Source organism: Pseudomonas sp. F220 (genome assembly GCF_057813935.1).
Genome location: NZ_JBVASJ010000005.1, coordinates 113,974 through 229,316, shown reverse-complemented (window position 1 = coordinate 229,316; position 115,343 = coordinate 113,974). Strand labels below are relative to the sequence as shown.

The window sequence follows — 115,343 nt, the reverse complement described above, 5'->3', positions numbered from 1 at the left end:
CCACCAGCAATACCGACGTCGGAATCGACCAGCTCTCGTACAACGCCGCCAGACACAGAAACACTATCAGCAACGACAGCCCGAGCAGGATCGGTGCCTGAGCGCCAGAGAGGCGCTCCTGCAACGACAGGCCGGTCCATTCCTGGCCCAGGCCTGCCGGCAGTTGCGCTACCAACCGCTGAATTTCTTCCATCGCTTCGCCGGTGCTGTGGCCAGGCGCCGGTTCCCCGGAAATGCTGATGGCCGGGTAGCCGTTGTAACGGGTCAACTGTGCCGGGCCCTGAGTCCATTTAGCCTGGACGAAGGCCGACAACGGCACCATTTTATCGGCGTTGTTACGCACATGGATTTTCAGCAAGTCCGCCACCTGGCTACGGTGATCGCCTTCAGCCTGCACCACCACCCGTTGCATCCGGCCCTGATTGGGGAAGTCATTGATATAAGCCGAACCCACTGCGGTGGACAGCACATTGCCAATGTCCGCAAAGGAGATGCCCAAGGCGTTGGCCTGCTTGCGGTCGACTTCCAGTTGCACCTGCGGCGCCTCAGCCAAGGCACTTTCCCGGACGTTGGCCAGTATCGGGCTTTTCTCGGCAGCAGCCAGCAGCTCGGTGCGCGCTTGCATCAGCGCGGCGTGGCCGACGCCGCCACGGTCTTGCAGGCGGAACTCGAAACCGCTGGAGGTGCCGAGGCCGCTCACTGGCGGCGGTAATATCGCGTAAGCCACCGCGTCCTTGATCTGGCTGAGGGCGATGTTGGCCCGGTCAGCGATAGAGGCGGCGGAATCGTCGCTGCCTCGTTCTGACCAGTCTTTGAGGGTTGTAAAGGCCAGCGCTGCGTTCTGCCCGCTGCCGGAGAAGCTGAAACCGAGAATCACCGTGCTGTCGCCAACGCCGGGCTCGGTGGCGTTGTGCGCTTCGATTTGCTCCACCACCTGCACCGTGCGGCTTTTGCTGGCGCCGGGCGGCAACTGGATGTCGGTGATGGTGTAACCCTGGTCTTCCACCGGCAGGAACGAGGAGGGCAGGCGACTGAAACACAACGCGAGGCCAATCAACAGCACGCCGTAGATCAACAAATAACGCCCCGTGCGTTTCAGCGCATAGACCACCCCGCGCTGATAACCGTCGCTCAGTTGCTCGAAGCGTCGGTTGAACCAGCCGAAGAACCCACTCTTGGCGTGATGTTCGCCCTTGGCGATCGGCTTGAGCAGGGTGGCGCACAGCGCCGGGGTCAAGGTCAGGGCGAGAAACGCCGAGAACAGAATGGAGGTGGCCATCGACAGCGAAAACTGCTGATAGATCACCCCCACCGAGCCCTGCATGAACGCCATCGGGATAAACACCGCCACCAGCACCAGCGTGATGCCGATGATTGCCCCGGTGATCTGCTTCATCGCTTTGCGCGTCGCCTCTTTGGGCGACAGGCCCTCGGTGACCATGATCCGTTCGACGTTCTCCACCACCACAATAGCGTCGTCCACCAAAATGCCGATGGCCAGCACCATGCCGAACATGGTCAGCACGTTGATCGAGAAACCCAGCGCCAGCATGGTCGCAAAGGTGCCCATCAGCGCCACGGGCACCACCAGCGTCGGGATCAGCGTGTAGCGGATGTTTTGCAGGAACAGGTACATCACCGCAAACACCAGCAACATCGCTTCGCCCAAGGTGTAAATCACCTTGGTGATCGATACTTTGACGAAGGGAGAAGTGTCGTAGGGGATCTTGTATTCCACACCGACCGGGAAAAACTGCGCCAATTCATCCATCTTCGCCCGCACCAGGGTGGCCGTGCTCAAGGCGTTGGCGTCCGGTGCCAGCTGTACGCTGATCGCAGTCGACGGCTTGCCGTTCAGACGGGTGGAAAACTGGTATTCCTGGCTGCCGATTTCGACCCGGGCGACATCGCCGACACGCACGGTCGAACCGTCGAGATTGGCTCGCAGCACGATGTCAGCGAACTCTTCGGGCGTCGACAGCTGGCCTTTGACCAGCACCGTCGCGGTGATTTCCTGAGTCGAGCGGGTCGGCAAGTCACCGATGCTGCCAGCAGAAACCTGGGCGTTCTGGGCGGTAATGGCGGCGTTGACGTCGGCCGGGGTCAGGTTGAAACCGATCAACTTCTGTGGGTCGATCCAGATTCGCATAGCCCGTTCGGCGCCATAAAGCTGCGCTTTACCGACACCGTCCAGGCGGCGGATTTCGTTCATCACGTTGCGCGCCAGGTAATCGCTGAGCGCCACGCTGTCGAGCTTGCCATCACTGGAGGTCAGGGTGATCAACAGCAGAAACCCGGCCGAGACCTTCTCCACCTGTAAACCTTGCTGGATGACCGCTTGCGGCAGGCGTGGTTCTACCGCTTTGAGACGGTTTTGCACGTCGACCTGAGCCATTTCCGGGTTGGTGCCAGGCTGGAAGGTCGCGGTGATGGTGGCGCTGCCGAGGCTGCTCTGGGACTCGAAATACAGCAAGTGGTCAGCACCGTTGAGCTCCTGCTCGATCAGGCTGACCACGCTTTCGTCGACCGTTTGCGCCGAGGCGCCGGGGTAAGTGGCGTAGATCTCCACTTTCGGCGGTGCGACATTGGGGTACTGCGCCACTGGCAATTGCGGAATGGCCAGGGCGCCGGCCAGCAGGATAAACAGCGCGACCACCCAAGCGAATATCGGGCGGTCGATAAAAAATTGCGGCATGGGAGGTGCGTCCTGGGGGCTGTTGCTGGCTACTGGCCAGAAGCCTGGGCGAGTGGAAGAGGGCTGTCGTCGATCTGCACTTTCTCGCCGGGGCGAGCGTGCTGCAGACCTTCGATGACAATGCGATCGCCCGGTTTCAGGCCTTCGGTGACGATCCAGCGGTCCTTTTGCACCGAGGCCAGTTGCACGGGTTGTTGGCTGACCCGCTGCTCGGCGTCTAGCAGCAGCACCTGAGCGATACCGGCGCTGTCGCGCAGGATGGCCCGCTGCGGCACGCTGATGCCTTGCTGATTGACCGCTTGCTCCAGGCGCACGCGAATGAAGCTGCCTGGCAGCAGATCGAGGTCCGGGTTAGGGAACTCGCTGCGCAGGATGATCTGGCCGGTGCTCGGATCGACGCTGATGTCGGCAAACAGCAACTTACCCGGCAGCGGGTAAAGGCTGCCGTCGTCCTGAATCAAGGTGGCGCGGGCCTGGTCCTGACCCACCTGCTGCAACTGTCCGGCGCGAAAGGCACGGCGCAGGTCGTTCAGCTCACGGGTCGACTGGGTCAAATCGGCGTGGATCGGGTCCAGTTGCTGGATCAGCGCCAGCGGGGTGGTTTCGTTCTGCCCGACCAGCGCGCCTTCAGTGACCAATGCCCGGCCAACACGCCCGGAAATCGGCGCAGTGACCGTGGCGTAACCCAGGTTCAATTTGGCCCGTTGCACTGCAGCCTGATTGGCCGCCACATCGGCAGCGGTTTGCCGGACGCTGGCCCGGGCGTTGTCGTAGTCCTGGCCGCTGATGGCGTTGCCTTCAACCAGCTGGCTGTAGCGCTGTTCTTGCAAGCGCGCCTGGAACGCATTGGCCTCGGCCTTGCGCAGACTAGCCTGGGCGCTGTCGAGGTCGGCCTTGAACGGTGCCGGGTCGATGCGAAACAGCACGTCGCCTTTCTTGACGTCAGTGCCCTCACGGAACGTGCGTTGCAGCACGACGCCGGCCACTCGGGCACGCACTTCGGCAATCCGTGGTGCGGCAATTCGCCCGCTCAGTTCGCTGCTGATTGAAAGAGGTTGTGCCTGGATGGTCTCGATCCGGACTGTGGCCAGCGGTGCTTTTTCTTCTGCGGTGGAGGACTTGTCACAAGCGCTCAGCGTCAATGCCAGTGCAAGCAGGCAGAGCGGCGTAACCAGGTTCTTCGACATGCTGATACCCCAATAATGACCCAAGCATGCTACGGGCAGCCGTTGAGGGTAGCGGTGAAGCTTTGTAGGTGCTCTGTGAAATTGTGTGAAGGTTTTGCTCGCTGGCGCGCCAGGGCGTATATCCTTTGCGGCTTGATTTTTAATGCGACTGATAGATTGCTATCGCGAGCAGGCTCGCTCCCACAGTAGGTCGGTGGTGTTCACAGAATCTGTGTCCACTGAGATCCCTTGTGGGAGCGAGCCTGCTCGCGATGGCGGCTTATCAGATGCCACAGTACTTTCTGGAACACCCATGCCCAACATCCTCTTGGTCGAAGACGACACTGCGCTCTCCGAACTGATCGCCAGCTACCTTGAACGCAACGGCTATCAGGTCAGCGTGATCAGCCGCGGCGATCACGTGCGTGAGCGTGCGCGAGTCGATCCACCGGATCTGGTGATCCTCGATCTGATGCTGCCGGGCCTCGATGGGCTGCAAGTCTGCCGCTTGCTGCGCGCCGATTCGGCGACTCTGCCAATCCTGATGCTGACCGCCCGCGACGACAGTCACGATCAAGTTCTGGGCCTGGAAATGGGCGCCGACGATTACGTCACCAAACCCTGTGAACCGCGTGTTCTGTTGGCGCGAGTGCGGACCTTGCTGCGTCGCAGCAGTCTCAGCGAGCCGCAAACCGCCAGTGACCGGATCCTTATGGGCAATCTGTGCATCGACTTGACGGAGCGCACCGTGACCTGGCGCGAGCAACCGGTGGAGCTGTCCAGCGGCGAGTACAACCTGTTGGTGGTGCTGGCCCGCCACGCCGGTGAAGTCCTGAGTCGTGATCAGATTCTGCAACGCCTGCGCGGCATCGAGTTCAACGGCACCGACCGCTCGGTGGACGTGGCCATCTCCAAGTTGCGGCGCAAGTTCGACGATCACGCCGGCGAAGCCCGCAAAATCAAAACCGTGTGGGGCAAGGGGTACCTGTTCAGTCGTTCCGAATGGGAATGCTGAGCCGATGCTGAAAATCCTGATTCGGCTGTACCTGATCACCATCGTCACTTTCAGCGCGGCGATCTATTTGATCCCGGACCTGGTGATCAAGGTCTTCCACGAGCGCTTTCTGAACTACAACCTCGACCAGTCCCGTGGCGTGCAAAACCTCATCGTCAAACAGTTTCACGCAGTGCCGCCCGAGCAATGGCAGGCGTTGGCGGCCGAGATGGACAAGGAGTTCCGGCCGTTGCAGGTGGCGGTGGTACGCAACGACGACGCGGATTTCAGCGCCTACGAAATCGAGCGTTTGCAGCGTGGCGAGAAAGTGGTCCGTATGGGGGATTGGGGTTCGCGCACATTGGCCGTTGCGCCGCTGGATGAACAGAGGGTGGTCAAGCTGATCGTTCCGCCGGACCCGTTGGACGTCAATTTGCTGTACTGGAGTATCAATGTGCTGATCGGCGCGGCGTTGCTCGCGTGCCTGCTGATGTGGCTGCGTCCGCACTGGCGTGATCTGGAACGCTTGAGAGGAACTGCCGAGCGCTTTGGCAAGGGCCATTTGAGCGAGCGTACGCAAATCCCTCCCAGTTCGAACATCGGCAGCCTGGCCAATGTGTTCGACACCATGGCCGGTGACATTGAAAACCTGCTGAATCAGCAGCGGGACCTGCTCAACGCCGTGTCCCACGAACTGCGCACGCCGCTGACCCGGCTCGATTTCGGCCTGGCGCTGGCGCTGTCCGACGACTTGCCGGCGGCCAGCCGCGAGCGCTTGCAGGGTTTGGTCGCGCACATTCGCGAACTGGATGAGTTGGTGCTGGAGCTGCTGTCCTACAGCCGCCTGCAGAACCCGGCTCAGGTGCCGGAGCAGGTGGAAGTGTCCCTTGACGAGTTCATCGACAGTATTCTGGGCAGCGTTGATGAAGAGCTGGAATCGCCCGACATCGTCATCGACGTCTTGCTGCACGGCACGCTCGAGCGTTTCACCCTCGATCCACGGTTGACCGCTAGGGCGATACAGAACCTGCTGCTCAATGCCATGCGTTATTGCGAGCGGCGGATTCAGGTAGGGGTTCAGGTATGCGCCAAGGGTTGCGAAATCTGGGTCGACGACGACGGCATCGGTATTCCCCACGACGAGCGCGAACGGATCTTCGAACCCTTCTATCGACTGGACCGCAGCCGCGACCGCGCCACTGGCGGCTTCGGCCTGGGCCTGGCCATCAGCCGCCGAGCGCTGGAAGCCCAGGGCGGTACCCTCACGGCCGAGCCATCACCGCTGGGCGGGGCGCGGTTCAGGTTGTGGTTGCCGGCAGCGGGGTGAGTCGCTGATTTCAGGACCGCTTCGAGGTCCAGCGCAGGCATGCCCTCGTGCCGGTCAGTTAAACGTCATTTTTGCGAGGAAAGCTTCAGAGTGTTCGCCATGCTCAAAAAACCACCCCTCACCCCGGCCCTCTCCCCAGAGGGGCGAGGGGGCTGATCTTGAGTGTCAACCGAGCTGCTGCGACCTGTGAAACCGAGTCGACTATGGATTCAACATATTACTTTCAGGTCGCAGCACCCCCTCAGAAACCTACATTCTGCTCCCTCGCCCCTCTGGGGAGAGGGCTGGGGTGAGGGGTGTTTTAGGGGGAGACGAAAATGCACGGCTCACAGCAAACCATCAGTCCAGGATTTCTTACAAAAACGCCGTCGCACTCTCCACATCGCTCGTCGTGATCAACCGCACGCCAGCCGCTTGCATTCGCTGTGTGGCCTCGGCCAGTGAGCCGTCCCTATCAATCGCTCTGCAGGCATCCACCACCACAAAAGTGTTGAACCCGGCCGCCCTAGCATCGAGCGCCGAATACATCACACAAAAATCCAGCGCCAGTCCGACCAGATAGACCGTGTCGATCCCACGCGCTTTCAGATAAGCGGCCAGTCCGGTGGTGGTTGTGTGATCGGCTTCGACAAAGGCCGAATAGCTGTCGATGTCAGGATTGCAGCCTTTGCGGATGATCAGTTGCGCGTGGGGCAGATTCAAATCGGCGTGAAGCTCGGCGCCGTGGCTCGCTTGTATACAGTGATCAGGCCAGAGCGTTTGCGCACCGTAAGGCAGCTGAACGCTGTCGTAAGGCTTGCGCCCCGGATGGCTGGAGGCGAACGAGGCATGTCCGGCCGGGTGCCAGTCCTGAGCGATGACCACTTGTTTGAAGTGGCTAGCAATGCGATTGATCAGCGCAACAATCACATCGCCCCCAGGCACCGCCAGTTGGCCGCCGGGAATAAAATCGTTTTGCATATCGATGACGAGCAACGCACTGCGGTTGCGGGTTGTACCGAGTGGTTTCCATTGAACCGTGGTGGTTGTCATGCAGTGATCCTCCTTGGAAGTAAGATGTCCAGCATAGTAGTAACTGCGCTCAAACACTGATCCGGCTTCTAAACAACTGTGCCATGGCCTCAAGCTCCGACGCCGGGTTATGCCCGATTACCATAAAAGCGTGATCCATGTCGGACCAGTAGACAATGTTCATCCCGTGCCGTTGCTCATGCGCGAGGGGATGAATACCGGTTTTCGAGAAGGTGATGCACAGCGCTAACGGGCCATTGACCGGGTCTAGATACGTGATCTGGGCAATGGGCACGCCATCGTATTCGAGCAGTTGCGCGCGTTTGAGCGTAGGCCGCTGGAGCGCCAGTTGCGCCGGTTCCAGCGTCAGGCCCAGGCGTTGGTCGATGGTGTGTAATTGCGCGCGTTGGGAGGCTTCGTCGTCGGGCAGGTGATCCAGGGTTTGCGGAACGTAGAGGGCCATGTAGTCGGCCACCAACGCACGCCAGTTAGCGCGGTTTTTCTGTTCGGCCGCCTGCCAGCCGAGAAACAGCCGATCGGCCGCGATGCCTGCAACCAGAAAACCCGCCGCCGCCGCGATGAAACGACGTCGGCTCAGCGCAGCGTCGGTAGCAGGCGACGGCAAGGCATTGAGCATCGCTGTCAGCCTGTCCTGCGGCGCCTGATCGAGTAAATCCGCATAAGCGCTCTGGAAGGGCAGATCACTGCGCGACAGCCACTCAAGACGCTGTTCCAGGGTTTCGTCATTGGCCAGCGCAGAATCGATCTGGACCCGGTCCTCGGCACTCAACTGACCATCGAGGTAGGCCACTAGCTGTTCATCCGAGGGTGTTTGTTGCGAGCGCTGGTCAGTCATCGCCGTTCTCCTGTCGAGGTGGTAGGCACTGAATGCAGGGGCGGATGTTCGGCCAGCTTCAAACGAGCGGTAGCCAGACGGCTCATGACGGTGCCGATGGGGACCGCGAGGACCTCGGCGACTTCCCGGTAAGACAAACCCTCGACATAGGCCAGAAACACCGTTTCGCGTTGCGCCTCAGGCAAGGCGTCGACGCGTTTGATCACTTGTGCGGCCAGCACGTGGGTCTGCGCTGCGTGTTCTCCGTCGAACGACAGGACGCTGTCCGCGTCGACGAAGCCCTGGCCCTGGCGCACCCTTTGCGCGCGCACCTCGTTGAGCCAGATCGAATGCAGAATACTCAGCAACCAGCGATCCATGCGCGTGCCCGGCACAAACTGCCCTGCACGCTCCAGGGCCCGCACGCAGGTGGCCTGCACCAGATCTTCAGCCACATGCCGTTGCCGAGACAACACCAGGCCATAACGCCATAAATGCGCCAGATGTTGGCCCAGCTCTGCTCGTATTGCCTGATCGCTGGCGATAGCGGCCTCCGCCATTGCGGTTAGAACGGGTTTCAGGTTTTTGACGAATCGGTGATCGCTTCGGCCAGGTCCTTGTATTCCTCACAGGTGGTGCTGCAAATCGACTTGATGGTCTGCAACTGCTCCTGCGCCAGGTCCAGCCGGCCTTTGATCACATAGGCCTCGCCGAGGTATTCACGCACCTGAGCATAGTGCGGATCGAGTTTGACCGATTGCAAGTAGTAGCCAATGCCTTCGTCGGTGCGGCCCAGTTTGCGCGTGGCGTAGCCGCGGTAGTTCAGGGCTTTGGCGGTGTACGGTTGTTTGAGGGTGTCGAGCAGGGCCAGGGCTTCTTCATAGCGACCGTCCTTGGCCAGCCGATACGCATAATCGGTGCGCTCTTCGTCCGGAGCCAGGCTGCTTTGTTGGCTCACGCAGCCTTTGCTGCGGGTGTCCCAGACCTTGCCTTTCGGGCATTGGGGTTTGGCCGGGGCGTTGTCACCGCCCATGGCCAAAACCATGGAGCTGGATAACGCTGCCGCCAGACAACCGGCGAGCAGCAGCGGGGCAGTGAAAATAGCGCGGCGGGTATTCATCGGTGGTGCTCCGGTCGATGGGATAGATGAATTAAAGGACTCACAGACAGAGAACACCTGACGGCGGATAATTATTCATGCACATCGTGAATATCGGCGCATATCCCTGTAGCAGCTGCCGAAGGCTGCGTCCGGCCGGGCAGCGGTCGTAGAATCAGACTTCGCATTTCTCCAGGCTAACCGCGATTGCCGAACTACGGCCGCTTCGCGGCCGGACGCAGGCTCCGCCAGCTGCTACAGGGGCCTGTGAAGGCCTGAGAGTCCCGCTTTTGGCCGATGCACTGCCTTACTGCCAACCGCGATGCCTTGTTATAGTTCGGCCCTCATTTTCAGTCCCAGTAAGGATCACTGCCATGTCCGAATACCAAGCCTTTCGCGTCGAACTGACGGACAACATCGCCCATGTGCAGATCAACCGTCCGGAAAAGATCAACTCAATGAACGCGGTGTTCTGGACCGAAATCATCGAGATATTCCAATGGATCGATGACACCGATGAAGTCCGGGTGGTGGTGCTCAGTGGGGCGGGTAAACACTTCTCGTCCGGTATCGACCTGATGATGCTGGCTTCGGTGGCCAATGAGCTGGGCAAGGATGTCGGTCGTAACGCGCGTCTGCTGCGGCGCAAGATCCTGCAACTGCAAGCCTCGTTCAATGCCGTCGACAACTGCCGAAAACCGGTACTCGCAGCGATTCAGGGTTATTGTCTGGGCGGCGCCATCGACCTGATTGCGGCCTGCGACATGCGTTACGCCGCCGAAGACGCGCAGTTCTCGATCAAGGAAATCGACATGGGCATGGCCGCCGATGTCGGCACTTTGCAACGTTTGCCAAGGATCATTGGTGACGGCATGCTGCGTGAAATGGCTTACACCGGGCGTACCATTGGTGCTGAAGAAGCGCGTAGCATTGGCCTGGTCAACCGCACCTACCGTGATGCGTCCAACCTGCTCGACGGTGTGATGAGCATCGCTCGGGAAATTGCCGCCAAGTCGCCGATTGCGATTGCCGGGACTAAAGAGATGATCAGCTACATGCGCGATCACAGCATCAACGACGGACTGGAATACGTTGCGACCTGGAACGCCGCTATGCTGCAATCCACTGATCTGCGTCTGGCAATGGCCGCGCAAATGAGCAAGCAGAAACCCGAATTTCTGGATTGATAAAAAATGACTTCACGCTGGACCACCGCAGTACTCGATACCGACGTTCCCGGCGGCTGGGCCGTGGCCCGCAGCAGCGACGGTTTTTTGTTCGATGACAACGGCGCGCTGTTCCCACGCGAATGGCTCAAGCGTCAGGACCTGTCGATTCTGGCGGAACATGGCATCGGCCATCTGGACGGCGAACCGGTTTACCTGCTGGAGCTGAAGAGCTCATCCGAGGTGCCGGGTTGCCGCTGGCAAGGTCTACGGGCGTTCATGCTCGAGGGCGATCACACCGTCTACAAAGTGCTGGGTTATGCCGCGCAAATCGGCACCTGGGCACGCGAGCATCGCTTCTGCGGCAACTGTGGTCAGGCCATGCAGCAAATTCCACGCGAGCGGGCGATGTACTGCGAGCCGTGCGACCTGCGCCATTACCCACGGATTTCGCCGAGCATGATCGTGTTGATCACCCGCGGAGACGAGGTTTTACTGGCGCGCTCGCCACGTTTTGTCCCCGGGGTCTACAGCACCCTGGCCGGATTCGCCGAGCCAGGGGAGTCCGCCGAGGATTGCCTGATTCGTGAAGTGCGTGAAGAGGTGCAGATCGAGGTAAAGAACATCCAGTACATGGGCAGCCAGTGCTGGCCGTTCCCACACTCGATGATGCTGGGGTTCCATGCCGAGTACGCCGGTGGCGAGATCGTGCCGCAGGAAGACGAAATCGAAGATGCGCAATGGTTCAACATTCATGCGCTGCCGCCGTTGCCGGCGTCGCGCTCGATTGCCCGCTACCTCATCGATATTTATGTGGCGCGCCGCTTAGGCCATGCTGAACCAGTGTTGCCAGGCTAGGCGCACAGTCAAACCCAGCACCACGGTGATGAACACCGGGCGAATGAACTTTGCACCGCCGCTGATGGCGGTGCGCGCACCGAAGAACGCCCCAACCATCACCGACAGGCCCATGCTCAGGCCGATGATCCAGTCCACTTGGCCAGAAAACACGAACACCGACAGCGCTGCGATGTTACTGACGAAGTTCATGCTCCGCGCCACGCCACTGGCCTTGACCAGGTCGATGGGGTACAGCAGCAGGCTGCTGACGGTCCAGAACGCACCGGTACCGGGGCCGGCCACACCGTCGTAGAAACCCAGGCCAAAACCTTGGGTCGACTGCCACTTCTTCTTGATGGGCGCGTCACTGTCCAGCGGCGCTTTTGGCGTGCCGCCAAACAGCAGGTACACACCACACGCGAAGACGATCACCGGCAGCATCTTGTTCAGCCACTCGGCCGGCAGGTAATGCGCCACAATTGCGCCAACCAAAGCCCCCACCAACGTCCCGACAATCGCGTGCACCCACTGGCGCGGGTGGAACAGTTTGCGTCGGTAGAAAGTGAAGCTGGCGGTGGCCGAGCCGAAGGTGGAACTGAGCTTGTTGGTGCCCAACACCAGGTGTGGCGGCAAACCGGCGGTGAGCAAGGCCGGGGTAGTGAGCAAGCCGCCGCCGCCAGCGATGGCATCGATGAAACCGGCAATGAAGGCAACAAGGATAAGGATGGCGAGGGTGGCGAGGTCTACGCTGAGTTCGAAAGGCATGGGGGTCGACTTATTCGGCGGGGCGCAGAAGAGGCTGCGCGAAAGCCCGATATCTTACCCATATCCAGCCTTTGCAGCGACCCGTCCGGCCTAATCGCGAGCAAGCTCGCTCCTACATTTGAAATGCGTTCCCCTGTGGGAGCGAGCTTGCTCGCGATGACATATTTCCAGACGCTACATTACGTACGCTCAGGCCCATTCCCTATCTGCCACACAAACGGCGGTTCGGTCCCGTTGATTGCCCAGTCTCCGATAATCCGCGCCTTGTAGATCACCGGGTTGTGAGACGACACGGTCCGCGCGTTACGCCAATGTCGGTCCAGGGACTTGCCTTCGCGAATATCCGAAGCACCGAGGGCGTTGAACAACTCACTGGTGGCGCGCTGGATCAGTTCCGAGACCACCACCTGGGCCTTGGCCGATTCGATTTCTGCCGCAACATTCGCTGTGCGTTCCGCCGCCTCATCACCGGCGAAACGAGCCAGATAAGCCCGTTGCGCCGGTTCAGCCGCACGCAGCGCACTGGCTTCGGCGGCATACACCAGTGCTGCGATTTCCCCGACCACTTGCTGCACTTGTGCGTCCTCGCTGACCCGCGGTGCGTTGCCGTGGCTGTAGATGCGTTTGCGCTCACGGACCTGATGGGCGACGTCGCGCACGGCTGCGCGGCCGATTCCGGCCAGGGTGGCTAACAGCACTAGCTGATAGAAGGCGGTCTGGTATTTGAAGCGGGTGGAGAAGTCGATGATGTTTTCGGCCTCCACCTCAGCATCGATAAACCGTGAAGTGCCGCTGCCGGTGGTGCGTTGACCGAAACCGTCCCAGTCATCGCTCTGCACGATTCCCGGCTGGCGGGTGCGCACGGCGACGATTACGTCGCCGCCGGTGTCGCTGCGCTGGGCGTAGACGTCGATCCAGTCAGAAAAAAGGCTCCCGGTGCTGTAGAACTTCTCACCATTGAGTCGCCACCGGTCACCGTGGGGCGAGACGTTGGTGATGACTTCGCCTAGGGTCACGCTGCCGATCTCGGTCCAGGCACAGCCGACGATATCGCCGCTGACGAAGCGTTTGAACCAGACATCCCGGCCCGGTCCCGGCGCGGCATTCAAACGATCCTCGGCAAAGGCAAAATGCCCGCGCAAGGCTTGTGGCACGTTTGAATCCGCTTCGGCCAGCTCGATCAATAGTTGGAACAATTGCGGCAGGGACGCGCCACCACCGCCGTGCTCCACTGGCACGCGTACCGCGCCGAAACCGGCCTCCTTGAGCCATTGGATCGGTTCGAAAGGCAAACTGCGCGACTGCTCTCGCTCCAGCGCACCAGCGGCAATACGAGTGAAAATCGGCCGGAAACGCTCGGCCAGCGCTTCGTAGTCAGTGCCGATGGACAGCGGGTTGATGACATGATGTTCGGTCATGGGACAGCTCCTTGGATCGGGTCTGCCAAGGGGATTGCACAGTCCATGCCGAGGAGCCGAGTGCCGGATTAACGGGGGCGTGCGGGTCTTGATCGACGTTCAACTGTTTCACAGCCAACAGTATTTCAACAAAACGACCTGTTCCCGACCGGTACGCCATCACCTGTAGCCGCTGCCGAAGGCTGCTAACGGCTATCAAGAGCATCGCGATAGCCGCTGGCACGGTTGCTGCTCTAGACCTGGGACACTCCCAAGTCCCGAGGACAAACCTATGAGTCAGCAAGCCGTTAAATTTGCCTACTGGGTGCCGAACGTCAGCGGCGGGCTGGTGGTCAGCAAGATCGAGCAACGGACCCATTGGGGCATCGATTACAACCGTAAGCTGGCGCAACTGGCCGAAGAGGCCGGTTTCGAATACGCCCTGACACAGATTCGCTTCACCGCCGGCTACGGTGCCGAGTATCAGCATGAATCGGTCGCGTTCAGTCACGCGCTGCTGGCGACGACCACCACGCTCAAAGTGATCGCAGCGATCCTGCCGGGCCCGTGGCAGCCGGCACTCGCGGCCAAGCAACTGGCGACTATCGATCAACTGACCAATGGCCGGGTCGCGGTGAATATCGTCAGTGGCTGGTTCAAGGGCGAGTTTCAGGCGATTGGCGAGCATTGGCTGGAGCATGACGAGCGCTATCGCCGTTCCGAGGAGTTCATCCGCGCATTGAAAGGTATCTGGACCCAGGACAACTTCACCTTCAAGGGCGACTTCTATCGCTTCAACGATTACACCCTCAAACCCAAACCATTGGGCCTGCCGCATCCGGAGATCTTCCAGGGTGGCAGCTCGCGAGCCGCGCGGGACATGGCGGCGCGAGTCTCCGACTGGTACTTCACCAATGGCAATACGCCGGAAGGGATCAAGGCCCAGGTCGATGACATTCGCGCCAAGGCTGCAGCCAACAATCACTCGGTGAAGGTCGGGGTGAATGCGTTTGTCATCGCCCGTGACACCGAAGAAGAAGCCCGCGCGGTGTTGGCGGAAATCATCGACAAGGCCGACCCGGAGGCGGTGAATGCCTTTGGCGATGCGGCGAAACAGGCCGGTAAAGCGTCGCCAGAAGGTGAAGGTAACTGGGCCAAGTCCAGTTTCGAAGACCTGGTGCAATACAACGATGGTTTCAAAACCAACCTGATCGGCACCCCGCAACAGATTGCCGAGCGCATCGTGGCATTGAAGGCAGTGGGGGTGGATTTGGTATTGGCGGGGTTCCTGCACTTTCAGGAAGAAGTGGAATACTTCGGCAAGCGGGTGTTGCCGTTGGTGCGGGAGTTGGAGGCGAAGGCGGGAGTGAAGAGGGCGCAAGCGGTGGCTTGAACGAAAGCAGAACGACGTTATGTAGCAGCTGGCGCAGCCTGCGTCCGGCCGCGGAGCGGTCGTGATTCCAGCTTCCCCGATCTAACGTTCAGAACCGGGGTGCAGGTTTTACGACTGCTTCGCAGCCGGACGCAGGCTGCGCCAGCTGCTACAGGAGCTGCGGCGTTGCTAAAGATCCAAATCCGACAACCCCGGATGCTCATCCGGGCGCCGGCCCAGCGGCCAATGGAACTTGCGGTCGCTTTCCTTGATCGGCATATCGTTGATGCAGGCGTGCCGATTGGACATCAGCCCGTGGTCGTCGAATTCCCAGTTTTCATTGCCATAAGAACGGTACCAGTTGCCGGAGTCGTCGTGCCATTCATAGGCGTAACCAGTGGCAGCGATGCCATTTCTATAGATCAGCTTTTCGGTGACATCCAGAATGATGTCGCGTGTGTCGTTGCTAGTAATATCGTTCATGCGCCCAACAGTAGAACGATCGTTCTCCTTGGTAGAGTGGGTATTTTTGGCGCCTGTGAAATTGCCATCGCGAGCAGGCTCGCTCCCACATTTGAAATGCATTCCCCTGTGGGAGCGAGCCTGCTCGCGATGGGGCCTTTACAGACACTAACAAGACCCAAGGCAATCCATGGTGTAAGCTCATCCGCTCTTCGGAATCGACCTTTTGCGAGCCTTATGCCGTCGCTTTTCAAACGCTCCCTGCTGCCAAAACTGCGCGGTTTTCCGCTGACTGCCGATGCCGTCACCATCCTTTCTGGCGCCGCTGAGTTTCGCTGCTGCCTGCTGGAGAGAATCGCCCAGGCGACGCAGCGCATCTATATCGTTGCGCTGTACCTGCAGCAGGATGAAGCCGGCCAGGAAATCCTCGATGCCTTGCACGCTGCCAAAGCCGCGCGGCCGGAGCTTGATGTGGTGGTAGTGGTCGACTGGTTGCGTGCCCAACGAGGGCTCATCGGCGCCGGCAAGCAGCCGGGCAATGCGGCCTGGTACCAAGAGCAGACCCGCACCCACACCAGCGAAGTGCCGGTGTACGGCGTGCCGGTGCAGACCCGCGAGCTGTTTGGTGTACTGCACCTCAAGGGCTTTGTGATCGATGACTGCGTGATCTACAGCGGCGCGAGCCTGAACAACGTCTACCTGCACAAGTTCGACAAGTACCGTTTTGATCGCTACCACCTGTTGCAGTGTCGCGCGTTGGCCGACTCCATGCAGCACCTCGTTGAGCACGGCCTGATCGCCTCCAGAGCGGTCCACCGCCTCGACTTGCCGAACCTGCCGAGCACCCGCAGCCTGCGCAATGACATCGGTGATCTGCGCAGCCGCCTGAAGCACGCGGCCTACGACACCACGTCCGGTAGCGTCAACAAGGGTGGTTTGTCGGTCAGCCCGCTGCTTGGGGTCGGCAAGAACAACCCGCTGAGCCGGGTGATCTGTGAGCTGATTGCCAGCGCTCAGCAGCAACTGACCATCTGCACGCCGTATTTCAACCTGCCGCTGCCCGTGACCCGGGAGATAAACCGGGCGCTGGCGCGTGGCGTGAAGATTGACATCATCGTCGGTGACAAGACTGCCAACGACTTCTACATTCCGCCGAGTGAGCCGTTCAAGGTCATCGCCGCGCTTCCTTATCTCTACGAAATCAGTCTGCGACGTTTCGCCAAACGCCATCAGCGGATGATCGACAGCGGTCAGTTGAACCTGCATCTGTGGCGCGACGGCGACAACACCTATCACCTCAAGGGCATGTGGATCGATCAGCGTTACACCTTGCTGACGGGTAATAATCTCAACCCGCGAGCGTTCCGCCTGGATCTGGAAAACGCCTTGCTGATCGATGACCCGAAAAATGAGCTGATGGAGCCGCGCGAGGCTGAGCTGGCGGAGATTTTCCGCAACACCACCCGCATCGAACGCTATCAGCAGTTGGAAACCCTGGTGGAGTACCCGGCGGCCGTCGGCAAATTCCTGCGTCGGGTCAGCCGGGTGCGGATCGAGCGGTTGCTCTATCGCATTCTGTAAGGCTTAACGGGCCTGTGGCTGGAGGCTTTGTTTAGCCGCGGGCCAACAGGCCACCAACAGCAGCAATGCGGCTGCCACCAGATACGGCAAGCGCGGATCGACGGCGTAGATCAGGGTGCCGGCCAGCGGGCCGATGACCACCCCAAAGCCTTGGGCAGCGCCAATGGAACCGGCGGTGGCGCCTTGCTCCGAGGCCTCCACGGCATTCGCGGCGAGGGCTGCAAAAGACGGAAAAATCCAGCCCATGCCGGCGGCCGAAACGAAGAAACACGCCCACAACCCCCACGCCGTGTCGGCCAGCATGCTGCCGGCAAAACCGGTCGCGGCGATTACCGCGCCGACGCGGATCATCTTCAGCGGCGGCCAATCCAGTTTGCGCACCACCAATTGCGAGCAAATCAGCGCCAGGCCGACCATGGTCAGGGCGATCCCGGCTGTCTGCGCGGCATCGGCCGGGTTCATGCCGAGTTTGTCGAGGGCGTAGAAACCGACGGTGATCTGCGCAATGGACACGCACAGCATGGCTACAAAGGCCACCACCAGCGGTCGTCGCAGGCGTGGATCGCCGAGGTGCACGGCTTTCGGCGGTTGTTTGAGGTGCAGCTCCTGACCTTTGAGCTTGAACAGCAGCACCAGGAACGCCAACAGCGGCAGCACCGCCATGGCATAGAACGGCAGGCTCAGGCTTTGTCGCGCCAAAAGCGCTGCGATCGCCGGTCCAAGCACCAGCCCGCAGGCGTTCGCCGCACCCAGCGACGCCATCGCGCGGGCACGGTGTTGCGGCTCGATATTGTCGGCAATCAACGCATAGCCGCCAACCGGAATCGCCGCGTAGAACACCCCGATCAAACCGCGCCCGAGCATCAGCCCGATAAAGGCCACGAGTGCCGATGGCAGCAGGTGCAGCGAAGTGTCGATAAACACGCACAGCGCCCAATAGGCCAGGGTGAAGCCACCGGTGCCGATCAGTAAGACACGGCGCCGTCCCAAGCGATCGCTGGCTTGGCCCCATGGACGAGCCAGCAGCATCCAGATCACCCCGGAGACGGTCACCGCTGCACCGGCCTGCCAGGTGGCAAGCCCAAGTACGCGAGCGATGGGGCCGATCAACGAAACGAAGGCCATCATCGCCATGGTGCAGGCCATGTTGGCGATCAGCAGTGGGCGCAGGTTGAAGGTGGCGGTTGTCATCGGCACGTCGCAGGTGGCCGTTGGATTGGGCATGGTGAGGTCTTCCGTGAAAATTGAGCGTCCGTGAACGTTATAGATATGACGGGGGGAGGCACAGGATTATTAGTGCATGAATAGGGGGATATACGCAGGGGGGAGTCTCGGTGACTGTTCGATCCATTCGAGGGCAAGCCTCGCTCCTACAAGAACAGTGCGTTACCTGTAGGAGCGAGGCTTGCCCGCGAGGCGTCGGTTCAGGCGACGCTAAATCAATTGCTCTTAATTCAGACCCAGCTTTCCACGCAACGTCGATAAGTCTTCGGCCAAGGTATTAACCGGCCCAATCAGCGCTTTACGGTCGTTTTCCTTGACCTTGTCGTAAGTCTCGAAACCACCATCATTTGTTTTGTACTTGGCCAGAATCGTGTTCACCGTGGTGAAGTTCTTGTCGACTTTGGCGATAAAGGCTTTGTCCTGCTTCTCGAGCTGCGGACGGAACAGGTCGACGATTTTCTTCGCACCGTCGATGTTGCCCTGGAAGTCATACAGATCGGTGTGGCTGTAACGGTCTTCTTCGCCGGCGATCTTGGTCGCAGCGACTTCTTCGAGCAGTGAGGCGGCGCCACCGACAACTTTCTCTGGCGGGAAGGTCAGGCCGGCCACACGGGTCTGCAGTTCTTTGACGTCGTTGTTCAGGCCGTCGGCCAGTTCACCGAGGCCTTGGGTGCTGTTCTCGGAGAACAGTGAATATTCAAGGCGGTGAAAACCGGTGAAATCCTCGGCCTTGACGCCTTTCTCATGGTCGTTGACACGCGAATCGATGGACGCATCGAGGTCACTGAACAGTGAGGCAATCGGCTCGATCGCCTCGTAGTAAACCCGGGTCGGCGCGTAGAGTTTCCTGGCGGTGGCCAGATCGCCTTTTTTCACGGCGTCGGTGAACTGCTGGGTGTGGCTGGCCATTTCGTCGAGCTGTTCGGTGACGTAGATTTTGTAATCCGAGATCGGTCCTACCAGCTCCAGCGGCGCGGTTGCAGCGAACGCCGAGAGAGGCGTGTGGAGCAAGCCAAGGGTCAGCAACAAAGCGAGAGGCGACTTTTTCATGGGACTTTTCCGGGAAGGTTATTGTGCTTAGGGGTTAAACCGTGGTTTTGGGGTGTGTTGCGTAGAGCAGCGAGCGACCGATGAAGTCCTTGTCGCCGGTCACCCCAGGCAAGGTGAAGAAATAACCGCCGCCCACCGGCTTCAGGTATTCCTCCAGGGGCTCGCCGTTGAGCCGGGTTTGCACGGTGATAAAGCCTTTCTCCAGGTCGGCCTGGTAGCAGATGAACAGCAAGCCCATGTTCAACTGACCGTTCTTGCTCACGCCGTTGGAGTAGTTGAAGGGCCGACGCAGGATCAGGTTGGCCTGAGTCGCTGCGGTGCGCGGGTTGGCCAGGCGAATGTGCGCATCCATCTTGGTCAGCTTGCCGTGGGGGTCTTTGGCGTAATCCGGAACCTGGGTTTCCTTCTCGCCGCCCATTGGCGCACCGGTGCTTTTGATTCGACCGAGGATGCTTTCCTGCTCTTGCAGCGGCGTGCGGTCCCAACGTTCGACGAAGTTGCGGATGATCCGCACTGCCTGATAACTGCCGTTGGCCGCCCAGACCGGTTCATCGCTGCCCGGTTGAACCCAGACAATTTTGTCCATGGCGTTGCTGTTGTTGGAGTCGGGGTTGGCCGAGCCGTCACGGAAACCGAGAAAGTTGCGTGCACTTTGCGCAGGTTCACCGGAGCGCACCGGGGCTTGTGGCGGCACGCTCCCTTCCTGTTTCCAGCGCACCAGCAGCAGGTCGGGGAGGTTTTTCACGATGTCGCGCAAAGCGTGGATATTGGTGTCAGCGGTGTTGGCGCAGAACTGCAGGCTCAAGTCACCGTGGCAGCAATCGGGTTCAAGGGCGTCGTTGGGGAAGCCGACCATGCGGATCAGCCGCTTGGGTTTGGCATCGCTCAGGCCGAAACGCTCGTCGAACAGCGATTCGCCGACCGACACGGTGATGGTCAGGTTGTCCGGGGTGACTACTGGCCCGAGGATTCCGGAGTCTGTCGGTGGCAACTTCGAGTCGACCTGCGGCACCGGGCCGCCGCTCATCAGGAATGCAATGCGTTCGTTGAGGGTGCGGAACAAGCGCTCCAGGTCCTTACGGTCACTGGCCAGCACATCGAAGGACACCAGCATGCCGCAAGAAGGGCGCGGGGTGACGATGCCGGTTTGATGCTTGCCATGAAAGTCGTGCCGATCGTGAGTTTTCTCACTGTTCGGTGCTTCGGTGACTTGCGACGGGCTGGCGGCCATGGCCGGGCAGCTCAAGGTACTGCCGGCCAAAGCGACACCGGCAGCGCCCATGCCGAGCAGGACTCGACGACGCTGGGCGGAAAATTGATCTGAATCGTTCATGTGAATTCGTCTTCTACTACAGGCCGGAAAGGCCAAGGGCGGGATCGATTCCATCGAGTAAATCGGCCAGAACCTTGGCCTTGTCGGCGATCTGCTTGCGCTGCTCGGCGCCGACGCTGTCGTAAGTGCTGTAGCCGTCTTTCACGCGCAGGCCATTGAACTCGGCGTCGAGTGCGCTGGCGGCGCTGTCGATCTGTGGCAGCAGCTCAGCGGCGGACTTGGCCAGCAACGGTCGCAGCAGGTCGACGACCTTGCGGGTGGCTTCCAGGTTGGCGGCGAAACCGTTCAGGTCGCTATGGCTGTAGCGTTCTTCTTCACCGCTGCTGCCGCGCACGTCGGCAATGCTGCGCATGCTCCGGGTGACGAGACTCACCAGTTGCTCCGGTGGCAGCGATTGCGCCATCAACTGTTGCTTGAGGCGGGTTACGTCGCTCAGCAACCGTTGAGCAACGGGGGCCAGGCCATCGACAGAGCGTTGCTGGAACAGTGCGTATTCGATGCGATGCAAGCCGACGAAGCCTGTGTCTTGCTCGCGTTTCTCGAAGTAATCAGCGCGAGCGTTGATCGCGCGATCCAGCTCGGCCAGGCGCTGAGCGGCCGCTGCAATGCGCTGGTACGCCGCGCTGGCCGGCACATACAGCGCTTGAGCCTGACTCAGGTCACCGGCTTCTATCGCTTGTTCAAGGGCCGTAACGGCTTTGATCAACGCGCTGCTTTGGCTGCTCAGGTAAACCCGAAACTCCGACAGCGGGCCGATAAACGCCACCATTGATGGACGCGCCTTGGCATTGGCTTCGGACTCGGCGGTCGGGGTCACGTGCAGGGTGCCGCGCGGGTTACTCAGCAGGCCGCAGGTGATCGCGTAATCGCCTGGCCGCAAATTGGCGTTGATCACCTGGCTCAGGCCCGGGACGATGTTTTCGCGTTCTTCGACCACCAGCACGCCGTCGAGGATTTCCCATTCCACGGCACGATCCGAGCGATTAAGAATGCGGAAACTGGCACGTCCGGCAGGCAGGGTCAGGGCATTCGGCTCGCAGCTGTGGGGATGGAGGGTGACGGTGATCTCGTCGTGGTTGGCCAGGCGCTTGGCGGCGGCCATTTTCGATGCGTAGTAGAACAGCCCGCCGGCGGCGATCATCACGATCACCGAACCGGCCACTGCCCAGCGCAAGGCGCGAGGCGGCGAGGCCTGTGGAGAGGCTTGGTTTGACATGAATGCCCTTACTGGCTGGAAACGGAAGAGGGTTGGCTTGGCGCAGGTCTGGGCGCCGCCGGAATGAAGAACAGCACCAGTGTCACCACCAGATAAATCAGGTAGGCGCCCAAGGTGCTGACGGTCGGTGCATCCTGGTAACCGAACATGCCGGCCAGTACCGAGCCTAACGGGCCATCCATCGGCAAGGTCGCGCTGAAATCGAAGAGCACGGTTTGCAGGTGATTCCACAGGCCCGCTTCATGCAGGGCGCGCACCGAATTGGCCAGGATCCCGGCGGCCACCACCAGAATGAACAGTCCGGTCCAACGGAAGAACGCCCCGAGGTTCAGGCGCATGCTGCCGGTGTAAATCAAAAAGCCCACGACAATCGAGAGGATCAAGCCGAGGAGGGCGCCGATCGGCGCGGCCGGGCCTTCGCTTTGCTGGAACACCGCGAGCAGGAAGAACACCGTTTCCAGGCCTTCCCGGGCGACGGCGAAAAACACCATGGCGATCAGCGCCGTGATCTGATGTCTGGAGCCTGCCAGCGCGTGATCGAGGGAGGCATGAAGGGAATGCTTGATCGAGCGTGCGACCTTGCGCATCCAGAACACCATGGAGCTCAGAATGGCCACGGCCATTAGTCCGACCGCGCCTTCGAAGAGCTCCTGCTGTTTTTGCGGGAATTCGGCGCTGACCAGTTCCAGGCCGCCACCGACCAAAAAAGCCAGTGCGGCGGCGAGGAACACGCCGATCCACATGGCGGGCATCCACTGATCACGACCGGTTTGCTTGAGGTAGCTGGCGATGATGCCAACGATTAATGCCGCTTCAATGCCTTCGCGCAGCATGATCAAAAAAGGAACCAGCATTCAGCACCGCGTTGAGAATGATTGATGGGGGCTAATTTGTAACATAATGATACTCATTACTAAATGGGGATGATTAAGATTTACCTGAACGGAAGCTGAACGAACGGAGGTTCCGTGGTGCGCCGAAAAGATCGCAGGCTGCGCCAGCTCCTACGTTAAGATGACCGCCCCATTCATTTGCGCAGGGCAGTGCAACCGTCAATGTCGGAAAAAGACACCATCTCCATCCAGCTCGTGCGCGAAGCGTTGTTGCAAAGTTGTGCGTCTGGCCCTGCGACGGATGAAGTACTGAACAAGGTCGGCATAGATCCAGCGCTGCTCGATCAACCGCAAGCGCGTGTTCCGGCCACTTCGTATGCACGCCTGTGGCGCTTGTTGGCCCGGCGTATGGATGATGAATTCTTCGGCATGGACCCACGCAAGCTCAAATCCGGCAGCCTGGAGTTCCTCTGTCGCTCGTCGATGGCGCAATTGACCGTGGCAGCGGGGCTGGAGTCGGGGCTGGGTTTTTTGTCGCTGATGTTTGAGCACATGCCCGCACAGCTTGTTCATCAGCAGAGCCTGGCTGAAATCGTCCTGCTGGAGGACGACAAGGATCCGCGCCGCGCCTTCACCTATTTCACCTACTGGATGATCGTTCACGGTGTCGCCTGCTGGCTGGCCGGGCGGCGGATTCCGATTCTCGCCATTGAGCTGCGTTGCCAGGAGCCGGTTTTTTGCGACGACTATAAGGTGATGTTTTCCGAGAACCTGCGCTTTGATCGACCGCGAACGCGGATGATTTTTTCGGCTGATTGTCTCGATCTGCCGATCAAGCGCAGCAGCGATGAGCTCAAACGTTTTCTGGCCCATGCGCCGGCCAATATCCTGGTCAAGTATCGCGACCCAGAGAGTCTGGCCAGCCGGATCAAGAACGACCTGCGGCACCTGCCCGCCGAACACTGGCCGGAAACCGACAGCCTGGCGCAACGTCTGTGCATGTCGGCCTCAACCTTGCGCCGCCGTTTGGCCGAAGAAGGCCAGACCTACCAAGGGCTCAAGGACAGCGTGCGCAAGGAGCTGGCGATCTTCTGGCTGGCCGAGCCGCAGATCAGCTTCACCGAGATCGCCACACGGTTGGGATTTGCCGATACCAGCTCGTTCTACAAAGCGTTTCGCAAGTGGTCAGGGTCCAATCCCGGGCATTACCGGAGTTTGATTTTGAATGAGGCGGGGTAGGTGTGTTGCGTGGACCCTGTAGCAGCTGGCGCAGCCTGCGTTCGGCTGCGCAGCAGTCGTAAGTACTGCAGGCGCGTTTCATCAGATATGTCGAAATAACCCATTTTGCGAGGACTCCGTCCTCGAACGCAGCCTGGCGGCAGCTGCTACGGGGTGGCATCGCTCTCCAAGCCCCATTTCTTGGTCAAACCAGTCACGCAACTTGATAGCTTTGACCATTGCCCCGCACCCCGCGCGGAGCCAGTATTTCCTCGATTTTTATGTGGTTCTATCCTAATAAAAAGACCGAGGGATTCTGGTGATGCGCGATTACTTGTCTGCCACTGCACAATTCGATTATCAACACACTGTCGACGCGGCCCTGAAGGGCACTCTGGCGGGGCTCAATGCGTGCGTCGAATGTTGCGACCGGCATGCCTTGCCCGGCCGTATTGCGTTGTTCTGGGAGGGGCGCGACGGCGCCAGTGCGACTTACACCTTCAGCGAGTTGCAGGACAAGGCCGCACGCTTCGCCAACTTCCTGCTGGCCCAAGGCGTCAAGAAGGGCGACAAGGTCGCAGGCCTATTGCCGCGCAATGTTGAATTACTGATTACAGTCTTCGCTACCTGGCGCATCGGCGCCGTCTATCAGCCGCTGTTTACAGCCTTCGGTCCCAAGGCCATCGAGCATCGGCTGAACAGCTCCGGCGCGGCGCTGGTGGTGACCGACGCCGTTAACCGCTCCAAGCTCACCGAAGTGGCCGACTGCCCGACCATCGTCACCGTTGGCGGACCCAAGGGCCAGGGCATCGTGCGCGGCGATTTCAGTTTCTGGGCTGAACAGGATAATTATTCGGCCAACTGCGAACCGGTGCTGCTCGGTGCTGACGATCCTTTCCTGCTGATGTTCACCTCAGGCACCACCGGTCCGTCGAAAGCCCTGGCCGTGCCGCTTAAGGCGATCGTTGCGTTTCAGAGCTACACCCGCGATGCGGTGGACCTGCGCCCCGAAGACGCGTTCTGGAATGTCGCCGATCCAGGTTGGGCCTACGGCATTTATTTCGGTGTGACTGGACCGTTGTCCATGGGCCACCCGATCACTTTTTACGATGGCCCGTTCACCCTGGAAAGCACCTGCCGGGTGATCAACAAATACGGCATCACCAACCTGACCGGTTCGCCGACGGCCTATCGCTTGTTGATCGCGGGCGGTGATCAGTTCGCTCGCTCGATCAAGGGCAAGCTGCGTATCGTCAGCAGCGCCGGCGAGCCGCTGAACCCGGAAGTGATCCGCTGGTTCGCCGACAACCTTGATGTGGTGATCCACGACCATTACGGCCAGACCGAACTGGGCATGGTGCTGTGCAATCACCACGGTCTGGAGCATCCGGTGCATGTCGGTTCAGCCGGTTTCGCCTCACCAGGACACCGGATTGTGGTGCTCGATGACAACTATCAGGAACTGCCGGCCGGGCAGCCGGGGATTCTGGCGATTGATCGCACCCAGTCGCCGATGTGCTGGTTCGCGGGTTATGAGGGCGCACCGACCAAAGCTTTTGTCGGCGATTACTACCTCAGCGGCGACACCGTGGAGCTGAACCCGAACGGAAGCATCAGCTTCGTCGGCCGCAGTGATGACGTGATCACCACCTCGGGTTATCGGGTCGGCCCGTTCGACGTGGAAAGCGCACTGATCGAACACCCGGCGGTGGTTGAAGCGGCGGTGGTCGGTAAACCCGATCCAGAGCGCACCGAGCTGGTCAAGGCTTTCGTGGTGCTTAGCCCGCAATACCGTGCTGCGCCGGAGCTTGCCGAAGAGCTGCGTCAGCACGTGCGCAAGCGTCTGGCGGCGCACTCGTACCCCCGTGAAATCGAATTTGTCAGCGAACTGCCGAAAACCCCAAGTGGCAAGTTGCAGCGCTTTATTTTGCGCAATCAGGAAATCGCCAAGGCTCAAGAGGCCGCGGCTCACAAGGCTTGAATCCAGGGAAACAATGATGCAGATCGAAAACAAGGTTTTTCTCGTCAGCGGCGGCGCGTCCGGTTTGGGCGCCGCTACGGCTGAAATGCTGGTGGCCGCCGGTGCCAAGGTGATGCTGGTGGATTTGAACGCCGACGCAGTGGCCGCTCAGGCACAAAAACTCGGATCGCAGGCGCAAAGTGTCGTGGCTGATATTAGTCAGGAAGCCGCAGCCGAAGCAGCGGTAAAAGCAACGGTCGCAGCCTTTGGCGGGCTGCACGGGCTGGTCAACTGCGCGGGCGTGGTGCGCGGCGAGAAAATTCTCGGCAAGAACGGCCCCCATGGGCTGGCCAGTTTCAGCCAGGTGATCAACGTCAACCTGATCGGCAGCTTCAATCTGCTGCGTCTGGCAGCCGCGGCCATTGCCGAAGGCGAAGCTGATGCCGATGGCGAGCGCGGTGTGATCATCAACACCGCCTCGGCCGCAGCCTTCGATGGCCAGATCGGTCAGGCGGCCTATGCCGCTTCTAAAGGAGCAATTACCAGCCTGACTTTGCCTGCCGCCCGTGAACTGGCGCGCTACGGTATTCGGGTGATGACCATCGCTCCAGGCATTTTCGAAACGCCGATGATGGCCGGTATGACCCAGGAAGTCCGCGACTCCCTGGCCGCTGGCGTACCGTTTCCGCCACGTCTGGGTAAACCTTCAGAGTATGCGGCGCTGGTTAGGCATATTATTGAAAACAGCATGCTCAACGGTGAGGTGATCCGTCTCGACGGCGCCTTGCGTATGGCCGCCAAGTAAGGAGGATTTGTCATGACTATTTCCAACGATCCGATTGTTATTGTCAGCGCCGTGCGCACCCCAATGGGCGGGTTTCAGGGCGAATTGAAAAGCCTGACCGCACCGCAACTGGGCGCCGCTGCAATCCGCGCCGCCGTCGAGCGCGCCGGTGTTGCGCCTGATGCGGTGGAAGAAGTGCTGTTCGGTTGTGTGCTCCCGGCCGGTCTCGGTCAGGCCCCTGCGCGACAGGCGGCACTGGGTGCCGGGCTCGACAAGTCGACCCGCTGCACCACCCTGAACAAAATGTGCGGTTCGGGCATGGAAGCGGCCATTCTGGCCCACGACATGCTCGTTGCCGGTAGCGCCGACGTGGTGGTAGCCGGCGGCATGGAAAGCATGTCCAACGCACCGTATCTGCTGGACCGCGCCCGCAACGGCTACCGCATGGGCCATGGCCGGGTGATCGACCATATGTTCCTCGACGGTCTGGAAGATGCCTACGACAAGGGCCGCTTGATGGGCACCTTTGCCGAAGATTGCGCCGAAGCCAATGGCTTCAGCCGCGAAGCTCAGGACGCATTCGCCATCGCTTCGACGACCCGTGCCCAACAGGCGATTAAAGACGGTAGTTTCGCCGCCGAGATCGTGCCGTTACAGGTGATGGTTGGTAAAGAGCAGAAGCTGATCAGCGACGACGAACAACCACCCAAGGCCAAACTGGACAAGATTGCCGGGCTGAAACCGGCGTTTCGCGATGGCGGCACGGTGACTGCGGCCAACTCCAGTTCTATTTCAGACGGTGCTGCGGCATTGGTGTTGATGCGCCGCTCCGAGGCTGTAAAACGCGGTCTCAAACCACTGGCAGTGATTCACGGCCATGCGGCGTTTGCCGACACGCCTGGCCTGTTCCCGGTGGCTCCAGTCGGGGCAATCAAGAAGTTGATGAAGAAGACCGGCTGGTCGCTGGATGAGGTCGAACTGTTCGAAGTCAACGAAGCCTTTGCGGTGGTCAGTCTGGTGACCATGAGCAAGCTGGAAATCCCTCACGAGAAAGTCAACATACACGGCGGCGCCTGCGCCCTGGGCCATCCGATCGGTGCATCCGGTGCGCGGATTCTGGTGACACTGCTCTCGGCCCTGCGCCAGAAAGGCTTGCATCGCGGTGTGGCGGCGATCTGCATCGGCGGCGGCGAAGCCACGGCCATGGCCGTTGAAGTTTTGTACTAAGGAATCCTTATGCTCCCGACTGACGAACAACTACAGATCAGCGAAGCAGCCCGGCAGTTTGCCCAGGAACGGCTGAAACCGTTCGCCGCCGAGTGGGACCGCGAACATCGCTTCCCCAAAGAAGCCATCGGCGAGATGGCCGAGCTGGGTTTCTTCGGCATGCTGGTGCCGGAGCAGTGGGGCGGTTGCGACACCGGTTACCTGGCCTACGCCATGGCTCTGGAAGAAATCGCTGCCGGTGACGGCGCTTGCTCGACCATCATGAGCGTGCACAACTCGGTGGGTTGCGTGCCGATCCTCAAGTTCGGCAACGATCAACAGAAAGAGCAATTTCTTAAGCCACTGGCCAGCGGTGCGATGCTCGGGGCCTTTGCCCTGACCGAACCGCAAGCCGGCTCCGACGCCAGTAGCCTGAAAACCCGCGCCCGGCTCAATGGCGATCACTACGTACTCAACGGCTGCAAACAATTCATCACCTCCGGGCAAAACGCCGGGGTGGTGATTGTGTTTGCGGTGACTGATCCGAGTGCCGGCAAGCGCGGTATCAGCGCATTTATCGTCCCCACCGATTCTCCCGGCTACAAGGTTGCGCGGATTGAAGACAAGCTCGGCCAGCATGCGTCGGACACTTGTCAGATTCTTTTCGAAGACGTGAAAGTACCGGTCGCCAATCGTTTGGGCGAGGAGGGTGAGGGCTACAGGATCGCCCTGGCTAACCTCGAAGGCGGCCGTGTGGGTATTGCCTCGCAATCGGTGGGCATGGCCCGCGCCGCTTTTGAAGCAGCACGGGATTACGCCCGCGAGCGCGAGAGCTTCGGCAAGGCACTGATTGAGCATCAGGCCGTGGCCTTCCGTCTGGCGGACATGGCCACGCAGATTGCTGTCGCCCGGCAAATGGTGCATTACGCAGCGGCCCTGCGTGACAGCGGCAAACCGGCGCTGGTCGAGGCGTCGATGGCCAAGCTGTTTGCGTCGGAAATGGCTGAAAAGGTCTGCTCCTCGGCGTTGCAAACTCTCGGTGGCTATGGCTATCTGAGCGACTTTCCGCTGGAGCGCATTTACCGCGACGTGCGCGTCTGCCAGATCTACGAAGGCACCAGTGATATTCAACGCATGGTTATTTCGCGCAACCTTTGATTCTCGCTATTGATACTTTCTATTGCTAAGGCAGGAGCCCATCCATGAGCTATGAAACGATTTTGTTGGAAATCCACGGCCGGGTCGGTCTGATCACCCTCAACCGCCCGCAAGCCCTGAATGCGCTGAATGCGCAGATCGTCAGCGAGCTGAACCAGGCGCTGGATGGCCTGGAAGCCAACCCCGAGATTGGCTGCATCGTGCTTACCGGCTCCAAGAAGGCTTTCGCCGCCGGTGCCGACATCAAGGAAATGGCCGAGCTGACCTATCCGCAGATTTACCTCGACGACCTGTTCAGCGACAGCGACCGAGTGGCCAACCGTCGCAAGCCGATCATCGCCGCAGTAGCCGGCTTTGCTCTGGGGGGTGGTTGTGAGCTGGCGTTGATGTGCGACTTCATCCTGGCCGGCGACAATGCCAGGTTCGGTCAACCGGAAATCAACCTCGGCGTACTGCCGGGCATGGGCGGCACCCAGCGCCTGACCCGCGCTGTGGGCAAGGCCAAGGCCATGGAAATGTGCCTGAGCGGGCGCTTGATCGATGCGGTGGAAGCCGAGCGCGCCGGGATTGTTGCGCGCATCGTGCCGGTGGATGAGTTGCTGGAGGAAGCTCTGAAAGTTGCTGCGGTGATTGCCGGTAAATCCTTGCCGATCGCGATGATGGTCAAGGAAAGCGTCAACCGCGCCTTTGAAGTCAGCCTGTCCGAAGGCGTGCGTTTCGAGCGCCGGGTGTTCCATGCGGCGTTTGCCATTGAAGATCGCAAAGAAGGGATGGCTGCGTTTATCGGCAAGCGTGAGGCGCAGTTCAAAGGGAAGTGATGTAGCGTCCTCGCTGGCCTCATCGCGAGCAGGCTCGCTCCCACATTAGATATGTGCCAGGACCACAAAAGTGTGTCCAGCACAAAACCAATGTGGGAGCGAGCCTGCTCGCGATGCTTTTCAGCTTTTAGATCTGATAGTTCTTCAATTCCCGCGCAATCACCATCCGCTGAATCTCGCTCGACCCTTCATAGATCTGCGTAATCCGCGCATCGCGGTAGTAGCGCTCCACTGGGTAATCCTCCAGATAGCCGTAGCCGCCGTGGATCTGCATCGCCGAGGAACAGACCTTTTCGGCCATCTCCGAGGCAAACAGCTTGGCCTGTGACGCTTCCGACAGGCAGGGCTTGCCGGCACTGCGCAGACGCGCGGCATGCAGGATCAGCAAGCGTGCCGCGTTCAAACGGGTGTGCATGTCCGCCAGCAGGTTGGCGATGCTCTGGTGCTCGATGATCGGTTTGTCGAACTGCACCCGATCGCGCGAGTAAGCCAGCGCTGCTTCGAATGCCGCACGGGCAATGCCCAAGGCTTGAGCGGCGATACCTATACGGCCGCCTTCAAGATTGGACAGGGCAATCGCCAGACCTTTGCCGCGTTCGCCCAGCAGGTTGGCTTCAGGAATCGTGCATTGGTTGAGCGTGACGGCGCAGGTGTCGGAGGCGCGAATACCCATCTTGTGTTCGGTGCGGTCGACGATAAAGCCCGGGGTGTCGGTGGGCACCAAAAACGCCGACAGACCTTTCTTGCCCAGCTGTGGATCAGTGACCGCGAAGACAATGGCCAGCTTGGCCCGTTTGCCGTTGCTGACGAATTGCTTGGCGCCGTTGATCACCCACTGGCCGTCGCGCAGCTCGGCGCGGGTGCGCAGGTTATGGGCTTCGGAGCCGGCCTGGGGTTCAGTCAGGGCGAAGCAGCCGATGGCTTGTCCGCTGGCCAGATCTGGCAACCAGGTCTGTTTTTGCTCCTCAGTGCCGTAGTTGAGGACCGGCCCGCAGCCCACTGAGTTGTGGATGCTCATCAAGGCGCCGGTTGCGCCGTCGCCGGCGGAGATTTCTTCCACTGCCAGGGCGTAGGCGACATAGTCGACATAGGTGCCGCCCCATTCCTCGGGGACCACCATGCCGAGCAAGCCCAGCTCGCCCATTTTCGCCACCAGCGCATCATCGATCCAGCCAGCTTTTTCCCACGCCTGAGCGTGGGGGGCGATTTCATTGCGGGCAAAGTCCCGAGCCATGTCGCGGATCATGACTTGCTCTTCACTCAATTCAAGGTCGTGCATGGCTCAGCTCCCACTCGTGTCGAAACCGCTGAAGAAACTCGCGACGTGCTCGCCATCAAGGGCTTGCAGGGTCGGCGGGTTCCAGCGCGGGTTCTTGTCTTTATCGATCAACAAGGCGCGCACGCCTTCGATCAGGTCGCCACGCTCGAACCATTGACGGTCCAGGTGCAGCTCCAGCGCGAAGCAGTCTTCCAGGCTCAACTGGCGACCGCGACGCAGCATCTCCAAGGTTACTCCCATGGCCAGCGGCGAGCGGCTTTCCAGCAAAGTGGCAGTGGTCTGAGCCCATTCGTGGCTATCGGCGACCGTCACGTCTCGCAGTTGCTCAACGATGCTCGGCACGTCAGGCAGGGCGAAGAAGTGGTCGATGGCCGGGCGCAGGGCGTGCAACGGTGCATCAGGCAGTTGTTGCACGGCCAGTGTTGCCAGTAGACCTTGCAGGTCCTTGAGGGGTGTTTCGTGCCACTGGAGGCTGTCGAGGCGCTGATCCAGCAGGCTCAGCTTGTCGCTTTCCAGGTACCAATCGGCCAATCCACAGTAGAGCGCATCGGCGGCACGGATCTGCACGCCACTGACGCCGAGGTAGATTCCCAGCTCGCCGGGAATCCGTGGCAGGAAGTAGCTGCCACCGACATCCGGGAAATAACCGATGGCCACTTCCGGCATCGCCAGGCGGCTGCGCTCGGTGACGACTCGCAGATCTGCGCCTTGCACCAGCCCCATGCCACCGCCGAGGACGAAGCCGTCCATCAGCGCCAGTACCGGTTTGCGGTACTGATGAATGGCCAGGTCGAGGGCGTACTCCTCGACGAAGAAATCCTGGTGCAGGGTTTGGCCATTTTTGAAACTGTCATACAGCGTGCGGATATCGCCACCGGCACAAAAGGCTTTTTCACCGGCACCGCGCAGAACCACTGCATGCACCTGAGGGTCTTTGGCCCAGGCATCGAGCTGCTGGTGCAGGCTGCGGACCATATCCAGCGTGATGGCATTGAGGCCGGCGGGGCGGTTGAGGGTCAGGTGGCCAATATGGTTGCGGACTTCGGCCAGCACTTCATTTTGGGTGGCATCGACGTCCGGTGTCGCTTGGGATGAAACCTGAGCAGTCATCACTAACTCCCTGCTTTTATTGTTCTTTATAGAAGTGTTCGCGCGCGAACGATGCCGGATCGTAACAGTGCAAATTTGCCATGTACAACCGGGATAACTGCAGGTCGGCTGTGCATTTTTGCAAGATGGTCGAGGTCCTGTAGGAGCGAGCTTGCTCGCGATGGACTCAAGGGCGGCGTGTTTATTCAGACAGCACGCGTCATCGTTAACGTCCATCGCGAGCAAGCTTGCTCCTACAACGACTGATTCGGCTGTGAAATAACGCTTATCAACACAACCGAGCTGTCTGCGCGGGCCGTTACGACACCTGTCCCAGACGTTCTGTTGGCATTCTGGCTTTCCATTGAAGCCGTCTGCGCCAAGGGTTTCAGGGGGGGGTGGCGATGCACCCGTTTAAGACAATAAGAACGCTGTTGCGGTGGATGCCGCGTTGACTCTCTGCTCCTGCCCATAAATGTGGCTCGGCCTAAGCCTGGCCGCGATAAATCCAAATAAATCGGGACTTAAGAAGATGAACAAAAAATGGCTGGCTGTGCCTGTACTCGCGTTGCTGTTCTGCTCGACAGGCGCTAGCGCCAAAGAGTGGACAGAGCTGCGATTTGGCGTCAATCCAAGCTACCCACCGTTCGAGTCGACCACTGCCGATGGTGGCGTGCAAGGCTTTGGTGTGGATCTGGGCAATGCGATTTGCGCTGAACTGAAGCTCAAGTGCGTGTGGGTCAGTAACGACTTCGACGGGCTGATTCCGGCCCTCAAGGCTGGCAAGTTCGATGCGATCGAGTCGTCGATGACGGTGACCGACGCGCGTAAAAAACAGATCGATTTCACCGATCGTCTGTACGCCGGCCCGACCGCGATTGTTACCCGCAAGGATTCGGGCCTGGAACCCACCGCCGAGTCCCTCAAAGGCAAGACCATTGGCTACATGCAGGGCACCATTCAGGAAACCTACGCCAAGGCGAAGTTGGCACCCGGTGGCGTGAAACTGCGGGCCTATCAGAGCCAGGATCAGGTCTACGCCGATCTGGTGTTCGGTCGTCTCGATGCGTCGATCCAGGACAAGCTGCAAGCGCAGATGAGTTTCCTGACCTCGCCCCAAGGCGCTGAATTCCAGAACAGTCAGGGCATCAGCGATCCGTTGGTGCCGTCGGAAATCGCCATCGGTATCCGCAAGGACAACGACGAACTCAAAGGCATGCTCAATGCCGCCATCAAGGCCCTGCATGAGAAGGGCATCTACGCGCAGATCCAGCAGAAGCACTTCGGCGATCTCGACCTCTACAACAACTGATCCTCGCACCCAAAACGCTGCATCGCTCTGTGCGATGCAGCGTCAGGCTGTGGCACATCAAGACAGGTGACTTGTGTGAATACGTTCCTTCATTTTTTGGGCCTCAATGAGTCGGCCCTGCAAGGCTATGGCCCTTTGTTGCTGCACGGCACCTGGGTGACGCTCAAACTGTCCTTCCTTTCGTTAGTGGTGAGTATGTTGCTGGGCTTGCTCGGCGCGGCGGCCAAGCTCTCACCGCTGCGCATCTTCAACCTGCCGGCAACCTTCTACACGACGCTGATCCGCGGCGTTCCTGATCTGGTGTTGATGCTGCTGATTTTCTACAGCCTGCAAGGCTGGTTGAGCGGCCTGACCGAGGCCATGGACTGGCCCTATATGGAGATCGACCCGTTCGTGGCAGGCATCGTCACCCTGGGGTTTATCTACGGCGCCTATTTCACCGAGACCTTTCGCGGCGCGATTCTCAGCGTTCCGCGCGGCCAGCAGGAAGCCGGCGCATCGTTTGGCTTGAACCGCTGGCAACGTTTTCGCTTTGTGGTGTTCCCGCAAATGATGCGTTTCGCCTTGCCGAGCCTTGGCAATAACTGGCTGGTGCTGCTGAAGGCTACGGCGCTGGTGTCGATCATTGGTTTGTCGGACCTGGTCAAGGTCGCTCAGGAGGCCGGCAAGAGCACCTTCAATATGCTGGATTTTTTGCTGTTGGCCGGGGCGCTGTATCTGCTAATCACCAGTGCGTCGAACTATGTGCTGCGGGTACTTGAACGACGTTACAACCAAGGCGTGCGGGGGATGACGCGATGATCGAGTTGATTCAGGAATACTGGAAACCCTTTCTCTTCAGCGACGGCTACAACTTCACCGGGTTGGCGATGACCTTGTGGTTGCTCTGCGTGAGCATCGTGCTCGGGTTTTTCCTTTCGCTGCCGCTGGCGATTATGCGGACCTCGCGCTGGGCCGTGCTGCGCTGGCCGGTTCAGCTGTTCACCTATGTGTTTCGCGGCACACCGTTGTATATCCAGTTGCTGATTTGCTACAGCGGGATCTACGGCATTGCGGTGGTCCGTTCGCAGCCACTGCTGGAAGCGTTCTTTCGCGATGCGATGAATTGCACCTTGCTGGCGTTCACCCTCAATACTTGCGCCTACACCGTAGAGATATTCGCCGGGGCAATTCGCAGCATTCCCTACGGTGAAATCGAAGCGGCCCACGCCTATGGCTTGAGTGGCTGGCGTTTGTACCTGCGGCTGATCCTGCCGTCGGCGTTGCGTCGGGCGCTGCCGTATTACAGCAACGAAGTGATCCTGATGCTGCATGCGACTTCCGTGGCCTTCACCGCGACCATCCCGGACATCCTCAAGGTCGCCCGAGACGCCAATGCTGCGACCTTCATGACTTTTCAGGCGTTCAGCATTGCCGGGTTGCTTTATCTCGCGTTGTCTTTCGGACTGGTGGGGTCATTCCGCCTGGCAGAGAAACGCTGGCTGAGCTTTCTCGGTCCGGCTCACTGAGTCGTTGCACGCGGTTTTTCATTTCCATTCTTTCTGTCCAGAGCTTTGCCGATAACGGTGTGGCTCCAGGAGTGTTTCATGTACAAACTGACGGTTGAAAATCTGTATAAGCGCTTTGGTGACAATGAGGTGCTCAAGGGCGTCTCGTTAAACGCGCGGGCCGGCGATGTGGTGAGCATGATCGGCGCCAGCGGTTCCGGGAAAAGCACCATGTTGAGGTGTATCAACTTCCTTGAACGGGCGGATGAAGGGGCCATCGAGCTGGACGGTGAGCGGATCGCTACTCGGCCGGCAGCAGGTGGCATGCGAGTCACCAGCCCTGCGCAGTTGCAGCGGTTGCGCACGCGTCTGGCCATGGTGTTTCAGCATTTCAATTTGTGGAGCCACCTGACGGTTCTGGAAAACATCATGCTGGCGCCATGCCGTGTGCTGGGCGTCAGCCGCAAGGACGCCGAAGCGAGCGCTCGTGCGTATCTGGACAAAGTCGGCTTGCCGCAACGAGTCGCCGAGCAGTACCCGGCGTTTCTTTCCGGCGGGCAGCAACAACGGGTGGCGATTGCCCGGGCCTTGGCGGTGGAGCCGCAGATTCTGTTGTTCGATGAGCCGACCTCGGCGCTCGATCCGGAGTTGGTGGGCGAAGTACTCAAGGTGATTCAGGCGCTGGCAGAAGAGGGGCGTACGATGCTGATGGTGACCCATGAAATGGGCTTCGCCCGAAAAGTGTCCAGCCAGGTGTTGTTTCTGCATCAAGGCCGGGTCGAGGAGCAGGGAACTGCAGAGATTCTTGACCAGCCACAGAGTGAGCGTTTGCAGCAATTTTTATCGGGCCGTTTGAAGTGAGGCAAGACGTACATGGCGGATATCCGCGATCTGTCGATCGTGCTTGATCGTATCGATCAGGCAATCATTGAGGTGCTGCGCCACGAAGGGCGCATCACCTATCAGAAGCTTTCCGAGCGGGTTCATCTGACACCCAGGCCTTGCCTGGAACGGGTACGCAAGCTCGAACAGCTAGGGGTCATCCGCGGCTACGGGGCGATCCTCGACGAAAATAAACTGACGCCGGGGCTGTCGTTGATGGTGCTGGTGGCACTCTCGAACCAGAGCGGGCGAGCGGCGCAAAAGGCCTTCGAGGCCAAGGTCCGTGCCTGCCCGCAGGTGCTGGAGTGCCGCTTGATCAGCGGCGCGTTCGACTACAGCCTGCGCATGCGTTGTCGGGATATGGAGCATTACCGGGTATTGACCGAAGTCTGGTTCGACGACCCGGACCTGCACATCGACAAACTGGTCAGCCATCCGGAGCTGGCGATGGTCAAGACGTCGATGGAGTAGGAGGGCTCTGGCGGATTGCGCCGCTTTCGTAGCAGCTGCCGAAGGCTGCGTTCGGCTGCGAAGCAGTCGTTAATTGCTATACCGCGATCCTGGGCAAATATCGAGTTGCCCGGATTGCGACCGCTACGCGATCGAACGCAGCCTGGCGGCAGCTGCTACGGGGGATATGTGTCTCTTGAGACTGCCAATCTACTCCCGCCGAATCGGCTGCTTACCCCCTCGCTTTCAGCCATTTCCATCACACCCACCCCCATTATCAGCCGGGTTTTCCCTTCGCCGAATCAGACAATGAGCACCTCTCAACCCTCATTGATTCTGTGCCCATGCAAACCACCAATACCGTTTTGATGATTCGCCCGACACGTTTCTCCTTCAATCAGGACACGGCCGCCAACAACCGTTTCCAGCGCCCGGCGGCGATTGCCGAAGACGTGCAGCTCAAGGCCCTCCAGGAGTTCGATGGCTATGTAGCCGCTCTGCGTGAGCAGGGTGTCACCGTCATGGTGCACAACGACAGCGAAGCGCCGCATACCCCGGATTCGATCTTCCCCAACAACTGGTGGAGCAGCCATCCCGACGGCACCTTGGTGCTGTACCCGATGCAGGGTCACAACCGTCGACTGGAACGGGACAAAGGTGTGCTGGACTGGTTGCGCGATGAGTACCGGGTTGAGCGGTTGCTGGATCTCTCCAGCCTCGAGCAGCAGGATGTGTTCCTTGAGGGCACCGGCAGCATGGTCCTGGATCGTCAGCAGCGGATTTGTTACGCCGGTTATTCCACGCGTACCCATGCCCAGGCCTTGAATCAGGTAGTCGGTCACTTGGGTTATGAACTCTGCGCGTTTAACGCGGTGGACCGCCAGGGCGTCGCTATCTACCACACCAACGTGATGATGAGCGTGGGCAGCAGCCTGGCCGTGGCGTGTCTGGAGTCAGTTCGCGACGCTGGTGAGCGTTCGGCGTTGCAGTCACGGCTGCAAGACAGCGGCAAGCAGGTTATGGCCCTTAGCTGGGAACAACTGGAGTCGTTCGCCGGCAACATGCTCGAAGTCCATAACGCGGCGGGTGATCCCTTGCTGGTGATGTCGCGTACGGCCTGGCAATCCCTGGATGCAGGGCAGCGTCGGTTGATCGAGCGTCACGCCAAACCGCTGCCGGTGAATATCGACACCATCGAACGCATTGGCGGTGGCAGCGCCCGCTGCATGCTTGCTGAAGTCTATTTACCTAAACGTCTTCCCAAACGTGAAACCACAGCGGAGCAACTACGATGATCGTCCGTCCTGCAACCATGGCCGATTTACCGGCCTTGCTGGCCCTGGCCCATAGCGCCGGTACCGGTTTGACTACCTTGCCGGCCGATGCCGTGCGTTTGCGCCAGCGCCTCGAATGGGCGGAAAAAACCTTCGCTGGCGAGGCCGAACGAGCGGACGCCGACTACCTGTTTGTGCTGGAGGCGGACAATGGCCAAGCCATCGGCATTTGCGCCTTGGCGGGTGCCGTCGGTATGCGTGAGCCTTGGTATAACTACCGTCTCGGCCTATTTGTGGCTGCATCGAAGGATCTGGGGATCAATCAGCAACTGCCAACGTTGTTCCTGGGCAACGACATGACCGGGCATTCGGAGCTGTGTTCGTTGTTCCTGCATGCCGGACACCGTAGCGGGCTCAATGGACGGTTGTTGTCCAAGGCGCGGTTTCTGTTTCTGGCCGAGTTCCGTGAGCAGTTTGGTGAAAAGGTGATTGCCGAAATGCGCGGCTACTCGGATGAAGAGGGTGTTTCGCCATTCTGGGAAGGTTTGGGGCGGCATTTTTTCAAGATGGATTTTGCTGATGCCGACTACCTGACCGGTCTGGGCAACAAGACCTTTATTGCTGAGTTGATGCCCAAGTTCCCGCTGCCGACCTGCCTGTTGCCGGAAACGACGCGCTCGGCGATCGGTCGGGTTCATCCCAATACCGAACCGGCGCTGGGCATGCTCAAGGCCGAAGGTTTCGGCCACAAGGACTACATCGATATCTTTGACGGCGGGCCGCTGATCGAGTGCGCCACCGCCGAGATTCGCGCAGTGCGTGACAGCCAGGTGCTGCAGCTGAGTATTGGCACACCTGGCGAGCAGGCTGCGCCATATCTGATTCACAATCGCCAGTTTGCCAACTGCCGAATCACCGCTGCGCCGGCTCGGGTTGCAGCCGGTACATTGATTGTCGACGCGCACACCGCGAAAAGCCTCGGTTTGAGTGCCGGTGCTTCGGTCAGGGCGGTCAGCCTGGCAGTGCCGGCGCAGCAATTGGCGGCGGCCTAGGGGACGCAGCAACGGGGGGGCTGAGCCTAATGCTGATCAGTTAAGCGCAATCCCTGTGGGAGCGGGCTTGCTCGCGAAGAGGGAGTGTCAGTCGACATTAATGTTTCCTGACACACCGCCTTCGCGAGCAAGCCCGCTCCCACAAGGTATTGCGGCGTTCAAATCCTTAACTGACTGGCATTAGGCCCTGAGCCCCGTTGAACTCAGGTCAGACTCTGCTGGCCAGGACGTCGCCGATGCTGCGGCGTCTGGCGTGAAGTTCGCTGGCGTGGATCAGTTGCTCAAGATCCTCTGGAGTGACGTCGAAGAACTCTTGCATATCTTCCAGCGCACGCCTCAGGTCTTCGGCGGTGATGCCCGACGGGTCTGTGGGTGGGTGATCGGCCGGAATCACCACGACCGGCTCGTTATGACTTTTGGGGTAGCGAATCCGGGTCAGGTTGTTATAGGCCAGCGCACTGAGCAGCATGCAAAGCGCGCCAAGCATGACCGGGCCCAGCTCCAGCCAGTCCATGGCGATGGTCGCAGGATCGGCCAGCACCAGCAGCAAGGCCAGGGCTCCGGCCGGTGGATGCAGGCAACGTAACCAGCACATCAGAATCAGCGCCATACCGGCAGCCAGGCACGCACTGCCCAGCGTTCGACCGAGCACGTGGGCCACCAGCAGGGACACCACGGCGGCGGTGAAGTAGCTGCCGAGGATCGACCATGGCTGAGCCAGTGCGCCGGACGACACGGCGAACAGCAACACCGCTGAAGCCCCCAACGGACCGATCAGGTGTAGCGCCACGTCCATCCCGAACACATACCCGCAGAACCAGACACTGAACATCGTTGCGAGGGACATGCCGATGGCGGCGCGACTCCACTCTGTGGGGCGGGTATTGATGGCAGCAGGGAACCAGCGAGCAAGCATGATGAGGACGATCCAATTGCAGATGACGGGCAAAAAGAAGGGCTCTCTGGAGCACCAGAGAGCCCTTTGAACGTTCCAACATTTGGGGGAGGAACCGGCACAGTGTGCCGATCAATCGAATCGCTTACAAATTCATAATAATGCTGCTTAAGTGCATTGTTTTTGAAGTGTCCTGAGGCTGCGTCCGCATTAGAAACACAGCATACAGCCGCCAGAAATACTTCTGACGGCTGTATCGGAGGGAGTAACGCGTTACCTATCGCTTAGGCGGTGGGCAAACCGGTCAGGGCTGTGCTTGTGGCAAGCGCAGCAGCACGTAGTCATTCTTGTCGAAACGCCCGGTCAGCAGAGGCTGTAACTCAGCGAATCGGGTGCCTTGCAGCTCGAGGTAGTCGGTTTTATCCATCACCAACCACGCGGGCCCTTGCACCTGCTCAAGGTCTTGCGGCACTTGAGTGAACGTTGGCTGCAGATCCTGCTCGAGATTGACCATGAATTTGATGGCCTTGGCGTCTTTCCCCATGCCGTGCAGGACCACGGTCGCTGGATCGCGCTGGATCAAATCACGGGCGGCGACGGTGAAGGCGCGGGTGTCATACAACTCACGCTCGCCTGGCTCGATGACCAGGATGTAACTGGACCACACGGCCAACACTGCGCAATACGCCAGTCCCACTGCTCGCCAGCGGGATTTGAACATCAGCGCCAGCGCCACCAATTGCAGCAGTACCAGGAGTATAAGCACCGAACTGATCGAGGGCAGTTGCTCGGGAAACCGTCGTTGAGCGACGAACAAACCGACGATCAGCAACGCGGGCAGCAACAGCCAAACCCCCTGCATCAGACCTCGAAGCCAGAGGAACACCCGGCCTTGTGCAACCTGGAATGGATAGGCTGCAACAATTGCGGCCATGGGCACCATCGGCAATAGGTAGCGGGCCTTTTTAGCCTGGGGTATGGACAGACCGACCATCACGATCAGCCCGGCGGCAGCGCAAAAAACCAGCAGGCGTAATGCCGGCCCTTGATGATGACGACCTGCCCCTATTACGGATGCCAAAACCAACAGCGCCAACGGGTAGGCCAGCGCATAGTTGCCGAGCGAGCTGCTGAAGTAATAAAACAGGCCGCTGGAGCCTTCTCTGCCGTCCATGCGTCCCATGAACTGCATGCGAATCACGTCCTGCATAAAGGCCGGGCCGCCGCTGACATTTGCCAACCACAGCAGCACACCAATGCAAATCAGCAGTAAAACGGCGGCCAACAAGCCAACGCTGAAGAACCGTCGCCATTGGCCGCTTAACAGGTAATAGCTGCAAAGCATGCCGGTTGGAATCACCAGGCCGATGGGGCCGCGAATGGCGAACCCGAGCAATAGCAAGGCGAATATCCAGGTCAGTCGCCGGGGCGCAGCAAAATGATCGGCGGCATACCCCAGATAAAATACTGCGAAAGCCACTGCCGCCAGCATCTGGTCTAGCGACACTGCGCGGGTTTCAGTAATGAAGGTGTTGCTGAGCAACAATAACGCGATGCTGAGCAAGGCCCAACGTTTTGAATAAGGAGCGACCAATCGGTAGATCAGCGTCACGATGACCGCTGAAGCGACGGCACTGGGTAACCAGGCCGTCAGGCTGTTCACCTGGCCGAATGGCAGCGAAAGCAGATAGACAAGCAGCGTTGAGGCGCTGGAGTAATCGGCATAGGGTTCGCCATAGATGGTCGGGAAGAATCCCGGACCATGGCGCAGCATTTCCTGAGCAAACAACACGAACCGTGAGTCGAAACCGATGGCCGCCTGCTGGTAAACACCAGCAATGAATAACAGTAACGCCAGTACGCCCAACCCCAGCGATTGCCGGGGAATGGATCTCGATTGGGGTTGGGGCATTTAGATCTCCTTAGGAAACAACAGAATCAGCTTTCCATTGCTGATCAGGGATTGGCAGGTTGCGCGATTCGCCACGGCCCATCGGGAAGTACTTGAAGCCTTTGCGTGCCAGACGTTCGGCGTCATACAGGTTGCGCCCGTCGAAGATCACCGGGGCTTTGAGACGCTCTTCGATCAACTTGAAATCCGGCGCCTTGAACTGTTGCCATTCGGTGCAGACGATCAAGGCATCTGCGCCCACCAGGGCGGACTCTGGCGTACCCATCAGCGACAGGTTCTGTTGATTCGGGTACAGCCGTTGGGTCTCTTGCATGGCTTCAGGGTCGAAGGCCCGTACCTGTGCGCCGGCAGCCCATAAGGCTTCCATCAGCACCCGGCTTGGCGCATCGCGCATGTCGTCGGTGTTGGGTTTGAATGCCAGGCCCCAGAGGGCGAAGGTCTTGCCCTTCAGGTCGCCTTTGTAGAACGCGTTGATGCGCTCGAAAAGCTTGTGTTTCTGCCGCTCGTTGATGGCCTCGACCGCCTGCAGCAGGTCGCTGGAGCAGTTCGCTGCCTGGGCACTGTGGATCAGGGCGCGCATATCCTTGGGGAAACACGAACCGCCATAGCCGCAGCCAGGGTAGATGAAGTGGTAGCCAATGCGCTGGTCCGCACCGATGCCCATGCGTACGGCTTCGATATCCGCACCCAGGTGTTCGGCCAGTTCTGCGATCTGGTTGATAAAGCTGATTTTGGTCGCGAGCATGCAGTTGGCCGCGTACTTGGTCAGTTCGGCACTGCGCAGATCCATGAATATGATGCGGTCATGGTTGCGGTTGAAGGGGGCGTAAAGTTCGCGCATCACTTCACGGACTTCTTCACGTTCGCAACCGATGACGATGCGGTCAGGGCGGCGGCAGTCGCTGACGGCCGAACCTTCCTTGAGGAATTCCGGGTTCGAAACGATATCGAACTCCAGGGTACGCCCGTCCTTCTTCAGGACTTCTTCGATGTGCGCCCGCAGGGTATCGCCTGTGCCGACCGGAACAGTGGATTTTTCCACAAGAATCAGCGGTTCGACCCGATGGCGTGCGACCGCGTCACCCACGGACAAGACATATTTCAGGTCGGCCGAGCCGTCCTCGTCCGATGGTGTGCCGACAGCGATGAACAACACTTGCCCGTGTTCGATCGCCAGCTTTTCGTCGCTGGTGAAATGCAGGCGCCCGCTCTCCAGGTTCTCCTTGACCATGGTCTCCAGCCCTGGTTCAAAGATAGTGACGTGGCCTTTCTGCAGCAATTTGATTTTGTTCTGATCGACGTCCATGCAGACGACATCATGACCGACTTCAGCCAGGACAGTCGCCTGCACCAGACCTACATAACCGCTACCAATTACACTGATTTTCATACGGAGTCCCTAGGACGGGGTATACGTGAAGAGTTAATGGTGATGACACCGAGCATGACCAAGGCCACCCCCAGTGTTTTTGAAAGACTGAAAGCTTCATTGAACAGGGGCAGGCTCGCCGCCAGCAGGTACACCAACGCATAGCTGATGCTCAGCAGCGAGTAGGCCCGTCCCAGCGGCAGGTCGCGCAGGGCGGCGAGCCAGCAGAGCATGGACAAGGCATAAGCGACGATCGAGGCTAGCACCACGCCGACCGCAAGCCAATCGACACTGCCGTCACCCAGAGCTTGCAACCACTGCTCGGGGTGAGGCAAGTGGCTCATGCTCCAGCGCATGCCCAACTGGGCGGCGCTGACCAGCAGCACACTGCCCATGGCAAACGTGGTTCCGCGACGAAGGCTCATGCGTGCCTCCCCAGCAGGACGACACCGGCGATCACCAGCGCGACCCCGATCCAGTGACGGCGATCAATGGTCTCGTGGAAGACGAAGCGGGCGACCAGGGTGATCAGCACGAAATTGAGGCTCAGCATCGGGTAGGCGATACCGACTTCCAGGCGTTGCAAGACCAGCAACCACACCAGCAAGCCAAAACCCAGGCAGGCCAGCGCCAGCCACAGCCAGGGCGAGAACAGTTTCTCGCTCCAGCCGGTGTCTTTGCCGCGCCAGCTTTCCACCGCGTATTTCTGGGCAATCTGGCCCATGCAGGTCAACAGGCAGGCTACCAACAGCAGAGTCAGGGTCATGGGGCACTCTGGGGAATGATCAGAATGACCATGTTGCCTTGCTCGTAATGCTTGGCATCCTTGGGCAAGAGTTCGAGTTCGCGGACTTCGTCGTCGCCCTTGACGCGCATTACCACGCCAACCGGACCGACCTTGCGAGCTTCGCTCATCCACTGTTGCACGTTCTCGGTGTCGACCCGACGCGCAGCGGCATCCGGGAAGTCCAGGCCGTATTTCAGCTCGCCAATGGTGTTGTAGAGCGCAATTTCAGGGCGCTGCAGGCGCCAGGACAGTGCGGACGCGGCGCCCAGGTCATTGCTCAGCAGGCTTTTGGTCTGGCCGAGCTCTTGAATGTGCTCGAGGACAAACTGGTCGGGCATCTTGTTGTAGACCGTAGAGTGCGGCAGGGCGGCCGGCAGTATAGCGATCAGCAACCAGCTGCCGATGGCCGGCGCGGCCCACAGGCTTAACGGCCGGAACACCAGAATCAGGTTGGACATGATCCAACCGATGAGCACGATGAACACCAGCACCAGGTTGCGCGTTTCATCGACATACACGGGCTGTTTCAGTTGCAGGTAGACCATGACCAGCAGGGTTGTCAGGCCAATGACCAGGTTGAGCAGGCCGTTGATCTTGAACAGCCGGCTTTGACCCTGGTTCAGGCGGTCCACTAGCGCGTTAGCCATCAACAATGCCAGAGGCAACAGGCACGGCAGGATGTAGGTGGGCAACTTGCCTTTGCTCAGGCTGAAAAACGCCAGCGGCAGGACCAGCCACAACAGTAGGAAGCCAGTGCTGGCCTCTCGCTTGGTTTGCCAGGCTTGCTTGAGCGTCGATGGTAGAAATGCTGCCCATGGCAGACTGAAAGCCACCAGCATCGGCAGGTAGAACCACCATGGAGCGGCGTGCTGCGCATCGTCACCGGCAAAGCGGCGAATGTGCTCGTGCCAGAAGAAGAAACGCCAGAAATCGGGCTCTTGCGCATGCACCGCCAGAACCCACGGCAGACTGACGGCAATCGCCACCAAGATGGCCACCGGGCCGTTGACCAGCAGTTCACGCCAGCGTTTTTGCCAGATCATGTAGGGCAGGGCGATCAGTACCGGCAGCAACCAGGCGAGGAAGCCCTTGGTCATGAAGCCCATGCCGCAGGCCAGCCCCAGAAGAGCCCAGGCACCCAGCTTGCCGCGAGGGGTTTGGTTATCCAGGGCAAACCACAAAGCCACCAGGCTCAGATTGACCCAGAAGGTGAATTGCGGATCGAGGTTGGCGTATCCCGCCTGACCGGCGACGACCGCAAAACTCATGTACAGCAGGGCGCTGGCGAAGCTTTTACGCGGATCGTTCCACAGCCTGCGAGCAATCAGGTAGGTCAACAGAATGCTCAGGCCGGTGGACAGCGCCGAGGCAATCCGCACACCGAACAGGTTGTCACCGAACACCGCCTGACCGATGGCGATCATCCAGTAGCCGGCAATCGGCTTCTCGAAATAACGCAGGCCCATGAAATGCGGCGATACCCAGTTGCCACTCAGGAGCATTTCCTGACTGATCTGGGCATAGCGGGTTTCATCGGGAATCCACAGCCCGTGGGTACCCAGTGGCAGCAGATAGGCCAGACCGAAAGCAATCAACAGTAAAGGCAAAGCCCAGCGTTTGGTCATGCGCCTTGTACTCCCAGCCAGCCCTCACGGCCTTCAAGGGCACCACGTATCACGCGGCCTTGGGGCAGGGTTGATGGCTGGGCGGGTAGCAGATTACCCAAGGGCTGGAACTGGATGTCGCGCTGACGCGCGTCGACCAGCAGTTGACGGAAATCATTGGCCATCAGAATCCCTTCTACCTCTGCATGAATCGTATATACGTTCAGCTTCGAGGGGCTGAATCGGTCAAGAATGTATGAGTTGAACTCATTGGCTGCAACGACGGGACCCACCACTTCATCGAAGGTTGGCAAGTCGACCGGAATTTGTGGCGTGCCGAGGCTGCCGTCTGCCAGCCGAGGCTGGAACAGGCTTTGACCGCGACAGTCGCTGTTGTAACGAAAGCCAAAACGCTGCTTGGCTTCAATGACCCGCTCGTCGGCACGCCAACCGGCGGCGGCCGAACAGTCCACGGTCTGCCCGAGAATATCGCTGAGGGTGTCTACGCCCCGGCGAATCTGCTCGATCAGCTCCGCGTCGCTCCAACGCCCTGCGTTGGCTTGCCAGCCGTGGTGATCCCAGGCGTGCAAACCAACTTCATGGCCAGCCGCAAGGGTCTGGCGCATCAGGTGCCCCAGATCACGGCCGATGGGTTTGCCTGGCCAGGCAGTGCCGGCCAGCAAAATGTCCCAGCCGTACAAGCCCGCGGCATTGGAGCGCAGCATTTTCCAGAGAAACTGCGGACGGATGAGGCGCCATAAATGGCGCCCCATGTTGTCCGGACCAACGCTGAAAAAAAACGTCGCCTTGACCTGTGCTTCATCGAGCATCTCCAACAGCCGGGGTACCCCCTCACGGGTACCTCGGTAGGTGTCGACATCGATCCGAAGACCTGCCTGCATCAGCGCTTGTCCGCGATTTCGAGCATGGCTTCACGCAGGAAGAAATCCAGGGTGTTGCCGATGGTTTCGCTCATCTCCACGGTCGGCTCCCAGTCCAGCAGGCGCTTGGCGTTTTCGATGCTTGGCTTGCGGTGTGCCACGTCCTGGTAACCGGTGCCGTAGAACGCCTTGCTCTCTACGTCGCGGAAACCGGCGAACGGAGGGAAGTTGGCGCGCAGCGGGTGAGCTTCGAACTGACGCAGCAGTTCTTCGCCCAGCTGACGGATGCTGGCTTCGTTTTCCGGGTTACCGATGTTGATGACCTGACCGTTGCAGGCATCGTTGTCGTTGTCGATGATGCGTGCCAGGGCTTCGATGCCGTCGGCGATGTCGGTGAAGCAGCGCTTCTGCTCGCCACCGTCGAACAGACGGATCGGAGTACCTTCCACCAGGTTCAGGATCAGCTGGGTGATTGCACGGGAGCTACCGATACGTGCCGAGTCCAGACGGTCCAGGCGCGGGCCCATCCAGTTGAACGGACGGAACAGAGTGAAGTTCAGGCCTTTGGCGCCGTAAGCCCAGATCACGCGGTCCAGCAGTTGCTTGGAAACCGAGTAGATCCAGCGCTGTTTGTTGATCGGACCGACCACCAGGTTGGAGGTGTCTTCGTCGAAGTACTGGTCCTGGCACATGCCATAGACTTCGGAGGTCGACGGGAAGATCACGCGCTTGTTGTACTTGACGCAGTAGCGAACCAGTTTCAGGTTCTCTTCGAAGTCCAGTTCGAATACGCGCAGCGGGTTGCGGGTGTATTCGATCGGCGTGGCGATGGCCACCAGCGGCAGGACCACGTCGCACTTCTTGATGTGGTACTCGATCCACTCGGAGTGAATGCTGATGTCGCCTTCCACGTAGTGGAAGTTCGGGTGGCTGCGCAGGCGCTCGATGGCGTCGGAGCCGATGTCCAGGCCGTAGACTTCGTAGCGGTCGTCACGCAGCAGGCGCTCGGACAAGTGGTTACCGATAAAGCCGTTCACACCGAGGATCAGTACGCGAGTACGGCGTGGCTTGCGGCCGGATTCAGCACCGCGCAGCACGGAGCCGTCCACCAGGCCCAGCTCGTTAGCCAGGGAAGGACCGGCCAGGTACAGGCCATTGTCATTGCGCTGACCAAAAGTGATTACCAGCGAGTCTTCACCGCAGGCGATGCGCAGCGGGTTGACGCTGATCACACGACCTGGTGCCAGACCTTCGTTGCCCTTGGCAACTTCAGCGCTCCAGACAATCAGCTTGTGCTCGCCCACGTCGCAGAAAGCGCCCGGGTAAGGTTGGGTCACGGCGCGAACCAGGTTGAACAGCTCTTCGGCAGGTTTCTTCCAGACAAGCTTGCCGTCCGCTGGGGTACGACGACCGAAAGAAGTGGCCTTGGATTCGTCCTGAGCGGTTTCGGTGACTTTGCCCTGAACAAGCAGCGGCAGGGTGTCGCGCAGCAGGTTGGAAGCGGCTTCACGCAGCTTGCCGTGCAGGCTCAGGGCGGTATCGGCGCGGTCGATCGCGACACGTTGCTGGGCAATGATTGCACCAGCGTCAGCACGTTTGACCATGCGGTGCAAGGTTACGCCGGTTTCGGTTTCGCCGTTGACCAACACCCAGTTGGCGGGTGCGCGGCCACGGTAGGTTGGCAGCAGCGAGCCGTGCAGGTTGAACGCGCCTTTGCGGGCGGTAGCCAACAGTTGCTCGCCCAGCAGGTTGCGGTAATAGAACGAGAACAGGTAGTCCGGGCTGAGTTTTGCGATGCGCTCGATCCACAGCGGGTGGTTGGCATCTTCCGGTGCGTGCACGGGAATGCCTTTACGGGCGCACAATTGGGCTACTGAGCCGTAGAAGGTGTTTTCCTTCGGATCGTCGGCGTGAGTAAACACGGCAGCAATCTCGAAACCTGCGTTGAGCAGTGCTTCGATACCTGCACAGCCAATGTCGTGGTAGGCGAAAACAACAGCTTTTGGATTCATGGAGAAACCTGATCAGTAGTGGTGGAAGGCAGACCGTCGACAGTAACAACGGGAGCAGGAGTAGCGGGTTTGTTACGTAGGATTTTTTCGATAAAGAAACGCGGCCGGGCGCGGACATCGCTGTACATGCGGCCCAGGTATTCACCTAGAAGGCCCATGCCGATGAACTGGCCGCCGGTGAACACAAAGAGCACGGCAAACAGTACGAAAGTGCCGTCACCCGCCCAGCTGGCACCGAATATCAGGCGCAGGAAGATCAGCAGGAAGGCAAACAGCACTCCCAGTGCCGCCAGGCTGAAACCAATGATGCTCAGCAAACGCAGCGGGGTGGTGGTCATGCAGGTCAGCAGATCGAACATCAGGCTGATCAGGCGCATCGGGCTGTATTTCGACTCGCCATGCTCGCGCTCGGCGTGCTGCACCAGGATTTCGGTGGTGTGGCGGGCGAAGCTGTTGGCCAGAATCGGGATGAAAGTGCTGCGTTCACGGCAGGCCAGCATGGCGTCGACGATGGTGCGGCGGTAGGCGCGCAGCATGCAGCCGTAGTCGCTCATGGCGACGCCGGTGGAGCGTTGCACAGCCAGGTTGATCAGTTTCGACGGCCAGCGGCGCAGGGCCGAGTCCTGACGATTGTTGCGCACGGTGGCAACCACGTCGTAGCCCAGCTCGGCTTGTTCCACCAAACGGGGGATTTCTTCCGGCGGGTTCTGCAGGTCGGCGTCGAGGGTAATGACCACATCGCCTTTACAGTGCTCGAAACCGGCCATGATTGCCGCGTGCTGGCCGTAGTTGCGGTTGAGAATCACCGCAACCACTGAACTGCCTTCACGCTGGGCGGCTTCTTCGAGAATCTGTGCCGAGTTGTCGCGGCTACCATCATCGACCAGGACGATTTCATACTCGTGCTTGAGTTGCTGACAGGCCGCTTCGGTACGGCGCAGCAATTCAGGCAAACTTTCTTCTTCGTTGTAGACCGGGATAACGATCGACACGCAGTTAATTGGATATGGCTTCAAAGGCTTCAGTCCAGAATATTTTCAATGGCGCCAACGACGCGTTCGACATCGTCGGTAGTCATGTCAGGGAACAGCGGGATCGAGCACAGTCGTGCCGAGTTCCATTCGGTGTTGGGCAGATGGATGCCCGGAAATCGCTGGCGGTAGTAAGTGTGCAGGTGGGTGGCCACAAAGTGAATACCCGTGCCAATATTCTGTTCCTGCAAGGCTTTCATGAAAGCCTCACGGTCCATCCCGCAGCGTTCAGCATCGATGCGCAGTATAAACAGATGCCAGGCATGCTGCTGCGGATAAGTAGGCACACTCAGCGGCTGTACCGGCAGACCTTCCAGACGCTGCAGGTAGGTCTGCGCCAAAACTGTGCGTTTGGCGTTGATTTCGTCGAGACGCTGCAACTGCACCAGTGCAATGGCGGCGTTGATGTCGGCCAGGTTGTACTTGAAACCCGGCTCGATGACCATGGCCTGAGGTTTACGGCCGTGGGTCAGGCGATCGTAAGCATCTACGCCGAGACCGTGAAACTTGAGCATGCGCACTCTATCGGCCAGCGCTTGATTGTCGCTGACAAACATTGCGCCTTCGGCGCAGGTCATGTTTTTGATCGCGTGGAACGAGAAGATCGCGGTGCCCTGAGCGCCAATGGCGCGATCGCGATAACGGGTGCCGGCAGCATGGGCGGCGTCTTCGATAACGGCGATGCCATGTTTGTCCGCCAGCGCATAGAGCGGATCGAGATCGAATGCGGCGCCAGCGTAGTGCACCGGGATGATGGCTTTAGTGCGTGGGGTAATGGCGGCTTCGATTGCCTGGACGTCGGTCATCAATGTGTCGCGGTCGATGTCGACGAAAACCGGAGTTGCCCCCAGCAGGCAGATCATATTGGCGGTGGAGACCCAGGTTTGCGAAGGCGTGATCACTTCGTCGCCTGGACCGATCCCCAATGCCAGCAGGGTGACGTGCATGGCACCAGTGGCCGAAGAAAGCGCCACGGCATGCCGACAGCCCACTCGCTCTGCGAATTGTTCTTCGAGTTGCTGGTTTTTCGGGCCAGTGGTGATCCAGCCGGAGCGAAGTACCTGCTCTACAGCGGCAATCTCTTCGTCGCCAATGCTGGGACGTGAGAAGGGGAGAAACGGCTGGTTCATGACGACCTCGAGTAACGCGGGTAGGGGACAGGGGCAACCAAAGCGGGTTGAAGCCAAAAAATCATTTTAGAGAAATTGTTCAAATCGGCCAGTCGACAGTGTCCATTACAGAGGTTGATGCTGGCAATCCGTGCACACCGAGATTAAAGACTAATTTGGTGAAAAGTAAATAAGGATCAAGACTTTATCTTCACTGGCGGGAATGATTTTCAGTTGGCGCCAGGGTGCAGTGCGTGCATCTCAGCGTGATGGCACAGCATTTTCCGGGAGCGAGATTAAGCGCAAAAATGTGAAACTAATATGAAAAATAGGGCAACAGACTGTTTATCTCCGGGCTAGACAGCTAATGTTCAGCGTTTTTTGGCTCCGCGATTTGTCCTGGAGAAAGAATCTGTCGGTCTTTGCTCTTTTGTAGACGTCAGGAAGGGCATCACTCAATCGGTGACAATCGCTGGGGCTGTCGCACTGTATTAAGTTGGCTCAACTAAAGAGCTATTTAGTTGAGCTATTTTCATTTAAGGCCTGTTCAGTTTGATTGATTTACCCACTACCGACTCTCCGCATACCTCCAGCAGCCCACTAAAAGTACCTGAGGGGAGGGGGGCCGATAATCCACTGACCCTCTATCTGGCTCGCTTGGCGCCTTCAAGTCAGCTGACTATTCGCTATGTGCTGCAAGACGCCGCGGATCGGCTGGGTTTCGACGATGTAAATATCGAGGAGATCCCGTGGCATGAGCTGCAGCCCGGCGACGTCATCGCTCTGGTTGCGGCATTGCGCAACGATGGTTATGCACCCAATACATCCTCGTTATACGTCAATGCCGTGCGCGGTGTAATGAATGAGGCGTGGCGTCTAAGCCTGATCACTCAGGACCATCTGTTGAAAATGCGCTCGGTCAAAGGCATTGCAGGCACACGGTTGTCCCAAGGGCGAAATCTCAAGCGCACGTTGATCCAGGAGCTGATGGCCGTCTGTGCGGCCGATCCAAGACCACAGGGGCTGCGGGACGCTGCGGTCATTGCAATCTTGTATGGCTCAGGCATGCGCAAATCCGAATCGGTCAATCTGGAACTCAACCAGATTGACTTCCTGGAGCGCAGCCTGCGAGTCACTGCAAAAGGAAACAAGGAGCTGATCAAGTACGCACCCACCTGGGCATTCGCCAAGCTGGATGCATGGTTGGCGTTTCGGCGCTCACAGTTGGTCGAGGGTCAGGATGACGATCCGTTTTTGTTCAACAGAATCCGTCGTGGCAGTCACATCACCCGCGAACGGATCACCAAGCACGCGATTTATTACATTGCTCGACAACGCGGCGCTCAGGTCGGCGTGAAGATCATGCCTCATGATTTTCGTCGGTCGTTCATCACACGAGTGATCGAGGAGCATGACTTGTCGATCGCGCAAAAACTTGCGCATCACACGAACATCCAGACGACCGCGAATTACGATGTTCGAGATGAAAACGAACGACGTCGGGCGATTGATCGTTATGACCTTTAAAGGGAGTGCTGAGCGACTGCTCCAAAGCTAATGCCCAAAATGATTCGGCTGTGTCGATGTAGCGCATGGCCGATTTCATGTCCTTGCGTCCTATGTAAGTCATCAGCGCTTTGTATCCCGGCCGTGTCAGCAACTGAGGTGAGTACGTTCGAGTTGCAGTAAATACGACTTGGGCGAACTCCCGATTTTTTGTTTGAAGCAGCGGTAAAAAGTGGACAGCGAGTTGAAGCCCGAGGCGCTGGCAATGTCTTCAACTCGTGATGCGAGTCGTTGTGCATTCAAGCGGTCAAGGGCTTCATCAAGGCGCAGCTGATTCAGGAAAGCGTAAAAGCTTTGCCCCTTTACCTGATTGAGGAAGAAGGATATCTGGTTGCGTGTGTAGCCCGTCGATGCCGCAACATGAGACAGATCCAGTCGGGGATCGAGATAAGGCTTCGTCTGCTCGAAGTACTGCTGCAAGTCATTGGAAAGCGCGCCCACCTGGCGGGCCGACAGCCCTAAACGGCTGACGGCATCACCGCTGTAGGTCGGGCGGGGTACCGTTGGTGCGTTGCTGACCAAAACCGCATGTTCGTTGACTTTGAAAATCAACCCGTTCTTTACCGACAGGGCTTCGATTGTCCGGAATGAAACAAGGCCATCGCTTCCATTGAGCGTCACGCGGTACTGCAAGAACGCGGTATCGCCATCGATCCGTAAGCGATCGGTGTAGGTTTGGAGTTCCTCTGAGCCCACCGGCATGCTTGCCGCAAGATATTCGCGCAATAGCGAGTGTTCGATGGTCCGGTTCTGGAAAAAATCGTTGTACTCGATATCCGGGTGATAGAGCGCCATCACGCCGTCCAGATCGCGCTTCTTCCATGCCTCGTGATATTGCACGGCGACTTCATGAGTCTGTGGACTCGAAGGATCAGCCAGGAAGGTGGGGGTGGTGTGTAAATCAGGTACTTCCACGACGGGCTCCATGGCGCGAATCAGGGCAAAGTTTAAGGGGGGTGGCCTGATACGCAGAGTACTCCAGAAGCAATACTTTTCCGCCCGTGCCCGCTGCAATGTTTGCCGTCTCGTTCTGCCTGTGAAAGATCCGGCTAATGCTTTAGCGTCAGCCCATGAATTTTTTACGGAGCATGAGTGCATGACACTTCAGGTCACGAACCGGTCCTTGGCCGACGCTCGGCCCTATCCTGTTTGGCAGGAGACACGAACGCCTGCCACCGCCGCAGCTAGACTCACGGGCGAAGTGTCCTGTGATGTTGCGGTAGTGGGGGGCGGATTTGCCGGTCTATGGACTGCGCTACTGGCGCGTCAGCGCTGGGCCGACGCAACGATTGTTGTCCTTGAGGCGGGGCAGTGCGGTGGTGAAGCCAGTGGACGCAATGGTGGATTCTGCGCGCCGAGTATCTCCCATGGTGTTTCCAATGCGCTGAAACGCTGGCCCAAAGAAGCAGAGCAACTGGTGCGACTGGGTAGAGAGAACCTGGTGGCATTTGAGGACGATCTTCAGCGCTATGGCATGGACGTAGCGTTTGAGCGCTCCGGCAAATTGAATGTGGCGAGCAAGCCCTGGCAGGTGGAAGGGCTGCGGGCGATGCAGCGCAACTATGAGCGCTTTGGTATCGCGTGCGAGTTTCTGGATGCGGAGGCACTCAAGTCGCACCTGGATTCAGCTGCCTATGTCGCAGGGGTATTCGAGCCCAATTATGCGTTGCTGAACCCGGTCAAGATGGTCTCGGAACTGCGACGTGTATGCCTGGAGCAAGGCGTGCAGCTGTTCGAGCATTCTCCAGTGACCGCGTTGCATAAAGAGGGCAATGGTCAGGTTCTACAGGCCGGGCTGGGCCGCGTAAAAGCAGCGAAAGTCGCACTGGCCACTAACATTGCGCCACCGCTACTGGGGGAATTGAAGTCCAAGGTTATTCCCATTTATGACTACGCCCTGGCGACTCAGCCACTCGACGATGCTCAGCTACGCAGCATCGGCTGGGTGGGGCGTTACGGCATTGCTGACGGTGGAAATCAGTTTCATTATCTGCGCAAAACCGAGGACAACCGCATCCTGTGGGGCGGTTACGATGCCATCTATCACTTCCGAAGCCGGCGCGACGAGGCGTTGACGCAACGCCCCGAAAGCTTCGCGACACTGGCCCGGCAATTTCAATCGGCCTTTCCTGCATTGGCGGACGTCACGTTCAGTCATGCATGGGGCGGCATCATCGATACCTCCGCGCGCACCACGATGTTCTGCGGAACATCGTCTAACGGCCGCATTGCCTACGCCCAAGGGTTCACGGGGCAGGGTGTTTCAGCCAGCCGTTTCGCGGCATTGACCATGCTCGACCTGCTCGCGGGGGAATCCACCGAGCGCACCAAACTGGCGATGACATCGACCGCACCGTTTCCGTTTCCACCCGAACCCTTTCGTTATGTGGGTGTATCGCTGGCACAGCGCTCACTGGCCCGCGAAGACCTCACCGGACATCGTGACTGGCTGCTCAAAGGGTTTGACGCGCTGGGTATCGGTTTTGATTCTTGAACTGGAGTGAGATTGATCATGAATAGCCCTGATCACATTATCGACTTTGCCAACCTTGACGTGGATGTAGTCCAGCTGGAAACCAGCGATCCCGAGCTGGTCGACACACCTTATCGCAGTCGCAGTTGGCGGCACTTTGTTGATCCGATGAAAAAAGCCACCGGAGGAATATGGGAAGCGCCGGAGCATCTTGAACGATGTGAGTGTGACTACGACGAGCTCTGCCATTTGCTTGAGGGGCATGTTCGGCTGACAGACAGCAATGGCGTCAGCCAGGAGTTCAAGCAAGGCGCCACATTTGTGGTCGCCGCTGGGTTCAAAGGCACCTGGGAGAACCTGACACCCGTGCGCAAGGTATTCATGATCCTCAGGGGGTAAGGTCTCAGTCCACGCGCGCAATCATTTCCAGTTCCCGCATCAGCCAATCCGAAAATGCCTTGGCCAGGTCATTCGCGCCGCGCGGCGGCATGATGATGAAGTAGGGATGCGGAGCTGGAAACTCGATATCGAAAAGACGAATCAACGTCCCCTGTGCCAGTTGTTCACCTGCAAGAATGTGATCACTGATGGTAATCCCGGTACCGGCAATTGCCGCATCAATGGTCAGCGCGGCGTTCGGCAGGTAGATGTTTTGCCTGCCTTGAAGGCTGGGGATTCCTGCCGCCAGGAAGTAGCGACTCCAGTCGTAACCATCATCTTCATGCAACAAAACCTGTCGCTCCAAATCACGCGGTTTACGCAATGGTTCGCTGCCGTTCAGGAGGCGCGGGCTGCATACCGGAAAGTACATGATGTCGCCTAGCGCAGCGATACGCTGACCTTCTACTTCGCTGTCGCCGAACGAGATCACCATATCGGCGCCCTGGTTGGCTTGATCGATCGGCAACAGGTAGAGCGAGACGTCCGGGTAGTCCCTGAGGAAGCGATCCAGAATCCTGGAAATACGCGCCAGCAGTGCGGGAGCGCAGGCGACACGCAAGCTGCCTGAGGGCGTCGAGGTGGGCAGTGCGGTTTGAATATCGCGCAGTTGCTCGAACGCGCCGTTGACCAACTGACTGAGTTTTCTTCCCGCTGACGTCAAGTGCACGCCCTTGCCGTGGCGCTCCACCAATGCGACTTCCAGCTCTTCTTCCAGCTTCTTGATCTGATGGCTGATTGCACTGTGGGTGACGTGCAATTCCATCGCGGCACCGCCGGTACTGCCTTGTCTGACCAGTGCATCAAACGCACGCAAAGCGATCAGGGAGGGGAGTCGGCGAGTCGCTTTGAGAGCCATTTTCGAGTTCTTTTTGGTTAGTTAAATTCACATGAAAGCTAGAAAACAAATCATTTGATGTCAATCTGGTTTGTCATGAATATGGATGCACGAATTAGCAACTTATCCAGTTCTGAGCGAGGGATATCACATGTCGGTTCAGCATGAGCATTTTGTCGATCTGTTACGGCTGGGTAAGTCTTACGGAGAAACCCGTGCTCTGAGCGATCTGACCCTTCATATAAAACGGGGTGAATTTCTGACGTTGCTCGGACCGTCCGGCTCGGGGAAAAGTACCACCTTGATGATGCTGGCAGGCTTTGAGCAGCCGACTGAAGGCCGCATTGAACGCAACGGCAAGGACATCACCCATTTGCCGGCCGATCAGCGTGACTTTGGTGTGGTGTTTCAAGGGTATGCGTTGTTCCCCCATATGACCGTCGAGCAGAACATTGCGTACCCGCTGAAAGTTCGCAAAGTGCCTGCCGCGCAGATCACTGAAAAAGTCGGGCGGATGCTGGAAAGGGTCGGCTTGGAAGGCAAAGGTAAACGAGGTATCAAACAACTTTCCGGCGGGCAGCAGCAGCGGGTAGCACTCGCCAGGGCACTGGTGTTCGAGCCGTCATTGCTGCTGCTGGATGAGCCGCTGTCAGCACTTGATCGCCGTCTGCGTCAGGAGATGCAGGTCGAGTTGGCCCGCATGCACAAGGAGTTCGGCACGACCTTCGTTTTTGTCACGCATGACCAGGAAGAAGCGCTGGCGCTCTCTGATCGGGTCGCTGTTTTCAATCATGGTCGCCTGGAGCAGCTGGGCACGCCTCAAGAAGTCTACGAACGTCCGGCGAGCCGCTTTGTTGCCAACTTTCTCGGTGATATGAACCTGCTCGGCGTGCAAGGCATCCGTCGACAAGACGACACGCTGATGTGCGATTACCACGGCCACCTGCTGGCTGTTACTCAGAACGCCGACCATGTAGCGGTAGGCAGCGCTGCCCCAAACTGGTTGGCGATCCGTCCCGAGCATGTCGATCTTCAGCCTTTCGCGCAGGCGGGTGGTGGTAATGGCGTGGTGGCTCGAATGGAAAAGCTGACCTATCTAGGCACGCACGTGAGTCTCGATATGCGCCTGGATGATGCACAACCCATGGCACTGCGTATTTCCGTCAGCCACCCCATGTTGAACAGCCTGGAACGCGGCCAATCCTATTGGTGCTCCTGGTCCCGGCAGCATGGCCACCTGATTTCAAACTAAGAAAAACACCTAATAAAAACTGGTTCGATCACCTGCCCACAACCTTTTGCATGGGGTACCGAGGATGAAAGACAAACAGCGCTTTATCGAGGACACAGTAGAAATTGCCCGGGAGCGATTCGAGGCGGGCACGCTCAGTCGTCGCAGTTTCAACCAGGCCCTTATGGTCGCGGCAGCGATGGCGGGGCTGGGTCCACTGCGAAGTGCATTCGCCGAGGGCGGATCTTTGGTGGTGTCAAACTGGGGTGGCGATGCGGTTCCTGCTTTCGAAAAGAGCTACCAGGATTTCGCTGCGGCCATCGGCCTCACGTTAAAGATCGATGGCAGTGGTCCCACTGAAGGCGCGGTCAAGACTCAGGTCAACAGCGGCGCCGTACGCTGGGATGTGTGCGACGGCGAAATGTATTCCTCATACCGGTTGGGTAAGGAGGGCGTGCTAGCCCCGATCGATTATTCAATTGTCGATAAGTCCCTCATTGGCTACGGCGACATTCATGAGTTTGGCCTGGCGAATTACACCTACAGCTACGTGATCGGCTACGACGCGAAGCGCTTCGGCAAGAACCCGCCGAAAAGCTGGGCGGATTTCTGGGACGTGAAAAAGTACCCTGGGAAACGCACGCTCTACAAATGGATGAGCGCCAACCTGGAGTGTGCACTGCTGGCTGATGGCGTCGCCCCTGACAGGCTGTATCCATTGGACGTTGATCGCGCACTGCGCAAGATCGAAGAGTTGATGCCGCATGTGGTCACTCACTGGTCAACCGGTGCCGAGTCGCAACAACTCCTGCGTGACGGTGAAGCCACGATGGGCCAGATGTGGCACACACGCGCAGAGTTGGTCAAACACGACACAGGCGGTGCGATTGACTGGACATTCGACAACGCAATCGTCGCGCCTTCAGTCTGGATGGTGCCGAAGAACAACCCGGCCGGCGCCGCCAACGCCATGAAGTTTATCGCCTATGCGTTGCGCCCCGAGGTCCAGGCGAAGCTGATGGAGGTTTACAACATGGGGCCAGTGGACTCCAAGGTGAACGCGCTGTTGTCACCTGAGCTTCAGCGGATCAACCCTACCGCGCCAGATAACTTGAGCAAGCAAGTCTCCATGAACAACCTGTGGTACGCCGATCACTATGGTGAGACTCTCGAACGTTACCTGGCGTTGATTGGTGGCTGATATGCGAATCAGTACCCAAGGCACGTTGCGGATTTATGCGCTGTTGATTCTGCCGTTACCGGTCATCATCCTCGTCGGTTACTTGTTGCCGACGTTGGGTGTATTGGGCTGGAGCCTTAGCCTGCCGCAACCCGGGCTCCAGAATTACGCAACCATCATCGACAGTGCGACGATTCATACGGTCATCTGGCGAACGCTGCGGATCTGTCTGCTGACGACGCTAATCAGTGTCGCCATCGCTTATCTGATCGCCTATCGCTGGCGATTCGCTTCGGGGCGTGGCCGGCAGTTCATTGAATTGTTCGTGCTGTTGCCATTCTGGCTGTCGATGTTGATTCGTGCGTTCGCCTGGCTGGTGTTGCTGCGTAACGATGGACTGATCAACCAGAGCCTGTTGACGCTGGGGATCGTGAATGAGCCGCTGGCGCTGGTTCGAAATGAAGTCGGCGCGCTGATCGGCATGGTTCATTTCATGGTGCCGTACGCCGTGCTGCCGTTGCTGTCATCCATGCGCCAGATCGATGACGGTTTGCTCAGGGCTGCTAGCAGTCTGGGGGCGGGCCGTTGGGCCACGCTTAAAGATGTGTTCCTGCCATTGACGTTGCCGGGTGTCGTGGCGGCATCGGCCACGGTGTTCGTGTTTAGCCTGGGCTGTTTCGTGACCCCGGCACTGTTGGGCGGCGGCAAGGCGGCCATGCTGGCGGAGAGTATCTATATCCAGATGTTCCAGTTGTCCAACTGGGGGCTGGGTGCAGCACTGAGCATTGTCCTGATGTTGATGGTCGCGGTTTGCACGCTGGTGTTCGGCAAACTGATTGGCTTTGGACGTTTTACCGGGAGAGCCACATGAGCACAGTGCCTACAGTGAGTCAGCTGGCTGCAGAAACACAGGCCACGGCTCGTTTCAAGCCGCGTATCGATATCGCGAAGCTGCTGTCCTTTGTCGGTCTGTTGCTGGCGGCAGTGTTTTTGCTGCTGCCGATCCTGGTGATCGTGCCGCTGTCTTTCGGTGACCAGCGCTACCTGGCATTTCCGGAGGGTGCGTGGTCATTGCGGCACTATCTCGAACTGCTCAACGGCGCATGGCTGAGTTCGATACTGCAAAGTCTTGGGCTGGCTGTTGCTGTCGGGGTGGCCAGTACCGGGCTCGCGTTCATGTTCGCCACGGGGATCTGGCTGGAGCCGCGTTACCGCATCGTGCTGACCGCAGTGGTGTTGCTGCCGATGATCGTGCCGCAGGTGGTTTCCGCCATGTCTATCTACTACCTGGGGGCGAAGGTCCAGCAACTCGACACCCTTGTGGGGGTAGGGTTTGGTCACCTGATGATGGCGCTACCGTACTCGTTGATCGCAATGCTGGTGGCTTACAGCCGACTTGATACCAGCCTCTACAAGGCCTCCCGCTCACTGGGTGCAGGGTTGTGGATGACCATCCGCCAAGTGCTGATGCCGAACGTGCGCGTTGGTATGGCGGGCAGCTTTTTCATGGCATTCATCATGTCCTGGGAAGAGGTTGTGATCACGCTATTCACCAGCGGACTCAACGTCATTACGTTACCCAAACGGATATGGGATGGCCTGCGCTACAACCTTGATCCGGCCATCGCTGCTGTATCCACACTGATGATCTTCATCACCCTGATCGTTTTGTTGGTGCGCCTGTACAGGCACGACAAAAACGCTGACTCACCGGGTCGTTAGCCGACCCGCAATCTCCCTGCATTTCACTTTTTACCCGTGCACCTTTTCCCTAAGGAGGGATACCCCATGATGACTGCATTTCCCCTGCGCACTTATCGTCAACGAATCGAGGCTGTAAAGCGTCGTATGAGCGAACGTGGTCTGGACGCTCTGGTGGTTAATTACCCGGACAATATCAACTACCTGACGGGTTTCGATAGCCTGGGCTTCCTCTGGTATCAGGCGCTGATCATCTCGCCCAAGCTGGCCAATCCGATCTTCCTGACCCGAACCAGCGAAGAGCCTTGCACCTATGAGTTGTCTTGCCTCGAAGAGGGAATTTTCTACGACATCGCCAAGCAGGACCCGCTGCGTATCGTTGCCGATTCACTCGAAGGTCTGGGATTAAGCCAGGGCCGTATCGGCCTGGAAATGCAGGCCTCGACCTTCAGCGCCTTGCAATACACCACGCTGCTGCGACACATGCCAAACGCGCATTTCGAGGACGCCTCGGTGGTCGTCGCCGAAGAGCGCCTGATCAAAACGGCGGAAGAAATCGAATACCAACGCAGTGCCGCGCGCATGGCGGATTACGGCATGCACGCAGCGTTTGAAGCGTTGCGTCCGGGCATGTCCGAAGTGGAAATTTCCGGCGTGGTTTCCAAAGCCCTGGGCGAGGCCGGAAGCGAGTATTCGGCGATCAGTCCAATGTGCGCGACCGGGCGTCGAAGCACCATGACCCATGCAATGCCGCATCGCATCACGATCAGCCCTGGTGACGTGGTGATTCTCGAACATGCGGGTGTGTGTAACCGCTACCACGCGATCCTCATGCGCACGGCGGTCATCGGTAAACCGACGGCGCGTGTGCGTGAAGTCTCGACCCTGCTGACGGAAGCGTTCAACGCCGCCATCGATGTCGCGAAGCCGGGAACGCCCGTCGGTGAGGCAAACCGTGTGTGCAACAGAATCCTTGATCGCATCGATCTGTCTCGTACCCGCGTGCACCGAATCGGCTACAGCCTTGGGCTGGCCTACCCTCCGACCTGGCTTGAAGCAATGATGGTGGACGAGGCCGACGATCACGTCTTCCAGCCGAACATGTCATTTTCAATCGAACCGAACCTTTCCCTTTATTCCGAAGGCTTTGGTCTCAAGCTGGGCGACACGGTGCTGTGTGAGGCGGATGGTTCGCGCAGCCTGTCGGAGATTCCACCTGAGCTGACGATCATCGACTGAGGAGCGCCTTATGTCTGCATTGATGGACGTTTTTTGGCATGACGATGTGCTGTGTCACGACACCGGCTACGGGGTGTTCGAGGCGCCGCCCAGCGACCTTTTGGAGACGCAAACCCAACACCCTGAAAGCAGCCCTCGACTGATCAATATGCGTGCAATTTTGCGTAACGGTCCGGTGGCCGAGCATTTGATTTGGCAAACCGGGCGGCATGCGACACGGGATGAGCTTTTGCGCTTCCACACCGATGATTACCTGCAAACAATCCAGGCGGCAGATCGTCAGGGGCGACGTTTCAGCAGCACAACCTTGGTCACTGCCGGTGGCCTGTCCGGGCTTCTTGCCGCCGCCGGGACCAGTGTCGCAGCGCTTGAGCAAACGCTTCGGGAGCGGCGTCCCGCCATGGCCTTGGTACGCCCGCCGGGGCACCATGCGGCACCTGACATGGCTGACGGTTACTGCTTTTTCAACAATGTCGCCGTGGCGGCGCGGGCAGCTCGAGCTGCTGGAATGGAGCGCGTCGCCATCGTCGATTGGGATGTGCATCACGGCAACGGAACGCAGGAGGGCTTCTATGAGGATCCAACGGTGCTCACTGTATCGATGCACATGGACCACGGTGCCTGGGGCCCCAGTCACCCTCAGACCGGTGGCGTTGATGAGCGGGGCAGAGGCGCAGGTATTGGCACCAACCTGAATATCCCGTTACCAATGGGGTCTGGGGACCTGACTTACGAGTTGGCGTTTGAGCGGTTTGTGGAGCCAGCGCTGGCAGCATTTGCGCCACAGCTATTGATCATCGCCAATGGCCTCGACGCCTCTCAGTTCGATCCGAATGGTCGGCAGCTGTTGACCATGAAAGGCTTCAACCGCTTGGCACAACGCGCGCGGCGGGTAGCCGATGAGCTCTGTGAAGGGAGGTTACTGATCGTTCAGGAGGGTGGCTATAACCCGGCATACAGCGCTTTCTGTTTGCATGCGGCTGCACAAGGTTTTATTGGACACGTATCGACCCTGGCGGATCCGTTGGCATACATGCCGCCGTTCGAAGCACGAAGCCAGGATGATGTTTCTGCACTGGGCAGAGCGCTGCGGGAGGTTGGCTGGGAACTTTAACCAACGAACAGCAAACGAGCGGAATAAGGGCTAATGCCAGTCAGTTAAGGATTTGAACGCCTCAATACCCTGTGGGAGCGGGCTTGCTCGCGAAGGCGGTGTGTCAGTAAACTTTAATGTCGACTGACACTCCCTCTTCGCGAGCAAGCCCGCTCCCACAGGGATTGCACTTGACTGACCGGTATCAGAATTAAAAGGCTCGCTTGTTTGCTTAACCTCGAAACCGCTAAGCATTGGGCAGCGCCAGAATCGCCCGCGCAGCAATGTCCGTGCCGCGAGTAGCCTGCATGCGCTCGCTGAACGCTTTGAGGCGCTGTTTCATCGGCTGATCGGCCAGCAACTGTTCTAGGGCTGCGGGTAGCGTGGCCAGTGGGTTGGCGAAGCGCGGCAAGTAGCGGCCGACGCCGACTTCCTCGGCGCGTGCGGCGTTGTCGTGACCGTCCCAGCAGTAAGGAATGATCAGCGACGGCAAGCCGAAGTACAGCGCTTCGCAGAAACTGTTATTGCCACCGTGATGGATGAACAACTGACATTCCTTGAGCACTGCCGGCTGCGGAAACCAGCTGTCCAGATACACGTTGTCCGGGACGGTGGTGTACATGTCGCGGTAGGCGCCGACGTTGATGAGGAAACGATAAGGCAAGGTTTCGATGGTGCCGATCAGGCGCTTCATCATGTCGGTGTCGGCGGCTCCGAGGCTGCCGAAACTGATGTAAATCAGTGGCGCTTCGTTGTGTCGCGGGAAGTCAGGAACGATGTAAGGCGCCTCGCGTCGTACGCAACCGTCGAGGTACACATAGCGCTGCGGGTCCAGCGGCGGCTGCCGTTCGTAACGAACCGGGGTGGGTGACAGCAGCAGGTTGAGCCACGGTGAGTCGACGAGGAATTGGCCGGGCGGGCAGGGCGCCGTGCCGTTGCTCGCGAGAAACTGCGAAAAGCGCTCATGGGCCGGTGCGACGGCCTTCTGGTAGTGCTCGGTAAAACGCTCGCGGCCTTCCACGTCGCCAGCCAGGCAGCCCGACAAGTACGGTGGTACGGCGGCATCCGGCAGTTCGGTTTCAGCGCAGGAAACCATCCGCACCCAAGGGCATCCGGCGTTGACGATGGCAGGGAACATGACGACGTTGTCGAGGACGATGACGTCCGGTTTCAGACGACCGAGTAACTGCTGCAGCGGCTTTTCTGCTTCGATCGCGGTGTCGATGATGGCTTCCCAGGCCGGCGCAACATAGCTGTCGATCTGTGCCAGTGGAGTCTGGTCGAAGTAGGGAATGTTGCGCTCGATAAAGCGTTCCCAGTAATGCTGGTGTTCCGCTGCCGACAATGGACTGGCTTGCGGAATCGGGTACTCGTCGAAGCCGTATTCGGCGAAAAGCCCCTGAAAATGTTCGTGGCAGATGAAGACCGGTTTTGCTCCCAGCTCACGCAGCGATTGGGCGATACCAATGCAGTTCAAGGCCGCGCCGAAACTGGCTTCCGGAAACAAGGCGATAAGTTTTTGTGTGTGCATGGTGAGGGAAGTCCATGGCGGGTAAAGCCCGCCGCTCCTGAAGATGACTTGATGCTGTCTTATTTTATAAAAAAAATCATCATGTTTTTTTGAGGAGGCTCAGCGGCGCCCGAACAGTTGGCCCTGAGGGATGCCGCGGTTGGCGGTTTGCGGGCGCTGAGCGGCGCTCAGGCGCAGGTGCAGTCGCAGCAGGTCGGCGGCGATCTCCAGCTGTCCGCGCTCGATGTGCGCGATGATTTGCAGGTGTTCGCGCAGTGCTTCTTGCAGGCGGTGCACGCTGACTGTCGGCAACAGGTTCGGCAGGCGCCGAAGGCTCTGATGCTGGAGCAGGGCATCGCCGATAAAGCGGTTGCCGCAGCTCTGGCCCAGCAGTTCGTGAAAGCTGATGTCCAGCTCGCGAAATTGTTGGATATCGAAATTTTCTACGGGGCTTGAGAGCAGCGTTTGCATGGCGCTACGCAGCAGCGCCAGGCGTTGCGGGTCGGCGTTGAAGTGGGGGCTGAGCAGGGCTTCCGGCTCCAGGATGAGGCGGAATTTGAGGCTTTCTTCAAGGGCGGCGAGGCTGTTCAGTGACGGGCGAAACAGCCAGGACTGGCCGGGGCCGCGCTCGATGGCCTGGCTTTCACTCAGTTGCAGCAGGGCTTTCTGTGCCGCTGGCCGGCCGATGTCGTAACGGCGCATCAGTTCGCTGATGCTGATGCTGTCCCCGAGGCGTCCGGCCATGCGGTCGCGCAATACCGAGGTTGCCAGTTCTTCTTCCTCGGCTTGTGGCAATGCGGCGTTGAACGCCTGGCCTGTCGGCGGTGCGAGCAGTCGATAACCCTTGCCGGCTTCGTGGCTCAGCAGGTTTTCTTCCAGTAGCACTTTCAGTGCGCCACGAATCAGTGTGCGTGACACCTGGAAGGTGCGCGCCAGCGCCTGCTCGGCGACCGGATCGCCGGCCACCAGCCCGGTTTCCTGGGTGTGCTCGAGAATCCGGCGGGCGAGTTCCAGGTGATTGGTGCGAGGTTTTTTCTCGGGTGTTGTGCTCAAGCGTCTTATCTCTTTTGGTCGCATCGACTCAGGTGCTCATCTTATGTCATGCATCGCAGAACCGTCAGGCGCAAAAAAATCGTTGACATCTAATCGTGCTGGTCCTAATTTCTAAAAAAAAACACAAGCAATCGTTTCACTTTTTGCCGTACTGCCTTCGAACACAAAAATAAACAATCGTCGGGTGAGTATTATGAGAAAGCTGAAAGGCCTTATGTGTCTGGGATTGAGCGTTTCCCTGGCGATCGCTTCACAGGCCGCAAGTGCAAAAGACATGGTGATTTCCATCTGGGACGGCTACATGGCGCCGGATGCGCTGGACAAGTTCAAGGCGGCCAGCGGCGTTGACGTCGACAAGGCTTTGCACGCGACCAACGAAGAAATCATGGGCAAGCTGATGGCGTCTGGCGGTCAAGGCTATGACGTAGTCTTTGTGTCCTCTCCCTTCGCCGAAGTCCTGCACAAGCAGGGTCTGCTGGCAGACATCGATCCCGTCAAAGTCCCCAATCTTAAAAACCTCTATCCCGAAGCCAACAAGCTGGAATATGACCCGGGCAACCATTTCTCGGTGCCGTACACGTGGGGCACGACCGGGATTTGCTATCGCTCCGACAAGGTAGCGCCGGCGCCGCAAAGCTGGAACGAACTCCTCAATCCCAGCGATGCGCTCAAAGGCAAGGTGACGATGCTCGCCACCGACCGCTGGATGCTCGGTGCCGGTTTTCTCGCCAAGGGTTGGTCGGTCAACGACAACGATCCAAGCCAAATCGCCGCTGTACGCGACCAACTGATCGCCACCAAGAAACGCATCCTCGCCTTCGATGACACCACCTTTTACTCCAAGCTCGCTTCCGGCGAATCGCTGATGGCGCACGCCTGGGATGGCTGGTGCAACTACGGCACCCAAGCCAATGCGGCCATCAAGTTTGTCGTGCCCAAGGAAGGCTCCGACCTTTGGGTGGACACCATGGTGGTGCTGAAAAGTTCGAAGCATCAGGAAGAGGCGTTCAAGTTCGTCAACTTCATGCTCGCCAAGGAAAACCACGTCTGGGTGGCTGAAAACATCCTCTACAAAATCCCCAACCAGGCCGCAATGGCTGGCTTGTCCGCCGACCTGCTCAAGCAATACCCGAACTTGACGATCGCCCCGAGCGAGCTGTTGAAGATGGAACAGTTGCGCGATTTGGGTGGCACCACGCAAAAGGCCTACACCCGGGCTGTCACCGAAATCATGGCGGCACAGAACTAAGCCTCACAAAACGTAAGCCGCACCGAACCGAGGCATGCCCCGCATGTCTCGCCACGCTCGCAAGCCGCCTCTGTTCTGGGGCGGGAGGATATGGGTAATGAGTGCTTTGCATGCTGACAGGCGTCTGTCGGCCTGGCTTCTTGCGCCCGGCTTTGGCTGGCTGCTGACTTTTTTGGTGGTGCCGTGCCTGCTGGTGTTGGTGTACAGCTTCGTCGAACGCGGTGCTTATGGCGGTATCGACTGGCTGTTTACCTGGGAAAACTACCAGCGCGCGTTCGATCCGCTGTACCTCGGCATCTTGCTCAAATCGGCAAAAATCGCCGGTCTGGCGACCGTGTTTGCGGTGCTGATCGGCTACCCGGCAGCGTATGCGATTGCCCGTGCGCCGCGGCGGCGCCAAGCGGTGTTTCTGTTTTTGGTGATGCTGCCGTTCTGGAGCAACTACCTGATCCGCACCTACGCCTGGATCGTCTTGCTCAACCGCGAAGGCTTGATCAACCGGATGCTGCAAATGTTCGGCTACAGCGGCGAACCCATCAGTTTGCTGTACACCGAGTCGTCGGTGGTGCTGGGCTTGGTCTACAACTACATCCCGTTTGTGATCCTGGCGATTTTTTCCTCGCTGTCGCGGATTAACAACGAGCTCTGGGACGCGTCGAAAGACCTCGGTGCCTCGGGCTGGATGACCTTTCGACGGATCATTCTGCCGCTGAGCGTTCCCGGTGTTGCGGCCGGCGCGGTGTTTGTCTTCGTCCTGAGTATCGGCAATTTCATTACTGCCGACCTGTTGGGCGGCAAGCAGGTGCAGATGGTCGGCAACCTGATCTACTCGCAATTTCTGACGGCGCGGGACTGGCCGTTCGGCGCAGCGCTGAGCTTCTTTCTGATCGCGATCATGCTGATCCTGTTGTTCGTTCAGGCACTGGTTGCCCGTCGTGCAGAAGGGGGCCGCGCATGAGTCAGTCACGTTCGGTTGGCGGCACCGTGCTCAGCTCGCACCTGGGATTGGTCTATGCCTTCCTTTATGTGCCCATTCTGGTGTTGATCCTGCTCTCGTTCAACAAGTCCGGATTGCCTACGGCCTGGGGCGGCGTATCACTAAAGTGGTACGTGGCGCTGGCGCATAACTCGGCGATTTTGTCGGCGGCCCTCAACACCTTGATCGTGGCGTTGTCGGCGACATTCATTGCCTGTGTGCTTGGGACTTTCCTGGCATTGGGCATCGAGCTGCGCCGCAAGGACAACGACAAGGGGCAGGTGGTCGACACCTTGTTGATGGCACCGATGATCATTCCCGACATCGTACTGGCGATTGCGCTGCTGAGCTTTTTCAACCTGCTCAAGGTCGGGCTGGGGCTGCACTCGATCATCATCAGCCACGCCGTGTTCAACATCGCTTTTGTCTGCGCGGTGGTGCGCACACGGCTCAAGCACTTCGACTATTCGATTCTCGAAGCCTCGATCGATCTTGGCGCGAGCTGGTTCACTACGTTTCGCCGGGTGCTGTTGCCAGCGATTTTCCCCGGGGTGCTGGCAGGTGGATTGCTCTCGTTCACGTTGTCGGTGGACGAATTCATCATCGCCTTTTTCAACTCCGGTTCCGGCCAGGCCTCCACCACGTTGCCGATGCAGATCTACGCCATGATCCGTTTTGGCGTCACCCCGGAAATCAACGCTCTGGCGACGCTGGTGATGCTGGTCAGCATCACCGCGTTGCTGGCTTCGCAGCGTCTCAACAAGGCTCCTCGCACCCATGAATAATTCTTCTGCGGTACTGATCCTGGACAAGGTCAGCAAGTCTTATGGCAACGGTTTGGCGGTCGACGAGGTCTCGCTGAACATCCGCGAGAACGAGTTCTTTGCACTGCTGGGTCCGTCCGGCTGTGGCAAGACCACGCTGCTGCGCATGCTCGCCGGATTCGAAACGCCCAGCGCCGGCTGCATTTATCTGGACGGCAAGGACATCTCGCCGCTGCCGGCCAACAAGCGTCCGCTGAACCTGATGTTCCAGTCCTACGCGCTGTTTCCCAACATGACCGTGCGCAAGAACATCGCGTACGGGCTGGAAATGGAGCGTCTGCCCGAGTCGGAAATCCGCCGCCGGGTCGATGAAGTGCTGAGCACCGCGCAGCTCGGTGAGCTGGCGGAGCGCAAGCCGGATCAGCTTTCCGGTGGCCAACGCCAGCGAGTCGCACTGGCACGTGCACTGGTCAAGCGCCCCCGGGTGTTGCTGCTTGATGAGCCGTTGGGTGCACTCGACAAAAAGCTCCGGGAAAAAATGCAGTTGGAGCTCAAGCGCCTGCAACTCGAGAGCGGCATCACTTTCATCATCGTTACCCACGATCAGGAAGAGGCGTTGGTGATGTCGGATCGCATGGCGGTGCTCGACGGCGGCAAGGTCTGCCAGTGCGGCAGCCCGACCGAACTCTACGAAAACCCCAACAGCCGTTTTGTCGCCAACTTTATCGGCGTCAGCAATCTATTCGAGGGCGTGCGTTCGGGTGAGCGCTCGGTGCGCGTCAACGGCCAGGAGCTGGTAGTTGATACCGACGCGCCGCTGGTCCCAGGTCAAAAGGTCGCCGTTGTTGTACGACCGGAACGCTTGCAAGTGCTGACGGAGCGGGGCGGCGATTGCGCCAACCAGGTGACCGGGCAAATCGTCGAAATCGCCTATCACGGCCTCGACACCAACGTGCATGTGCAGACGCCACTCAGCGACAAGGCGTTGATCGTCCGGGTGCCGTCCTCGCAGTTCGAATTCGCTCATTTTGCTATCGGTATGACCATCCGGCTGGGCTGGCAGCCTCGCCACGCCCGCGTATTGACCCGCTGAACAATAAAAAGACCAGGCAGGAGTACCTCTCGATGAAACAGAAAGTGATCGCCTTCTTTCCGGAAGCCGCTTATGGCCCGGCACTGAACTCAGTCGGTATTGCCCAGGCCTGCGAAGCCCTCGGCCACAAAGCCGTGTTCCTCACCGATCCCGGCATGAGCGGCGTGTATGCCGGGTATGGATTCGAAGAGCACATGGTCAACATGTCGGCGCCGATGCCGGCCGAAGAAATGGCCCGCTATTGGGTCGATTTCATCAACGGACACATCCCTAACTTTCGCAAGTCGCCGCTGGATCAGATCGATAACTACGTGAAGGAATGCTGGGCCGCCATCGTCGAAACCGCCAAATGGGCGCAGAAGGATTTGCCTGCGGTGCTGGACAAGGTCAAGCCCGACCTGATCTGCGTCGACAACGTGATCCTGTTCCCGGCGATCAAGCAATACGGCAAGCCGTGGGTGCGAATCATTTCCTGCTCGGAGAACGAGATCGAAGACCCGGATATCCCGCCGCACCTGTCGGGCATGAGCATCGACGACAAGGTCGGGCATGCGCAGTTTCGGCAGCGTTTTGAAGAAGCCGTCGGGCCGATCCACGAGGACTTCAACCAGTTCCTGCAAGCCCATGGCGAGCAACCATACCCGCTCGGTACGTTCTTTGAAGCCTCGCCTTACATGAACCTGTTGCTGTACCCGGACGCGGTCAAGTTCGAGCGCCGCCATCCGTTGCCGGCCGAGCGTTTCCACTACCTGCAAGGTTGCGTGCGCCACGACACGTCGTACGAAATTCCAGAGTTTGGGGCCAACAACGACAAGCCGCTGCTCTATGCCAGCTTCGGCAGCCTAGGTTCCGGAGATGTCGAATTGCTCAAGCGCTTGATCACGGCGGTGGGCAAGTTGCCTTACCGAGCGCTGGTCAATGTCGGAGAGCACCTCGATGAATACCCGGACCTGCCGGACAACGTGCTGATCTCCAACTGGTTCCCGCAGCCTTCGGTGATTGCTCAGGTCGACGCAGTGATCCACCACGGCGGCAACAACAGCTTCACCGAGTGCCTGTTCTTCGGCAAACCGGCGATTGTCATGTCGTACGTCTGGGACGGTCACGATAACGCCATGCGCGCCGAAGAAAGCGGTCACGGTTTCAAGCTCGATCGTTACGACTGGAGCGAAACACAGCTGGCGGAAAAACTCGCTGCATGCCTCAACGACGAGGCGATGCACCAACGTTTGCAGCAGACCCGCGCATACATGCAATCACGCAAAGGGCCAGCGGATGCGGCCGATATTCTCGACAAGGTGCTCAACAATGCCTGATCAATCCACCACGGCGGGTATTACGCCGTACCTCGAAGCCGTCAGCAGTCGCACCGATCTGGTGGACTGGGGCGTGCAGAGCGACGCCGTCGAAGGCGTCTCGCATTCCAGCGGGCGACTGCTGTTCAAAGGCCCGAACAACAGCCCGGAAACCGGACTGTGGGTCTGTACTCCCGGTCGCTGGCGGCTGTCGATTCCCCGCGACGAGCTGTGCCACTTCATTGCAGGTGCCGCTACTTACCGCAATGACGACGGTGAAGTGATCGACGTTCGTCCCAACACCCTGGTGCTGTTCCCGGCCGGCTGGACCGGCGAATGCCACGTCCGGGAAACCCTGCGCAACGTTTACATGCTGGCCTAAGCCTGAAATGCCCTGTAGGAGCGAGCTTGCTCGCGATGGACGTCAACGATATCGCGCACTGTCTGGATGACCGCGTCGCCCTGACGTTTCTCGCGAGCAAGCTCGCTCCTACAGAACCTCAATTTATTTGGAGAACAACACATGACTACCCCGTTTCTGTACGACCCGCTGAGCATCACTGACGTCAAGGATTGGGGTGTGATCCCGACCATGCTTGAAGGTGAGTCCCATGTCTCTGGCGTGGTGCTGCACAAAGGCCCCGAAGGCCAGTCCGAATGCGGTGTGTGGATCTGCACGCCGGGCAAATGGTTTTGCCACGTCACCAGCGATGAGTTCTGCCACTTCCTCGAAGGCCGCTGCACCTACGTCCATGAGTCCGGTGAAGTGATCGAGATCAAACCCGACACGGCGGCTTTCTTCCGCAAGGATTGGAAAGGTGTGTGCACCGTCCACGAGACGGTGAAAAAGGTCTACATGATCCGGTGAATGCCATGACTGAGACACATGCATCAACGCCGACCCGTGAGGACCAGCGCGCAGCCTTTCTGGTGCGTGCCGGCTTCGCCGAGGCGCAACTGATCGCGTTGCCGGCGGATGCCTCGACCCGACGTTATTTTCGCCTGAGCGGTGAAGGTCTGCTTTTAATGGATTCGCCAACCCACAGTGAGCCGATTGGCCCGTTTGTCCAGGTTGCCCGTCACTTGCAGGGGCTGGGCCTGTCTGCGCCGGCCTTGCTGCAGGTCGATGAGGACGCGGGTCTGGCGCTGATCGAAGATTTCGGTCACGACACCTACACCCGGCTGCTGGCGGCCGGGCATCCGCAAGCCGCGCTGTATCGCTTGGCGGTCGACGCGCTGGTGGCGTTGCATCGAGCACCGTCCGGCGCAGAGCTGCCGCCTTACGACGCCCGACAACTGAGTAACGAGTGCGCGCTGTTTATCGATTGGTACGTCCCGCTGCTGATTGGCAAAGATGCGGCGCTGGCCCTGCGCGAGTCGTACCTGGCGCTATTCGCCGAGGCCTGCAGCGATGTCGCACAGCGCCGGGAAGCACTGGTATTACGCGACTTTCACGTCGACAACCTGATGCTGCTTGAAGGCCGCGAAGGCGTTGCGGCCTGCGGTCTGCTGGACTTTCAGGACGCGTTGGTCGGTGCGGCGGCGTATGACTTGATGTCGTTGCTCGAAGATGCTCGCCGCGACGTGCCCGAAGCACTGCGTGTGGCCCTGCTCACGCATTACCTGATGCAGCGTCCGGAGCTCAATGCGCCGCGTTTTCTCGAGGATTACCGGCGGCTGGCCGCCCAGCGTCACGCCAAGGTGCTGGGCATTTTTGTGCGCCTGGCCGGACGTGACGGCAAGCACGGTTACCTGGCTCATCTACCGCGTACCCTGGGTTTGTTTGTTCGAGCGCTGGACGCCGAGGCCTTTGCGCCATTGCGCGAGTGGCTCAACCGGCATGTGCCGGGCTGGTGCGATGAATTGCCGTCCGCGACCTTGGCGGCGTTGCGCGAAACCCCTTATCGATTGGTTCAAGGATCGTCCCATGACCACGTTCAACACTGACACCGCATTGCGTTTCATCAACTCCGAGTACCTGCCACTGGCCAATGACCGCGTACGCGAGGTGCTTGACCCGGCCACCCTGCAACGTGTCGGACAGGTTGGCCTGTGCGACGCAACGGACGTGCAAGCCGCCGTCGATGCTGCCACGGCAGCGCAAAAACAGTGGCGGCTGATCGATGCGAAAAGCCGCGCTGCGCGCTTGCATCAGTTGGCCAGTGCCATCGAGCAAGACGTCGCCTGCAACCGTGAAGTCGCGCGGTTGATGACCCTGGAAATGGGCAAGCCGTTTCCCGAAGCCATGGGTGAATTGGCTAACTGCGCGCCGATCTTTCGCTACTACGCGGAAATGGCCCGAGACGATGCGGGCAAGGTCGCTGGCACCACCCAGATCGGTTCCTTCCAGCATGTGCGTTATGAGCCGTATGGCGTCAGCGTGCACATCATGCCGTTCAATTTTCCGATCCTGTTGATGTGCTGGACGGTCGCCGCATCGCTGGCGGCGGGTAACGCCTGCATCGTCAAACCGGCGGAAGCCACGACCCTTTGCACGCTCAAGTTCATGGAGCATTTCACTTCGCTGTTGCCGGGCCTGGTGTCTTGCGTGCCGGGCGATGCGGTGACTGCACAGTTGTTGGTGAAGTCGACCGGGACTCACGCGGTTGCTTTTACCGGCAGCGTCGCGGCGGGCAAAGCAGTGGCAATAGCGTGTGCAGAACAGATGAAACCCTGCGTGATCGAGGCCGGTGGCAGCGATCCGCTGATTATCTCCAAATACGCGCCGCTGGACGTTGCGGCTGCGGGTGCGGTGACCGCCGCGTTCCACCTGAGTGGGCAAATCTGTACGTCTGCGGAACGTTTCTACGTGGTCGATGAGATCCACGACGAGTTTGTCGAGAAGTTCGCTGAGCGCACCCGCGCCTTGCGCATCGGCCATGGCCTGGAGCGCTCGGAAATCGGCCCGATGGTCAGCGAGGCCGCACGCACTAAAGTCATGCGTCTGGTCGACGACGCCTTGGCCAAGGGCGCGACGCTGGTTTGCGGTGGACGGGTTCCACCGCAGCACACTGTGGGCTGGTTCTATGAACCGACCATCCTCACCGGGGTCACCGGCGACATGGCGATTCTCCAGGAAGAGTGTTTCGGCCCCGTAGCGGCGATCTGTCGGGTCAACGATTTCGACGAAGCGGTGCGTCTGGCCAATAATTCGCCGTTCGGTCTCGGCGCGTCGCTGTTCACAACCGACCTTGCCGAAGCCATGGAGGCCGCCGAGCGTCTGGAGGCCGGGATGGTCTGGGTTAACAACCCGCTGATCGACAACGATGCACTGCCGTTTGGTGGCTGGAAGATGTCCGGCCTCGGTCGCGAACTCGGGCGTCAGGGTCTTGAAGCGTTCCGTCGCTCGAAAATGGTCATCATCGATCATCAACCGAAGATTCAGGACTGGTGGTATCCGTATGCCGACGACGTGTTCTATCGCGATCCGGTTTAACGCAGCGCAACACAGGAGGATCGCAATGAGCGACAACGTTTCCTGGCCAACCCTGGCGGTGATTCTCGCCGCCGGGCAGGGCACTCGCATGCGTTCGCAGCTGCCGAAAGTCATGCACCCGGTGGGCAATCGTCCTCTGCTCGGCCACGTGCTGGCCGCCGTCGAGGCGGCGGGCATCGAGCAAGTGGCGGTGGTGCTTGGGGCTGGTAGTCGGCCGGTAGCTGATTATTTGCAGCAGGCGGCACCGACTGCGCGGGTTTTTACCCAGCATGAGCAACTGGGTACGGCGCATGCCTTGCTCGCGGCAAGAGCCGCGTTGCAGGCCCATGAACAGGGCTGTGTGCTGGTGCTGTTTGGCGATTCGCCGTTGATCAGCCCGCAGACCCTGTTGCAGTTACGTCAGACATTGATCGACGGTGCAGTGGTTGCGGTCGCGGGGTTTCACACCGCGCGACCAGGTCCTTATGGGCGATTGCTGGTGGAAGAGGGCCGTTTGCTGGCGATCCGCGAAGCCAAGGACGCCAGCCCGCAAGAGCTGGAGGTCGATTTCTGCAATGGTGGGGTCATGGGCTTGCGTGCCGACACCTGCCTTTGGCTGCTGGAACGCATCGGCAACCACAACGCGCAGGGCGAGTACTACCTCACCGAAGCGGTGGCCGTGGCCAACAGCGCCGGTCTGCAAGTAACCGCTGTGGAGGTGGATGAGGACGACGTACTCGGGGTCAATGATCGCGAGCAATTGCATGCCGCCGAACAGCATTTCCAGCAGCGTCGGCGCCATGCGGTGATGCAGTCGGGCGTCAGCCTGGTGGCGGCGGACACCGTGTTTTTCAGCGCTGATACGCGTCTGGCCACGGATGTACGCATCGAGCCTTGCGTGGTGTTTGGGCCGGGGGTGAGCGTGGGCAGCGGGGTGCGGATCGACGCGTTCAGTCGCCTGGAAAATATTCGGCTGGAGCAGCCTGTGAATGAAGGAGTTTCCCATGCGTGATTATCAACGGCTGTACATCGGCGGCGAATGGGTCGCGCCGGTACAGCGTGGGGTTTTCGAGACGTTTGATCCGAGCGATGAATCGGTTCTGGCACAGGTCGCCGCCGCCGCGGCGGAAGATATTGACCTGGCCGTCGCGGCCGCGCGCAAGGCGTTCGACGAAGGTGACTGGCCGCGCTGGACAGGCGTGCAACGGGCGCAAGTGTTGCGGCGAATCGCTGACGGCATTCGCGTACGTCAGGACGAACTGGCCGCCATCGAGGTGCGCGACAACGGCAAGCCGCTACCGGAAGCGCTGTGGGACATCGCCGATACGGCCGGTTGTTTCGACTTCTATGCAGGGCTCGCCGAAGGCTCGGATCAACACAGCGAGCAGTCGATCAGCTTGCCGGATGAGCGCTTCAGCTCCTCGGTCATCAAGGAGCCAGTCGGCGTGGTCGCGGCGATCATTCCGTGGAATTTTCCGATGTTGATGGCCTCGTGGAAAGTCGCTCCGGCGCTGGCGGCAGGCTGTACCGTGGTGCTCAAGCCTTCGGAATTGACGCCGCTGACAGCCCTTGAACTGGCGGGCATTGCCGATCAGGCAGGCTTGCCAGCCGGGGTGCTGAACGTTGTCAGCGGTTTGGGGCGTGAGGCCGGCGCATCGTTGGCTGAACACCCCGATGTGGACAAGATCGCCTTCACCGGCAGCGTGCCGACCGGGCGCAAGATCATGCAAGCGGCAGCCGCCGAGATCAAAAACATCAGCCTGGAGCTGGGCGGTAAATCGCCCTTCGTGATCTTCGCCGACAGTGACCTCGACGCGGCGGTGGAATGGATTTTGTTCGGAATTTTCTGGAACCAGGGTCAGGTCTGTTCGGCCACTTCGCGAGTGCTGGTGGAACGTTCGTTGTACCCGGCGCTGCTAAAGCGTTTGATCACCGCCACCGAGCAGATTCAGATTGGCCAAGGCTTTGAGGAGGGTGTGAAACTCGGGCCACTGGTCAGCCAGGGTCAATTGGACAAGGTCATCGCGGCCATTGCGTCCGGTCAGCAAGAGGGCGCGCGACTGGTTTCGGGCGGAACTCGTCCGGCCCATCTGCAGAAGGGCTATTACCTGACTCCGGCGATATTCGCTGACGTACCCGAACACAGTTCGGTGTGGCGAGATGAAATCTTCGGCCCTGTGGTGTGCCTGCGCGCATTCGACACGGAAGCCGAAGCAATACGCCTGGCCAATGACTCGCCGTTCGGTCTGGCGGCAGCGGTCATGTCCCGCGACATCCCGCGTTGTGAACGGGTCGCTCGACGCTTTCGCGCCGGGATCGTCTGGGTCAACTGCTCACAACCGACCTTCGTTGAAGCCCCTTGGGGCGGTTACAAGCAGAGTGGCATCGGGCGTGAGCTGGGCGAGTGGGGCTACAACAACTACCTGGAGACCAAGCAAATCACCCGATACAATGGCGGGGCCTGGGGCTGGTATTTGAACTGAGGCGCTCATGGTCCCTAACCCCTGTCTGATCGGCGCGAACGCAGAGCTCACGGCCGTCTATTTCAGGTACCATCCCCACGGCTGGTCGCTGACGTATTCGGTCACCTGCTTGACCTCCAGGTAATTGTGCAGGCCCCACTGGCCCAATTCACGGCCAATCCCGCTGTGCTTCATGCCGCCCCACGGTGCTTCGACGAAGGTCGGTTGTGAGCAGTTGACCCAGATAATTCCGGCGCGCAGCTGGTTGGCGACGCGAGTGGTGCGCTGCAAGTCAGCGCTCATCACGGCGGCGGCAAGGCCGAAACGGCTGGCGTTGGCCATTTGCACGGCTTGCTCTTCGGTCTTGAAACGCTTGATGCACAGCACCGGGCCGAATACTTCTTCGCGCCAGAGGATGCTGCTGTGTCCTGGCTCGTCGAAGATCGCCGGTTCGATGAAGTAACCCTGTGCCAAATGCGCCGGCCGCCGACCTCCGGTGAGTAAACGGGCGCCACAGGCGAGGCCTTGGTCGATGAAGCTGAGCACCTTGTCGTACTGGCTTTGACTGACCAGCGGCCCCAGCAGAACACCGGGCTCCATGCCCGGGCCGATGGTGATTTTGCGGGTTTCCTCGACCAGCCGTTCGATCAACCGCGAGGCAATGTTTTCCTGCACCAGCAAGCGCGAGGTGGCGCTGCACACCTGGCCCTGGTTCCAGAAAATCCCGAACAGAATCCATTCCACCGCGGCCTCGACATCGGCATCGTCGAACACAATAAACGCTGACTTTCCGCCCAGTTCCAGGCTGATGTTCTTGATGTCGCGTGCCGCCGCCGACATGATTTTCGCCCCGGTGGGCACGCTGCCGGTGAAGGCCAGTTTGTCCACGCCCGGATGTTCTGTGAGCGGGCTGCCGGCGTCGGCACCGAGGCCGGTTACTACGTTCAATACCCCGGCCGGCAGACCGATGCGGTCGGCGGCTGCGGCCAGTTCCAGCGCTGTCAGTGGCGTTAACTCGGACGGTTTCAATACCACTGTGGCCCCGGCGGCCAACGCGGGTGCGACCTTCCAGGCGGCCATCAGCAGCGGGTAGTTCCAGGGGATGATCTGCCCGGCCACGCCAATCGGTTCGTGGCGGATGCGGCAGCGAAAGCGCTCGTCCGGCAACGCCAGTGGTTGGTCCTGACGCTGATCAAGTTCACGGGCCAATCCGGCGTAGTAACGAAAGCAGCCTATCGCATCGCCAACGTCCCACTGTGCTTCGGGCAACGGCTTGCCGTTGTCGCGCACTTCGAGTTCGGCCAGCGCCTGTTGACCACTCTCCAGTTCATCGGCCAACGCTTCCAGCCACTGCGCGCGCTCGGCACCAGTGGTTTGGCTCCAGCCGTTGTCGAACGCCCGTCGGGCAGCGCGTACTGCATGATCGACGTCTTCTTCGGTACCGGCCGCCACTCGGTGGAAGGCTTGTTCGGTGGCCGGGTCGATAACGTCCAGATAGCCGCCCAGGTCCGGGCTGACCCACTCGCCGTTGATATAAAGCTGATCACGCATGGTGAGACTCCTGGACGCCGGTGCGGCGGTTTTGCAGATGGCGAGAAGTGAACAGCAGTGCCAGCGATGCGCAGATGATCACCGTCGAAACCGCGTTGATTTCCGGCGTCACGCCACGGCGGATGGATGAAAAGATGTAGATCGGCAAGGTCGTTTCGGAACCGGCAACGAAGAACGCGATGATGAAATCGTCGAAGCTGAAGGTGAATGCCAACAGAAACCCGGCCATGATCGCCGGACTGATCTGCGGCAGGGTGACCCGCCAGAAGGTCTGCATCGGCGGCGCGTAGAGGTCGGCCGACGCTTCCAGCAGGGCCTTGTCCAGCGAGTCGACACGGCTGCGCACAATCACCATGACCAACGCCATGGTGAACAGCGAGTGTGCGGCGATTACCGTCAAGAAGCCCATGTTCAAGCGCGGAACGCTCGGCATCCAGCTCGCCAGCAGCGGGTTAATCAGGTCGAACAGGCTGATGAACGCAATCAGCGTCGAGATGCCGATGACGATGCCAGGCACGATGATCGCGCAATAGGTCAGCGCATCGAACAGCAGGCGCACCTTGGGGCTGGAGCGCTGCAAGCCGAACACTGCGAGCGTGCCGAACAGCGTTGCGATCACCGCCGAAGTGAAGGCGATGAACGCGCTATGGCCGAGCGCTTCCATGATGAACGGGTTGCCAAAGGCGCGACCAAACCACTGTACCGAGCAGCATTCGAACGCCAGGCCACTGCGCCCGGCGTTGAAGCTGAACAGCACGATCAACGCGATTGGCGCGTAGAGAAACAGGTACAGCGAAGTCGAATAGCTGCGCAGCCACATGTCACAAGCCTCCGTCGGCAGGGCGGCCGCCGTAGCGCGCCACCAGCTTCAAATACACGCCGATGATCAGCAGCATCATTGCTACCAGGGTCATAGCCAGCGCACTGCCGAAAGGCCAGTTGCGCGATTGCAGGAACAGGTCGACCAGCGCGTTGCCAACGAAGAACACTTTGCCGCCACCGAGAATGGCGGGGATCAGGAACTCGCCCATCAGCAGGATGAACACCAGCATTACCCCGGTGATGATCCCGGGTGCGGAGAGCGGCAGGGTGATCCGACGGAAACATTCGAAGGCGCTGGCCCCGAGGTCCGCAGAGGCCTCAAGCAGGCGTTTGTCGAGTTTTTCCAGACTCACGTAGATCGGGAAAACCATCAGCGGCAGGTAGCCGTAAACGATGCCGATCAGCACCGCCCAAGGCGTGTTGATCAGCCGCACGTCTTCAAGACCAAGGCTTGCCAGCAACGCCGGAATGCCCTTGCCGCTGAGAATGAAGATCCAGGCGTAGGTACGAATCAGGAAACTGGTCCAGAACGGCACAATCACCAGTGTCAGCAACAGCGAGCGGTTCTTGCTGACCTTGACCGCCAGAAAATACGCCAGCGGGTAAGCCGCCACCAGGCACACCAACGTGCCCAGCGGCGCCAACATCAGGGTGTTGCTGAACGCCGCCCCCCGAGAGCCGAGATTCAGGTAGTTGGCCAGCGTGAAGCCACCGGCGTAACCGCCCACGGCACTGCGCTCGCCGAAGCTGAAGACCAGAATGATCACCAGCGGCATCAATAACAGCAGCAGGAACCACAGGGTCGAAGGCAAGAGCATCAGCAGGGTGATCCGTTGGCCGAGGTTGCGCCGGTGGCGAACCTCGACTGACAGGGCATTGCCCGGCTGCACCGTTTGCGGGTGGGCGGCGGCGTTCATGGGTGACTCCTCGTTGGCCATGGTAAAGCGGTCAGGCGGATTTGAAACGGGCCATCAGTTCGGCACGCGCGGGGCTGGTGAGCGTCGCTGCAGCGCCGAACTCCAGCGGGCTGAGGGCTTCGGCGGCCGGGTACATGATCGGGTCGTCGAGCATCGCTGTGGGCAGCAGGGCGTCGACGCGTTTGTCGCCGCTCGGGTAGCCATGGCTCAGCACTTCGAGCTTGTTGTGCTGTGGGTCGAGCAGGTAGTTGATGAAGGCGTAGGCGGCGTCCTTGTGCTCCGAGCTTTTCGGGATGGCGAAGAAGTCGCTCCAGAGTTCGCCGCCTTCCTTGCCCAGTTCGAACTGCATCTGCGCGTTGTCGCGGTGCAACTGCGAGGCGTCGCCGGTCCAGGACATGGCCAACCAGGCATCGCCGCTGCGCATCGACGGCTGGATGTCGGAGTTGATAGCGAACAGGTGCGGCTTGACTTGAATCAACAGTTTTTCGGCGTCGGCCAGTTCTTTCGGATCGAGGGAGTTGAAGCTGTAGCCGAAGCTTTTCAGGGCGTTGCCGATGGCAGTTAGTTGGTAGTCGTGGACCATCGTCCGGCCGCTGGCAGGTCCTTGAGCGGCGGCCCAAAATTCTTTCCAGCTGGTCGGGCCGTTTTTCAGTTTGCCGGTGTCGTAGACCATGCCGGTGGTGCCCCAGTTTTTCGGCACCGCGTAAACCTTGCCGTCCACCGTGCCCTGGGCCATGAATTTTTGCTGGAAGGCCGACGCATCGAAGTTGGGAATGCGCGACAGGTCCAACGGCTCGATCAGGCCCAGGCCGACGTAAGTGCTGATGGTGTAGTTGGTCGGCACCAGCACGTCCCAGCCACTGCCGCCGGCCTGCAACTTGGCGAGCATCTCTTCGTTGGAGCCGAACACGCTCATGGAGACGCGTGCGCCGGTCGTCTTGGCGAAGGTGTCGAGGTTCTCCTGGCTGTGGTAATTCGGCCAGGTCGCCAGCGACAGGCGGTCGCCCAGTTTCGTCTGCTCGGCGGCCTCGGCCGTTGAGGTCAGCAGCCCTGGCATATGGGTTGCGACCACCGCTGCGGCGATCCCCAAGCCTGTGCGGCCGAGGAAGTCGCGGCGGCTGATCGAGCCGTTCTGCCAGCTGCGCAGGGTTTTGATAAACGTCTTCTGGTCCATAGCACGCTCCACATCCGGTTGATGAAACGAATCGATGATTTACAACGCCATGGCCAGGCCATTGGCGTGATCCCAGCCGACGCTCACTGCGGCGCCGTGTTCGAATGCATTGGCGCCGTGATCCTGCTGGCGCGGTACACGTACGCAGACCACGCCAAAGGCCTGGGTACGCACGCGGTATTCGGTGGAGTTGCCCAGGTAGATGCGGTCTTCCACGCAGCCTTGCAGCTTCACTTCGCGGACCATGTCGGCGTTTGCGCCGGCGATGCTGATCAGCTCCGGGCGCACGGCGATGCAACCGGCGGCGTCTGCGCTCAGGGCCTTGCCGGTGGGTGTCAGCGGGCTGGTCAGCTCAAGTCCTTGGTCGGTGCGGAGTACCACCGAATTGCCGTGCAGATGGCGAACGGTGCCGTTGAACAGATTGGACTCGCCGATAAAGTCGGCCACGTAACGGCTGGCCGGGGCTTCATACAGTTGTTCCGGCGTGGCGGTCTGGATGATCGAACCGTTGTGCATCACGCTGATGCTGTCACTCATCGACAAGGCTTCTTCCTGGTCGTGGGTGACCAGCACGAAGGTGATGCCGACCTCCCGTTGCAGGCGCAACAGTTCGGATTGCATTTCCTTGCGCAGCTTGCGGTCCAGAGCGGCCAGCGGCTCATCGAGCAGCAACACGGTGGGCTTGTTGACCAGCGCCCTGGCCAGGGCTACACGTTGCTGTTGACCGCCGGAGAGTTCACTCGGTTTACGCTGGCCGAAGCCGCTGAGGCGAACCATTTCCAGCGCTTCGTCAGCCATGCGCAGTTGGTTTTTTTTGTCCGGTCGCGGGGTGCGATAACGCAGGCCGTAGGCGATGTTCTGCGCCACCGTCAAGTGCGGGAAGAGGGCGTAATGCTGGAACACCATGTTCACCGGCCGTTCAAATGCCGGTACTCCGGCAACGCTTTTACCGGCCAGGCGGACTTCACCGCTGGTGGGTTGTTCAAAGCCGGCGATCATGCGCAGAGTGGTGGTTTTGCCGCAGCCTGAACCGCCGAGGAAGGAATGGAATGAGCCGCGACGAACCGCGAAGTTCAGGCCATTGACGGCCGACACCTCGCCATAGCGTTTGACCACATTGCAGAATTCGATATCGCTTGGCTGGTGATCGTTCACGGTCCGGCTCCCTTGCAGTGATGAATCAGTGCGTCGAGGGCCAAACTAGCAATGAGGGTTTTGCGTTGTATATATCCCTTGGGGGATAGAGTCGTTTTCAGGTGTCAGGCTTCGATGACCAGTTCCTGGCCGGTCAGGTCGCGAATAAACAGCCCGAGCAATTCGGACTGGCTGCCGATGCCGAGCTTGGCGTAGATGTTCTTGCGGTGAATCTTCACCGTGCCGGGACTGATGCTCAGTTGTTCGGCCACCGAGGCGCTGGAGTGGCCGCGTAGCAGCAACTGGACAATCTCCTGCTCGCGCCCCGTGAGGATATGCGCACCGAACTGATCGAAGGCTTCGCGGATCTTGAAATCCAGATCCTGCGCCGGCCGCGGTTGCTGGGCCTGACGCAGGCGCCAGGCTTCATTGATGACCTGTTCGACCACGGCCTGGGCGCACTCGATCAACTGCATCTCGTCACGGCTGAACGCGCAACTGGCGGTGGAGCGCATCAGTGACAGTACCGCCATGGCTCCGCCACCCAGGTCGACAAAAAACGCCACTTCTTCCGCCAGACCCGTTTGCTGGTAATAGGTCAGGTAGTACTCGCCTAAGTAAAAATGGTCGGGCGCAAACTGCCGCAAACGCCACAACCCAGGAGCCTGTCCGCGAGTGCAGGCCAGGTAGAACGGATCAAGCAAGTAGGGCCCGCACTGATAGTCATCGACATACACCGCACGCTTGTCTGCAGAGAACGTGTCGAACAACGCCAACGGCCGATGGTTGCCTTCATAGACAAAAAGCACGAAATGATCGACCGGGCATACTTGCCGCAACCAGTGGCTCAGGCCCGCTAACCGCGCATGCCCGGGAGGCAGGTCAAGCAGGTGGGCGACACCGATGGTCCAGAGTTTAAGTTCCTTGGGGCGCATGACGACTTCAAGCAAGATTGGACTGCGTTTAGATGCACAAAGTACGCCATGGCGATGCCGGCCTTATGGGACGGGGTGGAGGAAGTGAAGTCGTTGTCAATACGCGCCGCAACAGGGCTGGGTGTTACCGAGTGCTACAGGGTTGGTATCAGAAGTGACCAGGTACGCAAGTAGCAGGGCAGCTCTCGAGTTGCCATCCCCTATGCCCGAATAGGCGGAAGGTCGCGGCTGCCCAGGCACCGCTAATACCTACCATAGCCAATCTCAATAAAAAGGTTGAATAGTCACACTAAATGTTAGATAAATAACAAAATAAGAACGCCAGCGTTAGCCTGGCAAGCCGTAACAAGGTGGGATATCAATGAGCAAGATCGCAGTCATCGGCAGCAACATGGTGGATCTGATCACCTACATCGACCGCATGCCGACGCAGGGCGAGACGCTAGAAGCTCCGGGGTTTGCGCTGGGTTGTGGCGGTAAGGGGGCCAATCAGGCGGTAGCCGCAGCCAAGCTCGGGGCGGATGTGCTGATGCTCACCAAGGTCGGCGATGACATGTTCGCCGACAACACCCTGGCCAATTTCCAGCGGTTCGGCATTGACACCCGTTATGTCCAGCGCGTGCCTGGCGTGTCCAGCGGGGTGGCGCCGATCTTCGTGCGGGCCGACTCCCACAACAGCATCCTCATCGTCAAAGGCGCCAACGGCTATCTCGCCCCGGCGGATATCGACGCCGCCGCGCAAGCTTTGCGCGAGTGTTCGCTGATCGTTCTGCAACTCGAAATCAATGTCGAAACCGTCTACTGCGCCATCGAGTTCGGCCGCGAACACAACATTCCCGTGCTGCTCAACCCGGCGCCGGCCTTGGCGGGTCTGAGCCGAGAACACCTGGCGCAACTGGATTTCCTGGTGCCCAACGAATCCGAACTGGCGCTGATCAGTGGCCAGACTGTGGACTCGCCGGAATCGGCACTTGAAGCTGCCAAGACCTTGGTCGCCAGCGGCATTCGTCATGTGATCGTGACCCTCGGCCAGCAGGGTGCGCTGTACGTCGGCGAAGAGGGCGAGTTTCAAATTCCCGGCCTGTGTGTCGCCGCCCGCGATACCTCCGGGGCCGGGGACGCTTTCATCGGCTGCTTCATTCATCACTGGAGTCACGATCGCGATATCCGCGCCGCCATGACCCAGGCGGTGGCCTATTCCGCCTGCTCGGTCACGGGTCTGGGCACCCAGACGTCCTACCCGGACGCCCACGCATTCGCTGAATTCCAGCGCAGCCTCGACGCCCGGCGCTGAGGTGATTCAACGGCTCCACCATCCCGAAGCTCACCCCGGAGAACAATAATGACTAAGCCTGCGCTCCAACAGACGCCTGATGGTTTTTACCTGAACCGCACGCCCTGGTTCGCCTTCATCCTGCTGTGCAGCATCTTCGCGCTGTGGGCGGCGGCCGCGAGTATGAACGACGTGCTCATCGCGCATTTCAAGAAGGCCTTTCTGCTCAGCGATTTCCAGACCGCGTTCGTGCAGTCGGCGTTTTATCTGGGGTATTTCTTTGTGGCAATTCCGGCCGCGTTGGTGGTACGGCGCTTCAGCTACAAGACCACCATTCTGATTGGCCTGATGCTGTACATGTTCGGTTGCCTGCTGTTCTTCCCGTCGGCGTCTACCGCCAAGTACGGCATGTTCCTGCTGGCGCTGTTCGTGATCGCGGCGGGGCTGTCGTTCCTCGAAACTGCCTGTAATACCTACTCGACCCTCATGGGCCCGCGGGAAACGGGCACCCGTCGGCTGAACATCTCCCAGACCTTCCATCCGTTCGGCGCGATGGCCGGGGTGTATGTCGGCAGTTTTGTGATGTTCAAGGACACCGATGCCACCCGTGAGCAGCTCACGCAAATGAGTGCTTCGGACGCGGCGATCCAGCAATTGCAAATGATCCAGTCCACCTTGCTGCCCTACAAGTGGATGATCGCGGTGTTGGTGCTGATGTTCATCCTGATCGCCATCACCCGTTTTCCGGCATGCAAGGGCAATCAGCCGAGCAGCAAGAAAACCGCCAGCCTCGGTGAAAGCCTGTCCCGGCTGTGGCGCAATCCGCGTTTCACCTTCGGCGTGCTGGCGCAGTTTCTGTATGTCGGCGCACAAGTCGGTGTGTGGAGTTTCACCATTCGCCTGGCCATGCAGTTGGGCGGGATGAACGAGCGCAGCGCCTCATGGTTCCTGCTGACTACATTCGCCGCGTACTTCGTCGGCAAGCTGATCGCCAACGTGCTGATGCGCAAACTGCACCCGGCCAAGGTGCTGGCGGTGTATGGCGTGCTGTGCATCCTGTTGCTGGCCTACACCATTCTGGTGCCGAACATTACGGCGGTGTATGCGGCGGTGGGGGTGAGTGTGTTCCTCGGTCCGTGCTGGCCGACCATTTATGGCCTGACTATCGACGGTCTGGGTGAAGACACCGGTGTCGGTGGTTCGCTGCTGGTGATGAGCATTGTCGGTGGCGGGGTGATTCCGATCTTCCAGGGTCTGTTGTCGGACTACAGCGGCGGCAACATGCAACTGGCCTACAGCGTGCCATTGGTGTGTTTCATCGTGATTGTGGCTTATGCACTGCGCTGTCTGCGTCATTCCGCCAGCGAACAGGCACCGGTGGGTGTGGCGGTGACTTCATGAGCACGCGCATCAATCTCTATCCACCGCTGTTTGGCGAGGCGCGCAAAACGTTACTGGAGTCCGAGGCTTTCAAGGTCCGCGCCTGGGTCTATCCCAGTGGCGTGCTGGCCCTGGAATTGGCGAATAGTCGGGGAAGTCTGGTGGTGCTGCCTTATCAAGGGCAGATGATTTGGTCGGCCGTTTTTGACGGTTGCGACCTGACCATGAGCAATCTGTTCAGCCAGCCCAAACCCAGCCCGACAGTGATCGGTACCTACGGCTGTTTCATGTTTCACAGCGGCCTGCTGCGCAACGGTTGTCCTACGCCTGAGGATGATCATCCATTGCACGGCGAGATGCCCTGCGCGGCGATGGATCGCGCTTGGCTGGAGGTCGGTGAAGACAACGCCGGACACTTCCTGAGACTGGGCGGCGAGTACGAATACGTGCAGGGTTTTGGTGATCGTTATCTGGCGAGCCCGAGCGTCACCTTGCGTGCCGATTCGGGGTTGTTCGATATCGCCATGAACGTGACCAACCTGGCGGGTAAACCCATGGACCTGATGTACATGGCCCACATGAATTACGCCTACATCGATGGCGGTCGGTTTATCGAGCCTTTGGGTTTCGAGCGTGTGCGTTTGCGCAGCAGTGTGCCCGCCCATGTGAAACCGACGCCGGCCTGGAGCCGCTACGTGGATCATTTGGCGCTGGAGCCGGAACAGTTTCAGTGCCTGGACCGGCCAGATCTCTACGATCCGGAAATCGTGTTTTTCTTCGACGGCGTGCAGGCGGACTCAAGCGGCCATGCGCATTTTCTGCTGAGTCATCTCGACGGTGCGACGTTTTACACCCGCTACCGCCCGGAGCAATTCGAGCATGCTGTCCGCTGGATTCTGCACAACGCCGATCAGCAAGTGGCGGCGTTCGTGCTGCCCGCCACCTGTGAGCCGGAAGGCTATCGGGCCGAGTCCGCCAAGGGCCATGTGCGCTCGCTGGCTGCGGGGGAAACGGCGGCCTTCAGCGTCACCACCGGTTACCTGAATGCCGCTGAACGGCAACCTCGGGAACAAGCACTGATCAGATGATCAATTGCGCGCCGCTGGCGGCAATAGCATCGCGGTAGGCCTTGGGGATTTTCTTGTCGCTGACCACGTACTGAAAATCCTCGAGGGCCGCGAAATGCGCGGTGCGCACCGTATCGAACTTGCTGTGGTCGGCCAGCAGCAGCCGCTGTTGTGCCTGGCGTAGGACCTTCTGCTTGACCTCCACTTCATTGAAGTTGAAGCAGGTCACACCGAAGTCCTGGCTGACGCCGGCGGCGGAGACAAAGGCCCAAGTCAGGCGCACGCCATCGAGGATGCCGGTTTCGGCCTGGTTCTCGAACACCTGGTTCTTGCGGTGGAAGGTCCCGCCGCACACCACGATGTTGCAGTTGGGCTTTTGCGACAGTTTGAGCAGCATGTTCAGGGAGTTGCACACAGCGGTGAACTCCAGATCGTCGGGAATGAAGTCCACCACGAAAGGCGTGGTGGTGCCGCAGTCGAAGAACACGGTGTCGCCGGGCTGAATAAAACGTGCGGCAAGTTTGCCGATGCGACGTTTCTCTTCGACATGCCGGGTGTCCTGTTCGGCCACGCGGTAGTCGCTGGGTTCGTTGCCATCGTGGATTTTGGTGATGTAGCCGCCGAGCAGGCGTAGCTGGTCGGTGTACGTGCTCAGGTCGCGGCGCAGGGTCATCTCCGACACGTCCAGCAACGCCGCCATCTCCCGCAGATGAATGGCGCTCTGGTCTTGCAGGGCTTGTTGAATAAGCTTGAGGCGCTCAGCTTTTTTACTGTCCACAGGCATTCCGGGGTTGATTGTTGGTGTTATTTAAGTAACATTAATTGTTGTAATTATAACGATTTTGCGCAAATGATCCTCGATTGTGGCGCAGGGGCATATGAATATACAAACAGGAGCATTTACGATGGCACATCTCGAACCCAAGGCACTGGCGCAGTACATCGATCATACTTTGCTGGCGCCCGATGCTTCCCGCGAGCAAATCGCGACCCTGTGCCGCGAGGCCCATGAGCATGGCTTCTATTCGGTGTGCGTGAATTCGGGACAGGTGCCCCATGCGGCGCAGTGCCTTGAAGGGCACAGCGTCAAGGTCTGCGCCGTGGTCGGCTTTCCGTTGGGTGCCGGACTGAGTGACACCAAGGCCTTCGAAGCCGAGCGGGCGATTGTTGCCGGCGCGGGGGAAATCGACATGGTGTTGAACATCGGCTGGCTGAAGGACGGTTTGTTCGACCAGGTTCAGGACGATATTGCTCTGGTTAAACAGGCCTGCGGCAGCGTGCCACTTAAAGTCATTCTGGAAACCTGCCTGCTCACCGACGCGGAAAAAGTAAAGGCCTGCGAGATTTGCCGCGAGCTGAACGTCGCATTCGTCAAGACGTCCACCGGCTTCAGCCGCAGCGGCGCAACCGTGGAAGACGTCGCGTTGATGCGCCATACCGTGGGCGCGGATCTTGGGGTCAAGGCATCGGGTGGCGTGCGCGATTACCCGACCGCACTGGCGATGATCGAGGCTGGTGCAACGCGACTGGGCACCAGCTCAGGCATCGCCATTATCAGCGGCGCCCAAGCGCCGGACGAAGGGTACTGAGGGGCTGATCAGTCCATCCGCAACACAATTTGCCGATGTGATCGCCACCGAGGAAGCCAAGCATTACCAGTCGACCCTCTAGTGCGGCGATGTTCGGATTCAGGCCTTTTGTGAGATTGCAAAATGGAACTGAAGGAATCACCGACGAAACTAAGGGGGCAGACAGGTTCGATCCGCACGATCACCACTGGTTGAGGCAGTCTTGCTCTGTAGACTCTATTTATCTATAGTTGTGTCTGTGGATGCATTATGAGGTATTGGACATGACAGTAGCCCTCCAAGCAAAAGGATTTTCCAAGAGACAGTGTGTTACTGGTCTGCGAGCAGCTGTAGGCATACTCGAAAAATGGGGTGCGTCCAGCGATCAGGCCTGCCGTATCCTGCGCATTTCTCGCAGCACGTACACACGCGCCAAGCAACGCGATCCCGACTGGTCCGTGGGACTGGATTCAGACCAGATGCAGCGCATCAGTTTTGTTCTCAATATCCACGCCGCACTGCGCCTCGTTTTTGATAACCCGGAAAACGTCTATGGTTTCCCGGCGATGGCGAACGAAAACGAGTTTTTCAACGGGCGCACCCCGCTCGATATTATGTCTCAGGGGGATATGATTTCTCTGTACGAGACGTTTCGGCGGATCGACGTGCTACGAGGCGCGCAATGGTGATGGTGAGCCAGCTGGCAGATCTGGCCGGCGAGCAGTTGCAGGCCTACCGACTGGTAAATTCAAAGTTTCCGCCTATTGCGTTGTTTGATGACGTTGCGGACGCGGACGAGTTTGAGGATCTGTATCAGATACAAGCTCTTACTAATCCAAGGCTGCAAAATGAGGTAGGGCACCTTGAGTTGATACCGCTAGGGGAGATTCCCTTCGGTATTCCTGGATGCTCTTACGCGACAGCACCTTTTACCCATGTCAACCCTGCTGGCTCGCGATTCAGCGATGGTAGGTATGGTGTGCTGTACGTGGCTGGTACGATGGAAACAGCACTGGCAGAGGTGCAGCATCACCAGAATCTGTACTGGTCGAAAGTCCATAATCTGAATTACGAGCGATTTGTTTTCCGGGGGCTGTCCTGCACATTCGCGGACATAGGGATGAAGGATGCCACATCCATCCCAATGGTTGATCCTGTCTACGATCCCGACGATTACACGCATTCCCAGCGCTTGGGGAGGGCCATCAAGGGGGCAGGGAACCTCGGTCTTCGTTACAACTCCGTGCGTACGCATGGCAGCTATTGCTGGGCGTTGATGACCCCAAGACCCGTCTCATCAATTATTCAAACAGCTCATTACGAGATGATCTGGAACGGTCAGATCACCAGCGTCAATAAAATCAGTGAAGCCTGACTGGGATATCTGCCACCGACCGTTTATGAACGGGCGATGGCTTCGAAATCACCTATCGAGGTGTCCGGTATTAGTTGACCACCGCAATACGTGATGGCGGTTTGGCGACTGCGGCACTGATGATCGCAGCCAAAAAAGACGGGTTGCCAGGTGTCGCCTTGCAACCCGTTGGCCTCACACCTTGATCAGTTGGGCGCCTGGTAGACGGATTTGCCTTCTACAATCGTTTCGAGCACCTTGATGTCCTTGATGGCCATCGGATCGACTTTCACGATGTTGTCCGACAGGACCACCATCTCTTCAAGTACGCCATTGGGTTCTCCATTGGCATCCTTGCGGATGACCCCGCCAGGCGGGTTGGGGGTGCTGGCCGTAATGCCGGCCAGTGCCAGTGCTGCACTGTTGGCGACCGTGAGATGACCGGATACATGGGTGATGTAAATCGGCTGGGTGGTGGACACCTTGTCGAGATCGGCGCGTGTGGGATGGCGTTTTTCGGCAAGCAGGGTGTCGTCGTACCCCGCACCGCTGATCCACTCCTGTGGGCCGACCTTGGCCTGCTGGACCTTCAGTGCCGCGATGAGGTCGTCTATGTTGCGAACAGTACCGATGGGCGGACTGTTCAGGTCGGCCACGAATGTCCCGGTGATTTTGGCACTGGCGAAATGGCTGTGGGCATCATAGATGCCGGGGATCATGGTCTTCCCCTTCAGGTCCACCACCTTGGTATTGGCCCCGATGTATCCAGCGAGGGTCTTGGATTTTCCCACCGCGAGGATTTTGCCGTCTCGAACCGCGACGGCTTGAGACGCAGTATTGTGCTTGTCGACCGTCAATACGTTTCCGTTTATATAAACCACCTGAGCTTCTGCCTTGGGGTGGTCTTCGCCGGCGTATGCGTTGACCGCCAGTGTGGCAAGCAGCGCAACGGTATATTTTGGGTGCATTTAAAATCTCCTATGCCTCTGTTGCAGGGGGCTGCAACAGAGGCATTCAGTTCATGAGCAGGGGATGGGTTTTTCCCCCTCGGCGTCAGTCAATGTGGACTTTGGCTCTGCGCAAGCGCTGCGCGAACTGTCGGTTCAGGGGCCAGGGGGGCGGCTGAACTCGGGCTCCTGTCGGTCTCATTCGTGTGGAACTGGCCGCTGTTATCGCGAGCGAGCTCATCGGCATCCGCCTGTTCTGCTGTAGAGAGATCCGATGCCGTGTGGCCGATACGCTTAAGCAGCAGGAGCATGCACACTAGAGAAACCAGGGCATAGGACGCTGAGGCTATCGCCACGCCGATGATGCTGCCGGTCGAGTTGAGAATGCCTTGTGCCAATACCGGTGTCGCACCGCCTACTAGCAATGAAGTGAGCTGGTAGGAGATCGATAAGCCGCTGTAGCGCACCTTGGTCGGGAAGGCGCGTGCCAGGATGCCGCCGACGGCGCCGTAAAACATAGAGTGCGGAATGGTGGCCAGGCACATGCCGAGCACCGCGATCCAGTAGATCTTGGTTTCCACGGCGAAGAACATCGCCGGCATGAGGATCAGCTCCGGAATTATCATCAGGGCGACGGCCTTGCGCATGTCGATCTTGGAGACCAGCAGTGCGCCGAAGGGCTGGACAATGAACTGAACGATCAGGGAAGCAATGATGATGCTGAGGAAGGTACTTTGTGAGTAACCCAACTCCTTGGTGGCCCAGGACAGGGCAAAGGTACTTTTGAAGTAAGTGACATGGATGATCGGCAATACACCGGCACCGAGAAGCACAATCTGCCAATGGTTACGCAGCACTTCCATAATCGGCAGCTTGACGGTCTTCTTCTGCTTGATAAGGCGCTTCATGTCATCCGACTCTTCAAGCTTGAGGCGAATCACCATGCCGACGATCACCAGCGCAGCCGACAGCAGGAACGGAATGCGCCAGCCCCAGAGCATGAAGTCCGATACCGGAAGGGCACTCAGCCCGAAGAACACGAGGGTCGCCAGCAGGTTACCGGCGGGGGAGCCCTGTTGGGCGAAGGCGGCATACATAATGCCCTTGCCCTTGGGCGCGTTTTCGCTGGCGATGAGAACAGCGCCGCCCCATTCGCCACCCACGGCGATCCCCTGGATGATGCGCAGGAACACCAGGGCAATCGGAGCCCAGATGCCGATCTGATAGTAAGTAGGCAGCAGGCCGATGCAGGTGGTAGCCACCCCCATCATGACCAGCGTGATAATGAGGGTGGTCTTGCGGCCAATTTTGTCGCCCAAGTGCCCGAAGATGATTCCGCCTACTGGTCGCGCGAGGAACCCGGCCCACAGCGTGAGGAAGGACAGCAAGGTGGCTGTGCCAGGATTGAGGTCGGAAGGAAAGAACACCTTACCGAAGACCAGGGCGGCGGCAGTGCCGTAGGCATAGAAGTCATACCACTCGATTGTCGTTCCGATGAACGAGGCCACTCCCGCCTTGCGGGCTCTCTTATGGGCGGCAACTTCCTGGGCGGCATTCATATTCAATTCCTGCTTGTTATTATTGGTATATGAGCTCTCGAAAACTGTTGTAGAGGCTCGTTAAACGCATCAGCGCGCTAAGTTCTAGCAAGGTCCGATCGCTTGGAGCCTATACAGGCAGAATTAAAAAAAATAATGATTAAAATTTATTGTTTGATACGTGATTTCGTATGGTCGAACCGGCTTAAACCCCTGGATTGCTCGGCGGCTGCAAGGCTTTGAACAATTCCAGGAAGCTTTGCGCGGCGGCGGACGGCAAGACGGCAAGACGAATGGCATGGATCTCGGAAAGCGCGCCGCTGCCGTTGATTTCGCAATAATGCACGCCTTCTTTCCAGGTCATGGCCAGGGTCTGGGGCACCAGGGCTACACCCATGTCGTGAGCCACCATGGCCACCACCGTTTGCCAGAGCCGAGTCTCATGGCGGATCCGCGGACTGAAACCAGCCGCCACGCAGCGCGCGATGATCCGGTCGTGATAGTGCGGCGAGACATTGCGCGGAAACAGGATGAAGTCGTCGTCCGCGAGGGCCGCCAGGTCGATTCGCGATTGATCCGCCAGCCGATGAGAGGAGGGCAGGCAGCAGAGGAATGGCTCGCTGAGCACAGGCTCGCAGCAGATGCTGTCGGGAAATTTGCTCCAGTGAACGAAACCGATATCGATCTGGCCACGCTGCAATGCCTGGGCCTGCTCGGCACTATTCATCTCCATCAGCACGATCTCGGTATCGGGGTGATCCGCCTCGAAGGTTTTGACTGCCTGCGGCAGGCCGCGATGCAGGATGGAGTTGACGAAGCCGACACTCAGACGCCCGGCGAAACCCTGGGCTGAACGCAAGGTCAGGCGCCTTGCTTGCTCGGCCCGCAGCAGCAGGTAACGCGCCTCATCGAGCAGCACCTGGCCGGCGTTGGTCAAGCTTACCGATTTGTTGTTGCGGTTGAGCAACTGGATGTCCAGTTGGCTTTCGAGCTTCTTGATGTCGAAGCTCAGGGCAGGTTGGGAGATGAATAATCGCGCGGCCGCTCGTCCAAAGTGCAGCTCTTCGGCGACGGCGACAAAGTAACGAAGTTGCTTGAGATCCATGATGATCTGCCTCGCTCTACGATAATTTTTTCTTATCGTAGTTGATTTACTTTGTATTAGATAGTTATCGATGGCGACCCTACTCTTGGCTCACAAGAATCAGGAGAGCCACCATGAATGCCCTGTCAGAACTCGACCACGACCCACTGAATATCCCCGATAGCCGGGGTCTGAACCTGTTCGATTGCGATGCCGGTCTGGCCGCTTTGCTCAAGGTTTATCTGCCGTCCGACGTCTATGCCCAATGGCTGCCGACCTGGCAGAAACTCGGCGCCAGAGCCGGTGGCGAGCTGGATGTGCTGGCACTGTCGGCTGACAAGAACCCGCCGAAACTGTTGCCACGTACCCGTCGTGGTGAAGACATTCAGAGCGTTCAGAAACACCCGGATTTCGTCGAGCTGGAGAGGGTGGCCTATTCCGAACTCGGTCTGGCTGCGATGAGCCACCGTGACGACGGCACGCTGCCGCTGAGCAAGTACGCTTTGACCTATCTGTTCGTGCAGGCCGAATTCGGCCTGTGCTGCCCGGTGAGCATGACCGACTCCCTGACCCGCACCTTGCGCAAGTTCGGCTCCCCTGAGCTGGTGGCGCGGTACTTGCCGTCCCTGGTCTCGCAGGATTTTGACACGCTGTTCCAGGGCGCCATGTTCATGACTGAGCAAGCCGCTGGCTCCGATGTCTCACGCACCCAAACCCGGGCCCGGCTGACGGACGGCGAGTGGCAGCTGTTTGGCGAAAAGTGGTTCTGCTCCAATCCCGACGCGGACCTGGCGATGGTCCTGGCGCGTCCGGAAGATGCGCCGGAAGGCATGTCGGGCGTGAGCCTGTTCCTGTTGCCCAAGCTGCGCCCGGATGGTTCTCGTAACGCCTACCGGATTCAGCGCTTGAAAGACAAACTCGGCACTCGCTCGATGGCCAGTGGCGAAATCACCCTTGAAGGTGCCACCGCTTACCTGATTGGCGAAGTCGGTCGCGGGTTCCAGCAAATGGCCGACATGGTCAATATGTCGCGCTTGTCCAATGGCGTGCGAGCGGCCGGGTTGATGCGCCGGGGCGTTAACGAAGCGCTGTACATCGCTCGTCATCGTCGGGCCTTTGGCAAGCACTTGATCGACATGCCGTTGATGCAGCGCCAGTTGCTGAAAATGATGCTGCCCGCCGAGCAGGCGCGCTCGATGTTCATGCAAATTGCCACGCTGCTGCCCAAGGCCGATGCGGGCGACGAGGCGGCGCGCAAATGCGTGCGCATCCTGACCCCGCTCATCAAGTTCCGTGCCTGCCGCGACGCGCGACGGGTAACCGGCGACGCCATGGAAGTGCGTGGCGGGATCGGCTACATCGAAGAATGGAGCGATGCCCGACTGGTGCGCGATGCCCACCTGGGTTCGATCTGGGAAGGCACCAGCAACATCGTAGCGTTGGATATCGGCCGCGCCGTGACCCGGGAGTCGGCCCTCGAACCGTTGCAGCAGCACCTGGCCCGCGTTCTGGCCGAGGCCGCCTTGCCGGCTGAGAGCCAGCGCTTGTTCGAGACCCTGCTGCAACGGACGGTGGCGCGGCTTGCCGAGGTGGCCCATGAGCGCCGCGATGAACAGGTGCGCCAGGCCGGTAGTGCGCTCTACCACATCGCCACGGCGATTTTCATGGCCTGGGAAGCCAGCCGCCAGCCGGATGATGCCCGGCGCCTGGCCTTGGCTCATCTGCTGCTCCAGCACAAGCTTTTGCCCCGCGACCCGCTGAGCCCGGAGCCTGCGATCGACGCCGAACTGCTGTCGCGCCTGGCCAACGAACGCCCGCTGTCGCAAGCCGAAGCCATGCAGCTGTTGCCGGTCTGAACGGCCCTCACCCTATTGAGCAGAGTGTACTTATGAATCATTCAAAAGGGGCCCTTGAGGGCCTGAAAGTGATCGACCTCAGCCGAGTGCTGGGCGGGCCTTACTGTTCCCAGGCACTGGCGGACCATGGCGCCGAGGTGATCAAGCTGGAACCCTTGAGCGGCGATGAGACGCGCGGTTGGGGGCCACCCTTCGAAGGCGCGGACGCTTCCTATTTTCGCGGCGTCAACCGCAACAAGCAGGGTATCGCCGTGGACCTGTCCCGGCCCGAAGGCATTGAACTGCTGATGTGCCTGTTGGAGGGTGCCGACGTACTGATCGAGAACTTCAAGCCCGGTACCCTGAAGCGCTGGGGCATCGATTACGCCGAGGTCCTGAGCCAGCGTTTTCCAGGGCTGATCCACTGCGCAGTCTCAGGCTTCGGTGGCGATGGCCCGTTGGGTGGCCTGCCGGGTTACGACGCCGTGATCCAGGCGATGGCCGGGCTGATGAGCGTCAATGGCGAAGCCGACGGCGGCCCGCTGCGCATTGGTCTGCCTATCGTCGATATGGTGACTGGCCTGAATGCCATGGCAGGGATTCTCCTGGCACTCAATGAACGCCATCGCAGTGGCCTGGGGCAGTCCCTGGATATCACTCTGTACGACTGCGGTGTGTCGTTGCTGCATCCTCATATTCCTAACTATCTGGCTTCCGGCAAGACCCCGCAGCGCTCCGGCAATGCCCATCCCAATATTGCGCCCTATGACAGTTATTGCACAGGCACCGAGCCGATTTTCCTGGCGGTGGGCAACGATCGCCAGTTCGCCAAATTGTGCGAGCAACTGGGCGCCGGCGAAATTTCAGAGGATCCGCGCTTTGTTAACAACGGCGTGCGCTTGGTCAACCGCGATGCGCTGAAGCAGGCGCTGGAGACGCACATGGCCAGTCATGACGGGGCTGTTCTGGCGCAGCAGCTGATCCAGGTCGGGGTGCCTTGCGGGGCAATCGCGACGATCGACACCGTGGTCGCCCATCCGCATACCCAGCACCGCGGCCTATTGGTGGATATCGGCGACTACCGGGGTATCGGTTCCCCGGTGAAGCTTTCGCGCACCCCGGCCACCTACCGCAGTGCGCCCCCAGCCTTGGGGGAAAACACCCGTGCAGTACTCGAAGGCCTGGGTCTGGAGGCGCAGGTGATCGACCAGCTCTATGCGGCCGGCATCGTTCGCGGTTAACGCCGCACCCGGATAACGCCAGCTGCGCATTGGGCTGGCATTAGATCTACCCCTTACACCCTTAGCAGGAGAGCCCATGAGCCACGAGCCCGTTTGTCCTGAACCCTTGGTTCTGCTGGAGCAGCCCGCGCCGGGCGTGGCGCTGCTGCGGCTCAATCGTCCCAAGGCGCGCAATGCTCTGAACATGGCGTTGCGCGAGGAGCTGGCCGGACATTTTCGGCGTCTCGATGAGTGCCCTGTTACCCGAGTCATCATTCTCACGGGTAGCGATACGGTATTTGCAGCGGGCGCGGACCTTGGCGAGATGGTCGACGCCACGGCACTGGAACTGTATGCACGGCATGCCGAGCGTCATTGGCAAGCCATTTCTGCTTGTCGCAAACCGGTCATCGCAGCGGTCAACGGCTTCGCCCTGGGCGGTGGATGCGAGCTGGCGATGCATTGCGACCTGATCATTGCCGGCACGTCAGCGCGTTTCGCTCAACCGGAAGTCAAGGTCGGGGTCATGCCGGGGGCGGGTGGGACTCAGCGCTTGCTGCGTGCCGTCGGCAAGTTCCAGGCGCTGCGCATGTTGTTCACGGGCTGCCAGGTAACGGCCGAAGAAGCGCTGCGCATGGGTCTGGTCAGCGAGGTGGTGGCGGACGCCGAGACTCTGTCGTCGGCCCTGGCGATGGCCATCACCATCGCCGATATGCCGCCGATCGCCGTGGCGCAGATCAAGGAGGTGGTGCTCGCAGGCATGGATTTGCCGCTGGAGCAGGCGCTGACCCTGGAGCGCAAGGCCTTCCAGTTGCTGTTTGGTTCCAGCGATCAAAAAGAGGGCATGCAAGCCTTTCTGCAAAAACGTAAACCGGAGTACCTCGGTCAATGAACCCGCAACCACTGCAACGCATCGGTCTGGTCGGCACTGGCGCCATGGGGCAGGGCATCGCCCAGGTCATGGCCCTGGCCGGGTTGAACGTCTCACTGTTTGATGCTCGCTCAGGTGCTGCGAGCACGGCTCGAGAACAACTGGCGGCGACCTTCGCCCGGTTGCAAGAGAAGGCACGGATCACCCCGCAAGCGGCCACTGAGGCGCTGGCGCATTTGCAGGTGGTCGATAGCCTGGAAGCCTTGGGTGACTGTCAATTGGTGATCGAGGCGATCGTCGAGGATCTCGAGGCCAAACAGCGTCTGTTCCGGCAACTGGATGAGTCACTCGATGAAACGACCGTGCTGGCGAGCAATACCTCGTCACTGTCGATCACCGCGATCGCTTCAGTATGCAGTCACCCTGGGCGTGTGGCCGGACTGCATTTCTTCAACCCGGTACCGCTGATGCGCCTTGTCGAAGTGATCGGCGGTATCGCCACCCGGTCTGAAGTCATCGAGCAACTGCAGTCGCTGGTCCGGCGTATCGGTCATTACCCGGCCAGCTCCAAGGACTCCCCGGGGTTTATTGTCAACCACGCAGGCCGGGCCTTCGGCACCGAGGCATTGCGCATTCTCAGTGAGGGCGTAGCACCGGCAGCGCTGATTGACGCAGCACTGCGCGACGGTGCTGGCTTTCGTATGGGGCCGTTCGAGTTGTTGGACCTGATTGGCCTGGATGTCAGCCTGCCGGTGATGGAGTCGGTGTATCGACAGTTTTATGAAGAGCCCCGTTACCGGCCCCATCCGCTGCTGCGATTGATGCAAGCGGGTGGGCACCTTGGGCGTAAAAGTGGCCAGGGTTTTTATTGTTACGAGGGCAGGGGCGGTGCGCCGCGGCTGGTTCAGCCCGTGCCGCAGTGTCCACAGCTGCCTCCCGTCTGGGTGGCTGGCGATGATGAAATCGGCAGGACGCGCCTGTTGGCTTTGCTTGAACAGTTGGGTGCCGAGGTCGAGAGCGGCCCGCGACCCTCCGCCGAGGCCTTGTGCCTGCTGGCAACCCTGGGTGACGACGCCACCGAATCGGCCCTGCGACACGGCGTAGACCCCGCGCGCACGGTGGCGATCGATACCTTGCTGGAGCCCGGCAGCCTGCGTTGCCTGATGCTCAACCCGGCGACCCGGGCGGACATGCAGAGCGCAGCCCATGCGCTGTTCAGCGCGGATGGCGGCACGGTTGTGATGATCCGTGACAGTTGCGGTTTCATCGTTCAGCGCACCCTGGCGTCGATCGTCAACCTGGCCTGCGATATCGCTCAGCAAGGCATCGCCTCGGTCGCCGATATCGATATGGCGGTGCGGCTGGGCCTTGGTTATCCGCAGGGGCCGCTGGAGTGGGGCGACCAGTTGGGCGCTGCTCGCCTGCTGCACATTCTGGAACGTATGCATGCACTCACCGGCGACCCACGTTACCGCCCTAGCGGCTGGCTACGCAGACGGGTGCGGCTGGGGATTTCCCTGTGCCAGCCAGAAAACCTAATGCCGGCCTGAGTCGATTCAACCCTTATTTATCGAGAGCTTTACCATGCTTGATGCCTATATCTACGATGGCCTGCGTTCCCCCTTCGGCCGCCACGCCGGCTCCTTGGCCAGCGTGCGCCCGGATGACCTGCTGGCCAGCGTGGTACGTGCCTTGGTGGCGCGTAACCCGTTTGCCGCGCAGGACTATGAAGACCTGATCACCGGCTGCACCAGCCAGGCCGGCGAGGACGCGCGCAACCTGGCCCGTCACGTTGCCCTGCTGGCAGGCCTGCCAACGTCCGTTGGCGGTTTGACCGTCAACCGCCTGTGCGGCTCCGGCCTGGCCGCTGTGCTGGATGCTGCCCGCGCCGTGCGGGTCGGAGAAGGCGAGCTGTTTATTGCCGGCGGTGCCGAGAGCATGAGCCGCGCGCCGTTCGTGGTCGCCAAGGCGGAAACCGCCTACTCCCGCGACTTCCGTGTCTTCGACAGCAGCATCGGCGCACGCTTCCCCAACCCAAAAGTTGAGTCTGAATTCGGCGCCGATTCGATGCCGGAGACGGCCGATAACGTCGCCCGTGAGCTGGGTATCAGCCGCGAAGACGCCGACACCTATGCCGCCCGCAGTCAGGCGCTGTTCGAAGCGGCGGTGCAGGACGGTTTCTATGCCGGTGAAATCTTGCCGATCGAGGTGCCGCAGGGACGTAAGCAGCCGCCGAAGATAGTCGAGTGCGACGAGCATCCGCGTCCGGAAAGCAACTTCGAAGCGCTGTCGCGCCTGCGCCCACTGTTTGAAGACGGCGTTGTCACGGCTGGCAACGCCTCGGGGATCAACGATGGCGCTGCCGCGTTGCTGATCGGCTCAGGCGCTATCGGTGAGAAGTACGGCCTCAAGCCTCGCGCGCGGATCCTGGCTGGCGCCGTGGCCGGTGTCGAGCCGCGCCTGATGGGCCTTGGCCCGGTGCCGGCCTGCACCAATGCCTTGCAACGCGCAGGCCTGAGTCTGGCCGACATGGACCTAATCGAAATCAATGAGGCGTTTGCCTCGCAAGTGTTGGGCTGTGCCAAACAGCTCGGTCTGGCTTTCGATGATCCGCGCCTGAACCCCAACGGTGGCGCCATTGCCGTCGGTCACCCGCTCGGTGCCTCCGGTGCCCGCCTGGCCTACAGCGCAGTGCGTCAGCTGGAACGCAGCAACGGTCGCTACGCCCTGATCAGCCTGTGCATTGGCCTGGGCCAGGGCATTGCCTGCGTTATCGAACGCCTCGACTAACAAAACACCACCCTCACGAATTCGGAGAAATACCCATGGCCAACAAGGCAAGCTTCAACTGGATCGACCCGTTGCTGCTGGATCAGCAACTCACGGTAGAAGAGCGCATGGTGCGCGACAGCGCCCAGCAATTCGCCGCCGACAAGCTGGCGCCACGGGTGCTGGAGGCCTTCCGTCACGAGCAGACCGATCCGGCGATCTTCCGCGAGATGGGTGAAACCGGCCTGCTCGGCGCCACCATTCCCGAAGCTTACGGCGGCAGCGGTCTCAACTATGTGTGCTATGGCCTGATCGCTCGCGAAGTCGAGCGTGTCGACTCTGGTTATCGCTCGATGATGAGCGTGCAGTCCTCCTTGGTAATGGTGCCGATCAACGAATTCGGCAACGAAGCCACCAAGCAGAAATACCTGCCAAAGTTGGCCAGTGGCGAATACATCGGCTGCTTCGGCCTGACCGAGCCGAACCATGGTTCCGACCCGGGCTCGATGATCGCCAGGGCGAAGAAAGTCGACGGTGGCTACCGCCTGACCGGCAGCAAAATGTGGATCACCAACAGCCCGATCGCCGACGTGTTCGTGGTGTGGGCCAAGGACGATGAAGGCCAGATTCGTGGCTTCGTCCTGGAGAAGGGCTGGCAGGGCCTGAGTGCCCCGGTTATCCACGGTAAGGTCGGTCTGCGTGCGTCGATTACCGGTGAAATCGTCATGGATAACGTGTTCTGCCCAGAAGAGAACGCCTTCCCGGACGTACGTGGCCTGCGCGGCCCGTTCACTTGCCTGAACTCGGCGCGCTACGGCATCGCCTGGGGCGCGCTGGGTGCTGCGGAAGACTGCTGGCACACCGCTCGTCAGTACGTGCTGGACCGCAACCAGTTCGGTCGTCCGCTGGCTGCCAGCCAGTTGATCCAGAAGAAGCTGGCGGATATGCAAACCGAGATCACTCTGGCCCTGCAAGGCTGCCTGCGCCTGGGGCGGATGAAAGACGAAGGCACGGCGGCGGTAGAAATCACCTCGATCATGAAGCGCAACAGCTGCGGCAAGTCGCTGGATATCGCTCGTCTGGCTCGCGACATGCTGGGCGGCAACGGCATCAGCGATGAATTTGGCGTGGCTCGTCATCTGGTCAACCTGGAGGTGGTCAACACCTACGAAGGGACCCACGACGTGCATGCGCTGATCCTCGGTCGTGCGCAGACCGGTATCCAGGCGTTTTTCTAATCATCGCCCAAGACGGTTTTTCAGCCAGCGTTTGAAAGTGTGAGCGGGCATCCACCCGCCGCATTGCAACAACACCCTTGAACCTACAATAAAAAAAGGCGTGAAAGCGCCCACGGGAAACCTTTGCCATGAACCAACCTTCAACCCTGACATGCCTGGTCCTGGGCGCCTTGACCTGCTCTGTCGGCCAGGCCGCGCGCGCAGACTTCATCAACGACGGTAAGGCCACGCTGGGATTGCGCAATTACTACTTCAACAACGACTATCGCGACCGGGCCGGTCCTGCCGGACAGAGCAAAACCGAGGAATGGGCCCAAGGGTTCATGCTCAATTACACCTCGGGTTTCACCGCCGGGACGCTGGGTTTCGGCGTGGATGCCTTGGCTCTGCAGGGCGTGACACTGAACAGTGGTGCTGGCAATCATCGCGGCAGCTCGATGATTCCGGACGATGGCACTGGCGCGGTCGATCAGTGGAGCCGTCTGGGCCTGACCGCCAAGGCCCGCCTGGGCAAAACCGAAGCACGCTTGGGCACGCTGATGCCCAAACTGCCAATCCTGGTGTCAAACGACAGTCGTCTGCTGCCGCAGACGTTCGAAGGCGCGCAGCTCACCAGCAACGACATCGACAATCTGACCCTCACCGCCGGCCGCCTGGAACATGCCACTGGACGCGGTTCCAGTGACCGTACCGGTCTCGCGGTCACTGGCGGGACTCGCGAGAGCAATGAGTTTGTGTTCGCCGGAGCCGATTACAAAGTCACCAAGGACCTGCTCGTCCAGTACTATGCGGCCAACCTCGAGAACTACTACACCCAGCAGTTCTTCGGTTTGCAACATACGCTCGCCCTGAGCGAAGGCCAGTCGATCAAGACCGACCTGCGCTATTTCGACACCGACTCCAGTGGCGCTAACGGCAGCGCCAGCGGACGTGCCGACGGTTACCGAGTCGGTGGCTATACCCGCCATGGTTCCGGCGAGATCGACAACCGCACCTGGAGCGCGATGTTCACCTATACCCTCGGTGGTCATGCGTTGACGGGTGGTTACCAAAGCATTTCCGACGACAGCAACTTTGTTCAACTCAATCAGGGCACCTTGCCGGGCAAGGGTGCCGTTGGCAGCAGTCTCTATCTGTTTACCGACCGCATGCTCACCAGTTTCAACCGTGCCGGCGAACGCACCTGGTTCGGTCAGTACGCCTATGACTTCGCCGCGTTGGGCGTGCCGGGCCTGCGTGCGTCGATGATCTACCTCAAGGGCGATGGCATCAAAACCATCCCGGGGGATGAAAAGGAGGAATGGGAGCGCGACCTGGCGCTGGACTACGTTATCCAGAGTGGCCTGTTGAAAAACGTAGGCTTGGGTTGGCGGCATGCAGCACTGCGCTCGCAGATCGATCCCCACCAAGACCAGAACCGTGTGATCGTCAGCTACACCCTGGCACTGTTCTGACTTTCTGGCCTGCCACCCCGTGAAGGGGGGCAGGCCGTAGGTTCTATACGAAGCGCCAGGCTTTGATAGGGCTGTAACCTTGATGAGTAACTGGGGGCTTCGTGTTCTCTTTCTGACGAGTATTCCAGGTGGACGCACACACAGCGGCAAAAAAACGGCCGGGCGTGGACTCGCGTCGGCGAAGGCCACATGGCGGCTGGGCAGCACAGGCCTAATGGCCGAGATAGGATCGCGCGCTGCGCGCCGGCGCTTGCGAGATCTGCATAAATCCTTTGGTGTAGGAGAGCATGTGCGGCGTGACATTTCCGGCCAGATGTCGCGCTGCCTTATTTGGACCGGGGTTACAGCCCATGGCGAAGATGCTCATCAGATCGTTCTAGCGTTTCCGGACGATCATCTTTGATGATGACTCGGACACGAGCGTGTGCGCCGCAATTCTTCAACATTCAAACATTCAAACATTCAAATGTTAGGGCAGGGCAATGAAATAAGCGGGCAGGGGGGCTGTATGGCAATCGAAGTTAGATCGCAGATTTAATATAACTCAACTAAACAGTCATTTAGTTTAGTTATTCTTTCCTATTATAATGGAGAGCGTAGCTGAAGGGGATTGTTCATACTACCGTTAAATGCTCTGGATCTGTTCGAGTTAAGCTCTGGTTGAAAATTTCAATTTGGAGTAAGCCTAATGCAGCAGCATCTAACGCCATGGATGGTCGAGAGCGCTTACCGTTATTTGAAGGCTGCAAAACATCTTAGACATGGCCATGACATGCTGGACATTGCGCAGATTAATGTTGCAATTGGCATGGAAATCCTACTGAAAAGCTTCGTATCGAAGCCCAATGGCAAGCTTGACCAAGCCAATGAAACCTACAAACTGGACGACGAAGAGATCGAGGCTGCACATGAGTATTTGAAATCGGCTTGATCGTCGTGAGCGTTGGATCGAGCAATATCGCGACGTTTTCACCACGGCGCGTTATCGATACGAGAAAAGTGCCGCGAAAGGTTCCGATGACATTTTGATCGGGATCCTGGACGAGCTGATTGATGACGTGGTGGACTGGCATCGCGAACTGGGCTGCCAAGACATATTCATCGTGTGTTATGGAATGCTGCCGCTGGAGCTGTTGCCGGATCCCGATCAGGAGCCGTGGCTCATCTGGTGAGCTAGGGATAGCTCAAGCCTGAACGTTAGCGTTCAAATTTGAGCGTTAACGATCAGGATCAGATGAACGAGGGTTCGTTCATGCCTGGGTGGATATCTGCCAACAGATGAAGGATATCGCTCAGGCGTGTGCGATAAGTCGCGTCAGGCTTCAAATCTGACCTCCACTGACCCTGACGCCCCAATACGAAGGTTCGCATAATGTATATTATGTTAAATCACGTATTGCTCTATAGCTGCGCATAGGTCCTGTCCGTTTCCCTACCGTCCGCTTTCCTCTTGCTCCAATCGCAAAATAAGCAGATACAGCACTCACGTTCTATGACCGAAAGCAGCCTGGCTCAGACTCAAAATGCCGAATCAAAAATATTAATGAGCTCCTCATTTTCTGCAATGACCGAATTCATATTAATCCGTTCGACAGCCATCACCATCAATATAAATGACAACACTGCGTAAAATGGATAGGCTTCACCCAAATAGAATGGAGATTTAGCCCCAAAGGTAGTCAACCCCAACAGTGAAATCATGCTAACAATGATGACGAGAAAATCGCTTCTCTGCTTATACTTAACATTTGCGCCCTTTAGCGCCGCTTTATATTTTTTTATATCAGTTTTTGATATGCCTTTGGAATCAACATCTTTTTTAATAACACCAGAATACTTACTGACCATCAGCTGCTCAGCTGCAACAACATACGAAAGATAGGTTTTGCTTCTTGTTAATCGACCCCACAACCCATAGATTGTCATCAGCTTCGTTTCAAGATGCGATTTTCGCTCAACCAGATAATTTTTCCGAAACGTGGCAAAGTAGTTAACTGCTCCAGTACCAGTTACCTTCTCACCCATAATATTACCCTTTATTAATATCAATCTACGCGCGATAAGCAGCCCAGTTCTGTCAACACTCACCATAAAGGTCAGGTGCTTCATTGCTGCCTCATTACCAACCGTTATCAATGGATACTGCTTAAAGCCCCCCTCTCCTCACTCTTTACTGTCCACATCCGGCACAACCATCACGTTATCACCAGGCTACGACTGAGCAGCCGGAGACAGGTTATCGATAGAGTCTTTGTTGAGGCCTCTTTCATAAGATTGGAGTAAGAGCTGCTCGAGTCCGACGCCCTCCTGCGGCAGACAGTTGCCCTCACTCCACAAATCGTGGACTTTCTGGGCGAGCTCAGGTATCCACGAAGTAACCGCCTGGTTGTCACCTGCGTAAAGGATGGGCAGTGGCCTGTGGCGACCAACAGTCAGCAGCTTGCGGTACAGCCAGATCGCCGGATACAGCTGGGTCTTATGCTTCGAGTTGTATCGCAGCGGTATTGAGATTCCTTCCGGGTCCAGATCCCCGAAGTATTCCGCTCCGTCAGCATCAACCTCTCTGATGACCTCATCCAGCGCCGTTCCAGTCGACGTGATGGCGCTACCAGCGCCATACACGACGGCCGCATAGCGATGAGCGGTGTCGTTCCATTCGCCAAGGCTGAAGAACGTGTGATGGTTCTCTACGACCAACACGGGCCGGCCAGGTTTGCCAGGCTGCTGTCGATAAGGCAAGGGAAGGTCCACTTTTCTTGCCCCAATCGCTGACAGAGCAAGTCTGCCGCCAAAAAGTGAATTGGATCGCACCCTGCCATCGAGGTATTTCTCATCCCCGAACATCTCAAGCGATCGCTCACGCAACGGCACCATCATAAAGCGCCCCTTGCGGCGGATGAGCCATTCGTTGATGACCTTGGCAGTCACCTTTTCGCTTTCCGTCAGTTGCATCCAGAACCCCAGTTCCGGCATCCAGGAAACGGTTGTCCAGTCTGGTTTCAACACTGAGATCGTTTCAACGATGACGCTGATAAACATGGGCATGGCCGGATTGCCAATTCGCTCGAAACTGCGGGGAGAAGGAAGTCTCAGGATGCCTTGCTCATCGCCAGCTCTAAGGGCCTCCATGAGTAACTTATCCCGATTGGGATGCTGTTGGAGCTCTGGATGGTGTTCTATCCAGAGGCCTCTTAACTTCAGCAGCTCTATGCGCTTTTTACGGCTACCGCGCAACGCTTCAAAAAAAGCAATGTTCATCAATTTGTACCTGCTCTTTGCACCGCAGTGTTGAATGTTGCAGTCGCCATCTGAATGTGAGAACGCCCATTTTTCACGCCCTCCTTGCGCAGACGGATCACCCGCTGAAAACCGGCAAGAATGTTCACATCCTTCATGGCTGTGAAGAAAATCAACTGCACACCAATGGCCTCGGCCAGCATGATCTGGACATCAATCAACGCGCGGGTCTGTACCTTGGCAAACGGGTTATCAAGAATAAGGGGGCAACCGCCTCCACGCTTAGTGACAGCCTGATGGGTTCGTCGCAACTGGCTCATCATCAGGTACATGAACATGGCGATGACCACCCCTTGGCCGCCGGACTTTTTCAGCCGACCGGCATCCTGGTACTGGTGATCGGCATTCTGCTCCATTTGCAATAATTGCAAGCCGAACGCGCGTTGTGGGGAAAGGTTGATCATGCCGGCCGCGACCAGGTCCGCACCATGTTCAGGAATGACCTTAGTCTCGATCAACGTGTTCAAGTAATGCCGAATAGAAGCCTTCCCGGCTTCCGTCGAAACACCTGTAATCGGGTGACGCATCTTCATGATGACTTTGCCACCGACATAGGGGGCGCCTTTTGGCACCATGACCTCGCAAGCTTTCTTCAGGACACTCATGCCCTCTTCTACCAACTGATGCACTTCGCCCACGCAATTCTCAAAGTCGGGCAGCATGCCGTCCAACTCAGACTGAGAGGCGTCCGTACGCTCAACGATCAGCATCATCAGTCGCTCAAAATCGCTGCAGGTGGTTTCAAATGAGTTGCTCGACAGCTCGTGCGCAAGGCCCGGATCAACGTCCTGCACGGCCTTTGACTTCACCACATCTGTAAATCCATCGAAGTGCGACTGAGCCAATTTTCGAGCTTCTTCCAGACCGACACTTTGCTGCTTATAGCGGTCGAGCACCTCCATCACTTGCGCTTCGCCGTCACCTTCAAGCTCAATAAACTCAGGAGCGGCAGCCTCATGAGGAACCGCAGAAATGAGCATTTTCTTATGCTTGTTCAGCACCTCGACGTTCTTCTTGCCTTGAGCACGCCTCTGCGATGCTTTCTCGGCTTCGCTCTGATCGGAAACCAGATTTTTCTCAAGCTGATCCGTATTTTCCTGGACCACCACGATGTGTTCTGCAAGCTCATCATCACTGAGTGATAAGACATCATCAGAAGGTTGAGGGGGATCAACCTTGGCGAAGAAGGCCTTTTTGTCGCTGCTAGCCACCGCATGTGCGTTCGATGATGATAAAAATGCCTGTTCGTACAAACCGACCTGCGTTATCTGGGCCGTGCATTCATGCGCCAGATCGAGACTGAGTAGGTTGACCACGGCTTCTTCGCGCAGATCGGAGAATTCAGACCTGTATTCTTCGCGAAACGTGGCTTCCGTTTTACGCAATTGCTCAAGGGTTACCCGACGAACTCCCAATCGCTGAGATTCCTCAGTATCAAATACGACTTTGTCGGAGTCGTAGGTCTTGATCAGTGTTTGCAGATCGAAACCAGACTCAAGAGCTGTTCGATAATCGAGACTGGGATCGAAAATCTCGGTGAGGTCTTTGCGATTCAGCAACTGCTGGGCGCGACCCACAAGATCGAACTGCAATTGCTTCGAGTGGGTGATGATATCCGCTTTCGAATCGATCAGTTGCTCAAGGCCTTCACTTTCTGTTTCCGCCTTTTCCCGAGACGCTTGCACCGTTGCCAATTGCTGCTTCCATTGCGCAAGCGGCTGTTCATACTGGTGCGAATAACGCTCCAGACGCTGGATCTTGCTGGTCTGATTGGCGATTTCACTTGGAATCGGATCTATCTCCTTTTCAAGTCCCTTCGCACGCTCTAGCACTTCACTGGCTTCTTCCAGGCACCCTGCCTGCAGACTCGCGAACGCCTGTTCTTCCTCATAGTGAGTGTGAATTTTTCGCTCAAGCTCAGCGATTCGCACAGCACCGAAGCGCCCCTGATAATCTTTGAGTTTGTTGGCTGCATCACGAGCGTCGTTACGGCGCTGAATGTGTGCGTCGCGCATGCCTGAGATTTCAGCGATTCGCTGTTCAAAATCGAGCAGCGCGGCGGCCGCGGCCTCCAGGTTATAGGCAGAGTCGTCTTCTGCCGGTATCACGACCCGGTCGAATGCAGCGACGGTCGCATCCAGGGTGGCAAGCGCGACAGTCACCGGGGTACTCAGGGGTAAGTCAGCACCCGCAACAATCTTGCATGACGTCTCCCACTCTTCGGAGGCCACGCAGACGCCGAGAAACCGGGCTGGGTCGGAGGCGACCAGTCGACGAGCCTCTTCAGCATCGGGGACAACTTTGGCAATGTAGGAATTGGTTGCTCGCGCAGAATGAATGCCGGCGGCCCGAAGTAGCCTGACAACTTGATCGACGTCATCACTCTGGCCCGCAAGTTCGGATTCTTCGATGGACTGCCTGGCGCGCTCCAGGTTGGCCAGGCGAATGTCCCGCTCCAGCACTTCACGGTCCATGGATTGGATAAATTCGTTAACGGTGCCCAGCAGTGTCAGAGAGTCAGGGTCACACAGCTCAGCTTCGACCACCGAACACAGCAACCGATTTTGCTGAAGATCTTCTTGAAGGGTTCTGGCATCACCGACTTCTCTGCTCAGATTTTCCTGAATGTGCGCTTCCGCTTGGGCACGCGATCCGTGCTGCGTCGCCTGATCACGAAGACGGTCAACGTGTTGTAGATAGTCCGCTCGTTCAGTGCGCAACGTGTCGAGGCGACTTTGCGCTTGGGCAATGGCCGCCGTGATTCTTTCGATCGCAGCAGCGGCGTCATGATCGAACGCGTCAAGTACCCCGTCGTCCAGCAAACTGGTGCGTTGAATCTCAGCATTATCGATGTCGGCCCCGACTTTTGCCTCCTCTTGCTGAAGCGTCCTGATGGATAAGCTCAACGTTTTAATTTGGGCCTTGGCTTGAGCCACTGCCTCAGCAGCCTCCAGCTCAACATTTTTCTCCGCCAAGCGTTTGTCGTCGTTCTGCTTCAGCAGAATATCGATAGCGCCACGAAGCAGCGCTCCCTGTCTTTCGAGCGCTTCCTTGATCGGGCGCAAGCCCTCAACTTCTTCTGCCAGCGACTGCTCTTCAATGAGAACTTGCTCATGAGCGCTGGTGATCTTCTTGTACGAAATGGCACCCTTGAGATGCCTCAGACGCAATTGAGCCGCGTCCCTGCCAGCTTTAGCCGCTTCAAACGCCGCTGCTGTGCGATTCACACTGCGCGTGTGCTGCAAAGCATGCATGGAAAACGTGGACGCTCGCTGATGTGCCAATAGCTCCTGGTTTTCCATAATGCGTGAGTTGTGGGTATCGATCAGGTCACCAAAATTAGTGACCTGCTTTTCTTCACTTAAACGAGCCAGCTCCATGGCGGCGGCCAGTCCCGACGCACGACGTAACAACCCGGTGCGCGTTTCAAGTGCAAGCTCAAACGCTTTAGAAGATTCACCCAGGGGCTTCATGGACGACAGGATTCTGGCCAACTGAACAAGCCGCGCTTCAAGGCGAGGTTTATTCTGGTATTTGTCAGCCACATTCACCACGGTGTTGCGTACCGTTTGAGCGCGCTCAGGGTCCATCGTCAGCGCCATGAGCTTACGAACCAGATCCTCTTCATCCTTGAAGGTCAGGAAGCCGCTTTCCAGGCCACCTTCTTGCCCATTGAATTGTCGTTGCATGACCAGAAGATCGAGATCCAGCAACCGTGTGGTGGCAAGGTGCGTGATCCAATCGTGCTGATTGCGAGTGTGATAAAAGTCTTCAGGACACTTCCTGTACATTTGGGTTAGCCATTGATTGAGCTCTCCCATCGTGCTCACCCCAGGCATGCCAAGCGTGTTAATGCCGGGTGCTGGGATATCTTCAAAGGTTATGCCGTGCTGGGATTCGAAAGCAAAAAACACCCGATCAACGTCGTTACCACGTTCAATGACATCTCGCGTCGCGACGGCTTGAGCAATGACCAGCTTGTAGTCCTTGCCCCCAGGCAGCCGTGATGGCATCGACCATTCGATGATGATGAAAGATGGCTTTCCGTCTTTAGCGAAATAGTCATTGAACTGGTGGTTGGGGTTCTGCATGTGCTGAATGAACAGATCCCGGCGCGGCTCGAAAATGCTGAACACATACGACAGCAACGAGGTTTTGCCACCGGTGTTCTCTAGGTTAACGATTGCGTTGACTGCTTCGTGCGTATCCGGCGCAGTGAAGTCGAGCAAGGTCTGGTCGTACCAGGCAGTGGCAGTGCCGTAGCGGCAAACATGCATTCGGGTGATTTTTTGCATACAAAATCCTCAGGCCGTTGCGCCGGAACGCACATAGTCAAATAGCCGCGGAAGCGTCCGCTCACGCAACTGAATACGCAGTCGATGGGTGGCGGTATATTCAACCGCTTCGCCCTCATCCTGAGCCCCCACGTTATTCACCAGCCCGTACTCAATCAGGTAGTTCAGTGCCATGCGCACCAACCCTTCAATCGAGTTTGGTGACGCGCGATCGGCTTGGGGGATCGAAGCCGGCAGGCTGTGAAGGTAACTCCAACCTGGTCGCAGCTCCTCTCGGGAATAATCATCGGAATCTTCAAGTGCATTCATGCGCCCGGACAAGCCAGTCAAGGTGTCCCTGAACATGGCCAGCGTCGCCGGCATTGGAAACCGGCTGTCATCTTCAATCAGAGCGGTCGTTGGATAAAACACCGCGCAGATGGCCAGGAAGCTCAGCGCCAGCGCCACGCGCTGGTCTTCAGACAGGTTTTTGCGAAGATCGCTAAGTCGAATCGAGAAGCGACTTTCCTTACGCGTCGGGGCAATGATCAATCCACGCTCGCTGACATCGAGCACCATCAGTTCCATCCCTTCAGCAATTTCCGCAAGGACCTGCTGCAGTTCTGGGCTAGCACGGTACCGAGCCAATAGCTCGCGATACTCCACGTCATTGGCCGGGGTCGCACTTAGATTGAGTGCCCGATAAATCAGACGTGCAGCGGCGCTGTTCTGGTTATCCAATTGAACCTCCTAGACCTTTGTCTTGACGTCGAACCTGAGGTTGTCGCCTCGGACCACCCAGGTTTCGTATTCACCATCGAGCACGGCATGGTGGTTTTCAAATTCTGATTCGCTGTCGGGGAAGCTGCGGTAAAGGCAGAACGCAATGCACTGCTGCTCAATCGCATTGAAGCCTTCGTGCGCTCCTGCATCTATCAGTTCATCAATCCGCCAAGAGCGGTTTTCTTGAAATTTTGCGGATAACCATTGAGAAATTTTGACGACCAATTGATCTGGAAAGGGATCCGGCCAGACCTGGAACGGCTCGATCTCGTCGTCATCCTCGTCGTCATCTGCGTCCTTGGTTAGCTGACGTCGCTCCATCAGGATGCTGAGAAGGTTCGATAAATCAGGCGTTTTGGGAAACACTGCCGGGAACAAACTGACAATGAGATCGTCGGCCGCCAGGGCCAACTGCGCTCCTGGGCGGATCATTGCTTGCGGGAGAAGATGTGTCTCAAGATCAGGAATGCCGGAAGATTTGCGGGCACGAAACGCGGCTGTCTGAGCGTCGATGAAACGCCCTTCGGCGCTGCTAACCTCCAGCTGCAGCCGAGCTCTTACGTTGCCAGCCTTCGACAACAAGTCATGCAGGCTTGAAAGCTCTTGCTTGCTCTTGATGTTTTCTACTTCACCAATCTTGTTGCGAATCGCCATGAGCAGCCGCCCCTCTTCCTCCTGGCGAGCTTTAACGTGCTGGCGGGAGTCGTCTAATCGAGGCTTGATATCCGTACTCCATCTCACCGTTCCCGGTGCGCGAATCGCCTGAGTAATATGTCCCTGAATGTGTTGCCGATGCTCAATGGAAAGCACCATGGCGCGCCTGGCGAACTCCGCGGCCTGCTCAAATCGCCCTCTCTCGATCAGGATCTGAAGCATTTTTTCCATGAGAATCTGTTGATCTTCAACGTCCACATCCAGCATGCCGATCAGAAGCAGGTAACCCTCCGGTGAGGGGCGATACCGATAGACGTCATCAAGATCTGGTTCAAGACTCACTAGGCGAAAGCGGTACAGGCGGGTTTGCAGGGACGGTGCATGAAAATAGGTGAATTCGAATTCTTTGTAGTTCTCCGCTTTATTGCTCAAGCAGCCAATCACGACATCGGCTGCCTTTGCACACGCTGAGCTGGTTTTTGCTGGACGGATCCGACTGATGAGTGAACTCAAATAGGTACGCACCTCCGCCATGCTGTAGCCTGCGCCGACCGCGGATCCCTCCATCATGAAATTGAGGGTGGCCATGCACAGATAGTGAGTGTCGAGCCCATCAAACAGTGGCTCTCCTTCCTCACCTTGATGGAAGTTACGCGCCCCATGGAGCTGGTTCAACGGCTCCAGCAACCGCTGATTTCGCAACTGAGGAGATAGATCGATCAACTCGCTCTTGGACTCGCCGAAAAAGTCGGATTGATCGGGCAGCTCTTCGTCTGACATGGGGCTTTCGTCTACTCAGTAGTGAGGTAACCGCTACTCGGCAAGGCTATCAAAATGATGACCTTGCAGGAAGTCTATTGATGATGGTGTAGTATGGCAATCCCCTTCACTACAAAAAATTTGACCATGCTTGAGAATCTCAGCCAGCCACAACGAGACCGACTCGCCTTTATAGATCTCAGATTGCGCATGTTGGGTGAACTCAAACGTCAGCATCTGATCGAGCGCTTCGAGATTCAGGAAGCGGCCGCCAGTCGTGACATTGCGCTGTATAAGACGCTCAGTGCTCACAACCTGGTGTATGACGCGAGCTCGCGTCTTTACAAAGCCAGTGAGTCCTTCGAGAGCCTGTTTGAACACACCACGGAACAAGCGCTGATCTGGGTCACCAAGGGGCTCGGTGACGGGGAGCCCAGAGACACCACGCCTGGGGTCGCGGTCAATTACCCAGACCAACTGATGTGGCCGAATCTCGATATCCTGGGTCACGTCACCCAGGCAATTCACCAAAAATGTCCTCTGCAGATCGATTACGAGTCGCTGAACGGCTCCAGTCAGCGCGTCATCGTGCCTTTTTCTTTGGTCGATAATGGGCTTCGTTGGCACGTCCGTGGGTTTGACAGGAAGTCGGGGGAGTTCCGGGATTTCGTCATCACCCGAATCCGCAAGGCGATCCCCTTCCCCGCTGATGCCGTTGCTGTTCACGAGACGAGCGATCAGGACATTCAATGGACAAGGATCGTTGAACTGACACTTATTCCCCACCCCAATCAACCAAGACCGGAAGTCACGCTCATGGATTACGCAATGGTTGATGGGATGCTGTCGCTGAAACTTCGGGCGGCTACGGCGGGCTATACCCTGCGTAAGTGGAGCGTGGACTGTTCACCAGATCACAGCCTAAGGGGGCCGGAGTATAGGTTATGGCTTTCCGATCCCTTGGCATTGTATGGCGTCAAGAACGCCATCCTTGCCCCAGGTTATGTGACACCAGACGCACATTAATTTGGAACTGACCGTACACGCCATAGGCTATGACTTTTCTCGTTTGGGTAATCAAACTACGATTTTGAAAACAGCGGGCGCATTCCTTATGGACGATCTGTGGTGAACTTCAGGCACATTGCAACCAGTAGGACTTTCGCTTAAGCAACGGCTTACCGCTCTAATGAACGTCTGACATCGCCCATAAGTTAAATCATGTGTCAGGCATGTACTCAACGTACTCGGTTTTGGCACAGGTGCATTCCAGGTTCAGGTTTGCCCCTGTAAATTCCAGTTTTATCGGGCCATGCTGCGATGAGTCGCCGAACACCTTCCAGCTTCCCACCACGAGCGAAATGAACCTTTTCTTGTGTCACGAAGATCCGGTGAGCCACGGAACCTGCGGTCAATGGTTTTTCAGGTATCAATGGGGGATCTCGTGGATCCCCTTTTAACCGGTTGATTACATACTGCTGACCAGATGGCCTCCATCCACGGCCAGAACACTACCCGTCATAAATGCACCAGCATCGCTGGCGAGCAGTAAAAATGGCCCCTCCAGCTCGCGGAGCTCGCCAAGTCGACGCATTGGAATCAGCTCACGGATATAGCTGCTATCCCGCTCACTATCGAAAAAAGCTTCATTCATCTCCGTCTTGAAGTAGCCCGGCGCTATGGCGTTTACCCTGATCTTGTAGCGCGCGAGTTCCAACGCCAGCGACTTGGTCAACTGCACGACGCCAGCCTTCGCGACACAGTAATGGCTGTAGCCGGTGGCGACGCGCAGGCCAAGTATCGATGCGACGTTGACGATGCTACCGCCCCGCCCGGCCTTGGCCATCCGCTGTCCGGCGACCTGGGCAACGCGCCAGACATCATCAAGGTTGGTTGCCAGCATGGCGCGCCAATCTTCTTCGTTGATTTCCAGCGGGCGCTGACCGTTGCCGATGCCTGCATTGTTAAGCACTACATCAACCACACCGAAGTGCGCTTCGGCGGCATCGAAAGCTGCCTCGACGCTGGCCCGATCGGTGACATCAAGGGCGACCGAAAACGCTTGGCCACCCTCCCACTCAATATCCTGGGCGACAGGCACAAAGCATTCATTACGTTAGGCACTGTGACGATGTCATTTTCAGGGACTTGTCCCAGGAGCGTTCCATGATGTGCGGGAACGCGTCCGAAATGTGCTCGATGCCAATCAACTCCGACCTGGCGGATGCCCCCTTGGCTGACTCATCAGCTTTTCGAAGCCCTCCATTCATGCGGAATCTGTCAACAGTGTTTGTCCAGTGGGACGCTATATGGCTAAGGCATCCGGATGCTGTGAACGAGCTGGAGGAATTCGCCAAGGGGTCGTTTCAGGAAGTTATGGGTGAGAGGTTTACCACTCCTGCGCAAGATCAAAAGGTGACCCGTGTGATCGCCTGCACGGGAAAAATCTACTACGACCTGTTGGCACACCGCCGTGCTGTCAATGCCGAACATGTCGCTTTGGTTCGCCTGGAACAGCTCTTTCCTTTTCCTTACGAGGCGCTGGCTGATGAACTCGGTCGTTACAACAATTTGAAATCGATGGTGTGGTGCCAGGAGGAATCCCGCAATCAGGGTGCGTGGAGTTTCGTCGATGGTTATCTGCGTGACATTACCCCGGAATCGGCCTCGCTTCGTTACGCGGGACCACCACCGGGTGCATCCACGGCGCCCGGCAATATGACGATGCACCTTGAGCAACAACGCCTGGTCATTCAAAGCGCGTTTTCTTAGGGAATGACTTTTGCTCCCTCTCGTTGCCATTCTGCTATCGAGAGGGAGTCGCCAGGCTTGTCGAAAGAGGTGATCAACGCGTAAGTTGGATGGGCTGCCATTTAAAACCGGTAGGAGTTGATCAATGCGCATCGCCTTGCTGTCCGACATCCACTTGTCCGTCAACGCATTACCTTTTCCCGATGTGGATGCAGATGTCGTAGTGCTCGCCGGAGACATCTCCCGACCGGCAGCGGCCATTGAGTGGGCCAAATCCTGCCCTGCTCCGGTCGTATACGTGGCAGGCAATCACGAGTTTTATGGCAGTGACCTGGTCTCTACTTACGAGCACTTGAACAGGTTGTCGCAAGGCACACAGATCCACGTATTGGAACGTTCGGAGTATGTCCACAACGGCGTGCGGTTTTTGGGTTGCACCCTGTGGTCTGACTATCGTCTTTTCGATTCCGCAGAGGATCGGGCACAGGGCATTGATCTGGCGACGAAGGTCATTCGGGACTTCACCCACATAAACATCTCCCCCGATTTTCAAGACCTGTTCACTCCAGCGATTTCCCAGCTGGTTTTTTACAGACAGTCGCTTGGCTGGAAGACTGCTTCACCAAAAACAGAACCATGCCCACGGTGGTGGTTTCCCATTTCGCACCGACACGGTTGAGCATCAGCCCGCTTTTCAGGCGTTCTCCGATTAACTCGAGTTTTGTTTCAGACCTCGAAGACCGGATCAAAGACTGGCAGCCGGCACTTTGGCTACATGGTCACACCCACGAGAGCTTTGACTATCGGGTGGGCAACACCCGCGTCATTTGCAATGCCCGGGGCTATGCAAAAGACGGCGTTAATGAAAACCCTGATTTTGATGACTCATACGTGATTGATCTCGATATCTGAGGCAACACCATCAGATCAACAGATCCAGCGTATCAAACAGTTCAACATCCTTCGGCTGTGACGAACGCCAATAGATCGTTACGCTTCACTTTCATAACGAAGTTCAGGGGATTTTTTGATGCCCCCACCTGGGCCAAGGGTCAGTGCATGAGCAATACCTCGTGTGATGAAATACGCTTCGACTCCGACGAAACAGAGCGAACCGCTCTGGCCACCCATTATTCTGGATTCGCGAAATATGGACACGATCGACGCGTTGCGAATCTTTGTC

Annotated in this window: 103 protein-coding genes and 1 pseudogene (2 of these 104 only partly in view); 58 read left to right on the top strand and 46 right to left on the bottom strand. The window is 58.7% G+C overall.

Annotated elements, in window-relative coordinates; genetic code table 11:
• Together ACZYSM_RS07725 and ACZYSM_RS07720 are read right to left on the bottom strand one after the other, a co-directional pair.
• Positions 1-2,695 carry the 5' portion of a multidrug efflux RND transporter permease subunit gene (locus ACZYSM_RS07725; protein ID WP_489070420.1) on the bottom strand. It extends 404 nt beyond the left edge of the window, so the window shows 2,695 of its 3,099 coding nt (coding positions 1-2,695); its start codon is at positions 2,693-2,695; its stop codon lies off the left edge, out of view.
• A 29-nt stretch (positions 2,696-2,724) separates the two neighbouring features.
• Positions 2,725-3,882, bottom strand: coding sequence for an efflux RND transporter periplasmic adaptor subunit (locus tag ACZYSM_RS07720; protein WP_489070418.1), 1,158 nt, complete (start codon positions 3,880-3,882; stop codon positions 2,725-2,727).
• A gap of 292 nt (positions 3,883-4,174) precedes the next feature.
• On the opposite strand from ACZYSM_RS07720, the gene ACZYSM_RS07715 reads away from it, so the two are divergent.
• A complete protein-coding gene (locus tag ACZYSM_RS07715) occupies positions 4,175-4,876 on the top strand; it encodes a response regulator (protein ID WP_489070416.1) in 702 nt (233 codons plus the stop codon).
• Between the two features lie 4 nt (positions 4,877-4,880).
• Positions 4,881-6,182, top strand: coding sequence for an ATP-binding protein (locus ACZYSM_RS07710; protein ID WP_489070414.1), 1,302 nt, complete (start codon positions 4,881-4,883; stop codon positions 6,180-6,182).
• Positions 6,183-6,536: 354 nt separating this feature from the next.
• Here ACZYSM_RS07710 and pncA read toward each other — a convergent pair whose 3' ends face one another.
• From pncA to ACZYSM_RS07690, 4 genes are read right to left on the bottom strand one after another with little or no spacing between them, the layout of a single operon-like run.
• Positions 6,537-7,214 (bottom strand): bifunctional nicotinamidase/pyrazinamidase, encoded by a 678-nt coding sequence (gene pncA, locus ACZYSM_RS07705; protein WP_489070455.1) that lies wholly within the window; start codon positions 7,212-7,214, stop codon positions 6,537-6,539.
• Positions 7,215-7,263: 49 nt separating this feature from the next.
• On the bottom strand, positions 7,264-8,049 hold the full coding sequence (locus ACZYSM_RS07700; protein ID WP_489070412.1) for an anti-sigma factor family protein: 786 nt from the start codon (positions 8,047-8,049) through the stop codon (positions 7,264-7,266).
• Positions 8,046-8,588 carry an RNA polymerase sigma factor gene (locus ACZYSM_RS07695; protein ID WP_489070410.1) on the bottom strand — a complete coding sequence of 181 codons (543 nt, stop codon included), beginning with the start codon at positions 8,586-8,588 and terminating at the stop codon, positions 8,046-8,048. The genes ACZYSM_RS07700 and ACZYSM_RS07695 overlap by 4 nt, the downstream gene beginning before the upstream one ends.
• 17 nt (positions 8,589-8,605) lie before the next feature.
• Positions 8,606-9,148: a tetratricopeptide repeat protein gene (locus ACZYSM_RS07690; protein ID WP_489070408.1), complete on the bottom strand. Its 543-nt coding sequence runs from the start codon at positions 9,146-9,148 to the stop codon at positions 8,606-8,608.
• Between the two features lie 353 nt (positions 9,149-9,501).
• Between ACZYSM_RS07690 and ACZYSM_RS07685 the strand changes: the two genes are divergently transcribed.
• A complete protein-coding gene (locus ACZYSM_RS07685) occupies positions 9,502-10,314 on the top strand; it encodes a crotonase/enoyl-CoA hydratase family protein (protein ID WP_489070406.1) in 813 nt (270 codons plus the stop codon).
• Positions 10,315-10,320: 6 nt separating this feature from the next.
• The gene (gene nudC, locus ACZYSM_RS07680; RefSeq protein WP_489070404.1) at positions 10,321-11,151 is read left to right on the top strand and encodes an NAD(+) diphosphatase; all 831 of its coding nucleotides are present in this window, start codon (positions 10,321-10,323) and stop codon (positions 11,149-11,151) included.
• Here nudC and ACZYSM_RS07675 read toward each other — a convergent pair.
• Complete coding sequence (locus ACZYSM_RS07675) at positions 11,119-11,898, bottom strand: TSUP family transporter (protein ID WP_489070402.1); 780 nt, start codon at positions 11,896-11,898, stop codon at positions 11,119-11,121. The two genes, nudC and ACZYSM_RS07675, sit on opposite strands and share 33 nt — an antisense overlap.
• A gap of 179 nt (positions 11,899-12,077) precedes the next feature.
• The gene (locus ACZYSM_RS07670) at positions 12,078-13,316 is read right to left on the bottom strand and encodes an acyl-CoA dehydrogenase family protein (RefSeq protein WP_489070400.1); all 1,239 of its coding nucleotides are present in this window, start codon (positions 13,314-13,316) and stop codon (positions 12,078-12,080) included.
• 271 nt (positions 13,317-13,587) lie between these two features.
• Between ACZYSM_RS07670 and sfnG the strand changes: the two genes are divergently transcribed.
• Positions 13,588-14,688 (top strand): dimethylsulfone monooxygenase SfnG, encoded by a 1,101-nt coding sequence (gene sfnG, locus ACZYSM_RS07665; protein ID WP_489070398.1) that lies wholly within the window; start codon positions 13,588-13,590, stop codon positions 14,686-14,688.
• Between the two features lie 168 nt (positions 14,689-14,856).
• Here sfnG and ACZYSM_RS07660 read toward each other — a convergent pair whose 3' ends face one another.
• A complete protein-coding gene (locus tag ACZYSM_RS07660) occupies positions 14,857-15,150 on the bottom strand; it encodes a DUF1348 family protein (protein WP_489070396.1) in 294 nt (97 codons plus the stop codon).
• Positions 15,151-15,366: 216 nt separating this feature from the next.
• Between ACZYSM_RS07660 and pssA the strand changes: the two genes are divergently transcribed.
• Positions 15,367-16,710 (top strand): CDP-diacylglycerol--serine O-phosphatidyltransferase, encoded by a 1,344-nt coding sequence (pssA, locus tag ACZYSM_RS07655; RefSeq protein WP_489070394.1) that lies wholly within the window; start codon positions 15,367-15,369, stop codon positions 16,708-16,710.
• Positions 16,711-16,713: 3 nt separating this feature from the next.
• On the opposite strand, the gene ACZYSM_RS07650 is transcribed toward pssA, so the two are convergent.
• From ACZYSM_RS07650 to efeU, 5 genes are all read right to left on the bottom strand, one after another.
• Positions 16,714-17,934 carry an MFS transporter gene (locus ACZYSM_RS07650; RefSeq protein WP_489070392.1) on the bottom strand — a complete coding sequence of 407 codons (1,221 nt, stop codon included), beginning with the start codon at positions 17,932-17,934 and terminating at the stop codon, positions 16,714-16,716.
• Between the two features lie 225 nt (positions 17,935-18,159).
• Positions 18,160-18,984, bottom strand: a complete 825-nt coding sequence (gene efeO / locus ACZYSM_RS07645; protein WP_489070391.1) for an iron uptake system protein EfeO — start codon at positions 18,982-18,984, stop codon at positions 18,160-18,162.
• Between the two features lie 34 nt (positions 18,985-19,018).
• Positions 19,019-20,317: an iron uptake transporter deferrochelatase/peroxidase subunit gene (gene efeB, locus ACZYSM_RS07640; RefSeq protein WP_489070389.1), complete on the bottom strand. Its 1,299-nt coding sequence runs from the start codon at positions 20,315-20,317 to the stop codon at positions 19,019-19,021.
• A 16-nt stretch (positions 20,318-20,333) separates the two neighbouring features.
• Positions 20,334-21,533 carry an iron uptake system protein EfeO gene (gene efeO, locus ACZYSM_RS07635; protein ID WP_489070387.1) on the bottom strand — a complete coding sequence of 400 codons (1,200 nt, stop codon included), beginning with the start codon at positions 21,531-21,533 and terminating at the stop codon, positions 20,334-20,336.
• Positions 21,534-21,541: 8 nt separating this feature from the next.
• Positions 21,542-22,387 carry an iron uptake transporter permease EfeU gene (efeU, locus tag ACZYSM_RS07630; protein ID WP_489070385.1) on the bottom strand — a complete coding sequence of 282 codons (846 nt, stop codon included), beginning with the start codon at positions 22,385-22,387 and terminating at the stop codon, positions 21,542-21,544.
• Between the two features lie 201 nt (positions 22,388-22,588).
• Here efeU and ACZYSM_RS07625 point away from each other — a divergent pair, with 201 nt between their 5' ends.
• The 6 genes from ACZYSM_RS07625 to ACZYSM_RS07600 all read left to right on the top strand — a co-directional run bounded on the left by ACZYSM_RS07625 (position 22,589) and on the right by ACZYSM_RS07600 (position 29,510).
• Positions 22,589-23,605 (top strand): AraC family transcriptional regulator, encoded by a 1,017-nt coding sequence (locus tag ACZYSM_RS07625; RefSeq protein ID WP_489070383.1) that lies wholly within the window; start codon positions 22,589-22,591, stop codon positions 23,603-23,605.
• A gap of 301 nt (positions 23,606-23,906) precedes the next feature.
• A complete protein-coding gene (locus ACZYSM_RS07620) occupies positions 23,907-25,565 on the top strand; it encodes an AMP-binding protein (protein ID WP_489070381.1) in 1,659 nt (552 codons plus the stop codon).
• A gap of 16 nt (positions 25,566-25,581) precedes the next feature.
• The gene (locus ACZYSM_RS07615) at positions 25,582-26,349 is read left to right on the top strand and encodes an SDR family NAD(P)-dependent oxidoreductase (protein WP_489070379.1); all 768 of its coding nucleotides are present in this window, start codon (positions 25,582-25,584) and stop codon (positions 26,347-26,349) included.
• 12 nt (positions 26,350-26,361) lie between these two features.
• Positions 26,362-27,555, top strand: coding sequence for an acetyl-CoA C-acyltransferase (locus tag ACZYSM_RS07610; RefSeq protein ID WP_489070377.1), 1,194 nt, complete (start codon positions 26,362-26,364; stop codon positions 27,553-27,555).
• Between the two features lie 9 nt (positions 27,556-27,564).
• The gene (locus ACZYSM_RS07605) at positions 27,565-28,692 is read left to right on the top strand and encodes an acyl-CoA dehydrogenase (RefSeq protein WP_489070375.1); all 1,128 of its coding nucleotides are present in this window, start codon (positions 27,565-27,567) and stop codon (positions 28,690-28,692) included.
• A 44-nt stretch (positions 28,693-28,736) separates the two neighbouring features.
• Positions 28,737-29,510, top strand: a complete 774-nt coding sequence (locus ACZYSM_RS07600) for an enoyl-CoA hydratase (protein ID WP_489070373.1) — start codon at positions 28,737-28,739, stop codon at positions 29,508-29,510.
• 127 nt (positions 29,511-29,637) lie between these two features.
• Here ACZYSM_RS07600 and ACZYSM_RS07595 read toward each other — a convergent pair whose 3' ends face one another.
• Both ACZYSM_RS07595 and ACZYSM_RS07590 read right to left on the bottom strand, forming a co-directional pair.
• The gene (locus ACZYSM_RS07595) at positions 29,638-30,789 is read right to left on the bottom strand and encodes an acyl-CoA dehydrogenase family protein (protein ID WP_489070371.1); all 1,152 of its coding nucleotides are present in this window, start codon (positions 30,787-30,789) and stop codon (positions 29,638-29,640) included.
• A 3-nt stretch (positions 30,790-30,792) separates the two neighbouring features.
• Positions 30,793-31,899, bottom strand: coding sequence for an enoyl-CoA hydratase/isomerase family protein (locus ACZYSM_RS07590; protein ID WP_489070369.1), 1,107 nt, complete (start codon positions 31,897-31,899; stop codon positions 30,793-30,795).
• Positions 31,900-32,410: 511 nt separating this feature from the next.
• Between ACZYSM_RS07590 and ACZYSM_RS07585 the strand changes: the two genes are divergently transcribed.
• The 7 genes from ACZYSM_RS07585 to astA all read left to right on the top strand — a co-directional run bounded on the left by ACZYSM_RS07585 (position 32,411) and on the right by astA (position 38,335).
• Entirely contained in the window at positions 32,411-33,190 is a 780-nt protein-coding gene (locus ACZYSM_RS07585) for a transporter substrate-binding domain-containing protein (protein ID WP_489070367.1), read from the top strand.
• A gap of 75 nt (positions 33,191-33,265) precedes the next feature.
• Positions 33,266-33,991, top strand: coding sequence for an ABC transporter permease (locus tag ACZYSM_RS07580; protein WP_489070365.1), 726 nt, complete (start codon positions 33,266-33,268; stop codon positions 33,989-33,991).
• Entirely contained in the window at positions 33,988-34,698 is a 711-nt protein-coding gene (locus ACZYSM_RS07575) for an ABC transporter permease (RefSeq protein ID WP_489070363.1), read from the top strand. The genes ACZYSM_RS07580 and ACZYSM_RS07575 overlap by 4 nt, the downstream gene beginning before the upstream one ends.
• Before the next feature lie 78 nt (positions 34,699-34,776).
• A complete protein-coding gene (locus ACZYSM_RS07570) occupies positions 34,777-35,538 on the top strand; it encodes an ABC transporter ATP-binding protein (RefSeq protein WP_489070361.1) in 762 nt (253 codons plus the stop codon).
• Positions 35,539-35,550: 12 nt separating this feature from the next.
• Positions 35,551-36,030 (top strand): Lrp/AsnC family transcriptional regulator, encoded by a 480-nt coding sequence (locus tag ACZYSM_RS07565; RefSeq protein ID WP_489070359.1) that lies wholly within the window; start codon positions 35,551-35,553, stop codon positions 36,028-36,030.
• A 323-nt stretch (positions 36,031-36,353) separates the two neighbouring features.
• Entirely contained in the window at positions 36,354-37,304 is a 951-nt protein-coding gene (gene ctlX, locus ACZYSM_RS07560) for a citrulline utilization hydrolase CtlX (protein WP_489070357.1), read from the top strand.
• On the top strand, positions 37,301-38,335 hold the full coding sequence (gene astA / locus ACZYSM_RS07555) for an arginine N-succinyltransferase (RefSeq protein ID WP_489070355.1): 1,035 nt from the start codon (positions 37,301-37,303) through the stop codon (positions 38,333-38,335). The genes ctlX and astA overlap by 4 nt, the downstream gene beginning before the upstream one ends.
• Before the next feature lie 208 nt (positions 38,336-38,543).
• On the opposite strand, the gene ACZYSM_RS07550 is transcribed toward astA, so the two are convergent.
• The 10 genes from ACZYSM_RS07550 to arnB form a co-directional block, all read right to left on the bottom strand.
• The gene (locus ACZYSM_RS07550) at positions 38,544-39,251 is read right to left on the bottom strand and encodes an HPP family protein (protein WP_489070353.1); all 708 of its coding nucleotides are present in this window, start codon (positions 39,249-39,251) and stop codon (positions 38,544-38,546) included.
• A gap of 283 nt (positions 39,252-39,534) precedes the next feature.
• Positions 39,535-41,142, bottom strand: a complete 1,608-nt coding sequence (locus tag ACZYSM_RS07545; RefSeq protein WP_489070351.1) for an ArnT family glycosyltransferase — start codon at positions 41,140-41,142, stop codon at positions 39,535-39,537.
• Between the two features lie 10 nt (positions 41,143-41,152).
• Positions 41,153-42,532 (bottom strand): UDP-glucose dehydrogenase family protein, encoded by a 1,380-nt coding sequence (locus tag ACZYSM_RS07540; protein ID WP_489070349.1) that lies wholly within the window; start codon positions 42,530-42,532, stop codon positions 41,153-41,155.
• Positions 42,529-42,936, bottom strand: coding sequence for a 4-amino-4-deoxy-L-arabinose-phosphoundecaprenol flippase subunit ArnF (gene arnF, locus ACZYSM_RS07535; RefSeq protein WP_489070347.1), 408 nt, complete (start codon positions 42,934-42,936; stop codon positions 42,529-42,531). The genes ACZYSM_RS07540 and arnF overlap by 4 nt, the downstream gene beginning before the upstream one ends.
• Positions 42,933-43,277, bottom strand: a complete 345-nt coding sequence (gene arnE / locus ACZYSM_RS07530) for a 4-amino-4-deoxy-L-arabinose-phosphoundecaprenol flippase subunit ArnE (protein WP_489070345.1) — start codon at positions 43,275-43,277, stop codon at positions 42,933-42,935. Before arnE ends, arnF begins: the two co-directional genes overlap by 4 nt.
• Entirely contained in the window at positions 43,274-44,923 is a 1,650-nt protein-coding gene (gene arnT / locus ACZYSM_RS07525; protein ID WP_489070343.1) for a lipid IV(A) 4-amino-4-deoxy-L-arabinosyltransferase, read from the bottom strand. Before arnT ends, arnE begins: the two co-directional genes overlap by 4 nt.
• Positions 44,920-45,804: a 4-deoxy-4-formamido-L-arabinose-phosphoundecaprenol deformylase gene (arnD, locus tag ACZYSM_RS07520; RefSeq protein ID WP_489070341.1), complete on the bottom strand. Its 885-nt coding sequence runs from the start codon at positions 45,802-45,804 to the stop codon at positions 44,920-44,922. The genes arnT and arnD overlap by 4 nt, the downstream gene beginning before the upstream one ends.
• The gene (gene arnA, locus ACZYSM_RS07515) at positions 45,804-47,795 is read right to left on the bottom strand and encodes a bifunctional UDP-4-amino-4-deoxy-L-arabinose formyltransferase/UDP-glucuronic acid oxidase ArnA (protein WP_489070339.1); all 1,992 of its coding nucleotides are present in this window, start codon (positions 47,793-47,795) and stop codon (positions 45,804-45,806) included. The genes arnD and arnA overlap by 1 nt, the downstream gene beginning before the upstream one ends.
• Complete coding sequence (gene arnC / locus ACZYSM_RS07510; protein ID WP_489070337.1) at positions 47,792-48,811, bottom strand: undecaprenyl-phosphate 4-deoxy-4-formamido-L-arabinose transferase; 1,020 nt, start codon at positions 48,809-48,811, stop codon at positions 47,792-47,794. The genes arnA and arnC overlap by 4 nt, the downstream gene beginning before the upstream one ends.
• Positions 48,812-48,816: 5 nt before the next feature.
• A complete protein-coding gene (arnB, locus tag ACZYSM_RS07505; protein ID WP_489070335.1) occupies positions 48,817-49,956 on the bottom strand; it encodes a UDP-4-amino-4-deoxy-L-arabinose aminotransferase in 1,140 nt (379 codons plus the stop codon).
• Between the two features lie 531 nt (positions 49,957-50,487).
• Here arnB and ACZYSM_RS07500 point away from each other — a divergent pair.
• Positions 50,488-51,462, top strand: a complete 975-nt coding sequence (locus ACZYSM_RS07500; RefSeq protein ID WP_489070334.1) for a site-specific integrase — start codon at positions 50,488-50,490, stop codon at positions 51,460-51,462.
• A gap of 126 nt (positions 51,463-51,588) precedes the next feature.
• On the opposite strand, the gene ACZYSM_RS07495 is transcribed toward ACZYSM_RS07500, so the two are convergent.
• Entirely contained in the window at positions 51,589-52,428 is an 840-nt protein-coding gene (locus tag ACZYSM_RS07495; protein ID WP_489070332.1) for a helix-turn-helix domain-containing protein, read from the bottom strand.
• A gap of 274 nt (positions 52,429-52,702) precedes the next feature.
• Between ACZYSM_RS07495 and ACZYSM_RS07490 the strand changes: the two genes are divergently transcribed.
• On the top strand, positions 52,703-53,995 hold the full coding sequence (locus tag ACZYSM_RS07490) for an NAD(P)/FAD-dependent oxidoreductase (RefSeq protein WP_489070330.1): 1,293 nt from the start codon (positions 52,703-52,705) through the stop codon (positions 53,993-53,995).
• An 18-nt stretch (positions 53,996-54,013) separates the two neighbouring features.
• Positions 54,014-54,373 (top strand): cupin domain-containing protein, encoded by a 360-nt coding sequence (locus tag ACZYSM_RS07485; RefSeq protein WP_489070328.1) that lies wholly within the window; start codon positions 54,014-54,016, stop codon positions 54,371-54,373.
• A gap of 4 nt (positions 54,374-54,377) precedes the next feature.
• Here the strand turns inward: ACZYSM_RS07485 and ACZYSM_RS07480 are convergent, their stop codons facing one another.
• Entirely contained in the window at positions 54,378-55,271 is an 894-nt protein-coding gene (locus ACZYSM_RS07480; RefSeq protein WP_489070326.1) for a LysR substrate-binding domain-containing protein, read from the bottom strand.
• Between the two features lie 130 nt (positions 55,272-55,401).
• Between ACZYSM_RS07480 and ACZYSM_RS07475 the strand changes: the two genes are divergently transcribed.
• The 6 genes from ACZYSM_RS07475 (at position 55,402) to ACZYSM_RS07450 (ending at position 61,715) form a co-directional block, all read left to right on the top strand.
• Positions 55,402-56,502, top strand: coding sequence for an ABC transporter ATP-binding protein (locus ACZYSM_RS07475; RefSeq protein WP_489070324.1), 1,101 nt, complete (start codon positions 55,402-55,404; stop codon positions 56,500-56,502).
• Positions 56,503-56,566: 64 nt separating this feature from the next.
• A complete protein-coding gene (locus tag ACZYSM_RS07470) occupies positions 56,567-57,682 on the top strand; it encodes an ABC transporter substrate-binding protein (RefSeq protein ID WP_489070322.1) in 1,116 nt (371 codons plus the stop codon).
• Between the two features lies 1 nt (position 57,683).
• Positions 57,684-58,532: an ABC transporter permease gene (locus ACZYSM_RS07465; RefSeq protein ID WP_489070320.1), complete on the top strand. Its 849-nt coding sequence runs from the start codon at positions 57,684-57,686 to the stop codon at positions 58,530-58,532.
• Entirely contained in the window at positions 58,529-59,383 is an 855-nt protein-coding gene (locus ACZYSM_RS07460) for an ABC transporter permease (protein WP_489070318.1), read from the top strand. The genes ACZYSM_RS07465 and ACZYSM_RS07460 overlap by 4 nt, the downstream gene beginning before the upstream one ends.
• Before the next feature lie 66 nt (positions 59,384-59,449).
• The gene (locus ACZYSM_RS07455) at positions 59,450-60,601 is read left to right on the top strand and encodes a M24 family metallopeptidase (protein ID WP_489070317.1); all 1,152 of its coding nucleotides are present in this window, start codon (positions 59,450-59,452) and stop codon (positions 60,599-60,601) included.
• Between the two features lie 10 nt (positions 60,602-60,611).
• Positions 60,612-61,715: an arginase family protein gene (locus tag ACZYSM_RS07450; protein WP_489070316.1), complete on the top strand. Its 1,104-nt coding sequence runs from the start codon at positions 60,612-60,614 to the stop codon at positions 61,713-61,715.
• A gap of 226 nt (positions 61,716-61,941) precedes the next feature.
• On the opposite strand, the gene ACZYSM_RS07445 is transcribed toward ACZYSM_RS07450, so the two are convergent.
• Together ACZYSM_RS07445 and ACZYSM_RS07440 are read right to left on the bottom strand one after the other, a co-directional pair.
• Positions 61,942-63,225: a nucleotide disphospho-sugar-binding domain-containing protein gene (locus ACZYSM_RS07445; protein WP_489070315.1), complete on the bottom strand. Its 1,284-nt coding sequence runs from the start codon at positions 63,223-63,225 to the stop codon at positions 61,942-61,944.
• Between the two features lie 99 nt (positions 63,226-63,324).
• A complete protein-coding gene (locus ACZYSM_RS07440) occupies positions 63,325-64,257 on the bottom strand; it encodes a GntR family transcriptional regulator (RefSeq protein ID WP_489070313.1) in 933 nt (310 codons plus the stop codon).
• Positions 64,258-64,450: 193 nt separating this feature from the next.
• On the opposite strand from ACZYSM_RS07440, the gene ACZYSM_RS07435 reads away from it, so the two are divergent.
• The 11 genes from ACZYSM_RS07435 to ACZYSM_RS07385 all read left to right on the top strand — a co-directional run bounded on the left by ACZYSM_RS07435 (position 64,451) and on the right by ACZYSM_RS07385 (position 75,532).
• Positions 64,451-65,506 (top strand): polyamine ABC transporter substrate-binding protein, encoded by a 1,056-nt coding sequence (locus ACZYSM_RS07435; protein ID WP_489070311.1) that lies wholly within the window; start codon positions 64,451-64,453, stop codon positions 65,504-65,506.
• 97 nt (positions 65,507-65,603) lie between these two features.
• Positions 65,604-66,464, top strand: a complete 861-nt coding sequence (locus ACZYSM_RS07430) for an ABC transporter permease (protein ID WP_489070309.1) — start codon at positions 65,604-65,606, stop codon at positions 66,462-66,464.
• The gene (locus ACZYSM_RS07425) at positions 66,461-67,267 is read left to right on the top strand and encodes an ABC transporter permease (protein WP_489070307.1); all 807 of its coding nucleotides are present in this window, start codon (positions 66,461-66,463) and stop codon (positions 67,265-67,267) included. The genes ACZYSM_RS07430 and ACZYSM_RS07425 overlap by 4 nt, the downstream gene beginning before the upstream one ends.
• Entirely contained in the window at positions 67,260-68,339 is a 1,080-nt protein-coding gene (locus ACZYSM_RS07420) for an ABC transporter ATP-binding protein (protein ID WP_489070305.1), read from the top strand. Before ACZYSM_RS07425 ends, ACZYSM_RS07420 begins: the two co-directional genes overlap by 8 nt.
• Positions 68,340-68,371: 32 nt before the next feature.
• Complete coding sequence (locus tag ACZYSM_RS07415; RefSeq protein WP_489070303.1) at positions 68,372-69,655, top strand: nucleotide disphospho-sugar-binding domain-containing protein; 1,284 nt, start codon at positions 68,372-68,374, stop codon at positions 69,653-69,655.
• On the top strand, positions 69,648-70,016 hold the full coding sequence (locus ACZYSM_RS07410) for a cupin domain-containing protein (protein WP_489070301.1): 369 nt from the start codon (positions 69,648-69,650) through the stop codon (positions 70,014-70,016). The genes ACZYSM_RS07415 and ACZYSM_RS07410 overlap by 8 nt, the downstream gene beginning before the upstream one ends.
• Positions 70,017-70,157: 141 nt before the next feature.
• On the top strand, positions 70,158-70,502 hold the full coding sequence (locus ACZYSM_RS07405; RefSeq protein WP_140679520.1) for a cupin domain-containing protein: 345 nt from the start codon (positions 70,158-70,160) through the stop codon (positions 70,500-70,502).
• Between the two features lie 5 nt (positions 70,503-70,507).
• Positions 70,508-71,581, top strand: coding sequence for an aminoglycoside phosphotransferase family protein (locus ACZYSM_RS07400; RefSeq protein WP_489070299.1), 1,074 nt, complete (start codon positions 70,508-70,510; stop codon positions 71,579-71,581).
• Positions 71,562-73,070 carry an aldehyde dehydrogenase family protein gene (locus ACZYSM_RS07395; protein ID WP_489070297.1) on the top strand — a complete coding sequence of 503 codons (1,509 nt, stop codon included), beginning with the start codon at positions 71,562-71,564 and terminating at the stop codon, positions 73,068-73,070. The genes ACZYSM_RS07400 and ACZYSM_RS07395 overlap by 20 nt, the downstream gene beginning before the upstream one ends.
• Before the next feature lie 25 nt (positions 73,071-73,095).
• Positions 73,096-74,061, top strand: coding sequence for an NTP transferase domain-containing protein (locus ACZYSM_RS07390; RefSeq protein ID WP_489070295.1), 966 nt, complete (start codon positions 73,096-73,098; stop codon positions 74,059-74,061).
• Complete coding sequence (locus tag ACZYSM_RS07385) at positions 74,054-75,532, top strand: aldehyde dehydrogenase family protein (protein ID WP_489070293.1); 1,479 nt, start codon at positions 74,054-74,056, stop codon at positions 75,530-75,532. The genes ACZYSM_RS07390 and ACZYSM_RS07385 overlap by 8 nt, the downstream gene beginning before the upstream one ends.
• A gap of 57 nt (positions 75,533-75,589) precedes the next feature.
• On the opposite strand, the gene ACZYSM_RS07380 is transcribed toward ACZYSM_RS07385, so the two are convergent.
• From ACZYSM_RS07380 to ACZYSM_RS07355, 6 genes are all read right to left on the bottom strand, one after another.
• Positions 75,590-77,062 (bottom strand): aldehyde dehydrogenase family protein, encoded by a 1,473-nt coding sequence (locus ACZYSM_RS07380; RefSeq protein WP_489070291.1) that lies wholly within the window; start codon positions 77,060-77,062, stop codon positions 75,590-75,592.
• Positions 77,055-77,882: an ABC transporter permease gene (locus tag ACZYSM_RS07375; protein WP_489070289.1), complete on the bottom strand. Its 828-nt coding sequence runs from the start codon at positions 77,880-77,882 to the stop codon at positions 77,055-77,057. The genes ACZYSM_RS07380 and ACZYSM_RS07375 overlap by 8 nt, the downstream gene beginning before the upstream one ends.
• 1 nt (position 77,883) lies before the next feature.
• Complete coding sequence (locus tag ACZYSM_RS07370; protein WP_489070287.1) at positions 77,884-78,801, bottom strand: ABC transporter permease; 918 nt, start codon at positions 78,799-78,801, stop codon at positions 77,884-77,886.
• A gap of 31 nt (positions 78,802-78,832) precedes the next feature.
• Entirely contained in the window at positions 78,833-79,975 is a 1,143-nt protein-coding gene (locus ACZYSM_RS07365) for an ABC transporter substrate-binding protein (protein WP_489070285.1), read from the bottom strand.
• Positions 79,976-80,014: 39 nt separating this feature from the next.
• Entirely contained in the window at positions 80,015-81,130 is a 1,116-nt protein-coding gene (locus ACZYSM_RS07360; RefSeq protein WP_489070283.1) for an ABC transporter ATP-binding protein, read from the bottom strand.
• Between the two features lie 104 nt (positions 81,131-81,234).
• Positions 81,235-82,044 carry a response regulator transcription factor gene (locus ACZYSM_RS07355; protein ID WP_489070281.1) on the bottom strand — a complete coding sequence of 270 codons (810 nt, stop codon included), beginning with the start codon at positions 82,042-82,044 and terminating at the stop codon, positions 81,235-81,237.
• A gap of 361 nt (positions 82,045-82,405) precedes the next feature.
• On the opposite strand from ACZYSM_RS07355, the gene rbsK reads away from it, so the two are divergent.
• The 3 genes from rbsK to ACZYSM_RS07340 are packed head-to-tail and all read left to right on the top strand — an operon-like array spanning position 82,406 to position 85,785.
• On the top strand, positions 82,406-83,338 hold the full coding sequence (gene rbsK, locus ACZYSM_RS07350; protein ID WP_489070279.1) for a ribokinase: 933 nt from the start codon (positions 82,406-82,408) through the stop codon (positions 83,336-83,338).
• Between the two features lie 48 nt (positions 83,339-83,386).
• Complete coding sequence (fucP, locus tag ACZYSM_RS07345) at positions 83,387-84,718, top strand: L-fucose:H+ symporter permease (RefSeq protein ID WP_489070277.1); 1,332 nt, start codon at positions 83,387-83,389, stop codon at positions 84,716-84,718.
• Complete coding sequence (locus ACZYSM_RS07340; RefSeq protein ID WP_489070275.1) at positions 84,715-85,785, top strand: aldose 1-epimerase family protein; 1,071 nt, start codon at positions 84,715-84,717, stop codon at positions 85,783-85,785. The genes fucP and ACZYSM_RS07340 overlap by 4 nt, the downstream gene beginning before the upstream one ends.
• On the opposite strand, the gene deoR is transcribed toward ACZYSM_RS07340, so the two are convergent.
• Positions 85,778-86,548, bottom strand: coding sequence for a DNA-binding transcriptional repressor DeoR (deoR, locus tag ACZYSM_RS07335; protein WP_489070273.1), 771 nt, complete (start codon positions 86,546-86,548; stop codon positions 85,778-85,780). The two genes, ACZYSM_RS07340 and deoR, sit on opposite strands and share 8 nt — an antisense overlap.
• 121 nt (positions 86,549-86,669) lie before the next feature.
• Here deoR and deoC point away from each other — a divergent pair, with 121 nt between their 5' ends.
• The 3 genes from deoC (at position 86,670) to ACZYSM_RS07320 (ending at position 88,707) form a co-directional block, all read left to right on the top strand.
• Complete coding sequence (gene deoC, locus ACZYSM_RS07330) at positions 86,670-87,353, top strand: deoxyribose-phosphate aldolase (protein WP_489070271.1); 684 nt, start codon at positions 86,670-86,672, stop codon at positions 87,351-87,353.
• 263 nt (positions 87,354-87,616) lie between these two features.
• Complete coding sequence (locus ACZYSM_RS07325) at positions 87,617-88,021, top strand: antitoxin Xre-like helix-turn-helix domain-containing protein (RefSeq protein WP_489070269.1); 405 nt, start codon at positions 87,617-87,619, stop codon at positions 88,019-88,021.
• Positions 88,015-88,707 carry an RES family NAD+ phosphorylase gene (locus ACZYSM_RS07320; protein WP_489070267.1) on the top strand — a complete coding sequence of 231 codons (693 nt, stop codon included), beginning with the start codon at positions 88,015-88,017 and terminating at the stop codon, positions 88,705-88,707. The genes ACZYSM_RS07325 and ACZYSM_RS07320 overlap by 7 nt, the downstream gene beginning before the upstream one ends.
• A 185-nt stretch (positions 88,708-88,892) precedes the next feature.
• Here the strand turns inward: ACZYSM_RS07320 and ACZYSM_RS07315 are convergent, their stop codons facing one another.
• The 3 genes from ACZYSM_RS07315 to ACZYSM_RS07305 all read right to left on the bottom strand — a co-directional run bounded on the left by ACZYSM_RS07315 (position 88,893) and on the right by ACZYSM_RS07305 (position 92,276).
• The gene (locus ACZYSM_RS07315; protein ID WP_489070265.1) at positions 88,893-89,654 is read right to left on the bottom strand and encodes an amidohydrolase; all 762 of its coding nucleotides are present in this window, start codon (positions 89,652-89,654) and stop codon (positions 88,893-88,895) included.
• Between the two features lie 89 nt (positions 89,655-89,743).
• A complete protein-coding gene (locus ACZYSM_RS07310; RefSeq protein ID WP_489070263.1) occupies positions 89,744-91,192 on the bottom strand; it encodes an MFS transporter in 1,449 nt (482 codons plus the stop codon).
• 184 nt (positions 91,193-91,376) lie between these two features.
• Positions 91,377-92,276: a LysR family transcriptional regulator gene (locus ACZYSM_RS07305; protein ID WP_489070261.1), complete on the bottom strand. Its 900-nt coding sequence runs from the start codon at positions 92,274-92,276 to the stop codon at positions 91,377-91,379.
• A 113-nt stretch (positions 92,277-92,389) separates the two neighbouring features.
• Here ACZYSM_RS07305 and ACZYSM_RS07300 point away from each other — a divergent pair, with 113 nt between their 5' ends.
• From ACZYSM_RS07300 to ACZYSM_RS07260, 9 genes are all read left to right on the top strand, one after another.
• On the top strand, positions 92,390-94,111 hold the full coding sequence (locus ACZYSM_RS07300) for an acyl-CoA dehydrogenase family protein (RefSeq protein ID WP_489070259.1): 1,722 nt from the start codon (positions 92,390-92,392) through the stop codon (positions 94,109-94,111).
• A 32-nt stretch (positions 94,112-94,143) separates the two neighbouring features.
• Entirely contained in the window at positions 94,144-95,331 is a 1,188-nt protein-coding gene (locus tag ACZYSM_RS07295) for a CaiB/BaiF CoA transferase family protein (protein WP_489070257.1), read from the top strand.
• A gap of 76 nt (positions 95,332-95,407) precedes the next feature.
• Positions 95,408-96,202 carry an enoyl-CoA hydratase gene (locus ACZYSM_RS07290; protein WP_489070255.1) on the top strand — a complete coding sequence of 265 codons (795 nt, stop codon included), beginning with the start codon at positions 95,408-95,410 and terminating at the stop codon, positions 96,200-96,202.
• Entirely contained in the window at positions 96,199-97,731 is a 1,533-nt protein-coding gene (locus tag ACZYSM_RS07285) for a 3-hydroxyacyl-CoA dehydrogenase (RefSeq protein ID WP_489070253.1), read from the top strand. Before ACZYSM_RS07290 ends, ACZYSM_RS07285 begins: the two co-directional genes overlap by 4 nt.
• 34 nt (positions 97,732-97,765) lie before the next feature.
• The gene (locus ACZYSM_RS07280; RefSeq protein WP_489070251.1) at positions 97,766-98,971 is read left to right on the top strand and encodes a 3-oxoadipyl-CoA thiolase; all 1,206 of its coding nucleotides are present in this window, start codon (positions 97,766-97,768) and stop codon (positions 98,969-98,971) included.
• A gap of 35 nt (positions 98,972-99,006) precedes the next feature.
• Positions 99,007-100,188 carry an acyl-CoA dehydrogenase gene (locus ACZYSM_RS07275; RefSeq protein WP_489070249.1) on the top strand — a complete coding sequence of 394 codons (1,182 nt, stop codon included), beginning with the start codon at positions 99,007-99,009 and terminating at the stop codon, positions 100,186-100,188.
• Between the two features lie 128 nt (positions 100,189-100,316).
• Positions 100,317-101,642 (top strand): OprD family porin, encoded by a 1,326-nt coding sequence (locus tag ACZYSM_RS07270; protein ID WP_489070247.1) that lies wholly within the window; start codon positions 100,317-100,319, stop codon positions 101,640-101,642.
• Between the two features lie 688 nt (positions 101,643-102,330).
• A complete protein-coding gene (locus ACZYSM_RS07265; RefSeq protein ID WP_489070245.1) occupies positions 102,331-102,573 on the top strand; it encodes a hypothetical protein in 243 nt (80 codons plus the stop codon).
• Between the two features lie 94 nt (positions 102,574-102,667).
• Positions 102,668-102,814 carry a hypothetical protein gene (locus tag ACZYSM_RS07260; protein WP_489070243.1) on the top strand — a complete coding sequence of 49 codons (147 nt, stop codon included), beginning with the start codon at positions 102,668-102,670 and terminating at the stop codon, positions 102,812-102,814.
• A 346-nt stretch (positions 102,815-103,160) separates the two neighbouring features.
• Here ACZYSM_RS07260 and ACZYSM_RS07255 read toward each other — a convergent pair whose 3' ends face one another.
• The 5 genes from ACZYSM_RS07255 to ACZYSM_RS07235 all read right to left on the bottom strand — a co-directional run bounded on the left by ACZYSM_RS07255 (position 103,161) and on the right by ACZYSM_RS07235 (position 111,430).
• On the bottom strand, positions 103,161-103,751 hold the full coding sequence (locus ACZYSM_RS07255) for a hypothetical protein (protein WP_489070241.1): 591 nt from the start codon (positions 103,749-103,751) through the stop codon (positions 103,161-103,163).
• 102 nt (positions 103,752-103,853) lie between these two features.
• The gene (locus ACZYSM_RS07250) at positions 103,854-104,900 is read right to left on the bottom strand and encodes a Wadjet anti-phage system protein JetD domain-containing protein (RefSeq protein WP_489070239.1); all 1,047 of its coding nucleotides are present in this window, start codon (positions 104,898-104,900) and stop codon (positions 103,854-103,856) included.
• Entirely contained in the window at positions 104,900-109,234 is a 4,335-nt protein-coding gene (locus ACZYSM_RS07245) for a coiled-coil domain-containing protein (protein ID WP_489070237.1), read from the bottom strand. Before ACZYSM_RS07245 ends, ACZYSM_RS07250 begins: the two co-directional genes overlap by 1 nt.
• A gap of 9 nt (positions 109,235-109,243) precedes the next feature.
• Positions 109,244-109,954 (bottom strand): DUF6063 family protein, encoded by a 711-nt coding sequence (locus ACZYSM_RS07240; RefSeq protein WP_489070235.1) that lies wholly within the window; start codon positions 109,952-109,954, stop codon positions 109,244-109,246.
• Between the two features lie 9 nt (positions 109,955-109,963).
• The gene (locus ACZYSM_RS07235) at positions 109,964-111,430 is read right to left on the bottom strand and encodes a hypothetical protein (RefSeq protein ID WP_489070233.1); all 1,467 of its coding nucleotides are present in this window, start codon (positions 111,428-111,430) and stop codon (positions 109,964-109,966) included.
• Between the two features lie 126 nt (positions 111,431-111,556).
• Here ACZYSM_RS07235 and ACZYSM_RS07230 point away from each other — a divergent pair, with 126 nt between their 5' ends.
• Positions 111,557-112,435 (top strand): BrxR family transcriptional regulator, encoded by an 879-nt coding sequence (locus ACZYSM_RS07230; RefSeq protein ID WP_489070231.1) that lies wholly within the window; start codon positions 111,557-111,559, stop codon positions 112,433-112,435.
• A gap of 442 nt (positions 112,436-112,877) precedes the next feature.
• On the opposite strand, the gene ACZYSM_RS07225 is transcribed toward ACZYSM_RS07230, so the two are convergent.
• Entirely contained in the window at positions 112,878-113,510 is a 633-nt protein-coding gene (locus ACZYSM_RS07225) for an SDR family NAD(P)-dependent oxidoreductase (RefSeq protein WP_489070229.1), read from the bottom strand.
• Between the two features lie 230 nt (positions 113,511-113,740).
• Between ACZYSM_RS07225 and ACZYSM_RS07220 the strand changes: the two genes are divergently transcribed.
• The 3 genes and pseudogenes from ACZYSM_RS07220 to ACZYSM_RS07210 form a co-directional block, all read left to right on the top strand.
• Entirely contained in the window at positions 113,741-114,181 is a 441-nt protein-coding gene (locus ACZYSM_RS07220; protein WP_489070227.1) for a hypothetical protein, read from the top strand.
• A 124-nt stretch (positions 114,182-114,305) separates the two neighbouring features.
• Positions 114,306-115,072: pseudogene (locus ACZYSM_RS07215) on the top strand (metallophosphoesterase).
• A gap of 238 nt (positions 115,073-115,310) precedes the next feature.
• Positions 115,311-115,343 carry the 5' end (the start) of a LysR family transcriptional regulator gene (locus tag ACZYSM_RS07210; protein WP_489070225.1) on the top strand. It continues 852 nt past the right edge of the window, so 33 of the gene's 885 nt are visible here — the first part of the coding sequence; its start codon is at positions 115,311-115,313; its stop codon lies beyond the right edge, outside the window.

Coding starts and splice junctions, on each gene's coding strand:
- ACZYSM_RS07720 (WP_489070418.1), bottom strand. CDS start 3,882: ATGTCGAAGAACCTGGTTACGCCGCTCTGCCTGCTTGCACTGGCATTG.
- ACZYSM_RS07715 (WP_489070416.1), top strand. CDS start 4,175: ATGCCCAACATCCTCTTGGTCGAAGACGACACTGCGCTCTCCGAACTG.
- ACZYSM_RS07710 (WP_489070414.1), top strand. CDS start 4,881: ATGCTGAAAATCCTGATTCGGCTGTACCTGATCACCATCGTCACTTTC.
- pncA (WP_489070455.1), bottom strand. CDS start 7,214: ATGACAACCACCACGGTTCAATGGAAACCACTCGGTACAACCCGCAAC.
- ACZYSM_RS07700 (WP_489070412.1), bottom strand. CDS start 8,049: ATGACTGACCAGCGCTCGCAACAAACACCCTCGGATGAACAGCTAGTG.
- ACZYSM_RS07695 (WP_489070410.1), bottom strand. CDS start 8,588: ATGGCGGAGGCCGCTATCGCCAGCGATCAGGCAATACGAGCAGAGCTG.
- ACZYSM_RS07690 (WP_489070408.1), bottom strand. CDS start 9,148: ATGAATACCCGCCGCGCTATTTTCACTGCCCCGCTGCTGCTCGCCGGT.
- ACZYSM_RS07685 (WP_489070406.1), top strand. CDS start 9,502: ATGTCCGAATACCAAGCCTTTCGCGTCGAACTGACGGACAACATCGCC.
- nudC (WP_489070404.1), top strand. CDS start 10,321: ATGACTTCACGCTGGACCACCGCAGTACTCGATACCGACGTTCCCGGC.
- ACZYSM_RS07675 (WP_489070402.1), bottom strand. CDS start 11,898: ATGCCTTTCGAACTCAGCGTAGACCTCGCCACCCTCGCCATCCTTATC.
- ACZYSM_RS07670 (WP_489070400.1), bottom strand. CDS start 13,316: ATGACCGAACATCATGTCATCAACCCGCTGTCCATCGGCACTGACTAC.
- sfnG (WP_489070398.1), top strand. CDS start 13,588: ATGAGTCAGCAAGCCGTTAAATTTGCCTACTGGGTGCCGAACGTCAGC.
- ACZYSM_RS07660 (WP_489070396.1), bottom strand. CDS start 15,150: ATGAACGATATTACTAGCAACGACACACGCGACATCATTCTGGATGTC.
- pssA (WP_489070394.1), top strand. CDS start 15,367: ATGCCGTCGCTTTTCAAACGCTCCCTGCTGCCAAAACTGCGCGGTTTT.
- ACZYSM_RS07650 (WP_489070392.1), bottom strand. CDS start 17,934: ATGCCCAATCCAACGGCCACCTGCGACGTGCCGATGACAACCGCCACC.
- efeO (WP_489070391.1), bottom strand. CDS start 18,984: ATGAAAAAGTCGCCTCTCGCTTTGTTGCTGACCCTTGGCTTGCTCCAC.
- efeB (WP_489070389.1), bottom strand. CDS start 20,317: ATGAACGATTCAGATCAATTTTCCGCCCAGCGTCGTCGAGTCCTGCTC.
- efeO (WP_489070387.1), bottom strand. CDS start 21,533: ATGTCAAACCAAGCCTCTCCACAGGCCTCGCCGCCTCGCGCCTTGCGC.
- efeU (WP_489070385.1), bottom strand. CDS start 22,387: ATGCTGGTTCCTTTTTTGATCATGCTGCGCGAAGGCATTGAAGCGGCA.
- ACZYSM_RS07625 (WP_489070383.1), top strand. CDS start 22,589: ATGTCGGAAAAAGACACCATCTCCATCCAGCTCGTGCGCGAAGCGTTG.
- ACZYSM_RS07620 (WP_489070381.1), top strand. CDS start 23,907: ATGCGCGATTACTTGTCTGCCACTGCACAATTCGATTATCAACACACT.
- ACZYSM_RS07615 (WP_489070379.1), top strand. CDS start 25,582: ATGCAGATCGAAAACAAGGTTTTTCTCGTCAGCGGCGGCGCGTCCGGT.
- ACZYSM_RS07610 (WP_489070377.1), top strand. CDS start 26,362: ATGACTATTTCCAACGATCCGATTGTTATTGTCAGCGCCGTGCGCACC.
- ACZYSM_RS07605 (WP_489070375.1), top strand. CDS start 27,565: ATGCTCCCGACTGACGAACAACTACAGATCAGCGAAGCAGCCCGGCAG.
- ACZYSM_RS07600 (WP_489070373.1), top strand. CDS start 28,737: ATGAGCTATGAAACGATTTTGTTGGAAATCCACGGCCGGGTCGGTCTG.
- ACZYSM_RS07595 (WP_489070371.1), bottom strand. CDS start 30,789: ATGCACGACCTTGAATTGAGTGAAGAGCAAGTCATGATCCGCGACATG.
- ACZYSM_RS07590 (WP_489070369.1), bottom strand. CDS start 31,899: ATGACTGCTCAGGTTTCATCCCAAGCGACACCGGACGTCGATGCCACC.
- ACZYSM_RS07585 (WP_489070367.1), top strand. CDS start 32,411: ATGAACAAAAAATGGCTGGCTGTGCCTGTACTCGCGTTGCTGTTCTGC.
- ACZYSM_RS07575 (WP_489070363.1), top strand. CDS start 33,988: ATGATCGAGTTGATTCAGGAATACTGGAAACCCTTTCTCTTCAGCGAC.
- ACZYSM_RS07570 (WP_489070361.1), top strand. CDS start 34,777: ATGTACAAACTGACGGTTGAAAATCTGTATAAGCGCTTTGGTGACAAT.
- ACZYSM_RS07565 (WP_489070359.1), top strand. CDS start 35,551: ATGGCGGATATCCGCGATCTGTCGATCGTGCTTGATCGTATCGATCAG.
- ctlX (WP_489070357.1), top strand. CDS start 36,354: ATGCAAACCACCAATACCGTTTTGATGATTCGCCCGACACGTTTCTCC.
- astA (WP_489070355.1), top strand. CDS start 37,301: ATGATCGTCCGTCCTGCAACCATGGCCGATTTACCGGCCTTGCTGGCC.
- ACZYSM_RS07550 (WP_489070353.1), bottom strand. CDS start 39,251: ATGCTTGCTCGCTGGTTCCCTGCTGCCATCAATACCCGCCCCACAGAG.
- ACZYSM_RS07545 (WP_489070351.1), bottom strand. CDS start 41,142: ATGCCCCAACCCCAATCGAGATCCATTCCCCGGCAATCGCTGGGGTTG.
- ACZYSM_RS07540 (WP_489070349.1), bottom strand. CDS start 42,532: ATGAAAATCAGTGTAATTGGTAGCGGTTATGTAGGTCTGGTGCAGGCG.
- arnF (WP_489070347.1), bottom strand. CDS start 42,936: ATGAGCCTTCGTCGCGGAACCACGTTTGCCATGGGCAGTGTGCTGCTG.
- arnE (WP_489070345.1), bottom strand. CDS start 43,277: ATGACCCTGACTCTGCTGTTGGTAGCCTGCCTGTTGACCTGCATGGGC.
- arnT (WP_489070343.1), bottom strand. CDS start 44,923: ATGACCAAACGCTGGGCTTTGCCTTTACTGTTGATTGCTTTCGGTCTG.
- arnD (WP_489070341.1), bottom strand. CDS start 45,804: ATGCAGGCAGGTCTTCGGATCGATGTCGACACCTACCGAGGTACCCGT.
- arnA (WP_489070339.1), bottom strand. CDS start 47,795: ATGAATCCAAAAGCTGTTGTTTTCGCCTACCACGACATTGGCTGTGCA.
- arnB (WP_489070335.1), bottom strand. CDS start 49,956: ATGAACCAGCCGTTTCTCCCCTTCTCACGTCCCAGCATTGGCGACGAA.
- ACZYSM_RS07495 (WP_489070332.1), bottom strand. CDS start 52,428: ATGGAGCCCGTCGTGGAAGTACCTGATTTACACACCACCCCCACCTTC.
- ACZYSM_RS07485 (WP_489070328.1), top strand. CDS start 54,014: ATGAATAGCCCTGATCACATTATCGACTTTGCCAACCTTGACGTGGAT.
- ACZYSM_RS07480 (WP_489070326.1), bottom strand. CDS start 55,271: ATGGCTCTCAAAGCGACTCGCCGACTCCCCTCCCTGATCGCTTTGCGT.
- ACZYSM_RS07475 (WP_489070324.1), top strand. CDS start 55,402: ATGTCGGTTCAGCATGAGCATTTTGTCGATCTGTTACGGCTGGGTAAG.
- ACZYSM_RS07470 (WP_489070322.1), top strand. CDS start 56,567: ATGAAAGACAAACAGCGCTTTATCGAGGACACAGTAGAAATTGCCCGG.
- ACZYSM_RS07465 (WP_489070320.1), top strand. CDS start 57,684: ATGCGAATCAGTACCCAAGGCACGTTGCGGATTTATGCGCTGTTGATT.
- ACZYSM_RS07460 (WP_489070318.1), top strand. CDS start 58,529: ATGAGCACAGTGCCTACAGTGAGTCAGCTGGCTGCAGAAACACAGGCC.
- ACZYSM_RS07455 (WP_489070317.1), top strand. CDS start 59,450: ATGATGACTGCATTTCCCCTGCGCACTTATCGTCAACGAATCGAGGCT.
- ACZYSM_RS07450 (WP_489070316.1), top strand. CDS start 60,612: ATGTCTGCATTGATGGACGTTTTTTGGCATGACGATGTGCTGTGTCAC.
- ACZYSM_RS07445 (WP_489070315.1), bottom strand. CDS start 63,225: ATGCACACACAAAAACTTATCGCCTTGTTTCCGGAAGCCAGTTTCGGC.
- ACZYSM_RS07435 (WP_489070311.1), top strand. CDS start 64,451: ATGAGAAAGCTGAAAGGCCTTATGTGTCTGGGATTGAGCGTTTCCCTG.
- ACZYSM_RS07430 (WP_489070309.1), top strand. CDS start 65,604: ATGAGTGCTTTGCATGCTGACAGGCGTCTGTCGGCCTGGCTTCTTGCG.
- ACZYSM_RS07425 (WP_489070307.1), top strand. CDS start 66,461: ATGAGTCAGTCACGTTCGGTTGGCGGCACCGTGCTCAGCTCGCACCTG.
- ACZYSM_RS07420 (WP_489070305.1), top strand. CDS start 67,260: ATGAATAATTCTTCTGCGGTACTGATCCTGGACAAGGTCAGCAAGTCT.
- ACZYSM_RS07415 (WP_489070303.1), top strand. CDS start 68,372: ATGAAACAGAAAGTGATCGCCTTCTTTCCGGAAGCCGCTTATGGCCCG.
- ACZYSM_RS07410 (WP_489070301.1), top strand. CDS start 69,648: ATGCCTGATCAATCCACCACGGCGGGTATTACGCCGTACCTCGAAGCC.
- ACZYSM_RS07405 (WP_140679520.1), top strand. CDS start 70,158: ATGACTACCCCGTTTCTGTACGACCCGCTGAGCATCACTGACGTCAAG.
- ACZYSM_RS07400 (WP_489070299.1), top strand. CDS start 70,508: ATGACTGAGACACATGCATCAACGCCGACCCGTGAGGACCAGCGCGCA.
- ACZYSM_RS07395 (WP_489070297.1), top strand. CDS start 71,562: ATGACCACGTTCAACACTGACACCGCATTGCGTTTCATCAACTCCGAG.
- ACZYSM_RS07390 (WP_489070295.1), top strand. CDS start 73,096: ATGAGCGACAACGTTTCCTGGCCAACCCTGGCGGTGATTCTCGCCGCC.
- ACZYSM_RS07385 (WP_489070293.1), top strand. CDS start 74,054: ATGCGTGATTATCAACGGCTGTACATCGGCGGCGAATGGGTCGCGCCG.
- ACZYSM_RS07380 (WP_489070291.1), bottom strand. CDS start 77,062: ATGCGTGATCAGCTTTATATCAACGGCGAGTGGGTCAGCCCGGACCTG.
- ACZYSM_RS07375 (WP_489070289.1), bottom strand. CDS start 77,882: ATGTGGCTGCGCAGCTATTCGACTTCGCTGTACCTGTTTCTCTACGCG.
- ACZYSM_RS07370 (WP_489070287.1), bottom strand. CDS start 78,801: ATGAACGCCGCCGCCCACCCGCAAACGGTGCAGCCGGGCAATGCCCTG.
- ACZYSM_RS07365 (WP_489070285.1), bottom strand. CDS start 79,975: ATGGACCAGAAGACGTTTATCAAAACCCTGCGCAGCTGGCAGAACGGC.
- ACZYSM_RS07355 (WP_489070281.1), bottom strand. CDS start 82,044: ATGCGCCCCAAGGAACTTAAACTCTGGACCATCGGTGTCGCCCACCTG.
- rbsK (WP_489070279.1), top strand. CDS start 82,406: ATGAGCAAGATCGCAGTCATCGGCAGCAACATGGTGGATCTGATCACC.
- fucP (WP_489070277.1), top strand. CDS start 83,387: ATGACTAAGCCTGCGCTCCAACAGACGCCTGATGGTTTTTACCTGAAC.
- ACZYSM_RS07340 (WP_489070275.1), top strand. CDS start 84,715: ATGAGCACGCGCATCAATCTCTATCCACCGCTGTTTGGCGAGGCGCGC.
- deoR (WP_489070273.1), bottom strand. CDS start 86,548: ATGCCTGTGGACAGTAAAAAAGCTGAGCGCCTCAAGCTTATTCAACAA.
- deoC (WP_489070271.1), top strand. CDS start 86,670: ATGGCACATCTCGAACCCAAGGCACTGGCGCAGTACATCGATCATACT.
- ACZYSM_RS07325 (WP_489070269.1), top strand. CDS start 87,617: ATGACAGTAGCCCTCCAAGCAAAAGGATTTTCCAAGAGACAGTGTGTT.
- ACZYSM_RS07320 (WP_489070267.1), top strand. CDS start 88,015: ATGGTGATGGTGAGCCAGCTGGCAGATCTGGCCGGCGAGCAGTTGCAG.
- ACZYSM_RS07315 (WP_489070265.1), bottom strand. CDS start 89,654: ATGCACCCAAAATATACCGTTGCGCTGCTTGCCACACTGGCGGTCAAC.
- ACZYSM_RS07310 (WP_489070263.1), bottom strand. CDS start 91,192: ATGAATGCCGCCCAGGAAGTTGCCGCCCATAAGAGAGCCCGCAAGGCG.
- ACZYSM_RS07305 (WP_489070261.1), bottom strand. CDS start 92,276: ATGGATCTCAAGCAACTTCGTTACTTTGTCGCCGTCGCCGAAGAGCTG.
- ACZYSM_RS07300 (WP_489070259.1), top strand. CDS start 92,390: ATGAATGCCCTGTCAGAACTCGACCACGACCCACTGAATATCCCCGAT.
- ACZYSM_RS07295 (WP_489070257.1), top strand. CDS start 94,144: ATGAATCATTCAAAAGGGGCCCTTGAGGGCCTGAAAGTGATCGACCTC.
- ACZYSM_RS07290 (WP_489070255.1), top strand. CDS start 95,408: ATGAGCCACGAGCCCGTTTGTCCTGAACCCTTGGTTCTGCTGGAGCAG.
- ACZYSM_RS07285 (WP_489070253.1), top strand. CDS start 96,199: ATGAACCCGCAACCACTGCAACGCATCGGTCTGGTCGGCACTGGCGCC.
- ACZYSM_RS07280 (WP_489070251.1), top strand. CDS start 97,766: ATGCTTGATGCCTATATCTACGATGGCCTGCGTTCCCCCTTCGGCCGC.
- ACZYSM_RS07275 (WP_489070249.1), top strand. CDS start 99,007: ATGGCCAACAAGGCAAGCTTCAACTGGATCGACCCGTTGCTGCTGGAT.
- ACZYSM_RS07270 (WP_489070247.1), top strand. CDS start 100,317: ATGAACCAACCTTCAACCCTGACATGCCTGGTCCTGGGCGCCTTGACC.
- ACZYSM_RS07265 (WP_489070245.1), top strand. CDS start 102,331: ATGCAGCAGCATCTAACGCCATGGATGGTCGAGAGCGCTTACCGTTAT.
- ACZYSM_RS07255 (WP_489070241.1), bottom strand. CDS start 103,751: ATGAAGCACCTGACCTTTATGGTGAGTGTTGACAGAACTGGGCTGCTT.
- ACZYSM_RS07250 (WP_489070239.1), bottom strand. CDS start 104,900: ATGAACATTGCTTTTTTTGAAGCGTTGCGCGGTAGCCGTAAAAAGCGC.
- ACZYSM_RS07245 (WP_489070237.1), bottom strand. CDS start 109,234: ATGCAAAAAATCACCCGAATGCATGTTTGCCGCTACGGCACTGCCACT.
- ACZYSM_RS07235 (WP_489070233.1), bottom strand. CDS start 111,430: ATGTCAGACGAAGAGCTGCCCGATCAATCCGACTTTTTCGGCGAGTCC.
- ACZYSM_RS07230 (WP_489070231.1), top strand. CDS start 111,557: ATGCTTGAGAATCTCAGCCAGCCACAACGAGACCGACTCGCCTTTATA.